We start from the raw sequence: 112199 nt of genomic DNA on the forward strand, positions 1-112199 counted from the left end.
GGCTGCGACATCGGCCATCCGCGCCGAAAAGCCCCATTCATTGTCATACCACGCCAGCACACGCACCGTGCGCCCGCCGACGACCTTGGTCTGGTCAGGGGCAAAGATGCAGCTTTGCGTGGTATGGTTGAAATCGATGCTGACCTTGGCTTCGGCATCATAGGCCATGACCATGCCCATATAGCCGCCTGCGGCCTCGGCGACGATGGCATTGACCTCGTCCACGGTGACGGATTTGCCGGCCTCGAATGTCAGATCAACGGCGCTGACATTGGGGGTGGGCACGCGCATCGCGGTGCCGTCCAGCTTGCCTGCCAATTCGGGCAATACCTCGCCCAAGGCTTTGGCGGCCCCTGTCGAGGTCGGGATCATAGCCATCGCAGCGGCGCGGGCGCGATAGAGGTCATCATGGCGCCGGTCCAGCGTTGGCTGGTCGCCGGTATAGGAATGGATCGTGGTCATGATGCCGCGTTCGATCCCGATGGCATCGTTCAGCACCTTGGCCAGCGGCGCAAGGCAGTTCGTGGTGCAGGACCCGTTGGACACCAGCCGTTCCGCCGCCATCAGATCGCGGTGATTGACGCCGTAAACCACGGTGCGGTCCACGTTCTTGGCCGGGGCCGAGATCAGCACCTTGCGCGCGCCGCGATCCAGATGCACCGCTGCGGCATGGCCGTCATTGAATTTGCCGGTGCATTCCAGCACGACATCGACGCCGTCCCAATCCAGCGTGGCGGGATCATAGCTTGACATCACATCAATCGGGCCGCGCCCAAGGTCCAGCGTATTGCCGCTGATTGTCACCGGATGGCCGAACCGGCCATGGACGGAATCGTATTTCAGCAGATGCGCATTGGTGGCAATCGGGCCGGTGGCATTGATCTTGACCACCTGCACGTCATTGCGCCCCGCTTCGGTGATATGCGCCAATGTGCAGCGCCCGATGCGGCCAAACCCATTGATCCCGATGGTGATTGTCATGTGGCATCCCCTTTGTCTGCATGTGTCGTGCAGATTGTATGCCGTGGTGTCCAGAAAAAAGTGACCTGTTGTCAGGGTGTTAACGGTAACATGTGGGATTTTTCGCTGTTACCGCTATCTGTTTGCGCCAACATCTGGCGGCGCAGGTAAGGTGGGTTTGAACCCACCTTACGCCGGTTTTACTTGATCAGGGATTTGACCTTATCGGCCACATTCTGCGCGGTGATGCCGAATTCCTGATACAGCCGTTCGGCGGGGGCAGAGGCCCCAAAGCCATGCATGCCGACAAAGCCCGATTTCTCGCGCTTGCCACGCTCACCAAACAGCCAGCGGTCCCAGCCAAAGCGGATGCCCGCCTCGACCGCGACGCGCACGGGGCCTGCGGGCAGCACTTTGCGACGATAGCTGTCGTCCTGTTCCTCGAACAATTCCCAGCAGGGCATGGACACAACACGCGTGCCGATCCCGTCCGCCTGCAACAGATCGCGCGCGGCAAGGGCGATTTCCACCTCGGACCCCGTCGCCATGATGATCGCCTGGCGCTTGCTCTCGGCATCGGCCAGCACATAGCCGCCCTGGGCGGTCAGGTTCTTGGCGGTATGGGTCTTGCGCACGGTGGGCAGGTTCTGGCGCGACAGGGCCAGCACTGATGGCGTGGTCTTGGAGGTCAGCGCCATTTCCCAGGCTTCGGCCGTTTCCACCGTATCGGCGGGGCGGAACACATGCATGTTGGGCGTGGCGCGCAGCATCGCCAGATGCTCGATCGGCTGGTGGGTGGGGCCATCCTCGCCCAGACCGATGCTGTCATGGGTCATCACATAGGTGACCGGCACGCCCATCAGCGCGGACAGGCGCATCGCGCCGCGCGCGTAATCGGTGAAACACATGAAGGTGCCGCCATAGGCGCGCGCGCCGCCATGCAGCGCCATGCCGTTCATCGCAGCCGCCATCCCATGTTCGCGGATCCCGTAATAGATATAGCGGCCCTTGCGGGTGTCGGGGTGGAATACGCCCATATCGCGGGTCTTGGTATTGTTCGACCCGGTCAGATCGGCGGACCCGCCAATGGTTTCCGCCATGATCGGGTTGATGACTTCCAGCGTCATTTCGGAGGATTTGCGCGTCGCGACCGATGGCGCGGATTCGGAAATCTGCTTTTTCAGCGCGCGGATCGTGGCGGCCAGTTTCTTGGGCGCGTCACCGGCATAGGCGCGCGTGAATTCGGCCTGTTTGGCGGGCGAGAGCGCGGCAAAGCGGGCCTCCCATGCGGCACGGGTCTGGGCACCGCGCGCGCCGATGGCCTGCCATGCGTCCAGCACATCGGCTGCGACCTCGAAGGCGCCCAATGGCGCGCCATAGGCAGTTTTCGCGGCGGCCAGCTGGTCGGCATTTGTCAAAGCACCATGCCCTTTGGATGTGTCCTGCGCCGCATGTCCCAATGCGATATGCGTCTTGCAAGCAATCATCGAGGGGCGCGGATCGGCCTTGGCCGCCACGATGGCCGCGTCAATGGCAACCGGATCATGGCCGTCGATTTCCTGCACATGCCAGCCCGAGGCGGCAAAGCGTGCGGGCTGATTGGTGATATCGGCAATATCAACCGTGCCGTCGATGGTGATGTTGTTATTGTCCCAGAACACGACCAGATGGCCCAGTTTCTGCATCCCCGCCAGGCCAATCGCCTCTTGGCTGACGCCTTCCATCAGGCAGCCGTCACCGGCGATGACATAGGTATGGTGATCGACGATCTTGGCGCCCCAATGGGCGCGCTGGATTTCCTCGGCAATGGCGAAACCGACGGCATTGGCGATGCCCTGACCCAAGGGGCCGGTGGTGGTTTCAATGCCGCGCGCATGGCCATATTCGGGGTGGCCTGCGGTTTTGGCGCCCCATTGACGGAAATCCTTGATCTGCTGCAGCGTGATATCCTCGTATCCGGTCAGATACATCAGCGCGTAAAGCAGCATCGACCCATGGCCTGCCGACAGGATGAACCGGTCGCGGTCGGGCCATGCGGGGGCTTTGGGGTCGAATGTCAGGTGGTTCTGGAACAGAACCGTGGCCACATCGGCCATGCCCATCGGCATGCCGGAATGGCCGGAATTGGCCGCAGCGACCGCATCAAGCGTCAGCGTGCGAATGGCGGTGGCTTTTTTCCAATGATCGGGGTGCGCGGAACGCAGGGCGGCAATATCCAAGGGGGCAGTCCTTCAGGCAAAGGGATTGACGATGTGTTGACTGCGTCATAACAGGGTCGCCCCCAAGATCAAGCGCGACAGCTAAGCCGTTCTGATCTATGACGCCATCGCGTTTGCGGCAGGCAGGGGGATGGCATAGGCTTTGGCAATGCCGCAACGATTCGGGGATCGGGGCAATTGGGCGTTGGATGGACAATCTTGCGCCCCATGAATGTGAAAGGTCGGGCAATGAGTGATGTGCTGGAATTCGGTCACCGGATCACGGTCGCGCTGGACCGTATCCGCCGTGGCCTAGAGGCGCAGGACAAGGCGGATGCGGCGGAAACGTCGCTTTTTGATGCGTTGCAGGCCGAACAGGCGCAAAATGGCGTGCTGCGCGGGCAGATCCAGCAATTGCAGGATGCGCTGGAGGCCCAAGCGGCCCAAGCCGCACAGGATGCCCAAGCCGCACAGGCAGCCCAGGACATACAGGATTCCGAGGCCGTGGCAGCAGCGCAGGCAGCACAGCAGGATGCGCTGGATGCGCAAAAGGCGCAGGTCGCCGCGCTGACCCGGCAGCTTGATAGCCAGGCCGCACAGCTGCGGGCGCTGGATGCGCAATTGCAGCCATTGCGCGCCGCGACGCAGCATTTGCGCGATCTGAATGCGCAGCTGCGCCAGGCGTTGACGGCAGGGCTGGCACCCGGCACGATTGATACTGCCATGGCGGCAGAAATCGACGCTTTGCAGGCGCTGCGCGCGGCCGATGCGGCCGAGGTCGATACGATTCTGGCCGAACTCAAACCCCTGATCGAGGAGGCTGCCCATGCCGCAGGTTGAGATTTTTATCGGCGGGCGGACATTCGAGGTCGCCTGTCAGGAAGGCGAAGAGCATTTCCTGCATTCCGCCGCCGCCATGCTGGATGCAGAGGCCGCGACGCTGGCCGAACAGATCGGCCGTTTGCCCGAAGCGCGGATGCTGCTGATGGCGGGGCTGCTTTTGGCGGATAAGACCGCAGGTCTTGAAGACAAGCTGCGCGAAGCGCAGGTCGAAGCGGTGGAATTGCGCGCCCAGCTGGACCGGCTTGCAGCCCAGCCCGCCCCCGAACCGCAGCGGATCGAAGTGCCTGTGGTGCCGCGCGATCTTGGGGATACATTGGCGGAACTGGCGGCCCGGGCCGAAGCCCTGGCCGATCAGGTGGATGCGAAACTGGCCTGATCAGGCGTTGGCTTCGCGGATCTTGTCGGCGGCATCCTTGTCGAAGCTGACGCCTTTATCGGCAAAGAGCGTGTCCAGCTCGCCCGACAGGGTCATTTCGGTGATGATGTCGCAACCGCCAACGAATTCGCCTTTGACGTAAAGCTGCGGGATCGTCGGCCAGTCGGAAAAATCCTTGATCCCTTGGCGGATCTCCTCGTCCGACAGCACATTCACATCGGCGAAATCCACGCCCATGAAATTCAGCACCCCGGCCACGCGGGATGAAAAGCCGCATTGCGGCATGGATTTCGTGCCTTTCATGAACAAAACCACGTCATTGGTGGATATTGTTTCTTGAATCTGGTCTTTAGCGGTCATCTGCATGTCCTTTGAAACAGGTTTTAATCGGGCGCCTTGGTGGTCAGCGCCAGCGCGTGCAATTCGCCTTGGCTGCCGTCCATCCGGCCTTTGAGTGCGGCGTAAACGGCGCGTTGTTGCTGCACGCGGTTCAGGCCACGAAAGCTTTCGTCGATCACCTCGGCCGCGAAATGCGCGCCGTCATCGCCCTGCACGCTGATCCGGGCCTGCGGGAAGCTTTCGCGCAACAGCGTTTCGATCTCATGGGCGGTGATGGGCATTTGCGGTCCTTCCGGGCGTGTCGTGACTAAACTAGGTGTGATGCGGGCGGCAGGCAAGGCGCTGCCTCTGGCAGGAGTATTTTTGGAAAAAAGAAGTCATCAGGCCAGCGTTTTTTCAAAGCTGCTGCGATAGATCAGGGCCAGATCGGCCAGCGGCGCGCTGTCGCTGCCAAAGGTGACCATATCACCCCCCGCCTTGCCGATTGTGGTGATCGGCACGCCGGCCTGGCCCGCGGCGACCATCAGCGCCTCGGCCTGGTCGAAATTGCAGCCGATCAGATAGCGCGCCTGATCCTCGCCAAAAAGCGTGGGCGTGTCGCCGGCATCCAGCGTGATGCCCACGCCGGCGGTTTCGGCCAGCTCGAAGGCGGCCAGCGCCAGCCCGCCATCGCCCAGATCGGTGCAGGCGGTGATCAGCGCGCAATTGGCGCGGATGAAATCGCCGTGGCGTTTTTCAGCCTCCAGATCGACGGGGGGCGGCGGGCCGTCGGCGCGGTGATAGACCTCGGCCAGAAGCGCCGATTGCCCCAGATGGCCTGTGGTGTCGCCCACCAGCAGCAGGACATGGCCGTCGCGCAATTGCCCGCCGATGATCTGGTCGGGATGGGTGATGATCCCCACGGCCCCGATGGTGGGGGTGGGCAGGATGCCTTTGCCGTCGGTTTCGTTATAAAGCGAGACATTGCCCGAGACGATCGGCATGTCGAGCGCTTTGACCGCAGCACCGATGCCCTGAATGGCCCCCACGAATTGGCCCATGATTTCGGGCTTTTCGGGATTGCCGAAATTCATGTTGTCGGTGGTGGCCAGCGGTTTGGCGCCCACGGCGGTCAGGTTGCGATAGGCTTCGGCGACGGCCTGTTTGCCGCCTTCGACAGGGTCGGCCATCACATAACGCGGTGTCACATCCGAGGTGAAAGCCAGCGCCTTGTCGGTGCCATGCACCCGCACGATCCCTGCGCCCAGACCGGGGATGCGCGCGGTATCGCCCATCACCTGTTGGTCATATTGTTCATAGACCCATTGTTTGGCCGCGTAATTGGGGCTGCTGATCAGCGCCTTGAGCCCGTCCACAGGGTTGACCCCCACGACATCGCCCAAAGGCGGCTGCGCCGGTGTCGGCACCCAGGGCCGGTCATATTCGGGCGCGGAACCCGACAGCGTGGCCAAGGGCAGATCGGCCATCACCTGGCCTTTGTGGATGACGATAAAGCGGTCCTCGGGGATGGTTTCGCCGACGATGGCGAAATCGAGATCCCATTTGACGAAAACGGCGCGGGCTTCGGCCTCGAGCTCGGGGCGCAGCACCATCAGCATGCGTTCCTGGCTTTCCGACAGCATCATTTCATAGGCGGTCATGCCGGTTTCGCGCTGCGGCACCGCGTCAAGGTTCAACCGCACGCCCAGCCCGCCCTTGTCGCCCATTTCCACGGCCGAACAGGTCAGACCCGCCGCACCCATATCCTGGATCGAGATCACCGCCCCCGTGGCCATCAGTTCCAGCGTCGCTTCCATCAGGCGCTTTTCGGTGAAAGGATCGCCGACCTGCACGGTGGGGCGCTTTTCCTCGATACTGTCGTCGAATTCGGCCGATGCCATGGTCGCGCCGCCGACACCGTCGCGGCCGGTTTTGGCCCCCAGATAGACGACAGGCATGCCCACGCCCGAGGCTGCGGAATAAAAGATCTTATCGGCATCGGCCAGACCGGCGGCAAAGGCATTCACAAGGCAATTGCCGTTATAGGCGGGGTGGAACCGCAGCTCGCCGCCGACAGTGGGCACGCCAAAGGCATTACCATAGCCGCCGACACCGGCAACGACGCCATGCACCAAGGCGCGCGTCTTGGGATGGGTCGGCTCGCCAAAGGACAGCGCATTCATTGCCGCGATCGGCCGCGCGCCCATGGTAAAGACATCGCGCAGGATCCCGCCCACGCCGGTTGCCGCGCCCTGATAGGGTTCGATATAGCTGGGGTGGTTATGGCTTTCCATCTTGAACACCACGGCCTGCCCGTCACCGATATCCACAACGCCCGCGTTTTCACCGGGGCCGCAGATCACTTGCGGGCCGGTCGTGGGCAGGGTGCGCAGCCATTTCTTTGACGATTTGTAAGAACAATGTTCGTTCCACATCGCCGAAAAGATGCCCAATTCGGTAAAGCTGGGCGTGCGGCCGATGATGTCCAGAATGCGCTGATATTCGTCGGGCTTCAGCCCATGGGCAGCGATGAGATCGGGCGTGATGGCTGGCTCTGTCATGATGTCCCCTTGGTGCTGCGCCTGTCATACAGAGCCGGGCCTTTGGATTAAAGACGCAAAACGCAAGTATGGGCCTGGTTGGCGCGGTCTTATCTGCGGCCCGGGCGCAGGCAGGGCAGGGCGCGGGTCCGCGCGGCGCAGGCCAAAAAAAAGCCGGGCACAAGGCCCGGCGAAGTCCAACAGGGAGGTGAGGACGGCGCGCGATTGCGCAGCGTGCCCTCGACCGGACAGATAGGGCGCGTTTTTTGACCATTCAAGAAAAAATTTTTGCGGCAAGCGCATTGCCGCTATGCGCTGGGTGCATGGCTGGGGCGGGGGAAACCCCCGCAAGCGCCTTGGCTATTGCGGCAAGGTTTCGCGGATCTTGCGCCGATGGGCAAAGATTTCTTCCTGCACGAAATCGCGGAAGGCGGCGATCCGTTTGGATTGGCGCAATTCCTCGGGATAGGCCAGAAAGACCGGCACTTCGCCGCTTTCGAGGTCGGGCAGCACGCGCACCAGATCGGGGAAATCCTCGATCACATAATCGGGCAACACGCCGATCCCGATATTGTTCAACACGCCCTGCAACACGCCAAAGTAATTATTGACGGTGAACAGATGCTGGATCTCGCAGGTCAGCAAATGCTGCACCAGCGTGGCCCCGGCCGCGACCTGGATCGAATTGAGGCTTTGGCAGACCAGCCGGTGATCTGACAGATCAGGCAGCGAGTCCGGCGTGCCGTTGGTTTCCAGATAGGATGGCGATGCATATAGCCGCATCCGCACTGACATCAGCCGTTTGCGGATCAGGTCGGCCTGTGACGGTTCTTTCATGCGGATAGCGACATCAGCCTCGCGCATGGGCAGGTCCAGCACGCGTTCTTCCAGCATCAGGTCGATTTTCAGATCGGGATAGGCTTCGAATAATTTGGGCAGGCGGGGCGCCAGCCACAAAGTGCCGAACCCCGTTGTCGTGGTCACCCGCAGATCGCCGAACACTTCTTCTTCGCTGTCGCGGATCCGCGCCGAGGCGGTTTCCAGCCGTTTGTTCATTGATTTGGTCGCATCGAACAGCAATTCGCCCTGTTCGGTCAGAATCAGCCCCCGCGCATGGCGATGGAACAGCGTGGTGTTCAACGCCTCTTCGAGCGCGCGAATCTGGCGGCTGACGGCGGATTGCGACAGATGCAGCGTATCGCCTGCATGGGTCAGCGACCCCGCATCCGCGACCGCGTGAAATATTCTTAGCTTGTCCCAGTCCATCCTGCGCTTTCATTGCTGCTGTTACCGCTCGCATTTCCCCTTCATTACGCTATTGCAGCGAAAGGTTGCAAACTTTCTTGCGCGGCATTTTGTTCTTTGTAGGTCAGCATCTTTGACCTATACTGGGGCCATCAGCGCTTGGGAGGGTGGCAGATGGGCCGTCAGGAAATCACACTCAACGACCGTTACGATCTGGATAAATCACCGGTTTTGCTGAACGGGACGCAGGCGCTGGTCCGGTTGATGCTGATGCAAAAGGCGCGCGATGCGCGGGCCGGGCTGCATACGGCGGGCTATGTGACGGGTTATCGCGGATCGCCTTTGGGGGCGGTGGATATGCAGATGACCCGCGCCCGCGATGTGCTGGAACCGGCGGATATCACCTTTCAACCCGGGCTGAACGAGGATCTGGCCGCCACCGCGCTTTGGGGCAGCCAGCAGGCGGAATTGCGCGGCGAGGGCAAATTCGATGGCGTCTTTGGCCTGTGGTATGGCAAAGGGCCGGGCGTGGACCGGTCCGGCGACGTGATGCGCCATGCCAATATGGCCGGCACCTCGCCCCATGGCGGGGTGATCATGGCGATGGGCGATGATCATACCGGCGAAAGTTCCACCACCTTGCATCAATCGGATTGGGCGATGGTGGATGCCTATATGCCCATCGTCTCGCCTGCGGGGGTGCAGGAAATCCTGGAATACGGGCTTTATGCCTGGGCCTTGTCGCGATACGCGGGCGTCTGGGTCGGTCTGAAGACGATGAAAGACACGATCGAGGTCACATCCGTCGTCGATGCCGATCCTTATCGCGCCGATTTCATCATCCCCGACATGCCCTTGCCTGATGGGGGGCTGAACATCCGTCTGGTCGATACCCCGCAGCTGCAAGAAGCGCGGATGATCGACCATAAACGTTTCGCCGCCGAGGCATTCAGCCGCGCCAACCGCATGGATCAACGCAAATGGGGCAGGCCGGGGGCCAAGATCGGGTTCGTGGCGGCGGGCAAGAACTGGCTTGATCTGCAACATGCGCTGGCGCTGCTGAATATCACCGAAAGCGAGGCCGATGCCCTTGGCATCACCACCTATAAGATCGGGCAGGTCTGGCCGCTGGATATGGCGTCTTTCCATGATTGGGCGGCGGGGCTGGATCTGGTCATCGTGGTTGAAGAAAAGCGCAAGCTGATCGAGGTGCAGGTCAAAGAGGCCCTGTTCGACGATAGCCGCACCCGCGTTTACGGCTGGCACAAGGGCGATGAACATTCCGAAGGACGGCGCGAGGAAATCTTTCCGACCCGTGCCGCGCTCGACCCGATCTGGATCGCCGAAAAGATCGGCGGCATCCTGATCGAGGAAGGCTGCGGATCGGACGGGATCAGCGCTGGCATGGCCGCCCTGGCCGAGGCGCGCCGCGCCGATAATGCACCCGAACTGGCGGCGCGTCTGCCTTATTTCTGTTCGGGCTGTCCGCATAATTCATCGACCAAACTGCCCGAAGGGTCGCGCGCCTATGCGGGCATCGGCTGTCATTACATGGTGCAATGGATGGGCCGTGATACCGTGGGTTTCACCCAGATGGGCGGCGAGGGGGCCAATTGGGTCGGCGAGGCCCCGTTTTCCACCCGCGACCATGTGTTCCAGAACCTTGGCGACGGCACCTATAACCATTCGGGCGTGCAGGCGATCCGCTTTGCGCTGATGGCGGGGACCAATATCACCTATAAGATCCTTTACAATGACGCGGTCGCCATGACCGGCGGACAGGGCAATGATGGCGGGCTGACCGCCGATCAGATCTGCCGTGAATTGCAGGCGATGGGGCTGCGCAATATCGCGCTGGTCCATGACGCCAAAGAAGACCTCGATCTGTCCGTTTTCCCCAAAGGGCTGGACATAAACGAACGCGAAGATATGCAAGCTGTGCAAGAGAAATTCAGCAAATACAAAGGCGTGTCCGCCATTGTTTATGTCCAGACCTGTGCCGCCGAAAAGCGCCGCCGCCGCAAGCGCGGGCAATTCCCCGACCCTGATAAACGGGTCTTTATCAATACCGATATCTGCGAAGGCTGCGGCGATTGTGGCGTGCAATCCAATTGCGTCAGCATCGTGCCGGTGGAAACCGAACTGGGGCGCAAGCGCGCCATTGATCAATCATCCTGCAACAAGGATTTTTCCTGCGTCAAAGGGTTCTGCCCGTCTTTTGTGACCGTGCAAGGCGCCAAGATCCGCAAAGAGGCCACCGCCGCCGTCGATCTGCCCGACATGCCCGACCCGGTCCTGCCCGCGATCACCGGCACCCATAACATTGTCATCACCGGCGTGGGCGGCACCGGTGTCGTGACCATCGGCGCGGTCATGGCGATGGCCGCGCATATCGACGGCAAAGGCGCGGGGATGATGGAAATGGCGGGTCTTGCGCAGAAAGGCGGGGCTGTGCATATCCATTGCCGCATCGCCGAAAGCCCAAGCGATATCAGCGCGATCCGCGTTGCCACTGGCGAATGCGACACGCTGATTGGCGGCGATCTGGTGGTCTCGGCGGGGGCCAAGACGCTGGGGCTGATGAAAACCGGCCGCACGCGCGGGGTGGTCAATAGCCATGAGATCATCACCGGCGATTTCACCCGCAACACCGAATTCACATTGCCGACCGACCAGCTGCGCCTGTCGCTGGAGGCCCGGCTGGGCGCGGGTCTCGCCCTGTTCGACGCCTCTGATCTGGCCCGCGCGCTGCTGGGCGACAGTATCTATTCCAACATGATGCTCTTTGGCGCGGTCTGGCAGATGGGGGCGATCCCGCTGCGCCACGAGGCGATTCTGGGCGCGATTGAATTGAACGGGGCCGCGATCAACCGCAATATCCGCGCGTTTGAGCTGGGCCGCTGGGCCTATCTGCACCCACAGGATGCGGCGGCGGTGCTTGCGCCCAATCTGGTTGGCCTGCCGCAATCGCTGGAGGATAAGATCGCCTTTCGCATGGATCATCTGACCCGCTATCAAAGCGCGCGTCTGGCGCAACGCTATCGCAAATTCCTGGACCAGTTTCAGGACCAGCCGATGCGCGAGGCGGTGGCGCTGGGCTATCATAAGCTTTTGTCCTATAAGGATGAATATGAGGTCGCGCGCCTGCTGGCCCAGACCCGCGCCAAGGCCGCCGCCGCATTCGACGGTGATCTGACGCTGACCTATCATCTGGCCCCGCCGATCATGTCGAAAACCGGCAGCGACGCACGCCCCGTGAAACGGGAATTTGGGGCGCGGATGGCGTGGGCCTTTCCGAAACTGGCGCGGTTCAAATTCCTGCGCGGCACATGGCTTGACCCTTTTGCGCGCAACCCCGAACGGCGGATGGAACGCGCGCTGATCACGCAATACGAGGCAGATATGGCCGAGGTGCTGCGCATCCTGCGCCCCGACACCCGCGATGCGGCCATCGCACTTGCGCGTCTGCCGCTGGATATTCGCGGCTTTGGCCCGGTCAAGGATGCCAATGCCCGCAAAGCCGCCAAACGCCGCGAGGAATTGCTGGCCAGCCTGCGCGCGGCACCGATGCAACAGGCGGCGGAATAGACGCGCGCTGCCGTTATTGTCATGCAAGCGTCGCATGACCCTGCTACCCCCCGCGCGAGGTGCAATGCGGGGGGGATGAATGCGACGCAAGGATCGGCAAGTGGCGCGGGATATCACCTATGCCACATCGGCCAAGGGGCGGGGCGGGCGTGCCTTGATCCGCGTCATGGAAAACGCCACCGGACGGCTGCGCCTGATCAAAAAGGCGCGCGGCTATGATGTCGATGTCGCGCAAGGCGGTGATTTCTGGCAGGTGATCACCGCGCGTTACGGGCTTGATTTGCAGATCGCGGGCGGCACGCTGGATGATATCCCCAGCTCTGGCCCGCTGATCCTGGTGTCCAACCATCCTTACGGCATTCTGGACGGGCTGATGATGGGGCTGATCCTGTCGCAGCGGCGCGGTGGCGATTTCAAAGTGCTGGCGCACCGGATCTTTCGCGCCTCGCCCGATCTGGAACAGGTGATCTTGCCGATTTCCTTTGATGACACCAAAGAGGCCGCCAAGCTGAACCTGGACACCCGCGCCGAAGCTTTGCGCTATCTGGCGGCGGGCGGGGCCATCGGGATCTTTCCGGGCGGGACGGTTTCGACCTCGGCGCGGATGTTTTCCCAGCCGATGGACCCCAATTGGCGCAATTTCACCGCCAAGATGATTGCCAGATCCGATGCGGTGGTTGTCCCGATCTTCTTTGAAGGCCGCAACAGCCGGCTGTTCCAGCTGGCCAGCCATCTGCATGTGACCCTGCGCATGGGCCTGTTGATCCGTGAATTCAAAGCCCGCATCAACAAACCCGTGCGCGTGGTGATCGGCAAGCCTATCCCCGCCGATCTGTTGGCGGGGCTGAAAAAAGACCCCAAAGGATGCATGGATTTCCTGCGCAAAGCCACCTATGAGTTAAGCCTTGATCCGCTTGATCCGACTGCGATCGGGCATGAATTCGAAGACAGATACAAGGTGCGTGATGGCCGTAGGGATATTCGATAGCGGGCTGGGTGGGCTGACAGTGCTGGATGCCGTGGCCGCGCGCCTGCCAGATGTGCCGCTGGTCTATCTGGGCGACAGCGCGCATGCGCCTTATGGCGTGCGCACGCCCGATGATATCTATGATCTGACCACCGCCGCGACACAGCGCCTGTTCGATGCGGGCTGCGATCTGGTGATCCTTGCCTGCAACACCGCCAGCGCCGCTGCCCTGCGCCGGATGCAAGAAGGCTGGGTGCCGCAGGGCAAACGCGTGCTGGGCGTCTTCGTGCCGCTGATCGAGGCGCTGACCGAACGGCAATGGGGCGATAATTCGCCCCCGCGCGAAGTCGCTGTCAAACATGTGGCCCTGTTCGCCACGCCCGCCACCGTATCCAGCCGCGCGTTCCAGCGCGAACTGGCGTTCCGCGCCATCGGCGTCGATGTCGAGGCGCAGGCCTGCGGCGGTGTCGTCGATGCGATTGAAGACGGCGATATGATCCTGGCCGAAGCATTGGTGCGCAGCCATGTCGATGCTTTGCGCCGCAAGATGCCCACACCCGATGCCGCCGTGCTGGGCTGCACGCATTATCCATTGATGGAAAAGGTGTTTCAGGATGCGCTGGGGCCACAGGTCAAGGTCTTTTCCCAGGCCAATCTGGTCGCCGAAAGCCTGGCCGATTACCTGGCGCGACGACCCGAAATGATCGGCGCGGGCCGCGACAGCGCGTTCCTGACCACGGGCGATCCGGCCCGCGTCTCGGCGCGCGCGACGCAATTCCTGCGCCGCCAGATCACCTTTACCGCCGCTTAACGAAAGGTTCGCCATGACCTGCAATACCGCCATTCTGGGCGCGTCGGGCTATACCGGCGCAGAGCTTGTCCGCCTGATCGCCACCCATCCGCATCTGCGCATTGCCGCCCTGTCAGCCGATCGCAAGGCGGGCCAGCAAATGGCCGATGTCTTCCCGCATCTGCGCCATCTGGACCTGCCCAAGCTGGTCAAGATGGAAGAGATCGACTTTTCCGGCATTGATCTGGTCTTCGCCGCCTTGCCGCATGGTCTGTCGCAGGCGCTGGTCTGCGATCTGCCCCAAGCCGTGAAAGTCGTCGATCTGGGCGCTGATTTCCGGCTGCGCGATCCTGCGGCCTATGAAAAATGGTATGGCGCGGCCCATGTCGCCACCGCATTGCAGCAAACCGCGGTTTACGGGCTGACCGAGTTTTACCGCGACGACATCAAATCCGCACGGCTGGTGGCGGGCACCGGCTGCAATGCCGCGACCGTGCAATTCGCGCTGCGGCCTTTGATTGCCGAACAGCTGATCGATCTGGATGACATCATCTGCGATCTCAAAAACGGGATTTCGGGGGCCGGGCGGTCGCTGAAGGAAAACATGCTGTTCACTGAACGCAGCAGTGACGTGCTTGGCTATGCCCAAGGCGGCAAGCACCGGCATCTGGGCGAATTCGATCAGGAATTTTCGGCCCTCGCCGGTCGCCCCGTGGAAATCCAGTTCACGCCGCATCTGGTGCCGATCAGCCGGGGCATTCTGGCCAGCTGCTATCTGCGCGGCGATGCGCAGGCGATCCATGCCGCGCTGACCGCCGCCTATGCAGACGAGCCGTTCATCCATGTGCTGCCCTTCGGCCAATGCCCCGGCACCGGCCATGTGATGGGGTCGAATTTCTGCCATATCGGTGTGACATCGGACCGCATTTCAGGCCGTGCTCTTGTGGTGGCCACCCTTGACAACCTATGTAAGGGATCGTCAGGGCAGGCGGTGCAGAACGCCAATCTGATGCTGGGTCTGAATGAAACGGATGGTCTGATGCTGGTGCCGGTATTCCCATGAGCGGTTTGAAAAACCTCAAGAAACGCCGCCGTGTGCAGGTGATTTCCATCGCCGGGGCCTGCGTGGGTCTGGTGCTGGTTTTGTTGTGGTTTCTGCCATCGGATAGTTTCCAATTCTTCCGCTCGCCGTCAGAGGTCGCCTCGGCGCCACCTTTGCCCAATGAACGGTTCCGCCTTGGCGGTCTGGTCGAACGCGGCACGCTGGTGCGCGGGCAGGGGCAGGAAATCAGCTTTGCCGTGACCGATGGCGGCGCCTCGATCCCGGTGGTCTATGCGGGCATCCTGCCGGATCTCTTTTCCGAAGGCGAAGGCGTCGTCGCGCAAGGCAATATGATCGATGGCCGGTTCGAAGCTGTTGAAATCCTTGCCAAACATGACGAAACCTACATGCCGACAGAGGTGCTGGACGCGCTGAAGGCGCAAGGGGTCTATGTGGACCCGAACGGTGCACGCATCGGGCATTAACCTGATTTTGATACCCTGTCCCCGCAACCAGCAGAGGACAGGATATGCAAAGCATCACCGACATCGCCGCCGAAATCGTCCTGCGTGAGGGCGGCTATGTGAATGACCCCGATGATCCCGGCGGGGCGACAAAATTCGGCGTCACCATTCACACGATGCGCCGTCTGGGGCTTGATCTGACCGGCGATGGCACGGTCGATGCCGCGGATGTGCAGCAGCTGGACCGCGCGCAGGCGGTGGCGATCTTTGTCGAACATTATTATCACCGCCCCCGGCTCGACCGGCTGCCGCAGGTGATCCAGGCCAGTGTTTTTGACATGTATGTCAATGCCGGGGCCAATGCGGTGCGTATCCTGCAACGGCTGTTGGTTGAAATGCGCATCCCCGTCGCCGTGGACGGTGTGATCGGCCCGCAGACGATTGCGGCCGCCACCCGCGCGGCAGGGGCGGCCCCCGACCATCTGGCCGATGCTTACGGGATCGCGCGGCGCAATTATTATTACGATCTTGCCGACCGCCGCCCCGCCAGCCGCAAATATGCCCGCAGGCGCGATGGCGGCAAAGGCGGCTGGATCACACGGGCCGAGGAATTCATTTCACCGCGCTATCACCTAAGCGCGGCAGAGCATCAGCAAAGGACAGCGACATGGGCTTGATTTCGGGGATCATGGGCTTTTTCTTTGGCAATGGGCGCAATGTGCTGGTGGAAACCGCGCAGGTGTTCCGGCCCAATGCCGAACAGACCGCGATGCGCGACGCGGATGCCAAAAGCGAAAGCCTGCAACAATTCGCCGCCGAATTCGCCCATGCCCGGCAGGGGCTCTTCGACCGCGCGGTGGATGCGCTGAACCGCTTGCCGCGCCCGATGCTGGCGCTGGGGACGATCTGGCTGTTCGTGATGGCGATGGTCGATCCTGACAGCTTTGCCGCGGGAATGACGGGGCTGGCGCTGGTGCCTGAACCGCTTTGGTGGTTGATGGGGGCGATTGTCAGCTTTTATTTCGGCGCGCGCCATCAGGCCAAGGAACAGGATTTCCAGCGCGTGCTGGCCGCCGCCGCCGCCGCCAGCGAAGCGGCGACGCGCAAACCGGCACCAGCGGCAGATGACAGCAACCCCGCCTTGCGCGACTGGCAGGCCAGCCATGGAATCTAGCGTCCTTGACAGGCTGGAATCGCGGCTGCGACAGCTTGAAACTCGCAATGCGGTGGATGCGGTCCATCGCGACAATGTGGCCAACAGGCTGGGCGCGATCGAGGATACGCTGAAATGGCTGGTGCGGCTGATCATCGGCGCCATGCTGATGGCCGCCGTCAGCTATGCGGTGCCGGGCGGTCTGATGCTTTAGCTGCGCCAATTTGTACCGCTGATATGATGCAGGTCGCTGTTCCAACCGGACAGCCAATAGGATAAGTGAAAACCATGTTAAATGAACTCGCACATTTTGCCATGATTCTGGCCTTTGGCGTTGCCATCGTCCAGATGATCGTCCCTTTGATCGGCGCCCAACGCGGCAATGTCGGCTGGATGAGCCTTGCTGAACCCGCCGCCACGATCCAGTTTTTGCTGACCGGCTTTGCCTTTGCCGCGCTGACCTGGGCCTTTGTGGTGTCGGATTTCTCGCTGCAATTGGTCTATATGAATTCGCATACCGACAAGCCGCTGATCTACAAGATCACCGGCGTCTGGGGCAATCACGAAGGGTCGATGCTACTGTGGGTGCTGATCCTGGCGCTGTTCGGGGCCTGTGCGGGCTGGTTCGGGGGCAATCTGCCGATGCGGCTGCGGGCGCGGGTGCTGGCGGTGCAGGGGTCAATCAGCGTGGCCTTTCTGGCCTTTCTGATCTTCACCTCGAACCCTTTTTTGCGGCTTGATGTGCCGCCCCTGAACGGGCGCGACCTGAACCCGCTGTTGCAGGACCCCGGTCTCGCGTTTCATCCGCCGTTTCTGTACCTCGGCTATGTCGGGCTGAGCATGGCGTTTTCCTTTGCCGTGGCCGCCCTGATCGAAGGGCGGGTCGATGCCGCTTGGGGCCGTTGGGTGCGGCCTTGGACCTTGGCGGCCTGGGTCTTTCTGACTGTCGGTATCGCGCTGGGGTCCTGGTGGGCCTATTACGAATTGGGCTGGGGCGGGTTCTGGTTCTGGGATCCGGTCGAAAACGCAAGCCTGATGCCTTGGCTGATCGCCGCCGCCCTGCTGCATTCGGCCATCGTGGTGGAAAAGCGCGAGGCGTTGAAAAGCTGGACCATCCTGCTGGCGATCCTGGCCTTCGGCTTTTCGCTGCTGGGGGCGTTTATCGTGCGCTCTGGCGTGCTGATCTCGGTGCATGCTTTTGCGGTGGACCCCGAACGGGGGATGCTGTTGCTGATCATCCTGGGCATCTTTCTGGGCGGGTCGCTGACGCTCTTTGCATTCCGCGCCTCGGCCATGCAGTCCAAGGGCGTCTTTTCCACAATCAGCCGCGAAAGCGCGCTGGTGCTGAACAATATCCTGCTGGCTGTCAGCTGTTTTGTCGTCTTCATCGGAACGATGTGGCCGCTGGTGGCGGATATGCTGTTCGAGCGGACCTTGTCGGTCGGCCCGCCCTTCTTTGACGCGGCGTTTACGCCGTTCATGGTCGGGCTGGCGATTGCGCTGCCCCTGGGGTCGATGCTGGCCTGGAAACGCGGCACGCTGGAACGGATGTCCAAGGCGATGGCGGGCTGGCTGGTGCTGGCCGTGGCGCTGGCGGCACTGGCCTATGCTGTGCAAAGCGGCGGGTCAGCGCTTGGGCCGGTCGGCGTGGCGCTGGGGGTCTGGGTCGTGGGCGGCGCGCTGGCCGATCTATGGCTGCGCGCGGGCCGCGATGACCTGCGCACGCGTCTGCGCCGGATCCGCAACCTGCCGCGCGCCGATTGGGGCAAGGCGACCGCCCATATCGGGATGGGGGTGACGGTCTTTGCCATCGCCGCCATGCTGGCTTGGGAAAAAGAGGATATCCGCATCGCCAATATCGGCGACCGCTGGGACATGGGCGCGTTCGAGGTGCAGCTTGATGCGGTCAACCAGCTACAAGGGCCGAATTATGTGACCACGATGGCCGATATGTCGGTCTGGCGGGGCGGGCGCGAATTATACACGCTCCAGCCCGAAAAGCGGTTCTATCCGGTGGCCAATATGCCCACGACCGAGGCGGCGATCAGCAATGGGTTCATCCGCGATGTCTATGTCGTGATCGGCGATCCGCAGGTCAATGGCGGCTGGGCGGTGCGCACCTATGACAAACCCTTTGCCAATTGGATCTGGGGGGCTGCATCTTGATGGCGCTTGGCGGGTTGTTTTCACTGTCGGACCGGCGTTTGCGGGTCGGTGCGGCCTCGGCCAAGCCTGTGCGCACAGGCGCGGTGCCTGCGGAATGATCCGGCTGGTCGCCATATTCTGGCTGATCGCTTCGGCGGCCTTTGCGGTGCAACCCGACGAGGTGCTGGATGATCCCGCTCTGGAACAGCGCGCGCGTGAGCTGTCCAAGGGCCTGCGCTGCCCGGTCTGCCGCAACGAAAGCATCGACGAATCCAACGCCGAATTGTCGCGCGAATTGCGGATCTTGCTGCGCGAACGTCTGGTCGATGGCGATAGCGATGAACAGGCCGTGGATTTCCTTGTCGCGCGTTACGGCGAATTCGTGCTGCTGCGCCCCGATACCAGCGGCGTCAATGTGGTGCTGTGGTATGCCGCCCCCGTCATGCTGCTGATCGCGCTTGGCATCGGCTGGACAGTGATCCGGCGGCCCGTCGCCGCGCCCGAGGCGCTGAGCGACGAAGAAAAAGCCGAATTGCAAAAGATATTACGCTCCTGACGTGATGTTGTGCTTTCCTGAACCGCCGAGTTCAGTAATGTGGCGGTGACCAGATCAACAAGGACCGCATCATGGATTATCAGGCGATCACTCTTTCCATCCGCGACGCGGTCGCAACGCTGACACTGAACCGGCCAGCGGTGATGAATGCGCTGAACACGCAGATGCGCGCCGAAATCGCCCATGCCGTCAAAGCCGCCGAAAAGGAAGCGCGGGTGCTGGTCATGACCGGCGCGGGCAAGTCCTTTTGTTCGGGGCAGGATCTGGGCGATGGCGGCTCTGCGGCCTCGCTTGATCTGGAACGCACCCTGCGCGATGAATATGTGCCGATGCTCAAGGCGATCTTTGAGTGCCGCATCCCGACCATTGCCGCCGTGAACGGGGCTGCGGCGGGGGCGGGGGCCAATCTTGCGCTGGCCTGTGACGTGGTGATCGCGGCGGATAGCGCCTATTTCGTGCAGGCCTTTACCCGCATCGGCCTGATCCCCGACGCAGGCGGCACCTATTGGCTGCCGCGTCAGGTGGGCGCGGCCAAGGCCATGGGCGCGGCCCTTTTCGCCGATAAGATCACAGCACAGCAGGCCAGCGATTGGGGCATGATCTATGAAACCGCCCCCGATGCGGATTTCGCCGCCCATATCGACGCGCGCGCGGCCCATCTGGCACAGGGGCCAACCGTGGCTTACCGGCAGCTGAAAAAGGCCATTCGCGGATCATTCGAAAACACGCTTGATGCGCAGCTGGCGCTAGAGGCGCAGCTGCAAGGCCGCTGCGGCCAGACCCGCGATTTCCAAGAAGGCGTTGTGGCTTTCCTCGAAAAGCGCAAGCCGGTCTATGAGGGGCGCTGAAGCGCCAGATAAACGCTGTCATACCAGATGCCGCCGATGAAATAGGTCTTGGCGGCGCGATGCGTTTCGCGGAACCCAAGGCCGTGCAACACCCCGATTGAGGCCGCATTGCCGGGATCGACATCGGCGGTCAGCTGCGGCAGGTCTGTCGTGGCGAACAGATAGGGGATGATCGCGCGCATCGCCTCTGACACGATCCCTTGGCGCCAAAAGCCGCGTTGCAGGATGAATCCGATCTCGGTGTTTTTATAGAGACCGGCGCAACCGATCAGATTGCCCTGCATCTCGATCTGGAAATAGGTCGGGGATGCGGCAAAGGCGGCAATCCTTTGCGTCAACGCCGCCTGTGTCACGCTGCGGTCGGCATGGGGCAGGGTCGACCAATGTTTCATCGTCGCGGGATCACTGAAAATCGCGAACATCGCCTCCAGATCATCCGCGCGCGGGCCGCGCAGGATCAGCCGGTCTGTGGTCAGGCGCATGACAGGGTCCCCGCCGCGAAAAGGCCGCCCAAAGGCGGCCCCTTTATTCAGCGATTTTCGATATCGACATAATCGCGGGGCGTGGACCCCAGATACAATTGCCGTGGCCGGCCGATTTTCAGCTGTGGATCGGCCAGCTGTTCTTTCCATTGCGAAATCCAGCCCACGGTGCGCGCCAGCGCAAAGACCGGGGTGAACATCGAGGTCGGAAAGCCCATCGCCTCTAAGATGATGCCGGAATAGAAATCGACATTGGGGAACAATTTCTTTTCCGCAAAATAAGGATCGGCCAGCGCCTGGCGTTCCAATTCCTTGGCGACTTGCAGGATCGGGTTGTTTTCCACACCCATCAGATCCAACACCTCGTCGGCGGATTGTTTCATCACCGTCGCGCGGGGATCGAAGTTCTTGTAAACGCGGTGGCCGAAGCCCATCAGCCGGTAAGGATCGTTCTTGTCCTTGGCGCGGGCGATGAATTCGGGGATCCGGTCGGGCGTGCCGATTTCCTTGAGCATTTCCAGACAGGCCTGATTGGCGCCGCCATGCGCAGGCCCCCAAAGACAGGCGATACCGGCGGCGATACAGGCAAAAGGATTGGCACCGGAGGAAGAGGCCAGACGCACCGTCGAGGTTGATGCATTCTGTTCATGATCGGCATGCAGCGTGAAAATCCGGTCCATCGCACGCGCAAGGATCGGGTTGACGTTATATTGCTCGGCGGGGACAGCGAAACACATATGCAGGAAATTCGCCGCATAATCGAGATCATTGCGCGGATAGACGAAAGGCTGGCCAATCGAATATTTATAGGCCATCGCGGCAATCGTCGGCATCTTGGCGATCAGGCGGATGGACGCCACCTCGCGCTGGTGTTCGTCATTGATATCGGTGCTGTCATGGTAAAAGGCCGACATTGCGCCCACGACACCGACCATGGTCGCCATCGGATGCGCATCGCGGCGGAAGCCACGGAAGAAGTTGTGCATCTGTTCATGGATCATCGTGTGATTGGTCACGAGTGATTCAAATTTTTCCAATTCCGCCGCCGAAGGCAATTCCCCGTAAAGCAGCAGATAGCAGACTTCGAGATAATGCGACTGGCTGGCCAGCTGGTCGATCGGATAGCCCCGGTGCAGCAATTCACCCTTGTCGCCGTCGATGAAGGTGATCGTGCTGTCGCAGGCCGCGGTCGAGGTAAAGCCGGGGTCATAGGTAAAGACATCGGCCTGGGCATAAAGCTTGCGGATATCAAGCACATCCGGGCCGGCGGTCGGGGAATAGACAGGCAGGTCATAGGTCTTGCCCTTGATCGTCAGTTTCGCGGTATCTGTCGTTTCAGCCATGGTGCTTTCCCTCATCTGCGGCGCATCAATCCGCGCCCGCGCGTCGTATTCAATTCTACCCGATAATCACCCTTTGTGACGATCTGGTTTACATGCTGGCATCCGAAAGGCGGCCAATCGTCTCGGATTGCCCCAGAACCAGCATCATGTCGAAAACGCTGGGTGACACCGCGCGCCCGGCCAAAGCGGCGCGCAGAGGTCCCGCCAGTTTGCCAAGCTTGGTGTCATGCACTTGGGCCGTGGTCGCAACGATGCTTTCCAGAGTATCTCGGGTCCAGCTAGCATTTTGCAACTGCGGCGTCAATTCCGACAGTATACCACGGGATACATCGGTAAGTTGCGCAGCGGATTTCTCGTCCGGGGCGATGGGCCGGCTGGTCAGGATAAAATGCGCCTTTTCAATCAGTTCCGGAAAGGTCTTGGCCCGTTCTTTGAGGCAATACATGCCGCGCAACAGCCCGTCTTTTTGTGCCTCATCCAGCGGTGCGGCGCCGGTTGCGGCCAGGTAGCCCTGCAATTCATGCAGCAGCGCAGCATCATCGGCGGCCGCGATATGCTGACCAGAAAGATGTTCCAGCTTGGCGGTGTCGAACCGCGCGGGTGATTTGCCGATTCCATCGAGATCGAACCAATCGCGCGCCTGCGCATCGGTAAAGAATTCCGCATCGCCATGGCTCCAGCCCAGACGGGCCAGGTAATTGCGCATCCCCGCCGCCGGATAGCCCAGTGCCTGGTATTCCGCAGCGCCGGTGGCGCCATGGCGCTTGGACAATTTCTTGCCATCGGGACCATAGATCAGCGGGATATGCGCCAGCACGGGCTGTGGCCAGCCCATCGCCTCATAGATCAGGTTCTGCCGGAAGGCATTGGCCAGATGGTCATCGCCGCGGATCACATGGGTCACGCCCATGTCGTGATCATCGACCACGACGGCCAGCATATAGACCGGGCTGCCATCTGACCGCAGCAGGACCATATCGTCAAGCTGGTCATTGGACCATGTGACATCGCCCTGGACGGCGTCATGCAGCGTTGTCGTGCCGCTGCGCGGGGCCTTGATGCGGATCACATAAGGTGCATCGGGATGCACCTTACTGTCAGCGTCGCGCCAGGGCGAACGGAACAGGGTCGAGGCTTTCTGCGCGCGGGCCTCTTCGCGGAAGGCCTCGATCTCGTCTTGGGTGCTGAAACATTTATAGGCCTTGCCCGCCGCCAGCAGCGCATGGGCCACCTCGGCATGGCGCGCGGCGCTGTCGAACTGGCTGACAGGATCGCCGTCCCAATCCAGCCCCAGCCATGTCAGCCCGTCCAGAATCGCCTGCGCATTTTCAGGGGTAGACCGCGCGCGGTCGGTATCCTCGATCCGCAGCAGGAACTTGCCACCGCGCCCGCGCGCGTAAAGCCAGTTGAAAAGGGCCGTGCGCGCGCCCCCGATATGCAAGGCACCCGTGGGCGAGGGGGCGAAACGTGTGACGACGGGACGGGACATGATGGGCTTTAACCTTTCGTTCACCAGCTTTGAGATAATCTGCCGGTGCCCCTTGGGGATAGCCAGCCAAAGGACGAAGAACAAGTGCGAGCCGTGGTCGAAGACGCGCTTTTGGCGCAGCGCGGGGGGCTGTTGTGCTGGGTGCCGGTCTGGCTTGGGCTGGGGATCGGGTGGTATTTCGCGCAAGGCCAGGAACCGGGGGCGTTTGTGCTGGCCGCGGGGGCGGGCCTTGGGCTGGCGGTGTTGCTGGGGCTGCCGCATATCGGCGTGGCCTATCGCCCCGTCGCGATGGCCGTCATCATCGCCATGACCGGGGCCGGTCTTGCCAAATACCGCAGCGATGCCATGGCAGCACCCATGCTAAGCTTTCGCTATTACGGCGCGATCGAGGGGCGGGTCGTCAATATCGACCGCTCTGCCAGCGATGCGCAGCGGCTGACGCTGGACCGGGTGGTGCTGGACCGGATGCCCCCCGAGCGGACACCGGCGCGCGTGCGCGTGTCGGTGCATGGCGATCAGCCGCTGGCGCGCTATCACCCCGGCGACGTGCTGGTCATGACCGGCCATCTGTCACCCCCCGCAGGGCCGGCAGAACCGGGTGGTTTTGATTTCCAGCGCCATGCCTGGTTTCTGGGCCTGGGCGCGGTCGGCTATACCCGCACGCCTGTGCTGCGGCTGGCGGCACCTGACAGCCCCGATGCGATGATGCGGATTTTCGCGCTGCGCATGGCGATTTCGCGCGCCGTGCAAGAGGCGATCCCCGGCGAGGCGGGCGCCTTTGCCGCCGCGATCATGACCGGGGACCGGTCCGGCATGGGGCAGGAAAGCCTTGCGGCGCTGCGCGCATCGAACCTGGCGCATCTGCTGGCGATTTCGGGGCTGCATATGGGGCTGTTGACGGGGTTTGTCTTTGCGGTGGTCCGCTATGGGCTGGCGCTGGTGCCCTTTGTCGCGCTGCGCTGGCCCGGCAAAAAGATCGCGGCTGTCGCGGCCTTGATCGTGGGGGCGTTCTATCTGGCCTTGTCGGGGGGCAATGTGGCGACCGAGCGCGCCTTTGTCATGGTGGCGGTGATGCTGGTCGCGGTCCTGCTGGGGCGGCGCGCGCTGACCTTGCGCGCGGTGGCCATTGCCGCGATCATCGTGCTGGTCTGGCAGCCCGAGGCGCTGACCGGGCCGGGGTTTCAGATGTCATTCGCGGCCACGGTCGCGCTTGTCGCGGTGTTTCGGGCCTTGCGCGGTGTCGATCTTTACCGCTTGCCGCGCTGGACGCGTCCGGTGTTGTCGGTCTTTGTGTCGTCGCTGGTGGCGGGGTTGGCGACAGCGCCATTCGCGGCGGCGCATTTCAACATCCTGTCGCATTACGGGCTGATCGCCAATCTGATCAGCGTGCCCTTGATGGGGGCGCTGGTCATGCCTGCGGCGGTGCTGGCGGCCTGTCTTTGGCCCTTGGGGCTGGACTGGATCGGTTTCGCGCTGATGGAGCCGGGGCTGCGTTGGATCTTGTTCGTGGCCGAGACCACCGCCGCCCAGCCCCGCGCTTTCAGCCATGTGATCGCGCCGCCCAAACCGGTTTTGCCGCTGCTGGCGCTGGCGCTGCTTTGGCTGATCCTGTGGCAGGGGCGGGCGCGGTTCGCGGGGCTGGCGCTGGCGGTGCTGCCCTTTGTGATCTGGCAGCAAGGCACAAGGCCCGCGCTGCTGGTGGCGGATGACGGGGGGCTGATCGGGCTGATGGGGACCGAAGGGCGCGCCTTGTCCAAAGCCACGGGCGGCAGTTTCGTGGCCGGTATCTGGCTGGAAAATGATGGCGGGCCGGTGGCGCAGCAGGATGCGGCGTCGCGAAGCGGTTTGCTGCGCGAGGGCCGTGTCGTGACGGCCATGCTGGGAGAGTGGCGGATCATGCAGGTATCGGGCAAGACCGCGCTGGCCGCTTTGCAAGGCTGTGGCGGCGCGGATGTGCTGATCCTGAACCAGCCCGATTCCAGTACGGGTGCCAGCACGGGTGCCAGCGCGGGTGACAGAACGCGCCCCTGTCTGGTCTATGACGCGATCCGGCTGCGCGAGACCGGCGCGCTGGCCCTTGACCAAGCTGCGGATGGCGCGCTGCGCATCGTCACCTCAGGTGCGGCTGCGGGCAACAGGCCCTGGAACGGGCGCAGCGGCGCGCCGGATGCGCCGCTTGTGCTGATGCGTCAATAGGTGCGGATCAGCCCGACCAGCCGGCCCTGCACCTTGACCTGATCATCGCGGAAAACGCGGGTTTCATAGGCGGGGTTTGCCGCTTCTAATGCGATGGCGCTGCCATTGCGGCGGAACCGTTTCAACGTGGCTTCCTGGCCTTCGACCAGCGCCACCACGATATCGCCATTATTGGCGACAGAGGTTTCGCGGATCACCACCACATCGCCATCATTGATCCCGGCCTCGATCATGGAATCGCCTTTGACCTCGAGCGCGTAATGTTCGCCCTTGCCCAGCATGGATTGCGGCACATGGACATGATGAGAGATTTCGGAAATCGCCTCGATCGGGACACCGGCGGCGATGCGGCCCATCACCGGCAGCGACATGGACCCGCCTTCGACCGGCAGCGCGGCGGCGGGTTTGCCAGCAGGTTTGTCACCCGCGATCACCCGTGGCTGAAAGCCGCTGCCCAGCATGCTGTCGGGCAGTTTCACGATTTCCAGCGCCCGCGCCCGATGCGCCAGACGGCGGATGAAACCGCGTTCTTCCAATGCCGTGATCAGCCGGTGGATGCCCGATTTCGACCGCAGATCGAGCGCTTCTTTCATTTCATCGAAACTGGGCGGCACGCCGTCGCGCTGGACCCGTGTATGGATGAAGGCCAGAAGGTCGAGCTGTTTCTTGGTTAACATGACGAAATCCTTGGGCTGGTTTTGCTTATGTTCTACCGATGTTCCCCTTTTGTGTCAATTGCCTTGCAATTGACGTCTCCGACGGGAGTATTTTTGGAAAAAAGAAGATGTCAGAGCGGCAGGAGCTGCAGGCTCTCGCCGGCTTTGCGTGCGGGGTCATGCGGCGGGCGCAGGGCGAGGCAATTGGCCTGTGTCAGCACGCTAAGCAGGCTGCTGTCCTGGCGGTCGTAGATCGTGACCTGGCCATTGGCCAGATGGGCGCGCATGTAATGGGCGCGCGGCCCGTTGCTGCCGATGTCATGGGCAAGGGCCGCGGTGTGCAGCGGTGCGGGATCCGCGCCCAGCCCCAGCATCTTGCGGATCACCGGCAGCACGAAGACATGGCCGCAGACCATGGCCGAGACCGGATTGCCGGGCAGGCCGATCATCGCGGCATTGCCAAGCCGCCCGGCCATCAGCGGTTTGCCGGGCCGCATCGCGATCTTGTAGAAACTGCGCTGCATGCCCAGGGTCTGCGCCACCTGTCCGACCAGATCGTGATCGCCCACAGAGGCCCCGCCGATGGTGATGATCAGATCGGCACCGCGCGCAAGTGCGAAGCTTTGTTCCAGCGCGGCGATATTGTCGCGCGCGATGGGCAGCAGCCGGGCGGTGGCGCCTGCGGCCTCGACCAGCGCGGCCAGCCCATAGCTGTTGGAGGCGATGATCTGATCGGGGCCAGGGTGATCGCCGGGCTGGACCAGCTCGTCCCCGGTGGCGATGATCGCGACCAGCGGTTTGCGGGTGACCGGCACCTGGGCGATATTCATTGCCGCCAGCAAGGCGATATCGCTGGGCGTCAGACGGCGCGGGGCGGGCAGGGGCGTGCCTTGCGCGAAATCGCCGCCTTGGGGGCGGATGTTGCTGCCGCTGTCTGAGGCGTCAGTGATGGTGATCGTATCGCCCGCGCGGGTGACGTTTTCCTGAATGACCACGCGCGCCGCGCCCGCAGGCAGTGGCGCGCCGGTGAAGATCCGCAACGCCTGCCCCGGGGCCAGCTTGCCCTGCCAGCCATGGCCTGCGGCCGCCTCGCCGATCACTTGCAGCGTCGCGCCTTGGCGGTGATCGCTGGCATGGACCGCATAGCCATCCATCGCAGAGGCCGCGAAAGGCGGCTGGTCGCGCCGCGCGGTCACATCGCGCGCCAGCACACGCTGGGCCGCGGCGCGCAGCGGCACGTCTTCGGCTGGCAAGGGCGTGACCAGCGCAAAGAGGTCGCGCAGGGCCTCTGCAACGCTGATCATGGCGCGGTGAACCGCCCCGATTTGCCACCATCCTTGAGCGTGACGCGCAAGCCGCCGATGACCATGTCCTTTTGCACCGCCTTGACCATGTCATAGATGGTCAGCGCGGCTGTGCTGGCGGCGGTCAGCGCTTCCATTTCCACGCCGGTCTGGCCGCTGGTTTTGACCGTGGCGCTGATCCGGATGCCGGGCAGCTGCGCATCGGGGGTCAGGTCCAGCGCGACCCGGGTGATCGGCAGCGGATGGCAAAGCGGGATCAGATCGGCGGTTTTCTTGGCTGCCATGATGCCTGCGATCCGCGCGATCCCCAGCACATCGCCTTTTTTGGCGCGGCCTTGGGTGATCAGCGCCAGCGTATCGGATGACATCACGATATGCGCCTCGGCCACGGCGATCCGGTCGGTCACGGCCTTGTCCGAGACATCGACCATATGGGCCTGCCCCTCGGCGTCGAAATGCGTCAGCCCGGTCATAGCATCGCCCCTGTCGCGGGGTTGGCCAGCAGCTTTGCGGTGGCGCTGGCCACGTCATCCTGGCGCATCAGGCTTTCGCCGATCAGGAAGGCACGCGCGCCATAGCGCGCCATATCGGCCAGATCCGCGGGGGTGAATAGCCCGCTTTCGCAGACGATGCGCCGGTCTTCGGGCACCCGTTTGGACAGAAGGCGCGTGGTGTCCAGCGTGACCTCGAAGGTTTTCAGATTGCGGTTGTTGATCCCGATCAGCGGCGAGCGCAACAGCACCGCGCGGTCCAGTTCGCCCTGGTCATGCACCTCGATCAGCACATCCATCTGCCAATCCATGGCGGCCTGTTCCAATTCCTGCGCCTGGGCATCACTGACCGAGGCCATGATGATCAAGATGCAATCGGCCCCCAAGGCGCGGGATTCCGCGACCTGCCAGGGATCATAGAGGAAATCCTTGCGCAATGCGGGCAGCGCACAGGCATCACGCGCGGCGACCAGATAGCTGTCATCGCCTTGAAAGGACGGGGCGTCGGTCAGCACCGACAGGCAGGTGGCGCCGCCTTGTTCATATGCCTGCGCCAAGGCGGCAGGGTTGAAATCGGCGCGGATCAGACCTTTGGAGGGGCTGGCTTTCTTGATCTCGGCGATCAGGCCGTATCCTTCGCGGCTGGCCCCCGCCAAGGCATCGGCGAAACCGCGCACGGGGCTGGCGTCGCGGGCCTGCGCCTCGACCTCGGCCAAGGGCAGGGCGGCTTTGCGCGCGGCCACATCCGCCAGTTTATACTCTTTGATCTTGGCAAGGATGTCGGTCATGGGTCCGCCCAATTGATAGATGTGTCGCCTCGATCCATAAGCCAGTCATTCACTTTTGAAAATGGGCGCGACCCGAAAAACCCCCGATGCGCCGAGAGCGGCGAGGGATGCGCCGCGCGCAGGATCAGATGGTGATCGCGCAATTGGTCTGCATATCTCTGCGCCTGCGCCCCCCAGAGGATAAAGGCACGCGGTTGCGCATCAAGCCGCGCCAGCACTTGGCGCACCAGCCTGTCCCAGCCCAATTTACCATGCGCGCCCGCCTGTCCGGGCAGGACGCTCAATGCCGTGTTCAGCAGCAATACCCCCTGATCGGCCCAATCATGCAGATTTTTCTTGCTGCGGCTTTGGCCGGTATCGCTATGGATTTCCTTGAAAATATTGCCAAGGCTGGCCAGATTGCCCGCAAAGGCGGGGTTGATCGAAAAGGCCAGGCCATCGGCCTTGGCGGGGCTGTGATAGGGGTCTTGGCCGATGATCACGACGCGCGTGGCGGCAGGCTGGCAGCGTTCCAGCGCGGCAAAGGTCAGCGCGGGTGGCGGCAGGATATCGCGGCCCAGCTGCGGCGTGATCTTTGGCAGATCATCGCGGAAAAACGGCAGATCGGCCCAATCCCCAAGGCGTGCCAGATCAAACATCAGGCATTGGTGACGCGTACCAGCGCGGCCAGCGCCGCCTTGGCCTTGCCGCTGTCGATACTGTCGCGGGCGATGGCGACCCCGTCACGCAGATCACTGGCCTTATCGGCCACGACCAAGGCGGCGGCGGCATTGAACAGCACCGCGTCGCGGTAGGCGCCGGCTGCGCCATCCAGCAGGCCGCGCAGCGCTTGCGCGTTCTGCGCGGGGGTGCCGCCGATGATGTCGCGAAAGGCATGTTCGGGCAGGCCCGCATCCTCGGGGTGGATCTGGCGGCTGGTGATCTTGCCATCCGCCAGCATCGCCACCGATGTTGGCCCGCAGATCGTGATTTCATCGGTGCCATCGCTGCCATGGACCAGCCATGCCTTTTCACTGCCAAGCTGTTGCAGGGTTTCGGCCATCGGAAAGATCAGGTCGATGGCAAAGGCCCCCGTTAGCTGACGTTTCACGCCTGCGGGATTTGTCAATGGTCCCAATATGTTAAAGATCGTCTTGCAGCCAAGTTCCAACCTGACAGGCCCGACATGGCGCATCGCGGGATGATGCAAAGGGGCCATCATGAAACCGATGCCCGCCTCGGCAATGGCGCGTTCGACCACATCCGGCGTGACGTTGACATTGATCCCAAGCGCCGACTGCACATCCGCCGTGCCGGATTTCGACGACAGGTTGCGGTTGCCATGTTTGGCAACCGGCACGCCTGCGCCCGCCACGACAAAGCCGGTGGCGGTGGAAATATTCAGCGTATGTTTGCCGTCACCGCCGGTGCCGACGATATCCATCGCCCCTGCGGGCGCGGTGACAGGGACGCAATGCGCGCGCATGACGGCGGCGGCGGCGGCATATTCGGACACGGCCTCGCCGCGGGCGCGCAGGGCCATCAGCAGCCCGCCGATCTGGGCCGGGGTGGCATTGCCCGCAAAGAGATGGCCGAACGCCTCTTCGGCCTGCGCGCGCGACAAGGGCCCTTCAGAGGCGGCATAGATCAGCGGTTTCATCGCCTCGGTCATGCCGGCACCTTGGCCAGATCAAGGAAATTGCGCAACAGCGCATGCCCATGTTCGGACCGGATGCTTTCGGGATGGAATTGCACGCCGTGGATCGGCAGCGTTTCATGCTGCAAACCCATGATCGTGCCATCCTCCAGATCGGCGGTCACTTGCAGGCAATCGGGCAGGGTGGCGCGGTCCACCACCAGTGAATGATAGCGCGTGGCGGCAAAGGGGCTGGGCAGCCCCGCAAAGAGGCCCTGACCGTTGTGCCGCATCTGGCCCATCTTGCCATGCACGATTTCATGGCAGCGGATGACATGGCCGCCGAACGCCTCGCCAATCGCCTGATGGCCAAGGCAGACACCCAGCAGGGGCATCCCGGTTTCGGCAGCGGCATGGACCAGCGGCAGGCAGATGCCCGCCTGTGCCGGATCACAAGGACCGGGCGACAGCACGATGGCTGCGGGCCGCATCGCCATGGCCTGTTGCACATCCAGCGCATCATTGCGGCGTACGACGACATCTGCCCCAAGTTCGCCCAAATAATGCACCAGATTATAGGTAAAGCTGTCGTAATTATCGATCAAAAGCAGCATGGACCCGTCCTGTAAGCTGTAAATTTGGGGCTACCGTCCGCCGCCAAGCTGACGATATAAGCGCCGCCATACATGGGCCGACAGGGCTTGCCGCGTCAAGGCCGAAGGCGGCCGGCGCATTTGCAATAAGGATGGCAGTCACATGCGGGCATTTCTGGCGGGGGGGTTCTGGGCGGTTCTGGTCGGGGGTGGGGCGCTTGCGGTGCTATCGCTGGCGATGGATCCGCCACAGGCGCCAGATCAGATTGATCCGCCAGAGGCCGCAGCCGCCGCGCCCCAAACAGCCGTGCCCGAAACGGCCGTGCCTGAAACAACCGTGCCCGAAACAGCCGTCGAGACCGAAACAGCGGTCGAAGCCGCGCCCGTGACGCCGCCGCAGGCCTCGGCGCCCGTCGCAGAGGTGCCCAGCCCGCCTGAACCCCAGCCTGAAATCCAGCCTGAACCCCAGCCTGAACCCGAAACGCAAAGCCAGATCATGCCCTCGGCCGCTTTGCCGCAATCCACGGCGGATGTGCGGGTCAACCGGCCACGCGCCGCCCCCGATACCGCAACCGCAGAGCTGATGCCCGACGAGATGATCATCGCGCCCTTGCAGCGCTTTGCCGCCGATTTCGACTATGCCGCCGATCTGCCGATGATCGCTTTGGTGCTGCTGGATGATCCGCTGATGCGCGACGCGCCTGCGGTGCTGCGCCAGCTGCCTTTCGTGCCAAGCGTGGTGTTGAACGCCACGACGCCCGGGGTGACTGCCCGGATGCAGGCCTACCGCGCTGCGGGGATCGAGCTGTTGTTGCAGGCCGATCTGCCGCCGGGCGCGCAGCCCTCTGATCTGGCGGTGATCTATAGCGGCGCTTTCGCCCTTGTCCCCGAGGCCATCGCCCTGTTTTCAGACGGCACCGGGCCAGAGGTGACAGAGCGCGCGCTGGCCGATCACGCGCTGCGCCTGATCGGTGATGCGGGGCGCGGTTTTGTCACTTTGCCGCGCGGTCTGGGCGGGGCCATGCGCAATGTCGCCACAGACGGGGTGCCGGTGGCGCAGATCGCGCGCCGCCTGGATGCCGGCGGCGAGACGCGCGACGCGATCACGCGCAGCCTGCAACAAGCGGCGCTGCGCGCGCGCCAATCGGGGCATGTCGTGCTGCTGGGGCAGATGACGCCCGAGACGCTGGCGGCGATCCGCGACTGGGCCGCGCGCAGCGATCCGGCGCAGATTTCACTGGCCCCGGTATCAGCGATCCTGCTGGGGCAATTGGCGCAATAAGCCGCCGTGCCGACTAGCCTAATTGCCCGTGCCCTGAAACATCCGCGCATCGGCCGCAGCCTTGCGGATCGCGTTCGATTTATGGACGGTTTCTTGATATTCCGCCTCGGGGTCGCTGTCATAGACGACACCGCCACCGGCCTGAATATAAAGCTTTTCGTCCTGCAACACCGCGGTGCGCAGCGCGATACACATATCCATATCGCCATTCGCGCTGAAATAGCCGCAGCCGCCGCCGTAAACGCCGCGCTTTTCGGGTTCCAGCTCGTCGATGATCTGCATCGCGCGGACCTTGGGCGCGCCGGATACCGTGCCTGCGGGCATGCCTGCGAAAAAGGCGCTTAATGCGTCCTGATCCTCGGCCAGCTCGCCCACCACGTTGGATACGATATGCATCACATGGCTATAGCGTTCGACGATGAATTGCTCGGTCGGGCGCACGCTGCCGATCTTGCTGACCTTGCCGGTATCATTGCGGCCCAGATCAAGCAGCATCAGATGTTCGGCCAGTTCCTTTTGATCGGCTAGCAGATCCGCCTCGTTCGCGTCATCCTGCGCCGGGGTTGCCCCGCGCGGACGGGTGCCTGCGATGGGGCGGATCGTGACCTCGCGCCCAAAGACGCGCACAAGGATTTCGGGGCTGGCCCCGATCACCTGAAAGCCGCCGAAATTGAAAAAGAACATGAAAGGCGACGGGTTGGTGCGCCGCAAGGACCGGTAAAGCGCGAAAGGCGGTTCGCGAAAGTCCTGCGTCCAGCGTTGTGATGGGACCACCTGAAAGATGTCACCGGCGCGGATGTATTCCTTGGCCTTTTCCACCGCCTGCAAATAGCCCTGATGGGTGAAATTCGACACCGGCGGCGCGACAGGGGCGGGATCGGCCAAGGCACGGCTGTGCTGGGGCAGGGACCGGTCCAGCGCGCGCTGCGCATCCATCACCCGTTCGGCGGCCTGCGCATAGGCGGCCTTGGCCGACAGGCCCGCGCGCACATAGGCGGGGGCCACCAGGATCACATCGCCCTTGACCCCGTCCAGCACCGCCACGACCGAGGGGCGCAGCATGATCGCATCGGGCAGGCCAAGCGGGTCGGGGTTCACATCGGGCAGATGTTCGACCAGCCGGATCATATCATAGCCCAGATAGCCGAACAGCCCCGCCGAGGCCGCAGGCAGGCCAGCAGGCAGGGCGATGCGCGATTCGGCAAGGATGGCGCGCAAAGCATCCAGCGGATCGCCCGGCATCACCGTAAAGGCATCGGCATCAAACCGGGCAGAGCGGTTCACCCGCGCACTGGTGCCGTGACATTGCCAGATCAGATCAGGGTTCATCCCGATGATCGAATAGCGCCCGCGGATTTCGCCGCCCGTCACACTTTCCAGCATGAAGGCATTGGTGCCCGCCTCGGACAGTTTCAGCATCAAGGAAACCGGCGTATCCAGATCGGCGGCGATCCTTGTATAGACCACCTGGTTTTCGCCCGCGTCATAGCTGCGGGCAAAGCTGTCATAATCGGGCAATAATGCCATGGCGCACCTATTGAAGCTGGGCGTTGACCGCGTCGACGGTGGCCTGGTTGATGGTGATGCGCGTGGATTGCTGGACCGCTTGCGCATAGGCGTCAAACAGGTCCTGCGCGATGCCTGCGCCGATGGATTGCGTGATCGCCGCGCGCTGGGCGGCTTGGTCGGTCGCGGTCGGGTCGGCCGCGGTGATGGCATCCAGCCGCAGGATCAGCGCGCCGTTGCCTGCGTCCACGACGCGGGCCTCGCCGGGGGTCAGGGCAAAGACCACCTCGTTAAACCCTTCGGGCGTGCCTTCGACAAAGCTGCGCCGGGTCAGGTTGGATTCCACACGCGGGGTCAGGCCCAGTGCGGCCAGGTCGGTGTCGGCGGTCAGCCCGGCTGCGATCTCGGCGGCGCGGGCCAGCACGGCATCCTGCTGGGCCTGCGCCTGCCAGCGGGCGGCGACATCGGCGCGGATCGTGTCCAGCGGCGGCACGCGCGCCGGTGTCACGCCGTCCAGCCGCAGCGCAAAGACGCCGCCATCGGACAGCACCTCGAGCTGGGGAAAGGCGCCTTCGGTCAGCGCTTCGGCGGCGTCGCGGAAATTGTCATAGGCGGCGATGCCCTCGGTGACTTGCGGGGTCCAGCTGATCTGGCCCAGCACCAGATCGGTGCGCTCTGCCAGATCCTCCAGCGTGGCCCCACCGGCCAAAAGATCGGTGATCCGGTCGAAATCATCATTGATCACGCTGCGCGCGGCCTCGGCGGCCAATTCGGCGCGCAGATCGTCAGCGGCCTCTTGCAAGGTGACTTCTTGCGCATTCAGCACCGCATTCACCCGAAACAGAGCCGCCCCCAGCGTGGTCTGAAACGGCCCCACCACATCGCCGGGGCTGGCGGTGAAGACCGCATCAGCGGTGTCGGCGGGCAGGTCATCACGGCCCAGATCGCCCATATCCACATCAGCCAGCGTAAGCCCGCGTTCGGCCACCAGCGCGTCAAATGTCGTCTGTGCCCCCGCCAGCCGGTCGGCGGCAGCTTGGGCTGCGGCGCGATCCGCATAGTTCAGCCGTTCGACAAGGCGGCGTTCGGGCTGGATGAATTCGGCGATCCGGTCTTGATAAAGCGTTTCAATCGCCAGATCGGTGACATCCATCTGGTCCTGGATCATCGCGGGGGTCATCCAGGCATAGGTGATCTCGCGCGCTTCGGGCAGCAAGAACATATCCGGGTTGGCGTCATAGAAGGCGCTGATATCGGCGGCGGTGGCCCCCGGAACCGGCGCGGTCAGCAGCGCGTCGGTGACGCGCAGCAGGGTCACGTCGCGCGCCTCGGCGACATAGCGGACCAACGCATCGGCGGCGGCGGCAGAGCCGGGCACACCGGCAACGACAGAGGCCTGCAACAGGGTGCGGGCCAGATCCTCGCGGATTTCAGCCTCGAATGCGGATTCGCTCTGGCCGGTTTGCTGCAACACGAGGCGATAGGTCTCGCGGTTGAACCCGCCTGCGCCCTGAAAGGCCTGAATGGCGCTGATCCGTTCGAAAACCGCCATGTCACCGGCGGAAATGCCCATCTCTGCGGCCTCGTTATCCAGCGTGCGGGTCTGCACGACCTGCGACAGCGCCTGCCGGTCGATCCCGAAGGCCTGCGCTTGCTGGAATGAAATCTGGCTGCCGAACTGGGCCGAAAGCGCGCGGATCTGCTGGTCCAGCGTGCGCTGATAGGCGGCGACGGTGATGTCTTTTTCGCCGACCGTGCCAAGCGTGCGGATATTGCCGGTCAGCCCGCCGGTGCCAAAGCCCGCCAGCCCGACCAGCACGATCCCGACGATGATCCATGCGCCGATCTTTTTCTTTTTCTTCTCTGCCATGTCACCGCTCCGCCTGAATGATCGCGTCTGAATAAGCGGCGCGGCCCTTGGGTGCAAGGGTCAGACCGTGACCTTGGCAAGCCTGTCAAACAGCGCGCTGATCCCCGCGCGGTCGATATTGGCAAAGGCGATGCGCAGCTGGCGGTCGCCCGCGGGCATATCCTTTGGCATGAACATGGTGCCGGGCAACAGCAAGATACCGGCCTGCGCCACCAGGCGCTGTGCCAGATCGGCCGAGGATATCGCGAAAGGATGTTCCAGATAGGCAAAATAGGCCCCAACCCCCAGCAGGGACCAGCCCTGCGCGGCCAGCGCGGGGAAATGATCGCCGATCGCCGCGCGCCGGTCGAGGATTTCGGCCCGTTCGCCCGCCAGCCAGTCCGACAGGTTCTGCATCCCCCAAAGGGCGGCCCGCTGCCCTATCTGGTTGGGGCAGATCGCCACGGTATCGAGGAATTTCTCGATCTCGGCCATCCGCGCAGGGTTGGTCAGCACCGCGCCGATGCGGTGGCCGGTCAGCCGGTAGGCCTTGGAAAAGGAATAAAGCTGGATCAGCGTGTCATCCCATGCGGGATCGCTGAACAGGTCATGCGGGGCCTGCATGCGGCTGTCGAAATCGCGGTAGGTTTCATCCACGATCAGCGCGATGCCATGTGCGCGGGCCAGATCCATGAAGGCGCGCAATGTGCTGGCGGGATATTCCACGCCGCAGGGGTTATTGGGGCTGACCAGCACGATGGCGCGGGTCCGCTGCGTGATCAGCGCCGCCGCATCCTGCGCGCTGGGCACCATATCCGCGCCGCAGACCAGCGGCACAGTGCCGACCCCGGCCATATCCAGCCACATGCGATGGTTGAAATAATAGGGGACCGGCAGGATCACCTGATCGCCTTCACCGCAAAGTGCGGCAATGGCCGCGGCAAAGGCCTGGTTGCAGCCCGAGGTGATGCCGACCTGATCTGCGGTGATCTGGCCGCCATAGGCCGCCGACCATTGCGCCGCGATTTCATCGCGCAGCGCGGGCAGCCCCAGGACCGGACCATAGAGATGGGCACCGGTATCCTGCATCATGATGCAGGCCACGGCCTCGCGCAGGGCCAGCGGCGGGGCCGCGACGGGGGCGGCCTGGCTGACGTTGATCAGGGGCCGGTCTGCGGGATGCGTCACCCCGTCCAGCCAGCGCCGCGCCGCCATCACGGGCGGGGTGAAGGTGGCGGCGGTGCGGGATCGGGTCATGCGCTGTCCTTTGGGGCGGGCAAAAACTTTGATGCCTCCGGCGGGGATATTTGGGCTCGGAAGATGGGCTGATCAATCCTTGCCGCGGTAAGGTTCGACATATTGCAGCGCCATGTCCCAGGGGAAAAAGATCCATGTGTCCTGCGACACTTCGGTGATGAAGGTCTGGACCTGCGGGCGGCCTTTGGGTTTGGCATAGACCGTTGCGAAATGCGCGCGTGGATAAAGCGCGCGCACCAGTTCCAGCGTCTTGCCGCTGTCGACCAGATCATCGACGATCAGGATGCCGGTGCCATCGCCCATCAAGGCGGCATCGGGGGCCTTGAGCACGCGGGCTTCGGATTGGGTCTGGTTGTCGTAGCTTTTCACGCTGATCGTATCGACAGTGCGGATATCAAGCTCGCGCGCGACGATCATCGCGGGGGCCATGCCGCCACGGGTGATCGCCACCACCGCGCGCCAATTGCCATCGTCGGGCCCATGCCCGTCCAGCCGCCAGGCCAGCGCGCGGCTGTCGCGGTGGATCTGGTCCCAGGAGATGTGAAAGCCTTTTTCATGCGGCAGCCGGTCGGTCATGGCGTCAATCCTTGGTGATATCGGGGGCATCGACGGCTTTCATGCCGACGACATGATAGCCTGCATCGACATGCAGCACCTCGCCGGTGACCGCGCTGGCCAGATCCGACAAAAGGTAGAGCGAGGATTTGCCCACCTCGTCCTGCGTCACGGTGCGCCGCAGGGGCGAGTTATATTCGTTCCATTTCATGATATAGCGGAAATCACCAATGCCCGAGGCCGCCAGCGTCTTGATCGTGCCGGCGCTGATCGCGTTGACGCGGATGTTTTTCTTGCCCAGATCCTCGGCCAGATAGCGGACGGAAGCTTCCAATGCGGCCTTGGCGACGCCCATCACATTGTAATGCGGCATCACCTTTTCGGCGCCGTAATAGGTCAGCGTCAGGCAGGAGCCGCCATCGGTCATCATCTTTTCGGCGCGCTGCACCACGGCGGTGAAGGAATAGACCGAGATATCCATCGACATCAGGAAATTGCTGCGGCTGGTATCGACATAGCGGCCGCGCAATTCGTTCTTGTCGGAAAACCCGATCGCATGGACCACGAAATCGAGCTTGCCCCATTTCGCCTCGAGTGCGGCGAAGAGCGCGTCAATCGAGGCCTCGTCGCCCACATCGCAGGGCAGCACCGTGTCAGAGCCGAGCGATTGCGCCAGCGGCCCGACGCGTTTCTGAAGCGCCTCGCCCTGGTAGGAAAAGGCCAGCTCTGCCCCGGCCTCGGCGCAGGCCTTGGCGATGCCCCAGGCGATGGATTTGTCATTCGCAAGCCCCATGATCAGCCCGCGCTTGCCTTGCATCAATTGTGACGTCATCAGAGCACCCTTCACGATTTGTTTCACGGTCCCTAGCACGGTCATCTGCCGGTTGCCTAGATGCCAGCAACGCGCGCGCCCCACCTTAAAGCGGTTGATACTGGTGGTTTTTGATCCTAAGCCTAGCGATTGGGGTATGGGGAGATCGGAAATGTCTGATCGCGCTGGTATTTTTTCGGGTGACGATCCGTTTGTCCTTGCAGGGCAATGGCTGGCGGCTGCGGCCGAATCAGAAATGTCCGATCCCAATGCAATCGCCTTGGCCACGGTCGATGCCACGGGTCTGCCGAATGTCCGGATGGTGCTTTTGAAAGAGATTGAACCGGACGCCTTTGTTTTTTATACCAATTACGAGAGTCGCAAGGCCGTCGAAATTGATGCGACCGGCAAGGCGGCCTTTGTGATGCATTGGAAATCCCTGGCGCGCCAAATCCGCGTCCGGGGGCTTGTCACGCGCGAGGATGGGCCGATTGCGGATGCATATTATGCGTCCAGATCGCTGCCGAGCCGGATTGGCGCCTGGGCGTCGCGGCAATCGCAGCCGCTTGAATCGCGCGGCATATTGATGGCAGAGGTCGCAAAAAAGACCCTGCAACTGGGAACAAATCCGGCGCGCCCGCATTATTGGGGTGGGTTTCGGATCATTCCGCTTGAAATAGAATTCTGGGCGGATGGTGCTTTTCGTCTACATGACCGGTTCCGCTGGTCGCGTCAGACAAAAGACGACGATTGGAAGATCACCCGCCTGAACCCCTGAGGGTCCGGCAAGCAGATCGGCCCGGATCAGCCTGGTTTGGGGATTGGGGCCTGCGGTGGAACGAAAGTGTATGGGCGCGGGACGGCAGATGTGCCGCGTCAAAAGGAAGATGAGATGGAAACGCAAGAAACCGCCTACCTTCGGCGGGTGCAAGGTCAGGTAAAGTGGTTCGATCCGACAAAGGGTTTCGGCTTTGTCATCGCTGAACTGGGCGGCCCGGATATTTTGCTGCATGCCAATGTGCTGCGCAATTTCGGGCAAGGCTCGGTCGTGGATGGATCGCGGATCGATCTGATGGTGCAGGATACCCAGCGTGGGTTGCAGGCGGTCGAGGTGATCTCGATCACGCCGCCGCATGCGGATGCGGGATTGCCGCTGCGCGATATGTCCGATTTCACCCCCGAGGATATCGCCAAACGCGCGATTGAACCGGCCCGCGTCAAATGGTTCGACAAGGCCAAGGGATTCGGCTTTGCCAATGTCTTTGGCAGTTCGGATGATGTGTTCATCCATATCGAGGTCTTGCGCCGGTCCGGCCTGTCGGATCTGCAATCGGGCGAGGCGATCGGCCTGCGCCTGGTGGATGGCGAACGCGGGCGCATGGCAATCGACGTGGTCGGTTGGGAAGCTGCGGCCAAATGAAATCGCTGATTCTCGCGCTGGTTCTGGGGGCGGTCGCACAGCTGGCCGCCGCCGCCTGCGCCGAGGATCGCGTCACGATTCGGGGCGATTGGGGGCAGGCGACATTCACGGTCGAGATCGCCGATACCCCCGCAACCCGCGCCCGTGGCCTGATGTATGTCGAAACCATGCCGCGCATGGCGGGGATGCTGTTCATCTATGACCGCCCGCAGCCGGTCAGTTTCTGGATGAAAAACACGCTTATTCCGCTTGATATGATCTTTGCCAGCCCCGCAGGCGAGATCCTGCGCGTGCATGAAAATGCCATCCCCGGCGATCTGACACCGATTCCCGGCGGGGACGGCGTGCAGATGGTGCTGGAGATCAATGGCGGGCTGAGCGCGCGGTTGGGAATCGCCGCGGGCGATATCATGCAGCACCCCGCCTTTGGCCCTGACGCAATTTCACCTTGTGGCGAAAAGACCGACAGTTAGGGCTTTTCAAATCAGTTGAGGGGGTCTAAAGACAGCCTCGGTTCGGGGCGTAGCGCAGCCTGGTAGCGCATCTGTTTTGGGAACAGAGGGTCGGGAGTTCGAATCTCTCCGCCCCGACCATAAATCCAAGTTGAAAATCTTAAATGCGGTGATCTGGCAACAGCGCCCCTTGGCTTTGCCGGATCGCGCTTGGCTGTGGCAATTCTGCCCGTTCAACAGGCATATCACGGTATGCAATTCATCCCATCCCCGAGAATGCGCCGCTAAGCCAAACGTTCCAAAGGCTTTCTTTGCGCCACTTCGCCTGCATGTCCTGTGGGCTATTCGGTGGATGAATCATCGCGCTGGCGGGGCTGCATCCCTGCCGCGGGGCGTCAATCGAAATAATCTGTATTTGGTGTTAAAAATGCGTTGACCCACTAGGGATAGATGCGTCACCTTATGCGAGCCGCTCAAACATCACCATATGTTGTGTCGGCACGGGGACGATTCATCAGCCAGGCGCGACGCCGGAACGTGTTTTCTGACAGACCATGCGCTGCATGGCCCTGTCCGGCACCGTCTGATGCAATCAGCTTTGAAGCTTGCGCCGGGAACACGGTGCTTAACAGATGCGGGCCGCAACGTCGGTCATCCAACAAGGGGCAGAGACATGAAGATCGAACGGAATTTCACGACAGACGGCGCGGACGCTTATGCAGCACTGGCGTTCAAGACCACGACCTCCGAGATCCGCAACCCGGATGGCACGATCGTGTTCAAGCTTGATGATTGCGAAATTCCCGCAAGCTGGAGCCAGGTTGCATCCGATGTGATCGCGCAGAAATATTTCCGCAAGGCGGGCGTGCCTTCGGCGACCAAGAAGATCAAGGAAAAGGGCGTGCCTGAATTCCTCTGGCGGTCTGTTCCGGCAAAGGACGCGACTTTTGGCGGCGAAACATCCGCCAAGCAGGTGTTTGACCGTCTGGCCGGGGCCTGGACCTATTGGGGCTGGAAAGGTGGCTATTTCACCACCGAAGAAGATGCGCGCGCCTATTTCGATGAAATGCGTTACATGCTGGCCAGCCAGCGCGCCGCGCCCAACAGCCCGCAATGGTTCAACACCGGCCTGCATTGGGCTTATGGCATCGATGGTCCGGCACAGGGCCATTATTATGTCGATTACCAGACCGGCGAGCTGACCAAATCCACATCTTCCTACGAACATCCCCAGCCGCATGCCTGTTTCATCCAATCCGTCGCTGACGATCTGGTCAATGAAGGCGGCATCATGGATCTGTGGGTGCGCGAAGCCCGCCTGTTCAAATACGGCTCTGGCACCGGCACCAACTTTTCATCCTTGCGCGGCGAGGGCGAGAAATTGTCCGGCGGCGGCAAATCATCGGGCCTGATGGGGTTCCTGAAAATCGGCGACCGTGCGGCCGGTGCGATCAAATCGGGCGGCACCACGCGGCGCGCGGCCAAGATGGTCATCGTCGATGCCGATCACCCCGATATCGAGGAATTCATCAACTGGAAGGTGATCGAGGAGCAAAAGGTTGCTTCCATCGTCGCCGGGTCCAAGATGCATGAACGCTATCTGAACGCGATCTTTGCGGCGATCAAGGCATGGGATGGCTCGTCCGAGGCCGCCTATGACCCCAAGACGAATGAAACGCTGGCGCAGGCCGTCAAGGATGCCAAACGTTCTGCCATCCCTGAAACCTATATCAAGCGCGTGCTGGATTACGCCAAGCAAGGCCATACCAGCATCGAATTCCCGACCTATGACACCGATTGGGATTCGGAAGCCTATTCATCCGTTTCCGGCCAGAATTCCAATAACTCGATCCGCGTGACCGATGCCTTCCTGAAAGCCGTCGAGAATGACGAGATGTGGAAGCTGATCAACCGCAAGAACGGTGAAGTTGCGAAAATAATCAAGGCGCGTGATCTGTGGGAACAGGTGGGCCATGCGGCTTGGGCCTGTGCCGATCCGGGCATCCAGTACCACGACACCGTCAACGCCTGGCATACCTGCCCCGAAGACGGCGCGATCCGCGGATCGAACCCCTGTTCGGAATATATGTTCCTTGACGATACGGCCTGTAACCTTGCCTCCATGAACCTGCTGACCTTCTACAAGGACGGGCAGTTCCAGGTCGAAGATTACATGCATGCCACCCGTCTGTGGACCGTGACGCTGGAAATCTCGGTGATGATGGCGCAATTCCCGTCGAAAGAAATCGCGCAGCGGTCCTATGATTTCCGCACGCTGGGTCTGGGCTATGCCAATATCGGCGGTTTGCTGATGAATATGGGCCTTGGCTATGACAGCGCCGAAGGCCGCGCCATGGGCGCCGCGCTGACCGCGATCATGACCGGCGTATCTTATGCGACATCGGCCGAAATGGCGGGCGAGCTGGGCGCATTCCCCGGCTATGCCAAGAACGCCAAACATATGCTGCGCGTGATCCGCAACCACCGCAACGCCGCCTATGGCAAGGCCGATGGCTATGAGGCGCTGGATGTGAAGCCCGTGCCGCTGGACCATGCCAATTGCCCTGACGACCGTCTGGTCAAGCTGGCCGTCGAAAGCTGGGACGAGGCGCTGCGCCTTGGCGAAAAGCACGGCTATCGCAATGCGCAGGTCAGCGTGATCGCGCCCACCGGCACTATCGGTCTGGTGATGGATTGCGACACGACCGGGATCGAGCCTGATTTCGCGCTGGTGAAATTCAAGAAACTGGCCGGCGGCGGTTATTTCAAGATCATCAACCAATCGGTGCCGGCCGCGCTGGAAAAGCTGGGCTATGGACCGGCCCAGATCGAGGAAATCATCGCCTATGCGGTGGGTCACGGATCAATGGGGCAGGCGCCCGCGATCAACCACACCTCGCTGATCGGGCATGGGTTCGGGCAGGCGGAACTGGATAAGGTCGAAGGGGCTTTGCGGTCCGCTTTCGATATCCGCTTCGTGTTCAACCAATGGACCCTGGGCAGTGATTTCTGCACCAAGACCTTGGGCATCCCCGAGGCCAAGCTGAATGACCCGACCTTTGATCTGCTGCGCCACCTTGGCTATACCAAGCAGGATATCGAGGCCGCCAATGACCATGTCTGCGGCACCATGACGCTCGAAGGCGCGCCATTCCTGCGCGAAGAACATTACAACGTCTTCGATTGCGCCAATCCCTGCGGCAAGAAAGGCAAGCGTTATCTGAGCGTTGACAGCCATATCTATATGATGGCGGCGGCGCAGTCGTTTATCTCGGGCGCGATTTCCAAGACGATCAACATGCCCAATGACGCGACAATCGAGGATTGCCAGAAAGCCTATGAACTGTCGTGGTCGCTGGGTGTGAAGGCCAATGCGCTGTACCGTGACGGATCGAAATTGTCGCAGCCTCTGGCCTCTGCCTTGGTCGAGGATGATGATGACGCGCGCGAGGTGCTGGAAAGCGGCAACCACCATGAAAAGGCCGCCGTGCTGGCCGAAAAGATCGTGGAAAAGATCATCGTTCAGGAAATCCGCAACCGCGAACGCGAAAAGATGCCGCAGCGGCGCAAGGGCTATACCCAAAAGGCCATTGTCGGCGGGCATAAGGTCTATCTGCGCACCGGCGAATATGAAAACGGCCAGCTGGGCGAGATTTTCATCGACATGCATAAGGAAGGCGCCGGTTTCCGCGCGATGATGAACAATTTCGCCATCGCCGTGTCCGTGGGCTTGCAATATGGCGTGCCGCTGGAGGAATTCGTGGATGCCTTCACCTTCACCAAATTCGAACCCGCAGGCATGGTGCAGGGCAATGACAGCATCAAGAATGCGACCTCGATCCTGGATTATATCTTCCGCGAACTCGCTGTCAGCTATCTTGACCGCACCGATCTGGCGCATGTGAAACCCGAAGGGGCGGCCTTTGACGATATCGGCCGGGGCGAGGCGGAAGGTGTTTCCAACGTACGCACGCCCAGCGAAAACGCGGCGTCACGGTCGCTCGAGGTGCTGAAACAGATCTCCTCGACCGGTTATCTGCGCAAGCGGATGCCACAGGACCTGATGGCGCTGCAAACCGGCGTCAGCAATGCCGCCTTGGTCAGCGGCACGGCGACGATGACTGCCGTGGTCACGGAAACCGCGACGCTGTCCGCCCGCGACAAGGCCAAGATGCAAGGCTATGAGGGCGATCCCTGCGGCGAATGCGGCAATTACACGCTGGTGCGCAACGGGACCTGCATGAAGTGCAACACCTGCGGCGGGACCAGCGGCTGCAGCTAAGATTTTTCTGCCGAAAAATCCCACCTCTCCCCAAGAAATTCCTCACGAAATTTCTTGGGGGGCGGCCTTCTCCCTGACTTCTTTTTTCCAAAAATACTCCGGGGTGAGCCCGGACAAAGTCCGGGCGAGGGGCAGCGCCCCCGGATCACGTCCGAGGCAGGCTCCCGGATCACGTCCGGGGCAGGCTCCCGGATCACGTCCGGGGCGGGCTCCCGGATCACGTCCGGGGCGGGCCCCCGGATCACGTCCGGGGCGGGCTCCCGGATCAAGTCTGGGGCAGGCGCCTTACCCCCTCGGGATATCGAACCCCGGTGCCGCCAGCGTGAACCCCGCAAAATCGAACCCCGGTGACACGGTGCAACTGACCAATGTCCAGTCGCCCGTGGTGCGGGCCGCCTGCCAATGCTGTTCGGGCACGATCACTTGCGGAAACTGGCCCGCAGCCAGATCTGGACCAAGCACATGATCCACCGCAGGCCCCGCATCATCGGCGGCCAGCGACAGGATCAGCGGCGCGCCTGCGTGGAAATGCCAGATCTCCACCGCATCGACGCGGTGCCAATGGCTGGCGTCACCGTGTTTGAGCAGGAAATAGATACAGGTCCCGACCGGTCGGCCTGCGTTTTCGGCGACCCATGTCTGGCGGTAATAGCCCCCCTCGGGATGGGGGGCCAGTTGCAGATGGGCGATGATCTCGTCAGCGGTCATACCGGACCTCGTCGGGTGCGTTTCAACGCACCTTACCTTACCGCAAAATCGACCGCCCGGCATAGGTCGCCGTTTCGCCCAGCATTTCCTCGATCCGGATCAGCTGGTTATATTTCGCCAGACGGTCCGAGCGCGACAGCGAGCCTGTCTTGATCTGCCCGCAATTCGTCGCCACGGCCAGATCGGCGATGGTGACATCCTCGGTCTCGCCCGAACGGTGAGACATCACATTGGTGTAACGCGCGCGATGCGCCATATCGACGGCTTGCAGCGTTTCGGTCAGGGTGCCGATCTGGTTGACCTTGACCAGCATGGCATTGGCGCAGCCGCGCGTGATACCATCGGCCAGACGGGCAGGGTTGGTCACGAACAGATCGTCGCCGACCAGTTGCACCTTGTCGCCGATCATCTCTGTCAGCATTTTCCAGCCGTCCCAATCATCCTCGGACATGCCATCCTCGATGCTGATGATCGGATAATCGGATGCGAGTTTCGCCAGATATTCGGCATTTTGCTGGCTGGACAGCGAGACCCCTTCGCCCGCCATTTCATATTTGCCGCCCTTGTAATATTCGGTCGCGGCGCAATCGAGGGCCAGATAGATATCGGCACCAGGCGCATAGCCCGCCTTTTCGATGGCTTTCATGATGAAATCCAGCGCCGCGCGGGTGGACCCGATGGCGGGGGCGAAACCGCCCTCATCGCCGATGCTGGTGCTGAAACCGGCGGCTGACAGTTCCTTTTTCAGCGTGTGGAACACTTCGGCGCCCATGCGCACGGCCTCGCGGATATTATCCGCAGCGACGGGCATGATCATGAATTCCTGAATATCGATCGGGTTATCGGCATGTTCGCCGCCGTTGATGATATTCATCATCGGCACCGGCAGCATCCGCGCCGATGTGCCGCCGATATAGCGGTAAAGCGGCTGGCTGGTGAAATCGGCCGCTGCCTTGGCCACGGCCATGGACACGCCGAGGATCGCATTGGCCCCAAGGCGGGATTTATTCGGCGTGCCGTCCAGTTCGATCATCGTCATGTCGATGCCGACCTGTTCGGTCGCGTCAAAGCCCAGGATGGCTTCGGCAATTTCGCCGTTCACGGCGGCGACGGCTTCCAGCACGCCTTTGCCCATGTAACGCGATTTGTCGCCGTCGCGGCGTTCCACCGCCTCATGCGCGCCGGTGGATGCGCCTGATGGCACGGCGGCCCGGCCCATGGTGCCGTCTTCGAGGACCACATCGACTTCGACCGTGGGGTTGCCCCGGCTGTCGAGGATTTCGCGGGCGTGAATGTCGATGATCGTGGTCATGGAAGGCTCCTTTGGAAGCAATGTTAGCGGTATCACCGCGTCTATAACGCGGCTTGTTGCGCAAGGGAAGCGCGGCGCATACGGGCCTCGCGCCAGAGCGTGAAGATGCCCGAGGTGATGATGATCGCCGCCCCGATCAGCGTGGCGGCATCGGGTCTTTCGCCAAAGACGACAAAGCCGATTGCCAGCGCAAAGATCATGCGGCTGTAACGGAAGGATGAAATCACACCGGCATTGCCGCCGCGCGTGGCGGCGATGATGGACAGATAGGACATCACCCCGATCACCACGCCCGCCAGCACCAGCGCCCAGGTGGCGGCATCGGGCCGGATCAGCGGCGCGCCCTGCGCCAGCATCAGCATCACTGACCCCGGCAGCACGAAGGCAAAGGCATGGATCCCCAATTGCACCCCCGAGAGCGTCACAGTCAGCGCGCGCGTCAGCAGATCGCGCGTGGCCAGCGCCAGCATGCCTGCCACGGCCAGCAGGGTGGCGGGGTTGAACCCTTCCAGCCCCGGACGGATGATCAGCAGCACGCCGCCAAAGCCCACGATGATCGCGATCCAGCGCCGCCAGCCGATGCTTTGCCCCAGAAAAAGCCCCGCCCCCATGGCCACCACAAGCGGTGTCGCCTGTATCACCGCCGAGGCGGTTGTCAGCGGCACCAATGACAGCGCCAGCGAGATCAGGCAGGTGCCTGCCACCTCGCTGATACTGCGCAGGATGACGCGCGGATTGCGGTAATCGGCCTGCCAGAGCGGGATCCGTTGCAGCACCGACCAACCCAGAAGCAGCAGCAGGATCCCGACACTGATCAGCGCCAGCGCCTGGCCCACGGGCATGGATTGCGACAAAAGCTTGATCGTGGTGTCGAGCAGCGCAAAGCAGAACATCGCCAGCACCATGAAGGCCGCACCGCGCAGGTTTTCCAAAGCCTAATGGTCCTTTTTCTTGAGCGGCAGCCCGTAGAGTTCCAGCCGGTGCCCCATCAGCCGATAGCCCAGCTTGGCGGCGATGCGTTCTTGCAGGGCCTCGATCTCGGCATCGACGAATTCGATCACCTCGCCGCTATGCATATCGATCAGATGGTCGTGGTGGTCGCGGTCGGCGGCTTCGTAGCGCGCGCGCCCGTCGCCGAATTCATGCTTTTCGAGGATGCCTGATTCCTCGAATAACTTGACGGTCCGGTAGACGGTCGCCAGCGAGATCCGCGGATCGACCGCCACGGCGCGGTGATAGAGTTCTTCGACATCGGGATGGTCTTCGGCGGATTCCAGCACGGCCGCGATGACCCGGCGTTGGTCGGTCAGGCGCAGGCCCTGTGCCTCGCAGCGGGAAAGGATCGTATCGGTCATCGGCGGCCCGGTCTGTGTCTGGCTCTGTCTTAGCGGTCCTGTCCGGCGCTGGCCAGCGGCTTTGGCCCTTTGCGCCGGGGGCGGTTTTGACTTTTATGCCTCCGGCGGGGATATTTCGGCTCGGAAGAAGGGGGCTAGCCCAGCTGCACCAGCGCATGGCGTTTCTTGCCGGCGCTCAGTTTGATCGGCTGCGCCAGCATCGCGGCATCGACCATCAGCCCCGCATCGGTCAGCGGGGCATCGTTCAGCCGCGCGCCATTTTCCGCGATCAGGCGCTTGGCCTCTTTGCCGGTGCCGGCCAGACCCGCGCGCACGATGATCTGGGCAATCGACAGGCCTGCGCCCAGTTCATCAGCGCCCAGCGTCAGCGTGGGCAGATCATCGCCCACGCCGCCTTTTTCAAAGACATCGCGTGCCGTGGCCTCGGCTGTGGCGGCTGCCTCTGTGCCATGCAGCAGGGCAGTGACCTCATTGGCGAGGATGATCTTGGCGGCATTGATCTCGGCGCCTTGCAGCGCGCCCAGACGATCGCATTCATCGAGCGGCAATTCGGTGTAAAGTTTCAGGAACCGCCCGGTATCGGCATCGGTCGTGTTGCGCCAGAATTGCCAGAATTCATAAGGCGAGAGCATATCGGCATTCAGCCAGACAGCGCCGCCCGCCGATTTGCCCATCTTGCGCCCGTCGCTGGTGGTCAGCAAAGGCGAGGTCAGCCCATAGATTTCATGGTCCAGCACCCGGCGCGTCAGGTCGATCCCATTGATGATATTGCCCCATTGATCCGATCCGCCCATCTGCAACAGGCAGCCATAGCGCCGGTTGAGTTCAAGGAAATCATAGGCTTGCAGGATCATGTAATTGAATTCGAGGAAGGACAAAGATTGTTCGCGGTCAAGCCGCGATTTCACCGATTCAAAGGCCAGCATCCGGTTGACGCTGAAATGCCGCCCGATATCGCGCAGGAAATCGAGATAGTTCAGCTGGTCCAGCCATTCGGCATTGTTCAGCATCAAGGCATCGGTCGGACCCTCACCATAGGTCAGGTATTTGGCGAACACCTGCTGCATCCCCGCGATATTTGCGTCGATCTGGTCGGGCGTCAGCAGGGGGCGTTCATCGGCGCGGAAACTGGGGTCGCCCACCTTGGTTGTCCCGCCCCCCATCAGCGTGATCGGCTGGTGGCCGGTCTTTTGCAGCCAGCGCAGCATCATGATATTCAGCAGATGCCCCACATGCAGCGATTTCGCCGTCGCGTCATAGCCGATATAGGTGGTCACCACCCCCCGGCTGAGCGCATCATCCAGCCCTTGATAATCGGTGCAATCGGCCAGAAAGCCGCGTTCCATCATCACGGACATGAAATCGGATTTGGGGTGGTAGGTCATCGTTTATTCCTAATCTCGCACCCGCACTCTATAATCAGCGCAGGTCATGAGGGAAAGCAGATGTTGGACGGGATCGCAGTCACCGCTTTGGGCACGATGTCGGGCACATCGCTGGACGGGGTGGATGCTGCCATTGTGCAAACCGATGGGCAGCGGATTTTCGGCTTTGGGCCTGTCGCGTATCGCGCTTATAGCGCTGCCGAACAGGATGTGCTGCGCGCGGCTTTGGGGCTTTGGCCGGATCAGGATATCACCTCTGCCGCCCGCGTGGTCGAAGAGGCGCATCTTGCACTGATGGCGGGGTTTCGCGATGTCGCGGTGGCGGGGTTCCACGGCCAGACGCTGGCGCATGATCCGGGCGGGCGCGGCACGCATCAATGCGGTGATGGCGACAGGCTGGCGGCGGCGCTTGATTGCCCGGTCGTGTGGGATTTCCGCAGCGCCGATGTGGCGGCAGGCGGGCAGGGCGCGCCGCTGGCGCCTTTCTATCATTTCGCTTTGGCCAAATGGATCGGCGCGCGGGCGCCGGTCGCGTTTTTGAACCTTGGCGGGGTCGGCAATCTGACCTGGGTCGATCCGGCCTGTGCCGATCCTGCCGATCCGGGCGCGCTGCTGGCTTTTGACACCGGGCCTGCCAATGCGCCGATTGATGATGCCATGCGTGCGCGGTTCGGGCGCGGCTATGATGCCGATGGGCAGGTCGCCGCCGCAGGCAGGCCGGCTATGCAGGCGCTGGCCGCGTTCCGCGCTGATCCTTATTTCGCCGCCCCGGCCCCCAAATCGCTGGACCGCGATCATTTTCGCGCGCTTGGTGCTGCAACGGCGGATCTGGCGGATGCCGATGCCATTGCCACATTGACCCAGGCCCTGGTCTGGTCGGTTGCCGCGGGGCTGACGCTTTGCCCGCGCCCGCCTGCGCGGCTGCTGGTCACCGGCGGCGGGCGGCGCAATGGCACGCTGATGGCGGTGCTGGCTGCGGCCTGCGGTCTGCCCGTTGATCCGGTCGAGGCCGTGGGGCTGGATGGTGACATGCTCGAGGCGCAGGCCTTTGCCTTTCTTGCAGTGCGCGTTTTGCGCGGCTTGCCGATCTCGGCGCCGGGCACGACGGGGGTGCCGGCACCGCTGCCTGGTGGGCGCGTCTCAGGGCCGCGCCGGCGTGCCATGGCCTGACCCGGCCTGCCGCCCCGGGGTGAGTCGCTCTTGCCCCTCACCCGCAGGGCGCGCAAGGTGCTGCGGCCGCAAAACCCGCCCCGCAGGCCCCGGATTGCCTGATATTTTTTGGATAAATGTTGCGATTATAGCGCGAAACTGCGCGGATATTGGCCGAACCAGGGGGCGTTTGGGGCCAAATCCGCCGGTTTGCATCACAGCGCTGTGAGCCCCTATTGAACCGATCTGTTTAGTTGTCAATTACCCGTCACACGACAACCCGAAACGGAGTATATCCCATGACGACCAAATTCAAATTCGCAGCTCTTACCACGCTGACAGCCCCGCTGGCACTGGCCGCAGGCATGGCCACCGCAGGCGGCCTGGCCGAGCCCGTGGAAACCGTGGCACCGACACCTGTCATCGCCGCCCCCGTGGTGGTCAGCACCAACTGGACCGGGTTTTATGCCGGTGGTCAGCTTGGCTATGCCGATGTGACAGGCAGCGGCACGACCGATGACGTGGACGGCGCCATCTACGGTGTGCATGCGGGTTATATGCATGATCTGGGCACCGTCGTTCTGGGGGCCGAAGTCGATTATGACCTGAGCAGCATCGACAATGTGGCGGGGACCGGCGATCTCGACGATATCCTGCGCGTCAAGGCGCGTGTGGGTTATGATGCGGGCGCGTTTCTGCCCTATGTGACCGGCGGCGTTGTGCGGGCCAATACATCGGGCCCCGATCTGGAAGTCGAAGGCGACTTTTACGGCCTGGGTGTTGCCTATAAATTTGCCGATAACATCACCTTTGGCGGCGAAGTGTTGCAGCACAAATTCTACGAAGCCGATGCAACATCGCTGACCGACACATTGCGCGCCACAACGGCAACGGCCCGCGTGTCCTACCAGTTCTGATCAGGCACGGGCGGTCGGGCCGGCCCTTGTCCCTTCCCCAGGACCGCTGGTCATGACCTGTCCCAAGGGTCCGCGCAACAGGCGCGGGCCCTTTTTCGTTGCCAGCGGATTGATTTGCCGCTAGGCAAACGGGATGAAGAGCATTTGCATCATTACATGCTGCATTATTCCCTGCTGACATCCGTCGCGGGCCGCTTTTTGTCGTTTCACACCAGATCGCAAGCAGCTAAGCCCGCAGCATAACCCTGCGCGCGAGGCATCATGACCACCATCCGGCTGCATAATACCAAATCCCGCAAGCGCGAGGAGTTTGTCCCGATCGATGCGCGCAATCTGCGGATGTATCTCTGCGGGCCGACGGTCTATGACCGCGCGCATCTGGGCAATGCCCGCCCGTCCTTGATGTTTGACGTGCTGTTCCGGCTGTTGCGCCATGTCTATGGCGCGAAACATGTGACCTATGTGCGCAATTTCACCGATGTCGATGACAAGATCAACGCGCGCGCGGCGCAAAGCGGGCGCGCCATCGGTGATATCACGGCGGAAACCATCGGCTGGTATCACGCGGATCTGGACGCGCTGGGTGCCTTGCGCCCGACGCATGAGCCGCGCGCGACCCAATATATCGCGCAGATGATCACCATGATCGCCGATCTGATCGCCAAGGATCATGCCTATGAGGCCGAAGGTCATGTGCTCTTTGCCGTTGAAAGCTATGCCGATTATGGCGCGCTGTCCGGCCGGTCCATCGATGACATGATCGCCGGTGCGCGGGTGGAAGTCGCGCCCTATAAGCGCAATCCGATGGATTTCGTGCTGTGGAAACCCTCGGGCGACGGGGTGCCGGGCTGGGACAGCCCTTGGGGCTATGGGCGGCCGGGCTGGCATATCGAATGTTCCGCCATGGCGCATGATCTGCTGGGTGACAGTTTTGACATCCACGGTGGCGGCAATGATCTGCAATTCCCGCATCATGAAAACGAGATCGCGCAATCGGCTTGCGCCCATCCGCATGGCGATTTCGCGCGCTACTGGGTGCATAACGAAATGTTGCAGGTCGAGGGCAAGAAAATGTCCAAATCCCTGGGCAATTTCTTTACCATCCGCGACCTTTTGGATCAGGGCATCCCCGGCGAGGTGATCCGCCTTGTCATGCTGGGCACGCATTACGCCAAGACGATGGATTGGACAGAGGCCCGCCGCGCCGAGGCTGATCTGACCCTGCGCCGCTGGTATGGCATCCTGCACGGGCATGGCTTTGGTCCCGAACTGATCCGCGCGCTGAAGGCCGATGGCAAATGGCAGGCGGATGCGGAATTTCTGGGCGTGCTGGCCAATGATCTGAACACGCCGGGTGCCATCGCGCGGCTGCATGTGCTGGCCAAGGGCAAGACGCCAACGGCGCTGGCGGGCTTTGCGCATGGTCTCGATATGCTGGGGCTGGTGCGCGACTGGTCCGCGATCCCGCTTTTTGACGGGGCCGAGGCAGGGCCGGATGTGACCCCTGCCGTCGCTGCGCGTGTCGATGCCTTGCTGCAGGCCCGCGCCGCAGCCCGTGCCGCCAGGGATTGGGCGCAGGCCGATGCCTTGCGCGATATGTTGACCGCCGCAGGCGTGTTGGTGACAGATGTGGGCGGGCAGGCGACATGGTCGCCGGGCCCGGATTTTGATGCGTCAAAACTGGGTGGGCTGTGAACAAGAATTTTTGTCAAAAATTCTTGGTCCCCGCTCAAAATTTTCGACGAAAATTTTGGATTGTGCCAGATGAACAAAGAGCGCCTTTACCTTTATGACACCACGCTGCGCGACGGTGCGCAGACCCAGGGGGTGCAATTTTCGGCCAAGGAAAAGCAGCAGATCGCTGCCGTGCTGGACGGGCTGGGGCTGGATTACATCGAAGGCGGCTGGCCGGGCGCAAACCCGACCGACACCGAATTCTTTGCCAACCCGCCCGCGACCCGCGCCCGTTTCACCGCTTTTGGCATGACCAAACGGCAGGGGCGTTCGGCGGACAACGACGATGTGCTGGGCGCGGTGCTGAATGCGGGCACTGCGGCCGTCTGCCTGGTCGGCAAGGCTCATGATTTCCACGTCACCACCGCCCTTGGCATCACGCTGGCCGAGAATGTCGACAACATCCGCACCAGTTTCGCCCATCTGGCCCGTTTGGGCCGCGAGGCGCTGTTTGATGCGGAACATTTCTTTGACGGCTACAAGGCCAACCCGGCCTATGCCTGCGAGGTCATCCATGCCGCCTATGCCGCCGGTGCGCGCTGGATCGTGCTCTGTGACACCAATGGCGGCACCTTGCCCGAGGATATCGCGCGCATCGTGACCGAGGTGATCGCCAGCGGCATCCCGGGCGATCATCTGGGCATTCATACCCATAATGACACCGAAACCGCAGTGGCGGGATCGCTTGCTGCCGTCATGGCGGGCGCCCGGCAGGTGCAGGGCACGCTGAACGGTCTGGGCGAACGCTGCGGCAATGCCAATCTGACGACGCTGATCCCGACCTTGCTGCTCAAAGACCCCTATGCCAGCCGGTTCGACATCGGCGTGACGCCTGACGCTTTGCGCGGGCTGCGCCGTGCTTCGCGGCTGCTGGATGATATGCTCAACCGGGTGCCCAGCAAACAGGCCGCCTATGTCGGCGCTTCGGCCTTTGCGCATAAATCCGGCCTGCATGCCAGCGCCATCGCCAAAGACCCCAGCACCTATGAACATATCGACCCAGCCGCCGTGGGCAATATGCGCATCGTGCCGATGTCCAACCAGGCGGGCCAATCCAACCTGCGCGCGCGTCTGGCCGAGGCGGGGATCACTGTCGCGGCGGATGATCCCGCCCTGGCCCGCATCGTCGAACGGATCAAAGAGCGCGAGGCCCAGGGCTATGCCTATGACACGGCACAGGCCAGTTTCGAGCTGCTGGCGCGGGCCGAACTGGGTCTTTTGCCCAATTTCTTCGAGGTCAAACGCTACCGCGTCACTGTCGAACGCCGCCGCAACAAGCGCAATCAGATGGTGTCTTTGTCCGAGGCCGTGGTCGTGACCAAGGTGCAGGGCCAGAAATTCCTCAATGTCAGCGAAAGCCTTGGCCCCGACGGCAGCGACCGTGGCCCGGTCAATGCGCTGGCGCGCGCGCTGGCCAAGGATCTTGGCCCCTATCAGGCGATGATCGAAGATATCGAATTGGTGGATTTCAAGGTCCGCATCACCGGCGGCGGCACAGAGGCCGTGACCCGCGTCATCATCGACAGCGAAGATGGCCAGGGCAACCGCTGGTCCACCGTGGGGGTCAGCGCCAATATCGTCGATGCCTCTTTTGATGCGCTGATTGATGCGATCAACTGGAAATTGGTGCGCGACGGGGCGCAGGCATGAGCTTTGAGGCCTGCGCCGCCTTGGTCGAAAAGGCCGATCCCGAACGGTTTCGCGCGATCATGGCAGCCCCCGTCGGCGCGCGGCGCATCCTCTTTCCGCTCTATGCGTTCAACGTCGAGATCATCCGCGCGCCCTGGCTGACCAAGGAACCGATGATCGCGGAAATGCGGCTGCAATGGTGGCGCGACGCGCTGGAGGAAATCAAGGCCGGCGGCAGGGTGCGCAAGCACGAGGTCGTCGATGCCTTGGCGGAGGTGCTGGATGCCGCCGGGGCAGAGGCGCTGGATGCGACCATCGCCGCGCGGCGCTGGGATATCTACAGCGACCCATTCGCGGATCAGGCGGATTTCGACGGCTATATCCAGGCCACCAGCGGCGCGCCGATGATCACTGCCGCGCGGCTGCTTGGCAATGCTGCGCAGACGGTTGTGGCCGATTTCGCCTATGCATCGGGTGTCGCCAACCTGCTGCGCGCGCTGCCCGTGCTCTTGGACCGCCAACGCCAGCCGCTGCCGGATGCCAGTGCCGATGGCATCGCTTCTTTGGCGCAGCGCGCCTTGTTGCGTTTGGATGCTGCCCGCGCCGCGCGGCGCGATCTGCCACAACAGGCCAGCGCGCCTTTACTGCTTGGCCATGCTGCCAGACCCGTTCTGCAAAACGCCGCCAAAGACCCCGATGCCGCGCTGCAAGCCCGTCTCGAACTTACCCCGCTGCGCCAAAGCCTGCGCCTTGCCCATGTCGCCTTGCGCGGCTGGTGGGTCTGACCCCTACCAACTTCTTTTTTCCAAAAATACTCCGGGGTGAGGCCGGACAACGTCCGGACGAGGGGCAGCGCCCCTTACGACACCACAACCCTGCGCTGCCGCGACAGCCAGATCAGCGAGGCCCCCGCCAGCACCAGAAACGGGATCATGGCGAGGTTGACGGCATTCCAGCCCTCGACCGTGGTGCCGCCTGCGCAATTGAGCAAGCCACCACCGGCCAGCGAGGCCAAGGTCACCATGCCGAACACCAGCATATCGTTCAGCCCCTGCACTTGGCCGCGTTCTTCGGGGCGATGCGCGCCTGCCAGCATGGTGGTGGCCCCGATAAAACCGAAGTTCCAGCCAAGGCCGAGCAGGAACAGGGCGACGAAGAAATTGGTCAATTCCACCCCCGCGATGGCCACGCCACCGGCCATGGCAAGGATCACCAGCCCGGTGGCGATGATCTTTTCCACGCCAAAGCGTGCGATCAGATGGCCGGTAAAGAATGACGGGGCGAACATCGCGATCACATGCAGCGACACGATGTCATTGGCGTTATTGGTGGTAAAGCCGCAGCCCACCACGGCCAAAGGCGTCGAGGTCATCACGAGGTTCATCAGCGCATAGGATACCATCCCGCAGATGATCGCGACGATGATCCGCGGATCGCGCAGCAATTCACGGCGGCTGCGGCCTGTGATCGCGGTGACGGCTTTGGGCTCGGACCGGCTGCCCTTGGGCAGGTCCAGCCAATAGAACAGGCCGACGCCGACAAGGTTCAGCAGGATGATCGCCAGATAGCTGCCCAGAAACGGCACGACAAAGGCATCTTGCGCGAGCTTGTTCAATTGCGGCCCGATCACGGCCGATAAAAGCCCGCCCGCCATGACAAAGGAAATCGCCTTGGGGCGGAAGGCTTCAGATGCGGTATCCGTCGCGGCAAAGCGGTAGAACCCTTGGGCGGACATGTAGATCCCGCTCAGATAAGACCCCGCCAGCAGCAAAAAGAACGACCCGGTATAAAGCCCGTAAGCCGAAACCGCCGCCCCCATCGCGCCCCCGAAAGCCCCGACCATAAAGCCAAAGCGCCGCCCGTTGCGCTGCATCAGCGGGCTGATCCAGGGTGCGGTGGTCATCGAGCCAAAGACGATCATCGAAATCGGCAAGGTCGCAAAGCAGGGATTGCCCGCCAATTGTCCCCCCGCCAGCCCGCCGATCACGAACATCATCGGCATTTGCGCGCCCAGAATGGCCTGGGCCAGCACCAGAACGGTCACATTGCGTTTCGCGCGGGCATCGTCGATCATCTGCATGGGCCAATTGCTACGCCTCGATTCCGGCAGAGGCAATGGGCGATGCATCGATCAGATGCGCAAAAGATCCCGCCACGCGCCCCGCCATCAGCCCCATGGGCGCCAGGGCGGCACCGGTCGCGTCGCTGGCGGTGAACAGCGGCCTGCCTTCGGCGCGTAGCGTGCTGGCATAATGGAATTCATGGCCGGTCCAATGCCCTGCAAAGGGGCCTTGGGCCGCGTGCAGATGCCGATATCCCAGATGTAATTTGCGCTGCGCGAAAGAGGTTTCCAGCCGCAACAGCCCGGCCATCGCATGCCGCGTGCCATCCGCCGCGACCAGCCCGTCGCCCAGCACCATATAGCCGCCGCATTCGCCATAGATGCTGGCCTGCGCGCGGCGCAGACTGTCCAGAAACCGCGCATTGCCCGCGATCTGGCCTGCGTGCAATTCGGGGTAACCGCCGGGCAGATAGATCAGATCGACCGCGGGCACCGGATCATCGGCGAGGGGAGAGAAGAATTGCAATTCCGCCCCGCCTGCGCGCCAGTCGTCCAGCAGATGCGGATAGGCGAAGGCAAAGGCCGCGTCTTGGGCGATGGCGATGCGTTGCGCGGGCGGGGTCATGCGGTGCGCGGCCCCGGCGCGGGGCCGGGGCGCGTTGAGGGCTTGCAGCGCATTCAGGTCCAGATGCTGGGTCATCAAATCCGCGGCGTTTTCGAGGAAAGCGTCAAGATCGGGGCGTTCCTGCGCCTGCACCAGCCCCAGATGCCGCGATCCCAGATGCAGGGCCGCATCGCGCGGCAGCGCGCCGAAGATCGTGACATCCTGCAAGGCTTGGCGCAGCATGGCTTCGTGCCGGGCGGAGCCTACATTGTTCAGGATCACCCCCGCGACCTGCAACGCGGAATCATAGCGCATGAAGCCCTGCGCCAGCGCGCCCACCGATCCTGCCATCCGCCCTGCGTCGATCACCAGCACCACCGGCAGGTTCAGGATCTTGGCGAGATCCGCGCTGGAGCCGTTGCCTGCGGGCGGCGCGCCGTCGAAGAGACCCATCGCGCCTTCGACAATCAGCGGGGCGGGGTCTGCCAGCGTCCTGATCCGGTCGGGCGTCATCGCCCAGGCATCGAGGTTCACGCAAGGCCCGCCCGAGGCTGCGGCATGAAAGGCAGGGTCGATGTAATCGGGGCCGGATTTGGCGCTGCGGATTGTCTGGGTCCGGCTGAAGGCGCGCAACAGCCCCAAAGTCACCGTGGTTTTGCCGCTGCCCGAGGCGGGGGCGCTGATCAGAAAGCGCATTTGTCCCTCCGGGACGCCTCCGGCGGGAGTATTTTTGGAAAAAAGAAGCCGGGCATCAGGCCGATTCGGCGGCGCGTCCGCGGCCCAGAGGGTCGAGATTGCGCGCAGGCACGCCCGCCGCCATGCCTTGCCAGTCGAGAACCTGCCGCATCAGCACCGATTGGCCGACGCAGATGATGGCGGGTGGTTCCAGATTGGCGGCGGCGATGTCGTCGACGATGCGGCCCAGCGTGGTTTCCAGCACCTGCTGGTCTTGCGTTGTTGCGGTGGCCACCACGGCCACGGGTTCATGCAGGCTGCGGCCTGCGGCGACCAGATGGACGCTGATCTGGGCGATATGTTTCATCCCCATATAGATCACGATCACCTGGGACCCTTTTGATATGCTTGTCCAATCAAGGTTTCCGGGCGTGTTGCCGGATTGGTCATGGCCGGTCACGAAAGTCACCGATTGGTTGACGTCGCGATGTGTGACGGGGATGCCTGCATAGGCCAGCCCGCCGATACCTGCGCTGATCCCCGGAATGATCCGGATCGGCACGCCGTGCTGCACCAGCGTCTGCGCCTCTTCGCCGCCGCGCCCAAAGACGAAAGGATCGCCACCCTTGAGCCGCAGCACCCGTTTGCCGCTCCGCGCCAGATCGACCAGCCGCAGCGAGATGTCGCGCTGTTTTGCCGAAGGTTTGCCGCCGCGTTTGCCGGCATAGATCAGCGTGGCCTGTGGCGCCCAGTCGAGGATCGCTTCTTGGACCAGCGCGTCATAGATCACCACATCGGCCTGGCGCAGCGCGTTCAGCGCATGCAGTGTCAGCAGCCCCGGATCGCCGGGGCCTGCGCCGCAAAGCCAGACCCAGCCGGGTTGCATGACGGGCCAATCATGGCCGGGGAGGGGGATTGTGCTGTCCATGCCCCGCTTATGCCGCGATTTGGCGGGCAGGGAAAGCGGTGTTGCGACCTGCGATTGCCGATTGCCGTCATCCGCGCCGCTGCCTATCGTCGCCCCGATGACACGCAAACCCCAGATCGAATTGCGCCGTGGCTGGACCACGGGCGCCTGTGCGACGGCGGCGACCAAGGCGGCGCTGGTCCGGCTATGGTCCGGCGCATTTCCGCGCGATGTAACGATTACCTTGCCCAAGGGTGAGACGCCGACATTCCCGCTGGCCTTGGCCGAGGCGGGGGCGGGCTGGGCCAGCGTCGGGATCACCAAGGATGCGGGCGATGATCCTGATGTGACCCATGGCGCGCTGATCGTGGTGCGGGTCAGTGCGTCGGATGGCGGGGTGGTCTTTCGCGCAGGCGATGGTGTCGGCATGGTCACCAAGCCCGGATTGCCGATTGCCGTGGGCGCGCCTGCGATCAACCCCGTGCCGCGCCAGATGATGGCGGATGTCGTGGCCGAGATGGCGGCGCTTTATGGGCAAAGCCCCGATATCGTGATCGAAATCTCGGTGCCGGGCGGGGCGGAGCTGGCGTTGAAAACATGGAACCCGCGTCTGGGGATCGCGGGGGGGCTGTCGATCCTTGGCACCACCGGGATCGTGCGTCCGTTTTCCTGTGCCGCCTGGATCGCGTCGATCCATCGCGGCATTGATGTGGCGCGTGCGGATGGCTTGTCCCATGTTGCGGGCTGCACCGGGGCCACATCGGAACGGATCGTGCAGGCGATCCATGCGCTGCCCGATCATGCCATGCTGGATATGGGCGATTTCGCGGGGGGCATGCTAAAATATCTGGCGAAGCACCCGGTGCCGCGCGTCACCATCGGCGGCGGTATCGGCAAGATCACCAAGCTGGCCCAAGGCGCGATGGACCTGCATTCGGCGCGCAGCCAGGTTGATTTCGCAGGGCTGGCGCGGATGATGGATGACCCAAGGCTGGCAATGGCCAATACCGCGCTAGAGGCCTATCAGATTGCCGGGCCGCCGCTGGCCCAAGCGGTGGCGGATGCGGCATTGGCGCAGGTCAGTGCGCGGTTTGCGGGCATGGCGTTCGACATTATCGTGATCGACCGCGCCGGCACGGTGCTGGCGAGGGCGGGGGCATGACCCTGTTGCTGCTGGCCGGCACGGCAGAGGCCCGCGCGATTGCCACCGCCCTGCAAGGGCAGGATGTGATTGCCGCGCTTGCCGGGGCGACGCGTGATCCGGCCCCTTTGCCTGTGCCGGTGCAAAGCGGCGGTTTTGGCGGCGAAGCGGGGTTTCGCGCATTCCTGTCGCAGCATCATATCCATGCGGTGCTGGATGCCACCCATCCCTATGCCGCGCGGATCACCCGGCGCTCTGCCATGGTTTGCGCCGATCTGGGCCTGCCGTTTTGCCAGCTTTTGCGCCCGGCTTGGGTGGCTGGGCCGGGCGATCTGTGGACCGAGATCGCGCGCGAACAAGAGGCCGCCGCCCATATCCCGCAAGGGGCGACAGTGTTTCTTGGCACCGGACGCCAGAGCCTTGACGGCTTTGCCAATCTGGCGGGACGGCGCGTGATCTGCCGCCAGATTGATCCGCCCGAGGGGCCTTTCCCTTTCGCGGGTGGGGAATTCCTGATCGGGCGTCCGCCGTTTTCGGTGCAAGATGAAAGCGCGCTGTTCCAGCGGTTGGGCGTGGATTGGCTGGTGGTCAAGAATGCGGGCGGGCAGGCCAGTGCGACGAAACTGGTCGCTGCGCGTGCGCTTGGCATCCCTGTTCTGATGATCGCGCGCCCCGCGCCGGGCGATTGGCCCCAGGTGGCCAGCGTCGCGGCGGCCTTGGCTTGGGTGGGCGCGCTATGACCCTGCGGGTGATCACATCGGATGCCTGTATCCTTGAAGGCGCCGATCATCTGGCGCGGATCGAGCCGCGCTTTGCCGCGATCATCCCCGCCTTGCAGCCTTTGCCTTTGCGGCTAAGACCGGACGGCTTTGGCGCGCTGCTGGGGGCGATTGTCAGCCAGCAGGTCAGCGTGGCCGCCGCTGATGCGATCATGCGGCGTTTGGCGGCTGCGGGTATGGATGATCCAAGCGCCATTGCCGCTGCCAGCGCGGAGGATTTGCGCGCGCTGGGTCTGAGCGGGCAAAAAGCGCGCTATGCCAAGGCGCTGGCGCTGGCCGATCTGGATTATCCCGGCCTGCATGATCTGCCCAATGAGGCGGTCATCGCCCAGCTGACCCAAGTGACCGGCATCGGGATCTGGACGGCGGAAATCTATGCGATGTTCGCACTGGGCCGGGCCGATGTCTTTGCCCCCGGCGATCTGGCCTTGCAAGAGGCGGCGCGGGTGATCTTTGATCTGCCCGAGCGGCCCCGCGACAAGGCCTTGCGCGCGATGGCGGAACCCTGGGCACCGTGGCGGTCGGTTGCGGCACGGATCATGTGGGCCTATTACGCGACGATCAAGCAACGGGAAGGGATCAGATGACACGGGCACTTCAGGCGCAGCGGCGCGAACCGCTATCGGGTGAAACGCAATCCTGCGTCATCTTTCTGCATGGCTATGGCGCGAATGGCGCGGATCTGATCGGGCTGGCCGATCCTTTGGCGGAACATATGCCCGACACGTTGTTTCTGGCCCCCGATGCGCCCGAGGGCTGCGCTGGTGCGCCAATGGGCTATCAATGGTTCCCGATCCCCTGGATCGATGGGTCAAGCGAGGAAGAAAGCCAGGCCGGTCTAGAGCATGCGGCAGCCGATCTTGATGCCTTTCTGGACGGGGTCATGGTGGATGAAGACCTTTTGCCCGAACAGGTGATCGTGCTGGGGTTCAGCCAGGGCACGATGATGGCGCTGCATGTCGTGCCACGCCGCGAAGACCCGGTCGCGGGGATCGTGGCCTTTTCGGGGCGGTTGTTGCTGCCGGAGCTTCTGGCCGACGAGGCACAATGCCGCCCGCCTGTCCTGCTGATCCATGGCGATCAGGATGATGTGGTGCCGCCGCAATCGCTGCCGATGGCGGCAGAGGCCTTGCAACAGGCGGGGTGGAGCGAGGTTTACGCCCATGTCATGAAAGGCACCGCCCATGGCATCGCGCCCGATGGTCTGCAAGTGGCGCTGGCCTTCATGCGCGACCGGCTGGGGATGGAGTAGGCGTAGGATGGGTGCTTGCACCCATCCCTAACCCGCCCATTCACCGCCCGCCAAACCCCTTTTGATATCGCGGTGCAATGATGAAAATGGCCAATCCACGGCCCGCGTGACAAGGCCGTGTTTGACCGGATTTCCCCAGCAATATGCAAGATGGGCCGCAAAATCCGCGTCGTCGCGGATATAATGTTCCCAGAACCGGCGCTGCCACAGCCCGTGTTCTTTCTTGGTCACTTGCGACGCAGTGCGGGGCTGCTTGCGCCCGACAGCCCGCGAGAACCGCGATTTGATCAGGCGCCACCGCGTCGAGAAATCGGCATCGCCGGGAGAGCGCCGTAGGTCGGGGTTCACCCCGACATCGCATGTGTCACATTACCCGCGGGATATTGCCGGGGTGAACCCCGGCCTACGTGGTGCCGCTGCGCGGGCCTTGCGCTTGTCAATAAAAGGTCTGACCGTGACAAAACGGCAGGCAGCTGTGGAACGAGCCGCCGCGCCTGCGTTTGTTTGGCGCATATTGTGGGGCTTGTCACAAATCTGACGCGAGATATAGTCAAGCTGACAGCGCTGCGGAAACGCCGGTTCGCACGGCCTCCGCAGGGAACCTGTGGGATTGATGACGATGACGCAGACAGAATTTCGGAATGATTTCGTGCGCGCGCCGGGGGCGTTGAAACATTTTCCCGCGCTGGTGCTGAATGCCGATTACCGCCCATTATCCTATTACCCGCTGTCACTATGGCCCTGGCAAGAGGCGATCAAGGCGGCCTGGCTCGACCGTGTCGTGATCGTCAGTGAATATGATGAATATGTGCGCAGCCCCTCGACAGAGATCCGAATCCCTTCGGTTGTCGTGCTCAAGGATTATGTCAGCCCGCAAAGACAGGTCGCCTTTACCCGGTTCAACCTGTTCCTGCGGGATGAATTTTCCTGCCAATATTGCGGGGCCAAGGGTGATCTGACCTTTGACCATGTCGTGCCGCGCGCGGCGGGCGGTGTGACCAGCTGGGAAAATGTGGTGGCGGCTTGCAGCGCGTGCAACCTGCGCAAAGGGTCGAAATCGCTGCGCCAGTCGGGCCTGTCGCTGCGCAAACCGCCGCGCCGTCCGGCGCCGTCGCAATTGCATAATGTCGGGCGCAAGTTTCCGCCCAATCACCTGCATGACAGCTGGCTGGATTACCTTTATTGGGATGCCGAACTCGAAGCGTAAATTCCGGCGTTTCATGCGCTGGATCAAGGTGCTGGGCGCGCCGCTGGTCGATGTTGGCCCGACAAACGGTCCATCTTGGCCATTGCGCGCGAACAGGAAAGACGCCTCATGCTTGATCTGATCACCCAATCTCCTTTCGTGGAGATCGCCTTGCTGCTGGTCCTTGCCGCGGGTGTCGGCTTTGTCGGGATCATGTTGCAGCAACCGCTGATCGTCAGCTTTATCGCGGTGGGGTTGCTGGTGGGGCCTTCCGCGCTGGACCTTGTGCGCGCGGATGCGCAGATCACGCTGCTGTCGCAGCTTGGGATTGCGATCTTGCTGTTTCTGGTCGGCATCAAGCTGGATGTGAAATTGATCCGCTCGCTGGGGGCGGTGTCTTTGCTGACGGGGCTGGGGCAGGTGGCCTTTACCTCGATCTTTGGGTTCCTGATCGGGCTGGCGCTGGGGCTGGGGGCGGTGACCAGCCTTTATGTCGCCATCGCGCTGACCTTTTCATCGACGATCATCATCGTCAAACTGCTGTCGGACAAGCGCGAGATCGACAGCCTGCATGGGCAGATCGCGCTGGGTTTCCTGATCGTGCAGGATATCGTCGTGGTGCTGGCGATGATCGTGCTTTCGGCCATCGGGATCGGCGCATCGGGTGAAGGGCAGGGGTCTGTGCCGCTGGTGCTGGTCTCGGGTCTGGGCATGGTCGCGGTGGTGATCTTGTTCGTGCGCTATGTGGCGAACCCGCTGACAGAGCGGCTGGCCAAGGCCCCCGAATTGCTGTTGATCTTTGCCATTGCGATGGCGGCGATCTTTGCGGCGGTCGGCGATCTGGTGGGGCTGGGCAAAGAAGTGGGCGGGCTGCTGGCCGGTGTGGCGCTGGCCTCCACGCCGTACCGCGAAACCATTTCCGCAAGGCTGGCGCCCTTGCGTGATTTCTTGCTGCTGTTCTTTTTCATCTCGCTGGGGTCCGGCCTCGATCTGTCGCTTTTGGGCACGCATATCTGGGGGGCGGTGATCTTTTCGGCCTTCGTGCTGATCGGCAATCCGCTGATCGTTCTGGTGATCATGGGGGCGCTGGGCTATCGCAAGCGGACCGGTTTTCTGGCCGGGCTGACCGTGGCCCAGATCAGTGAGTTTTCGCTGATCTTCATCGCCATGGGGGTCACCATCGGCCATGTGCAGGAAGATGCGCTGGGGCTGGTGACGATGGTCGGGCTGGTGACGATTGCGGCCTCGACCTATATGATCACCTATTCGCACCAGCTCTATAGTCTGTTCGAGCCTGTTCTGGGCCTCTTTGAACGCAAAACACCCCATCGCGACCGGCAAGATGACAGCGCCAATCAGGCACAGCGCCATCAGGTTATCATCTTTGGCCTTGGCCGGTTCGGCACGGCAATCGGACTGCGGCTGCAACAGCGCGGGATCAAGGTTTTGGGCGTTGATTTCAACCCCGCCGCCGCCCGCCGCTGGCGCGAACTGGGGCTGGATACCGATTTCGGCGATGCGACCGACCCGGAATTCGTGGCTGAATTGCCGCTGGCGGATGCGGGCTGGCTGGTCTCGACCGTGCCGGTTCATCCCACCAGCCTGAGCCATGAAGACACCCGGATCACGCTGATCCAGCTGGCGCGCAGTGCCGGTTATGCCGGGCAGATCGCGGTGACATCGCATCATGCCGCCGAAATCCAACGCCTGCTGGACAGCGGTGCCGATCTTGTGCTGGAACCGTTTCAGGATGCCGCCGACCGCGCGACTGATATCCTGTGTGGGGCCGAACCCACCGACAGGCAGGCCATCGCCCAGATCGACGACGAAGAGCCGGGCCCCGCCTGATCGGCCCCGCGCCCGGCAAAGCCTGTAGACAGGCCGCGCAAGATGCTTTAGCCAGCGGGCGTTAGCGCTAACGAAAATACAAGCGGAGCACGTCATGGTTTCTCGCGTCATCCCTGTTGAAACCTTTGATCTGGTGATCTTTGGTGGCACCGGCGATCTTGCCCGTCGCAAGATCCTGCCGGGTCTGTTCCGCCGGTTCCGGTCTGGCCAGACGCCCGAAGGGTCGCGGATCATCGGGGCGGCACGGTCCGAAATGGATCTGGCGGGCTACCGCGCCATGATTGCCGAGGCGATTGCCGAATTCGGCGGCGAAGAGGCCCGCGACAGCGACAGCCTGAATGCTTTTCTGGCCACGCTGGATTATGTCGCCATCGACGCCAAAGGCGCGGGCGGCTGGGCTGATCTGGCGCAAAAGGTCCGCTCTGACGTGGTGCAGGCGTTTTATTTCTCGGTCGCGCCCGCCTTGTTCGGGGATCTGGCCGAACGGCTGCACAGCCACAAGATCGCCACTTCGGACAGCCGGATCGTGGTGGAAAAACCCTTTGGCCGCGATCTGGAAACCGCGCGCGCGTTGAATGCGGTGCTGTCGACCCACTTCAACGAGGATCAGATCTACCGGATCGACCATTATCTGGGCAAGGAAACCGTGCAGAACCTGATGGCCGTGCGCTTTGGCAATGTGCTGTTTGAACCTTTGTGGAACAATCATTACGTCGATCACATCCAGATCACCGTGGCCGAGACGGTCAATGTCGCGGGGCGGGGGTCTTATTACGACAAATCGGGTGCGATGCGCGATATGGTGCAGAACCATCTGATGCAGCTGTTATGCCTGATCGCGATGGAACCGCCCAGCCGCTTTGGCGCGGATGAGGTGCGCGATGAAAAGCTCAAGGTGATCCGCGCCTTGCAGCCGGTCGCCCCGCATCACATCGTGCGCGGCCAATATGATGCCGGCCCCGATGGGCCCAGCTATCGCGCGGATGCCGAAAACCCCCGCAGTTTCACCGAAAGCTTTGTCGCGCTGAAATGCCATATCGCCAATTGGCGCTGGGCGGGGGTGCCGTTCTACCTGCGCACCGGTAAACGGATGAAAGCGCGGTCATCCGAAATCACCGTGGTTTTCAAGGATCTTGGCCATACGATTTTCGAAGGCGATACCGCGCGCCACCGCAATATCCTGTCGATCCGGCTGCAACCCAATGAAGGCATGGATTTGCAGGTCACGATCAAGGAACCCGGACCGGGTGGGATGCGTTTGATCGACGTGCCTTTGGACATGACATTCGCCGAGGCTTTGGGTGCCGATGCAGAAGAGGTGACCGATGCCTATGAGCGGCTGATCATGGATGTGATCCGGGGCAACCAGACGCTGTTCATGCGCGGTGACGAGGTCGAGGCGGCCTGGGCCTGGACCGACCCGATCATCCAGGGCTGGGAGGCCCGCAATGACGTGCCCAAGCTTTATGATGCCGGGTCCACCGGGCCAGAGGATGCGATGATGCTGCTGCATCGCGACGGGCGTAAATGGCGCGAAGTCAAAGGCTGAAGTGATGAAATTGATTGAATATCCCGATGCGGAAATGATGATGATGCGGCTGGCCGATATTCTGGCCAGCGCGTTGAAACAGACGCTGGTGACGCATGATCGCGCCTCGCTTGCGGTGCCGGGGGGGACCACGCCGGGGCCGATTTTCGACAATCTGTGTTCGGTCGATCTGGATTGGGCGCGCGTTGATGTGCTGCTGACCGATGAGCGCTGGCTGCCGGAAAGCGCCGCGCGGTCCAATACCGCGCTGCTGCGCCGCCGCTTGCTGGTGGATCGCGCGGCCGCCGCGCGGCTGATCCCGCTTTACGCCGATGCGCCCGCGCCAGAGGACAAGCTGCCCGAACTGGCCGCAGGGCTGGCGCCTTTGCTGCCGCTGTCGGTGGTGCTGCTGGGCATGGGCGCGGATATGCATACCGCCTCGCTGTTTCCGGGTGCCGACCAGCTGGAACTGGCGCTGACGGGCGACGATTCCCTTGTCGCGATGCGCGCGCCCGGCGCGCCGGAGCCGCGGATCACCCTGTCGGCCGCCGTGCTGAACGCCGCCATGGCGCGTCATATCGTGATCGTCGGGGCGGAAAAACGTGCCGCATTGGAACGGGCCTCCGGGCTTGACCCGTTCGATGCGCCGGTTGCGGCCGTGCTGAAAGATACGATTGTGCATTGGGCGGAGGCATAGATGGTCTGGGACAACCTGCGCGCCCATCACGCGGCCACCGCTGACCGGCGGTTCGAGACGCTGCTGGATACCGCGCGCGCCGATGATTTCAGCGTCACTGCCGGTGAGATGCGGCTGGATTACGCCAAGACCAATATCGACACCACAGCCCGCGATCTGCTGTTTGATCTGCTGGACCAGACCGGTCTGGCCGCAAAACGTGACGCGATGTTCACGGGCGCCGCGATCAACGAAACCGAAGGACGCGCCGTCTTGCATACGGCGTTACGCAACCTCGATGGCGGGCCTGTCATGGTGGCGGGCCAGGATGTCATGCCCGATGTGCTGGCCACGCTGGCGCGGATGGAGGATTTCGCCCGCGCGGTGCGAGACGGCAGCATCCGCGGGCAGGGCGGCAAGATCACAGATGTGGTCAATATCGGCATCGGCGGGTCGGATCTTGGCCCTGCGATGGCCGTGCGCGCGCTGGCGCCCTATCATGACGGCCCGCGCTGCCATTTCGTCAGCAATGTGGACCCTGCCGATATCGCGGGCGTGCTGCGGCGCTGCGATCCCGCCACAACCCTGGTGATCGTCGCCTCCAAGACCTTTACCACGATCGAGACGATGACCAATGCGCGCACGGCACAGGCCTGGATGGCGCAGGGCGTCAGCGATACCGGCGCGCAATTCGCCGCCCTGTCCACGGCTGCCGACAAGACCGCTGCTTTCGGGATCGACGCGTCGCGGGTCTTTGGTTTCGCCGATTGGGTCGGCGGGCGCTATTCGCTTTGGGGACCAATCGGGCTGTCCTTGATGATCGCCATCGGGCCAGAGGCTTTCCGCGCCTTCCTGCGCGGCGCCCAGGCGATGGACCAGCATTTCCGCGCGGCGGATTGGCATGAAAACCTGCCGGCGCTGCTGGCATTGGTGGGGATCTGGCATCACCAGATTTGCGGCTATCCGACCCGCGCCGTGCTGCCTTATGATAACAATCTCAACCGCTTGCCTGCCTATCTTCAACAGCTGGAAATGGAAAGCAACGGCAAGGGTGTCGCCATGGACGGGACCGATCTGGCCGTGGCCAGCGGCCCCGTGGTCTGGGGGGAACCGGGCACCAACGGGCAGCATGCGTTTTATCAGCTGATCCACCAAGGCACCGGCATTGTGTCTTGCGAATTCCTGATTGCCGCGCGCGGCCATGAGGATGCGCTGCACCACCAGCACCAATTGCTGGTCGCCAATTGCCTCGCGCAATCCGAGGCGCTGATGCGGGGCCGCGATCTGGACAGCGCCCGCGCCAGTATCGCGGATAAATTCACCGGCGATGAATTGGACCGCCAGGCCCGCCACCGCGTGTTCACCGGCAACCGGCCATCGGTCACGCTTGCCTATCCGCAGCTGACGCCCTTTGTGCTGGGGCAGATCATCGCGCTTTATGAACATCGCGTCTTTGTTGAAGGGGTTGTCTTGGGGCTGAATTCCTACGACCAATGGGGCGTTGAACTGGGCAAGGAGCTGGCGACCGCGCTGCAACCTGTCGTCGAAGGCCGCGCCGGTCTGGACGGCAAGGATGCATCCACCGCCGCCCTGGTCGGGTTCTTGCAACGTCACGGGGTCTGACGGCCCCCCTGGTTTGGGAATTGCGCCTATGGCGGGTTATGCACCGTTTTTGATGTCACTGATCCTGATCGCCGGCATGGTGATCGAAATGCGCGACGGGCGCTTGCCGAATTGGCTGACGATGCTGCCCTTCGTGCTGTTCATGGCGCTGATCGTGACCGCGCCGGACCCTGCCGTCTTTGCCGGGCGGCTGGTGGGGGCGGCGATGGTCTTTGTGGTGGGGTTGGTGCTCTTTGCGCTGGCGGGGTTCGGCGCGGGGGCGGTCAAGCTCTTGACCGGGCTGGCGCTGTTCATTCCCGCCGAAAAGGCGGTTGCGACCTTTTCCATCTTTATCGTGACGATGTTCGTGGGCACTTTTATCATCTTGCAGATCCACAAACGCGTCGCCGCTGCGGATAGCAAATGGGTGATCTTGCACAAAAGAGTGCTGCCGATGAGCTTGCCCATCGGCATCGCGGGTTTATGCGCCTTTTGGCTGATCTAGCGGTCAGATCGCGGCGGTCACGATGATTTCGACATTGTAATCCTGCGTGGCAAGCTTGGCCTCGCCGGTCCAGCGGGCAGGGGCATGGCCTTCGGGCACCCAGGCGTCCCAGACCGCATTCATCGCCGCAAATTGCGTGGCGATATCCGACAGCCAGATCTGCGCGGTCAGGATCTTGGTCTTGTCGGTGCCCGCCTCGGCCAGCAGGCTGTCGATCTGCGCCAGGATCGCGGCGGTCTGTTCAGAGACCGAGGCCCCCGGCGTGCCGACCTGCCCCGCCAGATAGGCGATCCCGTTATGAATGACGAGCTGGCTCATGCGGGCATTGGTATGGTGGCGGATGATCTCGGACATGGGGAGGGGCTTTCTTTGGTCTGGGGAGAATGGAGCGGGTGAAGGGAATCGAACCCTCGTATTCAGCTTGGGAAGCTGCTGCTCTACCATTGAGCTACACCCGCGCGCTGCATTCAGGTAATTGCGCGGCCCGCTGTCGTCAAGCGCCAATCACCGTCGGCCGCGTCTGCGCGGACCACGGTCGCCGCCCTGATTGTGGTTGATCGCGGGGATCGTGACCAGGGCGTTGAGGATCGGGAAAGGTTCCACCGCGTTGGGGATGGCCGAGGCATTGACGAAATGTTCCTGAAAGCGCGGCTCGATCGCGGTCTCGATCTTGTGGATCTGGCGCACGATGCTTTCGATCTCGGCGCGTGCATCTGTGTTCAACAGCGCGATCCGCGCGCCGGTGCCAGCGGCATTGCCGGCACTTGTGACCTTGTCCAGGGGCGCATCGGGGATCATGCCCAGAACCATCGCATGTTTGGGGCTGATATGCGCGCCAAAGGCCCCGGCCAGCACCACGCGGTCCACCTTGTCCACGCCGAATTTATCCATCAACAGCCGCGCGCCCGAATAAAGCGCGGCCTTGGCCATCTGGATCTGGCGCACATCGGTATTGGTCACGGTGATCAGCGGGCCACCCGCCGCCGTGCCATCGTAAAGCAGATAGGAATTGGTGCGCCCATCGGCAAAGCAATTGGGCGATCCGGTCTGCTCGGCCGATCCGATCAGCCCCGGCCCGTCGACGATGCCGGTCATGCGCATTTCGGCGATCACCTCGATGATGCCGGACCCGCAGATGCCGGTCACGCCGGTCTGGGCGATGGTCTCGGCGAAACCGTCCTCGTCGGACCAGATATCGCTGCCGATCACCTTGAAGCGGGGCAGTTTGGTCACAGGGTCGATTTCGACATGTTCGATGGCACCGGGGGCGGCGCGCTGGCCGGAACTGATCTGCGCGCCCTCGAATGCGGGGCCGGTGGGCGATGAACAGGCCAGCACCTTTTCGCGGTTGCCCAGCAGGATTTCGGCATTGGTGCCGACATCGACGATCAGCACAAGGTCTTCGGATTTGTCGGGTGCCTCTGACAGCGCCACGGCGGCGGCATCGGCCCCGACATGGCCCGCGATACAGGGCAGGATATAGACCCGCGCGGCGGGATGCAGGTTCAGATCCAGTTCCAGCGCGCGCAGCGATAGCGCATCGCTTGTCGCCAGCGCAAAGGGCGCTTGCCCCAGCTCATAGGCGTCGATGCCCAGAAACAGGTGATGCATGACCGGATTGCAGACAAAGACCGCATCCATGATCAGGTCGCGGTCGATCTGCGCCTCTGACGCGATCTGCACGAATAGCGCATTCATGCCTTCGCGCACGGCGCGGGTCATTTCATCCGATCCGGTGGGGTTCATCATGCCATAGCTGACCCGGCTCATCAGATCCTCGCCAAAGCGGATTTGCGGGTTCATGATGCCCGAAGACGCCACAACCTCGCCCGAGCGCAGGTCGCACAAATGTGCGGCGATGGTGGTTGACCCCAGATCGACGGCCAACCCATAGATCGTGCCTTCATAGAACCCCGGCCAGATCGCCACGATCCGTGGCGAAAAGACCGCATCGCCCAGATGCACGGCGACGGTGACTTTCCACGCGCCTTTGCGCAGCGCCTTTTGCAGGTTGCGCAGCACGCCCAGATCAGCCTCCAGGTCGGGCAGGTCCCAATCGCGGCACAAGGCGGTGACCAGCCGTTCCAGATCGCCCGAGGGGTCGTGCATATCGGGTTCCTGCACCTCGACGTAATAAAGCCGGGTCGAGGGGTTCATCGTGATCTCGCGCACTTCGGCCCGTTTGCGCACGACTTGTTTGTGCACCTGGCTTTCGGCGGGCACGTCGATCACGACATCGCGCAGGATCTGCGCCTGACAGCCAAGGCGGCGGCCCTGTTTGAGGCCGCGGATGCTGTCATAGCGTTCCTCGACGCTGTTCCAGTCGGACAAAGCGTCGGCGGCGACGGTGACGCCATGTTTGGAAAATTCGCCATAAGACGGGGTGATCTGGCATTTCGAACAGATGCCGCGCCCGCCGCAGACGGAATCCAGATCCACCCCCAATTGCCGTGCCGCTGTCAGGACAGGCGTGCCGACAGGAAAATGCCCCCGCTTGCCAGAGGGGGTGAAAATCACGAGCGGGTCGGTGGTCATCGGGGCGGCCCTTTGTTGCTTTGCCCCTACATATCGCGTGACGCAGCACAGGGAAGGGCGGTATCCGTCAATCTGCATGATAAGAGCGGCATGGCCGTTGAGGCGGTGGCGGGGTGAACCCCGCCTTACGGGCTCTCGCCTTGGTCGGGGTGGTAAACCCGTAGGTCGGGGTTCACCCCGACCCTACCGCACCACATCCACCCCCCACAGCCAGACCGCCAGCGGCACCGGCGCTGTGGCCAGCGCGATCACCAGCAGCATGGCCGGTGTCGTGAAGACCCGGCTCAGCCCCGCGACCAGCATGATCCCGCCGCCACCCCCGATGGCGATATTGCCGGGCGTATTCAGCGCGATGGCGATGGTCGCATAGCGGTATTGCACCACCAAGGGCACCAGCCAGCCGGGCAGTTTGGCTTGCATCGCCAACAGCCTCTGGTCGCGGGGAACATCATCCACACGTTCCAGCCATGCAGCGATCCGGCGCAGGCGCAGGTCGTGCAATAGCCCGATCAGCCAGGGCAGCGACACGATCTGCCCGACCACAAAGGCCAGCGCCAGCCCGGTGACGGTCGCCCCATAGACCATGGGCGCGGCCGTGGCCCCCTGGATCAGCAGCAGCGCCACGCCGATTTCGACCCCCGGCACGAAAGGGATCGCCAAAAGCAGCGCATAAAGGATCAGCATGGCGATCATCAGCCCTGTCATCGCCCGGGTAGAGGCCGCATTTTCCAGCAGCATGATCTGCGCTTTCAGCCACTCGATCCCGTAAAGAACCGCCGCCACGCCGCCCAAAACCAGCGCGAACCGCACCCCAAGCCAAAGCAGCCTCTGGCCGGTGCCGCGCATGCTATCTTTGTCGTGATCTGTCATGCCGCAACATGCGCGGGCGGCTTTGCGGCTTCAAGCGGTGATTTGACCTTTCGGCTCTGGCCTATCCATGCGATAGGGACGCGCCAACAGCCCCCAAACCGGAGACAGGTTGATGGAGATTCGTGAAGCCCTGACATTTGATGACGTGTTGCTGGTCCCGGCCGCATCAAACGTGCTGCCCTCGACGGCGGATACACGCACCCGCGTGACGCAGTCCATCGCCATGAACATCCCCTTGTTGTCCAGCGCCATGGACACTGTGACAGAGGCGCGCATGGCCATCGCCATGGCCCAGGCCGGTGGCATCGGCGTTGTCCACAAGAACCTTGGCATCGCCCAGCAGGCCGATGAAATCCGCCGCGTCAAACGCTTTGTGTCGGGCACGGTCTATAATCCGATCACATTGCGCCCCGATCAGACGCTGGCCGATGCCAAGGATCTGATGGACCGCTACAGGGTCACCGGTTTCCCTGTGGTCGGCCCCGATGGCCGCGTGATCGGCATTGTCACCAACCGCGACATGCGCTTTGCCCAGGATGACAAGACCCCCGTCAGCGTGATGATGACCACCGAGAACCTGGCGATCCTGCACGAGCCCGCCGATCTGGACGAGGCCCGGTCCCTGATGCAGGCGCGCCGCATCGAAAAGCTGCTGATCACCGATCATGCGGGCAAGCTGACCGGTCTTTTGACGCTCAAAGACAGCGAACAGGCCGTGCTGAACCCGATGGCCTGCAAGGATCAGCTGGGCCGTTTGCGGGTCGCGGCGGCCTCTGGCGTCGGTGATGCGGGGTTTGAACGCAGCCAGGCGCTGATTGATGCGGGTGTGGACATGATCGTGATTGACACGGCACATGGCCATTCCGAAGGGGTCGCGCGGGCTGTCGAACGGGTCAAGGCGCTGTCCAACGAGGTCCAGATCGTCGCAGGCAATATCGCCACGGCCGAGGCTACCCGCGCCCTGATCGGCGTCGGTGCCGATGCGGTCAAGGTCGGCATCGGGCCGGGGTCGATCTGCACCACGCGCATGGTCGCGGGTGTCGGCGTGCCGCAGCTGACCGCGATCATGGATTGCGCGCAGGCCGCAGGCGATGTGCCGGTCATTGCCGATGGCGGCATCAAGTTTTCGGGCGATTTCGCCAAGGCGATTGCGGCCGGCGCGTCTTGTGCCATGGTCGGGTCAATGATCGCGGGCACCGACGAAAGCCCGGGCGAGGTGATCCTTTATCAAGGCCGGTCCTTCAAGGCCTATCGCGGCATGGGCAGCCTTGGCGCGATGGCCAGCGGCTCTGCCGACCGCTATTTCCAGAAAGAGGCCGCCAGCGACAAGCTGGTCCCCGAAGGCATCGAAGGCCAAGTGCCTTACAAAGGCTCTGCCCATGCGGTCGTGCATCAGCTGGTGGGCGGTTTGCGCGCCGCGATGGGCTATACCGGCTGCGCCACGGTCGAGGAGATGCGCAAGAATTGCCGTTTCGTCAAGATCACCGGCGCAGGGCTGAAGGAAAGCCACGTCCATGACGTGCAGATCACCCGCGAAAGCCCGAATTACCGGGTCGGCTGATGACCCCCGGCGCGCGGGTCGCGGCCGCCATCGCGGTGCTGGACCAGATCAGGGACGGGGCCTTTGCCGAACAGGCGCTGACGGCGTGGGCGCGCGCCAGCCGCTTTGCCGGTGCCAAGGACCGCGCCGCCCTGCGCGATCATGTCTTTGATGTGCTGCGCTGTCGGCGGTCGCTGGGCGATGGCGACGGGCGGGCGCTGATGCTGCGGCTTTTGCAGCGTGACGGCATTGATCTTTCGCAGGTTTTCACGGGTCTGGGCCATGCCCCCGCGCCGCCAAGCGCGGCCGAGGCTGCCGCGCTCGCCGCGCCGCTGGATGTGTCGGATGCGGCGGCCTGCGATCTGCCCGATTGGCTCTGGCCGGTCTGGCAGGACAGTCTTGGCCCTGCCGCCATAAAGGCCGCCACGGCCCAACAGGCCCGGGCCGAGGTTTTCTTGCGCGTCAACCGGCGCAAGACCGATGTTGCCGGGGTGATCGCGGCCTTGGCCGATGACGGGATCGCCGTTGAACCGCATGACAGCGTGGATCTATGCTTGGTGGTGCGGGACAATCCGCGCCGGATCAAGCTTTCTGCGGCCTATCTTGATGGGCGCGTGGAATTGCAGGATGCGGCCTCGCAGCGGGCGGTGCAGATGGTGCCGGTCGCGCCGGGCGCGCGGGTGCTGGATTATTGCGCAGGCGGTGGTGGCAAGGCGCTGGCCTTTGCAGACCGGCATGATGCGGCGGTCTTTGCGCATGATATTGCCGCAGCGCGGATGGCCGATCTGCCGGACAGGGCAGCGCGCGCCGGCGTGGCGATTACGCGGCTGTCACCCGATCAGCTGGACCGGCACGCGCCTTATGATGTGGTTTTCTGTGACGCGCCTTGCAGCGGCAGCGGCACATGGCGGCGCAGCCCCGATGCGAAATGGCGGCTGACGCGCGACAGGCTGGATGCGCTGCACGCGGTGCAGGATGAGGTGATCGCGCGCAGCGCGGCGCTGGTCGGCCCGCAGGGCCTGCTGGCCTATGCGACCTGTTCGGTGCTGCAAGATGAAAATGACGCCGTGGTGGCGCGCTTTGTGCAGGCCCATCCGGGCTGGGTGGTCACGCTGCGCGACCAGCGGCTGCCGGGGCCGGATGGCGACGGTTTTTTCCTGACGCTGCTGGGCAGAAAGACTAGGATTTAGCGCTGCGGCGACATATCCTAAATTAATGAATGATTAACATGTTTTCACTAGCCTGTACGCATACTGCCGAGGGAGGTGACCTTTGCCAGCACATCCAAAGATTGCAAGGCCCGCCTTATCGGCCGCCGCCGGTCTGGCATCTGTTCCATGGATCTGCGTTGCAGCGGCGCTTGTCCTGATTGCCGCACAGGTGACCGATAATGCCAATGCGCGGATCGGCATGATCAGCGCGGGGGCTTTGTTATTGGTGCTGGCGGGCGTGCTGGCGGGACGCGCGGGGTTTGGCCATTGGCGCAGCCAGCAGCTGGAGGCGACGACGATCCGGCTGATGCAGGATGATCTGGACAGCGCCTTTCTGACCGATGCATTGGGGCAGGTGCGCTATGCCAACAAGGCCGCGACCATGCGCTTTGGCGATTGCAGCGGGCGGCGGCTGGCCGATCTGTTCGGCAGCTTTCTGGCCAATCCGCATCCTTTCCTGCAACGGCTGTCGCATGGCGCCCATCTGATCGGCGCCAGCAAAGAAGATGTGATCACCCGGCGCGGTCATTTCCGGCTCAGCGTTGTGGTGATCGGCCCGGCGCTGCGCCTGTGGCGGATGGATGATCTGGGCGATCAGGCCATCGCCGCCGCGCGCCAGCATGACAACCTGCCGCTGCCGATGATGACGCTGGGGCCGAATAATGCCGTTTTGCATGTCAATGTGGCGCTGCGTGGCTTGCTGGGGCGCAGGGTCGGCTGCATCGACGATCTGTTTGACGATCTGCCGCTGGCATCGGGGCAGCGCCATATGCTCAAGACCGCGCAGGGGCCGCAGCCGGTGATCGTCGCCGTCGCCGAAGGCTGGGGCGGCGCGCGCGATGTCTATCTGCTGGCCGATCAACGCGGTGACGGGCCGCGGTTTTTCACCGCAGGCTGGCATGCGATCGAGGATCTGCCGATCCCCTTGCTGAAAATCGCGCCCTCGGGCGAAATTCTGGGCACCAACCGCGAATCGCGGCAATTGCTGCGGATCACCAATACCGATGGTCTGAAACTGACCGATCTGCTGGATGGTCTGGGGCGTCCGATCAATGATTGGCTGCGCGAAGCCTTTGAGGGGCGCAGCGGCCGCAGCCCGCAATTCCTGCAAGGACGCGGCCAAAGCCAGGACACTTTTGTGCAGGTCACGCTGAATGCGGCGGGGGGCACAGCCGATCAGCATCTGATCGCGGTGCTTGACGATGTGACAGAGCTGAAATCGCTCGAGGCGCAATTCGTCCAAAGCCAGAAGATGCAGGCAATCGGGCAGCTGGCGGGTGGCGTCGCACATGATTTCAACAATCTTTTGACAGCGATTTCAGGGCATTGCGACCTGTTATTGTTGCGCCATGACGAAGGGGATCAGAATTACAGCGACCTGATCCAGATCCACCAGAACGCCAATCGCGCGGCCAGCCTTGTCGGCCAGCTGCTGGCGTTTTCGCGCAAACAGACGCTCCAGCCAGAGGTGATCGACCTGCGCGAAACCCTGTCCGAACTGGCCCATCTGCTGAACCGCCTGGTCGGCGAAAAGGTGACGCTGACGCTGGATCATGACCCCGCGCTGCTGCCGATCAAGGCGGATAAACGGCAATTGGAACAGGTCTTGATGAACCTTGTGGTCAATGCGCGCGATGCGATGCAGGGGGCGGGCGATATCCGCGTGACCACCCAGAACCTGCGGCTGCGCCAACCCATGGTCAAAGACCGGGCCGTGGTGCCTGCGGGGCAATATGTGCAGGTCAAGGTGATCGACCATGGCCATGGCATCGGTCCAGAAAAGCTGCATAAAATCTTTGAACCTTTCTACACCACCAAACGCCCCGGCGAAGGCACGGGGCTGGGCCTGTCCACCGCTTACGGGATCGTCAAACAGACCGGCGGCTATATTTTCGCTGATAGCGAAGTTGGCAAAGGCACCGAATTTTCCCTGTTATTCCCGCATCATGACCGGCCAGAACGGCCCGCAGCCCTGGTCGAACCGATGCGCCGTGAACCGGTCGACCGCCCCGCCACCGGTGTCGTGCTGCTGGTCGAGGATGAAGCCCCGGTGCGCGCCTTTGCCTCGCGCGCCTTGCGGCTGCGCGGCTATAGCGTGCTAGAGGCGGATTGCGCCGAAATGGCGCTGTCCATGCTGGAAGATCCCGCGCTGCATGTCGATCTTTTCGTCACCGATGTGATCATGCCCGGCATGGATGGGCCGACGTGGGTGCGCCAGGCGCGCCAGGCCCGCCCCGATACCAAGGTCGTGTTCATTTCGGGCTATGCCGAGGATGCCTTTAGCGACGGGCAACCGCAGGTCAGCAATGCGATCTTTCTGCCCAAGCCGTTTTCGCTGAACACATTGACGCAGACCGTGCAGGACCAATTGGCCGAATCCTTGCCTGCGGCCTAGCGGGCTGCGTCCGGTGCCGCGCCGCTGCCAATCGCGACCAGATGCACCGCCGATCCGGTCAGCGCGGCGTAATCATCCTCGACCACATGCACGGCGAAATTGCCCATGAAACCGGCGAAACGCCCCTTGTCGCGGAACGCCTCGGCAAAGCCGAAACGCGCCAGATGCGGCGCAAAGGCCCGTGCCACGCCGCCCACCAGATAGACCCCGCCAAAGGGCAGCTGGATCAGCGACAGATTTCCGCAGACCGTGCCCAGGATGCGGGTGAACAGCTCTGCCGCGGCGCGCGCGCGCGGATCGCTGTCATCGGCACAGGCGGCCATGATATCCTGCGCCGTCGCCTCGCGCGGGTCGCCTGCCTCGTTGCCCAGAAAGGCATAGACCCGTTCCAGCCCGCGCCCTGACAAGACATCCTCGACCGCCGGAAAGCCATGCGCGGTGGACACGAATTGGCACAGGCGCAATTCCATCTCGTTGCGGATCGGCAGATTGGCATGGCCGCTTTCGGACGGGGTGACGATCCGGCCGGTGGGCAGCTCGAACACCGGGGCTGCGTTGAACCCGGTGCCGATGCCGATCACCAGCTTGGCGGCCTGCGCGCCGGTATCGGGGTCGGTATCGGGGCCGGGCAGGATCGTGCGGATATTGGCCGGCTCCAGATGCCCCAGCGCATGGCCCTGCGCCTGTAGATCGTTCAGGATCGCCACCGTTTCGGCCTTGGTCGCGCGGGCCAGCGTGGTCTTGTCGATGGTCCAGTCCAGATTGGTCATCGTCGCGCGCCCGTCGCGCACCGGGCCTGCCACGGCCACGCAGGCCGCAACGGGATCGACGCCGCCTTCATCCGCGATATAGCGGCGCAGCACCGATTCCAGCCCCGGAAAATCCGCATTGGCATAGCGCCGGATCGTGGTTGTGATGATCCGGTGCCCGTCGGCCAAGGCGACACGCGTATTGGTGCCACCGATATCGGCGACAAGGGCATAGCTGTTTGCGGGGTGGGACATGGGGCTTCCTAGCGCGCGATGGCGGATTTGAACGCGTGATAGGACGCTTTCGGCGTCCGCTTCAAGGTGTCGAAATCGACATGGACCATCCCGAACCGCTTTTCATAGCCAAAGGCCCATTCGTAATTATCCAGCAGCGACCAATAAAAGAACCCCTGCACATTGGCCCCCGCCGCAATGGCGCGCGCGGTGGCGGTGACATGGTCGGACACGAATTGCACGCGTGCGGGGTCATCGACAGCGCCGTTTTCCAGATGATCATCCCAGGCCATGCCATTTTCGGTAACGAAAAGCGGCAGATCGCCGACATAATCATCCGCCAGCCGCGTCAGGAAGGATTGCAGCCCATCGGGGTAGATTTCCCAGCCCATCTGGGTTTTCGCGCCCGGCCCTTCATGCGATGCCAGATGCGGCCAAGGCTGGGCGGTATCGGTCGTGACCTGATGGCGCGTGTAATAATTGACGCCCAGAAAATCGATGCTTTGGCTGATCTCGGCCATATCATCGCGCCAGCCTGCGGGCATATGGGGGGCGAAACCGTCCAAGGCTTCGGCGGGATAGCTGCCTTGGGTGACGGCCTCGACAAACCAGCGGTTCATGATCGCATCCCATCTTGCCACGGCCTGTGCCGCCCCGGCACTGTCATCCAGCGGCGCGGTATGGTCGAAATTCAGCACGATGCCGCAATTTTGCATGCCCTTGGCGCGCAGCCGCGTCATCGCCATTCCATGCGCAAGGTTGATATGATGCATCGCGCGCGCCGTGGCGCGGATATCGCGCAGGCCGGGCGCATGATGGCCCAGGAAATGCGACAGATAGGCGATGCACCACGGCTCGTTGATCGTGGCGATGGCATGGACGCGGTCCCCGATCCGGTCGGTGATCACATCGGTGAAATTGGCAAAGGCGGCACAGGTGTCGCGGTTGGTCCAGCCGCCCTGATCGGCCAGCGCCGAGGGCAATTCCCAATGATAGAGCGTCTGGAACGGCTTCAGCCCGCGTTCCAGCATCGCATCAACCAGCCGGTCGTAGAAATCAAGCCCCTCGGGGTTCACCGTCCGCCCGTCCGGCATGACCCGCGCCCAGGATGTCGAAAAGCGGTAGGCATCCATGCCCGCATCGCGCAACAGGTCCAGATCTTCGGCAAAGCGGTGGTAATGGTCGCAGGCCAGCGCGCCGTTTTCGGCCCGCACCACATTGCCGGGCGTGGCGGCGAATGTGTCCCAATGGGTCGGGCCTGCGCCGCCGAATTGATGCCCTTCGATCTGATAGGCGGCCGTGGCGGCCCCGAACAGGAAACTGTCGGGAAAATCGCTGCGTTTGAAATGCATGTCAGTCCTTTCTGGGGGCGGGTCCGGTCGAGCGGCCCACCATCAATTCCGCTTCGAGAAGCACATTCTGATGCGCCAGATCAGGGTCAGCGATCCCCCCCAGCAGCATTTCCGCCAACCGCGCCCCCGCAGCCCGCACCGACGACCGTGTCGCGGTGAAAATCGGGATATCATCGCCGTTCTTGAGATAGGACAGATCATCGTCATGGGTGATGATCGAGACATCGCGCCCCATGACCAGACCTGATTCTTCGACCGCGCGCCGCGCCCCCAAAGCCGAGATCAGCGAGGCACAGAGCAGCGCTGTGGGCGGATCATCCAAGGCCAGCATGGCGCGGGTGGATTGATAGCCAAAGACTTCGGTCATCTCGCTGGAATGCATGATCGCGGGATCAACAGGCACGCCGCGTTCCAGCAGCGCGATCGTATAGCCGTCGCGCCGCCGATGGGCGAAATCCATGAATTCCATCCCATTGATCAACCCGATCCGCCGGTGCCCCAGATCCAGCAGGAAATCCGTGGCCCGCTGGAACGCATGGCGGTTGTTCACATCCAGCCAGGCATAGGGCAGGGTGGCCCCCGACGACCGGCCATGCACCACGAAAGGCAGGCCGATTTCATGCAGCAGCTTGATCCGGCTGTCATCCAGCCTTGGCCCATGCACGACCACCCCGTCCACCGCGCGGCGCGCCTTCAGCCCGCGGTAGACCTGTTCTTCCTGCGCGTCATCGGCGGTGCACAGGATCATCTCATAGCCGTGGCTGGCATAGGTTTCCCCCGCACCGGCGATGAAATCGCCAAAGATCGGGTTGACCATCTCGTGTTTGCTGGAAATCGGGATGACATGGCCGATGGCCAGCGCCTTGCCGGTCGCCAGCCCTTTGGCGCGGGTGCTGGGGCGATAATGATATTGCGCCGCCGCCCGTTCGACACGCAGCCGCGTCGCCTCGTTCACCTCGGGATAGCCGTTCAGCGCGCGGCTGACGGTGGTCTGGCTAAGCCCCAGCCTTTGCGAGAGTTGCTTGAGGTTCATCTGGTCCCGGTCTTCCAAAGCGCTTTCAAATTGGCGGATCAAACTGTGCAAGTCAATTTGATCTTTCACTGCTCATAATCGTTTGAGTAAACCTGCATCTGCCTAAATCCAAGGCATTTTTTCAGAAATGACTGCGTCATTGACAAATTGCAAACCTTGAATGACTGTGGCGATATCCAAAGCGCTTTGGGGTTGCGATTCCTTGGCGTGGTAAGATGGGAAGACCGGCACTTTGAAGACCGGCACTCTAGTGTCACGAAACGCACATGCCATGTCGGCATGATTGGGAGGAATATCAATGAAATTCAAACTGTATGCCAGCGTGGCAGCGGTTGCTTTGGGCAGCGCTGCACAGGCCGAACAGATCACCGTGTTCGGTCCTTGGCTTGGCCCGGATCAGGCCAATGTCGAACAGGTGCTGGCCGCCTTCGCCGCCGCGACCGGCCATGACGTGCGCTATACCGGGTCTGACAGCTTTGAGCAGCAGATCATGATCGACGCCGAGGCAGGCTCTGCCCCGAATGTCGCCGTCTTCCCGCAGCCCGGCCTTGCCGCCGATATGGCGCGCCGTGGCTTTCTGACGCCGCTGCCCGATGGCACCGGTGATTGGCTGCTGGACAATTACGCCGCCGGTCAGTCCTGGGTCGATCTGGGCACCTATACCGGCCCCGAGGGCAACCCCGATCTTTACGGCTTTTTCTACAAGGTCGATGTGAAATCGTTGGTCTGGTACAGCCCCGAGAATTTCGAGGATGCGGGCTATGACGTGCCGCAGAGCATGGAAGAGCTGATCGCGCTCTCCGAACAGATCGTCGCCGATGGCGGCACGCCTTGGTGCATCGGTCTGGGGTCGGGTGGGGCCACCGGTTGGCCTGCGACCGATTGGGTCGAGGATATGATGCTGCGCACCCAGCCGCCCGAAGTCTATGACGCCTGGGTCAGCAACGAGCTGCCCTTTGACGCGCCCGAAGTCGTGAATGCGATCGAACAATTCGGCCTATTCGCGCGCAATGATGCCTTTGTCGCCGGTGGTGCCGGTGCGGTGGCCACGACCGATTTCCGCGACAGCCCCAAGGGTCTGTTTGACAGCCCGCCGCAATGCTACATGCATCGTCAGGCGTCATTCATCCCCGCTTTCTTCCCCGAAGGGACCGAAGTGGGCGCAGATGCCGATTTCTTCTACTTCCCCGCCTACGAATCCGAGGATCTGGGCTCGCCCGTTCTGGGGGCCGGCACGCTGTGGGCGATCACCAACCCAAGCGATGCCGCCAATGATCTGATCGAATTCCTCAAGACACCCGAGGCGCATGAGATCTGGATGGGGCTGGGCGGTTTCCTGACACCGCATACCGGCGTGGATAATGCCGCTTTCGGTGATCCGACGCTGGCAAATATGAATGACATTCTGTTGGGCGCGACCACCTTCCGCTTTGACGCATCCGATCTGATGCCGGGCGCTGTGGGGGCGGGGTCGTTCTGGACCGGCATGGTCGATTATGCCGGCGGTGCCGATGCCGCCGAGGTCGCCGCACGGATCCAGGCCTCTTGGGATGCGATCCAGTAATCGCTTGCAGGATTGACAATCGGGTGACCCGGCCGGTCTGGTCGGGTCATCCGCCGCTTGCGCAGCCCAAGGAGAGAGACTGATGAATCCTGCATTACAGGGTCTTGTGACGATCATCATCGGTGTCGGTGGCTGCGTCGCGTATTTTTACTTTTCCAACCAGTTTCTGGACAAGGTGCTGCTGCCCGCAAAAGGGGCCAATGCAGGCCGCAATATCAACCGTGCCAACCTGATCCGGCCCTGGTTGTTCCTGTTTCCCGCGATTTTCGCGCTGGGGCTGTATCTGGCCTATCCGGTCGTCGCGACCCTGTGGTATTCGCTGACCGACCGCAATCAGGGCGGCGCTTTCGTCGGGCTTGCCAATTACCAGCGCATGATGGCCGAACCCAAATTCTGGGAAGCCTTGCGCAATAATATGCTCTGGCTGATCATCGTGCCTGCCGCATCGACCGCATTCGGTCTGCTGGCAGCCCAATTGACCGACCGGATCAAATGGGGGGCCATCGCCAAATCGCTGATCTTCATGCCGATGGCGATTTCCTTTGTGGGTGCCTCGGTGATTTTCAAGCTGATCTATGACACCCGCCCCGTGGATCAAAGCCAGATCGGCGCGCTGAACGCGCTATGGCTGCAATTTGATGGCGGGATAGGGTCTTTCCTGATCTTGCGGCTTTTGCCCGGTGCGCTGATGATCTCGGCGGCGGCATTGGCGCTGTTTCTGGCCTATACCAATGCGCAGGCGATCCGCGAAAAAGGGGCCAGCGCCGGGTCGGTGCTGCGGGTCGTGCTGATCGCGGTCATGGCCTATGTGATCTATGCCGCGCTGTCGCTGGCTTATGGTGCCTTTACCAATGTCCACCCCTACGGCGTGCCGCAGACCTGGCTGACCATTCCGGGGTGGAATTCATTCCTTTTGATGGTGGTGCTGATCTGGATCCAGACCGGGTTTGCCATGGTGATCCTGTCCGCCGCCCTGCGCGGCATCCCCGAGGAAACCATCGAGGCCGCCATCGTCGACGGCGCAAACCCGTTTCAGGTGTTTTTCAAAATCAAGATGCCGCAGATCGCGGGCACGATCGTCGTGGTCTGGACCACGATCACGCTGGTCGTGCTCAAGGTCTTCGACATCGTCTTTGCCATGACCAACGGGCAATGGGAAACGCAGGTTTTGGCCAATTACATGTTCGACAAGCTGTTCCGCGCATCCGATTGGGGGGTGGGGTCAGCCAGCGCAATGGTGATCATGCTGCTGGTCAGCCCGATCCTGATCTGGAACGTCTATAACGCCCGCAAGGAGATGCGCTGATGGAAAATATCGCGGGTCGCACCTCGGCGCTGAACTGGGTTGTGCAGATATCGGTCGTGCTTTTGGTGGCTTTGTGGCTGTTTCCGACAATCGGGCTGCTGGTATCCTCGTTCCGCACGTCGGACCAGATATCAGGGTCCGGCTGGTGGGGGGCGCTGACGGCCAGTGAACAGAACCTGACGCTGCGCACGGCCAACCCCGGCGATGACGGCGCGCAGATGCTGGTGAACGGCGTCTATACCGTGCAAGGTCAGCTTTTCGGGGATGGGTCCGAGGCGGAAATCAGCGCTTGGGGCACGTCCTCGCTGCGGATCAGCGAATTCGCACCCGGTGACACCGCGGAACTCTCGGACGGAGAGACCCTCACTGTGCAGGCCGATGGCGCCTATGTCTGGACCAGCCCGCAGGAACTGACCGGCCGCGGGCAGCGCATTTTCGTGACCGCCACGACGCCGCCCGAATTTACCTTGCAGAATTACGAACGCGTCCTGTTCAGCGGTGACAGCACCGATGGCATGACGCGGGCGTTTTTCAACACGCTGACGGTGACGATCCCGGCGACGATCATTCCCATCGTGATCGCGGCCTTTGCCGCCTATGCGCTGGCCTGGATGGATTTTCCGGGCCGTGCGCTGCTGATCGCGGCCGTGGTCGGCTTGCTGGTCGTGCCGCTGCAATTGGCGCTGATCCCGCTGTTGCGGCTGCATTTGGAAATCGGGATCGGCAAAGGCTATCTGGGCACTTGGCTGGCGCATACCGGGTTCGGGCTGCCGCTGGCGATCTATCTCTTACGCAATTACATGGTCGGCCTGCCGCGTGACATCATCGAGAATGCCAAGGTCGATGGCGCGACGGATTTCCAGATTTTCACGAAAATCATCCTGCCGCTGTCGTTTCCGGCTTTGGCCAGTTTTGCAATCTTCCAGTTTTTATGGACATGGAATGACCTGCTGGTGGCCAAGGTGTTCTTGATCGACGCCACCGGGGAAACCACCGTGATGACCAACCAGATCGTTGAATTGCTGGGCACGCGCGGTGGCAATTGGGAAATTCTGGCGACGGCGGCTTTCGTGTCGATCGCGGTGCCGCTGGCGGTGTTTTTCGCCATGCAACGCTATCTGGTGCGCGGCCTTCTGGCCGGGTCAGTGAAATAAAATTTGAGGCTATGACGATCCGGCGTCACCGGGTCGTCACGAAACAGGACAAGACATTATGACGGCATTGGCCACAAACACCGAGATGGCGGTGAACAAGGATTGGTGGCGCGGGGCGGTGATCTATCAGATCTATCCGCGCAGTTACCAAGACAGCAATGGCGACGGCATCGGCGACCTTTTGGGGATCGTGCAGCGGCTGCCCTATATCGCCTCGCTGGGGGTGGATGCGATCTGGATATCGCCTTTCTTCACCTCGCCGATGAAGGATTTCGGCTATGACGTCAGCGATTATTGTGACGTCGATCCGATGTTCGGCAGCCTCGCCGATTTCGATGCGGTGGTGGAAACCGCGCATAGGCTTGGGATCCGCGTGATGATCGATCTGGTGCTCAGCCATACCAGCGACCAGCATCCCTGGTTCACCGAAAGCCGCGCCGACCGGAGCAATGACAAATCCGATTGGTATGTCTGGGCCGATCCCAAGCCCGATGGCACGCCCCCCAACAATTGGCTGTCGATCTTCGGCGGCTCTGCCTGGCATTGGGATGCGCGGCGCGAACAATATTACCTGCATAACTTTCTGGTCTCGCAGCCCGATCTGAACTTTCACAGCCCCGCGGTGCAGGATGCGCTGTTGGATGTGGCGCAGTTCTGGCTGAACCGTGGCTGTGACGGGTTCCGGCTGGATACGATCAATTTCTACATGCATGACGCGGAATTGCGCGACAACCCGCCCCTGCCCAAGGAAAAGCGCAACGCCAATATCGCGCCCTCGGTGAACCCTTATAATCATCAGGACCATATCCACGACAAGAACCACCCCGATAACGTCAAATTCCTGGCGCGGCTGCGCGCGTTGATGGAACCTTATGGCGCCGCCGCCGTGGGCGAGGTGGGCGATGCCCAACGCGGGCTGGAAATCATGGGCCAATATACCGCCGGCAATGATCTGATGCAGATGTGCTATGCCTTTGAATTTCTGGCCAAGGACAAACCGACCGCCGCGCGCATCGTCGATGTGATGCGCCAGGTCGATGAGGTCGCGGGCGATGGCTGGGCCTGCTGGGCCTTTTCCAACCATGATGTCGTGCGCCATGCCACGCGCTGGGAATTGCCCCCCGGCGGGCAGCGCATGTTCGTCACGCTGCTGATGGCTTTGCGCGGCTCGGCCTGTATCTATCAGGGCGAGGAACTGGGCCTGCACGAAGCCGATGTCGCCTTTGAGGATCTGCAAGACCCTTATGGCGTCGAATTCTGGCCCGAATTCAAAGGCCGCGACGGCTGTCGCACGCCGATGGTCTGGGACCGCGACAACCACCATGGCGGGTTCAGCAATGTGCGGCCCTGGCTGCCGGTGCCATCCGAGCATCTGGGCCTTTCTGTCGCCGCGCAAGAGGATGAACCCGGCGCGCTGTTGCATCATTACCGCCGCGCCATCGCCTTTCGGCACAGCCATCCCGCGCTGAGCGTGGGATCGCATGACAAGATGCAGGCGCAGGACGACGTGATCTATTTCACCCGCACTGCGGGCGATCAGACCATCCTTTGCGCGTTCAATGTCAGCGAGACTCCGTCCGATTTCGACCCGCCCGCCGGGGATTGGATACCGATCGGGGCCGAATTGGGCAGCGCGCATATCTCGGCAGACGGCAAATTGCATTTTGGCCCGTGGCAGGTCTGCTTCGCGCTCAAAAGGTAAGGCAACCAAGGGGAGTTCCGACATGGCTGAACTGAAACTGACCGAGGTCGCCAAGACCTATGGCGGGACCGTCGATGTTCTCAAAAACATCAACCTCGATATCAAGACGGGCGAATTGATCGTCTTTGTCGGCCCCTCGGGCTGCGGAAAATCGACCTTGCTGCGCATGATCGCGGGGCTGGAAAAGATCACGGGGGGCGAATTGCAAATCGACGGACGCGTGGTGAACGATGTCCCCCCCGCGCAGCGCGGCATTGCGATGGTGTTTCAATCCTATGCGCTTTATCCGCATATGACAGTGCGCGAAAACATGTCCTTCGCGCTGAAGCTGGCCAAGAAATCCAAGGCCGAGATTGACGCCGCCGTGACCCGCGCGGCCAAGATCCTGCAGCTGGAGGATTATCTTGACCGCCTGCCCAAGGCGCTGTCGGGCGGGCAGCGCCAGCGCGTCGCCATCGGGCGGTCCATCGTGCGCGATCCCAAGGTCTATCTGTTTGATGAACCGCTCTCGAACCTGGACGCCGCTTTGCGCGTCGCCACCCGGATCGAGATTGCCCAGCTCAAGGAATCCATGCCCGACAGCACGATGATCTATGTCACCCATGACCAGGTCGAGGCGATGACATTGGCCACCCGTATCGTGGTGCTGGCCAATAAGGGGATCGCCCAGGTCGGCACGCCGCTGGAACTTTATGAACGGCCCGAAAACGAATTCGTGGCGCAATTCATCGGCAGCCCGGCGATGAACCTGCTCGCCGGTGAAATCGTCGGCACCGGGTCTGTGACCACGGTCAAGCTGCATGGCGGCGGCATGGTGAAATCCGCTGCCCCGACGCAGGACAGCGACATGGGCCTGCAAGTCAATGTCGGCATCCGCCCCGAGGATATGATCGAAACGACAGGCGACGATTACGCCTTTGAAGGCAAGGTCAATATCACCGAGGCCTTGGGCGAGGTGACGCTGCTTTATTTCGACAAGGTCGGCGAGAATGCTGCCGTGATCGGCAAATTGCCCGGTATCCATGCCGATCTGCGCGGCAAATCGGTGCGCATGGCCGCCAGCCCCGACAAAGTGCAGGTCTTCGCCAACGGCCAATCGCTCTATTATCGCTAAATGCTTGCCAGAACCGCGCCGATGTGATGGCATCGGCGCGAAATCTGGAAAAGGCGCGCGATGCAAACCCCCGAAAACAAGTTGAAAACCGCCCTTGCCGCGGGGCAGGTGCAATATGGCATCTGGCTGTCCACCGGATCGGCGCAGCTGGCGGAAATGGCCGGGCTTGCAGGCTTTGACTGGTGCCTGATCGACGCCGAACATGGCCCGAACGCGCCCACCGGGCTGATCGCGCAATTGCAGGCGCTGGCCGCGACCGGGGCCTCGGCCATTGTGCGCATCGCCAGCGCCGAGGTCTGGATGGTCAAACAGGTGCTCGACCAAGGCTGCCAGACCGTGCTGGTGCCGATGGTCGATGATGCGGCGACAGCGGCGCTGATGGCGCGCGCCATGCGCTATCCGTCCGAGGGTATCCGCGGCATGGGGGCATCATCGGCGCGCGCCTCTGGCTATGGCAGCATCCCCGATTACGCGCGCACCGCCAATGCGCAGGTCTGCCTGCTGGTGCAGGCCGAAAGCCGCGCCGCCCTGAATGATATCGACGCCATCGCCGCCACCCCCGGCGTTGACGGAGTCTTCGTCGGCCCCGCCGATCTGTCCGCCGATATGGGCTATCCGGGCCAGCCCGACCACCCAGAGGTTCTGGCCGCCATCGACCATATCATCGCGCGCACGCTGGCCGCGGGCAAGATCGCGGGCATCATCACTTTCGATGAAACCCGCACATCCGATTATATCGACAAAGGCGTGACCTTCATGGGCGTCAGCAGCGATGTCACGCTACTGAACAAAGCCCTGCGCGGTCTCGTAGGACGGCTCAAGCCCCCATCTTCAGAGTAAAAATATCCCCGCCGGAGGCATAAAAGTCACTTGCGCCGCCGCCCGGTCCGGGCCCGGCCTTCGCCGTCTTTCACCGGTGCGCGGTTGAATTTGATCCATTCCGCGCCCGAAGGGTCCTGATCCATCAGGAAATTCGCGGCACGGATCGCCTCCATCTCCTTGCCCGCGCGGGGCAGGGTGGACCCCAGGCCGAACAGGGTCACGAAGGTTTCATCATCCATATCCTCGGGCAGGAAAATCCCCGCCGCCAGCACTTCGGCACGTTTCTCGGCGATTTTCAGCGGGCCGATGGGCAGGGCGACGGGGTTCATGATCGCCGATGTCATGCCGGCGGTCATCGCCATCGGCAAAAAGGCATTGTTGATCCCGTGCCGGTTGGGCAGGCCAAAGCTGATGTTCGAGGCACCACAGGTAGTGTTGACGCCCAATTCCTCGCGTAGGCGGCGCACCAGCGTAAAGACCTGCAATCCGGCACTGCCCATGGCGCCGACCGGCATCACCAGCGGATCAACCACGATATCATGCGCGGGAATGCCGTAATCGGCGGCGCGTTCGACGATCTTTTTGGCCACGGCAAAGCGGACGTCGGGATCTTCGGAAATGCCGCTGTCGTCGTTGGAAATCGCCACGACAGGCACATTGTATTTCTTGACCAGCGGCAGGACGAGTTCCATCCGCTCTTCCTCGCCGGTGACGGAATTGAGCAGCGGGCGGCCTTCGGCAGCGGCCAGCCCGTTTTCCAAAGCGCCCGGCACGGATGAATCGATGCAGAGCGGCACATCAACCACCGCCTGCACGCGGCGGATCAGCTCGGTCATCAGGGGCGGTTCGACGAAATTATTGTCGGCATAGCGCGGGTCTTCGGCCATCTTGTTGGAAAAGACAGCGCCCGAATTGATATCCAGCACCGTGGCACCGGCGGCGACCTGGGCGATGGCATCGGCCTCGACGCGGGAAAAATCGCCGCGTTCCAGTTCCTCGGCCAGGATCTTGCGGCCCGTGGGGTTGATCCTTTCGCCAATCACGCAGAACGGCTGGTCAAAGCCGATGATGGCGGTCTTGGTCTTGGATTCGACGATAGTGCGGGTCATGAAAGGTCCTTAGCGTTGCGAAGCGGGCAGGGCAGAGGCCCCGCCATTGTCGATGGCCCATTGCGCATTGGTCTTGATCCCGCCCAGCGGGAAGAAATGCACATGGGTGATGTTGAAATCGGGATTGGCGGCTTTATGCGCGGCCAGCTGTGCCACGACCTCGGTCGGCTCATAGGGCAGCAGCAGCTTGGTGACATCCATCGCCCGCTTTTGCAGCACTTTGAGAGAGGGGCCGACGCCGCAGGCGATGGCGAATTTGATCAGCGTCTGCAATTTCGCAGGCCCCGCAATGCCGATATGGACCGGGATCGTGATGCCCGCGTCGCGCAACGCATCGGCCCAGGCGATGATCGGCCCCGCCTCAAAGGCGAATTGCGTGGCCAGCGCCATCTGCGCATCGCTGGTTTCGCTGAACTTTTGTTTCCAGCGCAATGCGGCCATGACATTGGTATCACTGCCGTCATGGTCGATGTCGCGGTTGCCCTCGGGATGGCCTGCGACATGCAGCCGTTTGAAATCACCGAATAATCCGCTTTCCATCAGCTGCATCGAACTTTCGAAATCACCATGCGGCTGCGCCACGCCACCGGCCAGCAACAGCGCCTGATCGACACCCGCCTCGCCCTGATAACGCGCGATCCAATCCGCCAGCGTGGCGCGATCCTTGATGATGCGTGCGGGGAAATGCGGCATGACCTTATAGCCATCCATGGCCAGCCTGCGGGCGGTGGCGACCATATCGGCAATGGGCGTGCCCTCGATATGGGCGATATAGACGCGGGTGCCTTGTGGCAGCAGGTCGCGGAAATTCTCGACCTTCTCGGCGGTGCGGGGCATTACCTCGATGGAATAATCGCGCAGCAAGGCTTCGATGGCGGGATTGACCGCAGAGGCCTGCGGCTCTTTGGTTTTGAAAAACGGCAAGAGCGACATCATTGTCTCCTTCAGGCTGCGGCGGGGATCAGGCCCAACCGTCATTTGCAATCAACGCTTTGATCCGGTCCTGATCGTAATCGGCAACGATCCGGGCGACGGCGGCTTCGGCGGCTTGTGTATCGGTGCCATCCGCGACATAGGGCTCTGCCTTGCGGAACCCCGCCATGTAATCATCCGATTCCGCAGCCCCCGATTTCATCGCGGCGCGGTCGATGGCCTGTTCGAACCTTTCGGGCAAGGGCAGCTTGGTGCCGCGCCGTCCGCGCCCGACGATGACCTGCGCGGGCATGTCGCGCCAATAGACGATGGTGACGTCAGGCATATGATTCCCCCTTGACCGTTGCAGCGGTTCTAGCATCGCAACGCGACGCGCAACGTCGGTTTTCGACATCACGCGCGCGGTCCGCGACGGGCGCTGCGGTCCTGCGATATTTTCGCACAAGCCGCGCGGCGCTGGTGGTTGGGCTTGTCTTGTGACCATGGGCAGCATAGGTTTGGGGTAACTCGAAATGGAGGGCGTAAAAGATGACGCCCAAGCGTCCCAAAGGTGCGGGCGCGTTCCCCAAAGCGGTCGATAGCCCCGCGCCAAAACAAGCCGATCCGGCCACGCTTTATGCGGCGCTGGACCTTGGCACGAATTCCTGCCGGATGCTGATTGCCCAGCCGAAGGGCAGCCAGTTCCATGTCGTGGACAGTTTTTCCAAATCTGTCCAGCTGGGCCAAGGCCTTGAAAGCACGGGGCGATTGTCGCGTGCCTCGATGAACCGCACGATTTCGGCGATGCGTATCTGCCGCGAGAAATTGCACCGCCACGGGGTCAAGCGGATGCGTCTGGTCGCGACCGAGGCATGCCGCCGCGCGCTGAACGGTCCGCATTTCATCGCGCAGGTGCGCCGCGAGACCGGGCTGAACCTCGAAATCATCCGCCCCGAAGAAGAGGCGCGTCTGGCGGTCATTTCCTGCGCGCCGCTGGTCAGCGTGACCACCGAACAATTGCTGGTCGTGGATATTGGCGGCGGATCGACCGAATTGGTCTGGATCGACCTGAGCAATGTGCCCAAGCGTGAACGCCCCCGCGCCATCATGCGCCTGCATGCGGGGTTCAAATCCGACCCCGGCCCCTTTGCCGCCGCCAAGGTGGTGGATTGGATTTCCGTGCCGCTGGGCGTGGCGACGTTGCGCGACCAATTCGGCGATGTCGAGGATGATGCCGCGCGCTTTGCCTTGATGAGCTGGTTTTTCGAGGAAAACCTGGAGGCTTTCGCGCCATCCGCCGCCGCGCAGGCGCGTGAAGGGTTCCAGATCATCGGCACCAGCGGCACGGTGACCACGGTGGCGGCCAGCTATCTGGGGCTGAAACGCTATGACCGCACCAAGGTTGACGGGCTGCGCATGACATCCGACCAGATCGATGCGGTGATCCGCGATTACCTGACGCTGGGCCCGGACGGACGCCGCGCCGATCCGCGGATCGGGCGCGACCGGCAGGCGCTGATCATGTCGGGGGCCGCGATTTTGCAGACTTTGATGCGGTTGTGGCCGACCGACCGGCTGTCGGTGGCGGACCGGGGTTTGCGTGAAGGCCTGCTTTATGCCCAGATGTCCGCCGATGGGGTCTTGGAAGACGCCCCGTTTTAAGGATAAAGCGCGTCATGGCGAAAAAACCCACCACCAAGAATTCCTCTGGGCGCGGACAGCGTGACCTGCATGTCAAGGTCAAGACCGCGCGCGGGCGCAAGCTGTCCTCGACCCAATGGTTGCAGCGGCAGTTGAACGACCCCTATGTCAAACGTGCCAAGGCGGACGGATATCGGGGCAGGGCGGCCTATAAGATCTTGGAACTGGACGACAAATACCGCTTTCTGGTGCCCGGCGCGCGGATTGTCGATCTGGGCTGTGCGCCCGGTGGCTGGTTGCAGGTCGCGGTCAAACGCACCAATGCCTTGGGCGAACGCACATCCAAGGCGCAGGGCTATGTGCTGGGGATTGACCTGCAAGAGGTCGAGCCGATCGCGGGGGCCGAGATTTACCAGCTGGATTTCATGGCCGATGATGCCGATGTGCAGGTCCGCAACTGGCTTGGCGGCAATGCCGATGTGGTGATGTCGGATATGGCGGCATCCGCATCGGGGCATAAACAGACCGATCACAACCGGATTATCGCGCTCTGCGAAGCGGCGGCGCATTTCGCATTCGACGTGCTGAACGAGGGCGGCACCTTTGTGGCCAAAGTGCTGGCAGGCGGGGCCGAAGGCGATTTGCAAAAACTGCTCAAGGCGCGTTTCGCCAAGGTCGCCAATGTCAAACCGCCGGCCTCGCGGTCTGACAGTTCGGAAAAATTCGTCGTCGCGACCGGGTTCAAAGGCCGTGACAGCGCCGGCTGACGCCGGGTTTGAGTATTTTTGGAAAAAAGAAGATACAGGCCGGGGTCAGCCTTGCCCTGCTTGCCAGATCGCGAATTCGGCGGCGCGTTTGTCGTGCAGATGGGCGCGCACGTCATCCGACAAGGTCAGATCCATCCGGGGCGAGACATTGATCTGTTTGAGCGCGAGCGTCACCGCCAGCCGGGTTTCAAGGAAGGCTGTGACCTGGTCCCAAGCCTCGTATTTGAACAGATGTTGCACGCCGATCTCGCCGTCATTGATCCGCAGGAATTTGTCTTGCGATCCGACAGCGGCAAAGGGCGCGGGGTCGCCTTTGCAATATTCCACCACGAAATCGTCGAAACTGATGCCGCGCGTGCTGTTTTCATGGCCCAGCAGATCGTCGCGGTGCCGGTAGCGATACCAGCTGCCCAGCCAATCCACGGGGTGGCGCACGATGGCCATCAATTCGGGTGTTTTTCCGCCCGCCTGCACGAAAAACGGCCGCAGGAATCGTTTGTAGCGATAGCAAGGCGCATGTTTGAGATGCGGCGGATCGCGCAGCACCATCGAGGCACGCGGCGCCAGCGCGCCTTCGAGCGCGGTCGAGCCGGTTTTCGGCACCGCCAGCAGAACAAGGTTTTCGGCCCAGAAAACCAGCATTTGCACCTATCCCTTGCATGCAGCGGCGCGCTTTCGCGCCCTAACCTATCTTTAACCAATTGCTGGAAAGAGTGACATTGCAAATTTTGGTTGCAATGTTCACGTTTTGATCCCATGTAATACGGAACATAACGCGAACAAAGCTTTGATTGCCCCCCGGCGGGCTGCGTGGAATAAGGACAGGGTAATGGCAACGGCAGATCTTTTGAAAATGATGGACAAGAAAACCGCAGACAAGGAAAAGGCGCTGGAAAGCGCGCTTGCCCAGATCGAACGGCAGTTCGGCAAAGGCTCGATCATGAAACTGGGTGGCCAGAACCAGATGCCCGAGATCGAGGCGACCTCGACCGGGTCTTTGGGTCTGGATATCGCGCTGGGGATCGGTGGCCTGCCCAAAGGCCGCGTGATAGAGATTTACGGCCCGGAATCGTCAGGCAAGACCACGCTGACGCTGCATGCGATCGCGGAAGAGCAGAAAAAAGGCGGGATTTGCGCCTTTGTCGATGCCGAACATGCGCTGGACCCGCAATATGCCAAGAAGCTGGGCGTCAATCTGGATGAATTGCTGATCTCGCAGCCTGATACCGGCGAACAGGCGCTGGAAATCGTCGATACTTTGGTCCGGTCCGGGGCGGTCTCGCTGGTGGTGGTCGATTCGGTCGCGGCGCTGACGCCCAAGTCAGAGCTTGAAGGCGATATGGGCGACAGTTCGGTCGGCGTGCATGCCCGGCTGATGAGCCAGGCGATGCGCAAATTGACCGGATCGATCAACCGCTCTGGCTGTATGGTGATTTTCATCAACCAGATCCGCATGAAGATCGGCGTCATGTTCGGCAGCCCCGAGACGACGACAGGTGGTAATGCGCTGAAATTCTATGCCTCGGTCCGGTTGGATATTCGCCGCATTGGCGCGATCAAGGACCGTGACGAGGTGGTGGGCAATGCGACCCGCGTCAAAGTGGTCAAGAACAAGGTGGCGCCGCCTTTCAAACAGGTGGAATTCGACATCATGTATGGCGAGGGCATTTCCAAGACCGGCGAATTACTGGATCTTGGCGTCAAGGCCGGTGTGGTCGAAAAATCCGGTGCCTGGTTCAGCTATGGCGATGAACGGATCGGGCAGGGGCGCGAGAATTCGAAATTGTTCCTCAAGGAAAATCCCAAGATCGCCGATGAGATCGAGGATAAGATCCGCGCGGCCCATGGGCTCGACTTCGCCATGGGCGAGGGTGACACCAGCGCCGATGACGATCTGGTCGAAATCTAGGACAGCGGGCGCAGCTTTGTCTGCGCCCTGATCCGCCGGCCGCTGCGAAAAAGCCGCGCGCCATTGCGGCCTTGGTGTTTCTATCGGTGGACATGGGCCTGCCGCATCGCTATTTCTGCCGCTGATAGATATTTTCCTTGAAAGCGCGCCATGACCAGCCTTGCGGACATCCGTTCTACGTTTTTGAATTATTTCGAAAAACAGGGCCACCGCGTGGTCCCGAGTAGCCCGCTTGTGCCGCGCAATGACCCGACGTTGATGTTCACCAATTCGGGCATGGTGCAATTCAAGAACCTGTTTACCGGGGTCGAAACCCGCGATTACAGCCGCGCCACCACCAGCCAGAAATGCGTGCGCGCCGGGGGCAAGCATAATGATCTGGACAATGTCGGCTATACCGCCCGCCACCATACGTTTTTCGAAATGCTGGGCAATTTCAGTTTCGGCGATTATTTCAAATCGGATGCGATCCCTTTTGCCTGGGAATTGCTGACCCGCGATTTCGGCATTGATAAATCGCGCCTGCTGACCACCGTCTATCATACCGATGACGAGGCGTTTGATTTGTGGAAAAAGATCGGCCTGTCCGAGGACCGGATCATCCGCATCCCCACCGATGACAATTTCTGGCGCATGGGGCCGACCGGCCCCTGTGGCCCCTGCACCGAGATTTTCTATGACCATGGCGATCATATCTGGGGCGGCCCTCCGGGATCGGCCGAGGAAGACGGCGACCGGTTCATCGAGATCTGGAATGTCGTTTTCATGCAGAACGAACAATTCGAGGATGGGTCGATGCGGCCTCTGGACATGCAATCGATCGATACCGGCATGGGGCTGGAACGGATCGGCGCGCTGTTGCAGGGCAAGCATGACAATTACGATACCGATGTGATGCGCGCGCTGATCGAGGCCTCGGCCCATGCCACATCCTCGGACCCGGACGGCCCCGGCAATACCCATCACCGGGTGATCGCGGATCATCTGCGCTCGACCTCGTTTCTGATTGCCGAAGGCGTGCTGCCATCCAACGAAGGCCGCGGCTATGTGCTGCGCCGGATCATGCGCCGCGCCATGCGCCATGCGCATCTGCTGGGCGCCAAGGATCCGGTGATGCACCGTCTGGTGCCTGCGCTGGTGCAGCAGATGGGCGCGGCCTATCCCGAATTGGGCCAAGGCCAGCGGCTGATCGCGGAAACCCTGATGAACGAGGAAATCCGGTTCAAACAGACGCTGGATCGCGGCTTGAAACTGCTGGATGACGAATTGGCGGATCTGCCCGAGGATGCGGCGCTGCCGGGCGCCTCGGCCTTCAAGCTTTATGATACCTATGGTTTCCCGCTTGATCTGACGCAGGATGCTTTGCGCGAAAAAGGCCGCAGCGTCGATATTGACGGGTTCGATGCCGCCATGGCCGCGCAAAAGGCCAAGGCGCGGGCGGCCTGGTCGGGCACCGGTGCCGCGGCGGATAGCGCTATCTGGTTCGATGTGGCCGATGTCGCCGGCCCGACCGATTTTCTGGGCTATGATAGTCTGGAGGTCGAGGGCCAGATCAAGGCGCTGGTCGCCGATGGGGCCATGGTCCAAGAGGCGGGCGGCGCGGTGCAGATCGTGCTGAACCAGACTGCCTTTTATGCCGAATCCGGTGGGCAGGTCGGCGATGCGGGCCTGCTGCAAACCGAAACCGGCATGGCGCAGATCACCGATACCAAAAAGGTCGCCGGTGTGTTCATCCATTTCGCCACGGTCACCAGCGGCACGATTGCCGTGGGGCAGGGCGCGGCGCTGCGCGTCGATCCTGCGCGCCGTGCGGCTATTCAGGCCAACCATTCCGCCACCCATCTGCTGAACGAGGCATTGCGCGAGATCCTTGGCGATCATATCGCGCAGCGCGGCTCGCTGAATGCGCCTGACCGGCTGCGGTTTGATTTCAGCCATAGCAAGGCGCTTGATCCGGCGGAACTGGCGCAGGTCGAACGCGATGTGAATGCGCTGATCCGCCAGAACAGCCGCGTCGAAACCCGGATCATGGCACCCGATGATGCGCGCGCGCTTGGTGCGCAGGCGCTTTTTGGCGAAAAATACGGCGACGAGGTGCGCGTCGTCTCGATGGGCCAGAAGGGTGGGTCCGGCAAAGGCGTGGCAGGCGATACCTATTCGCTGGAACTCTGCGGCGGCACCCATGTGCGCCAGCTGGGGGAAATCGGGGCTTTCGTGGCTTTGGGCGATGCGGCCTCCAGCGCCGGTGTCCGCCGGATCGAGGCGCTGACAGGGCAAGCCGCCCTTGATTACCTGCGCGCACAGGACCAGCGGCTGTCGGACGTTGCCGCCACGCTCAAAGCCCCCGCAACCGAGGTTGCCGACCGCGTCAAGGCGCTGATGGAAGAACGCCGCGCGCTGGCCAATGAGGTCGCGCAATTGCGCCGTGATCTGGCCATGGGGGGCGGCGCGCAGGGGGCGTCACCGGCGACACAGGTCAATGGGATCAGCTTTCATGCGCAGGTTTTATCGGGGGTCACCGGCAAGGATCTGCCCGCGCTGATCGACCAGATCAAGTCAGAGATCGGCAGCGGTGTCGTGGTGCTGATCGCCGATACGGGCGACAAGGCCGCCGTCGCCGTGGGGGTCACGGCGGATTTGACAGCGCGTGTTTCGGCCGTGGATATTCTGCGCGCTGTGACGCCGGAACTTGGTGGCAAGGGCGGCGGTGGCCGGCCCGATATGGCACAGGGCGGCGGCGCGTCGGCTGACAATGCCGATGCCGCCATCGCACAAGCAAAATCAATAATGGAGCAATTGTCATGACCGCACTCTGGATCGCCCATGTCAAAGTCACCGATGCCGCAGCTTATGGCGAATATGCCAGCCGCGCCACGGTTGCCATCGCGGATCACGGCGGGGTTTTCCTCGCCCGTGGCGGCGCTTATGAACAGCTTGAAGGGCCGGACCGGCCGCGCAATGTCGTGGCGCGCTTTCCCAGCCTGCAGGCCGCACATGATTGCTATCATTCGACCGCCTACCAGGATGCGCTCAGCTATGCCAAAGGCGCCAGCCAGCGCGAATTATGCATCGTCGAAGAATTCGCCTGACACGAAAAAGCCGGGGCGCTGATTGCCCCGGCCTTTTGCCCATCTTCCGAGCCTAAATATCCCCGCCGGAGGCTTCGCGCTGGCCTGACCAGCGCGAAACAACCTTAGGCGCTGCGCGAATTTTTCTTGCGCTCATGCGGGTCCAGGAACCGCTTGCGCAGACGGACCGCATTGGGGGTCACTTCGACCAATTCATCATCATCGATATAGGCGATGGCCTGTTCCAGCGACATGGTCACCGGCGTCGTCAGGCGCACGGCCTCATCGGTGCCAGAGGCGCGCACGTTGGTCAGCTGCTTGCCTTTGAGCGGGTTGACCTCCAGATCATTGTCGCGGCTATGTTCGCCGATGATCATGCCGGTATAGACCGCCTCTTGCGCGCCGATGAAAAACTTGCCGCGGTCTTCGAGTTTCCACAAAGCATAGGCAACCGATGTGCCGTTTTCCATCGAGATCAGAACCCCCTGACGGCGGCCTTCGATCTTGCCCTTGTAAGGCGCCCAGCCATGGAACAGCCGGTTCAGAATGCCCGATCCGCGGGTGTCGGTCAGGAATTCACCGTGATAGCCGATCAACCCGCGCGACGGCACATGCGCGATGATGCGGGTCTTGCCGGCACCTGCGGGTTTCATCTCGACCAATTCGCCCTTGCGCGGGCCGGTCAGTTTTTCGACGACCGCGCCGGTATATTCGTCATCCACGTCAATCGTGGCTTCTTCGATCGGTTCATGGCGGACGCCGTCGATATCCTTGAAAATCACCTGCGGGCGGGAAATCGACAGCTCGAACCCTTCGCGGCGCATGTTCTCGATCAGCACGCCCATCTGCAATTCGCCCCGGCCCGAGACTTCGAAAGCATCGCCCATCGGGGTATCGGCGACCTTGATCGCGACATTGACCTCTGATTCGCGCATCAGCCGTTCGCGGATGACGCGGCTTTGTACCTTTTTGCCATCGCGGCCTGCCAACGGGCTGTCGTTGATCCCGAAGGTCACGGTGATGGTCGGCGGATCAATCGGCTGGGCGGGAATCGCCGTGTCGATGCCCAGATCGCAGATCGTATCGGCCACGGTGGCCTTGGTCATGCCCGCCAGCGTGACGATATCGCCAGCTTCGGCGGCCTCGATAGGCTGCTGGCCCAGACCACGGAACGCCAGGATCTTCGAGACGCGGAATTGTTCGATCTTGTCGCCATTGCGCGACAATGCCTTGACGGTTTCGCCTGCGCGCAATGTGCCTGCCTCGACCCGGCCGGTCAGGATGCGCCCGATGAACGGATCGGCCGACAATGTGGTGGCCAGCATCTGGAACGGCTCGTCCCGGCGGCTGATCTGGGCGGGCATCGGGACATGCTGCAACACTTTGTCAAACAGCGCGGACAGATCCTTGCGCGGCCCGTCCAGCTGTTCGTCACACCAGCCAGCGCGGCCAGAGGCATACATCACCGGGAAATCCAGCTGTTCATCGGTGGCTTCAAGGGCGGCAAAGAGGTCGAACACGTCATCAACGGCCTGATCGGGCTCGCCATCGGCCTTGTCGACCTTGTTGACCACGACAATCGGGCGCAGCCCCAGCGCCAGCGCCTTGGAGGTCACGAATTTCGTCTGCGGCATCGGCCCTTCGGCCGCATCCACCAGCAACACGACGCCATCGACCATCGACAGGATGCGTTCGACCTCGCCGCCGAAATCGGCGTGGCCGGGGGTATCGACGATATTGATCCGCGTGCCTTTCCATTCAACGCTTGTGCATTTGGCCAGAATGGTGATGCCGCGTTCGCGTTCGATGTCGTTGCTGTCCATCGCGCGTTCGGTGGTGGCCTCGTTTTCGCGGTACACACCAGATTGTTTCAAAAGTTCGTCGACAAGCGTTGTCTTGCCGTGGTCAACGTGCGCGATGATCGCGATATTGCGGATATCCATGGGTCAGCCTTATGGGAAATTTAGCTGCGCGATACCGTGCAATCGCAGCAAAAGCCACCCCTTAATCGCAGCTGCGCCTCAGTGGGGCGATGTCTGCGAAAAAAGATGGATCACAAGGATACCGCAAAGGATCATCCCGATCCCGATCAGCGCGGGCAGATCAAGCCTTTGGCCAAAGACCAGATAGCCGATGATCGCGATCATCACGATCCCCAGCCCCGACCACATCGCATAGACCACCCCCACCGGCATGAACCGCAGCGCCAGCGCCAGCAGGTAGAAAGAGACGCCATAAGCGATGACCACGATGACCGAGGGCCAAAGCCGCGTGAATTGCTGGCTGGCCTGCAAGGCCGTGGTGCCGATGGTTTCGGCGATGATTGCAAAGATCAAGATGATGTAATGCACCGGCATGTCAGCGTCCTGTATAGCGGTCGGGGCGGTGGTTGGTCGCGATGATCAGGTTCGCCACCAGCGCCCCCGCCAGCGAATATAGCACCAGCCCCGGCGCGATCACCACAAAGGCCGCGCCGAACAGGCATAGATCAAAGATCAGCTGGGTATAGCCTGCGCGAAACCCGGTGCGATCCTGCAAAAACAGCGCCAGAATGCCGATGCCCCCCAGGCTCGCGCCATGGCGGAAGAGCACGATCAACCCCAACCCGGTGACCGCCCCCACCAGCATTGCCCCCAGTAACGGGTCCAGCGTCTGAAACACGATCAGCCGTGGAAAGCTTTCGGCCATCAGCGATACCAGCCCAACGCAAAGAAAGCTTTTGAGCGTGAACCTTGGCCCCATCCGCAGCCATGCCAGCGCGTAAAACGGCAGGTTGACGCAAAAGAACACCAGCCCAAAGGATAATCCCGTCGCATAAGATAACAGCACGGCCAGCCCCGCCGTCTGACCGGTAATCAACCCCAGATGTGTCAGCATCGTCACCCCCAGCGCACAAAGTGCGGTGCCAAGCGCAAAGGCTTGTGCGTCTTCGACAGGGCTATGCGGGGCGGGGGTGGCGGCAGGCTGAATCATGCCATGGCGGTTAGTCAAGCCCGCCCCGATAGGCAAGCACCGCGTGCAAAAAAGACCGCGATACACGCTCTGCAGGCTTTGGCGCGGGTGCTGTCGCGCTGTACCGTCGCCTTGTGCCGTCGCCTTGTGGCAGGGCAATGACAGGCCGCGACCAATACAACCTCAGGCAGAGTTTTGCATTGCGTTGCCCCTGCGGCGATGTTTACCTTTTGTTAAGGACGAGTCTGTCCTGCCCTTTGGTGCGCGTTAAAAAGTTAGGATGTGTTTAAAATGAATATCAAATTGCATGTTGCGCTGCTTGCCGGGGCTGCGGCCCTTGCGGGATGCGATGGCGGGGGCAGTGTCAGCAGCGCTGTCGGCAATGGCACCAATGGCCTGCCTTTCGCAGATGCGCAGACCGCGGGCAGCGGATCGCTTGGCGCTGTCGTCAATGGCCAGACCGCCACTGTCCAAGGCGCGACCGACAGCCGGGGCAGCAGCACGGACCGCTTTCGACAGGAAACCATGACAATTCGGGGGCTGACAGAGGATTCGATCGAAGTCACCTTTGATGGCAACACGGCGGTGCTGGACCGCATTGGCACGGGGGATTCCTATCGCTCTGATGATTTCAGCCATTTCGTTTCGCGCATTCTGAACCCGGGCACGGCGGTTTCTGCCTATACCTATCTGCAGAGCGGCTTCATCGGCGGTGAGATAAAATTCGATACGGTTTATCTGGTGGTCGGCAATGACACCAATCCGGCAAACCTGACCGGATCGGCAAGCTATGCTGTCAGCCTTGAGGGCAGAGGCACCGAAACTGTCGATAAAGCTGACCGTAGCTTGTTGCTGGATGGCAATGGCACGATCAATGCGAATTTTGCAACCTCTGCAATCGACGGAACCTTGGTGCTGCGCAGCCGGACCAGCGGTCTGGATGATGCGGCAACAGCTGCCAGCGCCCGAAATGACGCCTTTTCACTCTCGGGCAGCCGCAGCGGTTCGACATTCACCGCAACGGCGACGCGGATCGATTGCCTGACCGCAGAGGCCTGTGTTTCGAACACATCGCTGGCGGGTAATTTCTTTGGTCAGACCGGCGCCGAGATCGGCGGCATTGCCGTGCTCGACGAGACCGCGACATCCAGCGCAGGCCCCGTGCAAACCAAGGGCAGCCTGGTTTTTCTGGGCGCGCAATAATGTGAAAAGGGGGGCCAGATGGCCCCCCTTTGATGCTACATCGCGGCGTTCAGGTTCTGGTCCACTTTTTCCAGGAAACCTTCGGTTGTCAGCCATTTCTGGTCGGGACCGACCAGCAGCGCCAGATCCTTGGTCATGAACCCGCTTTCGACCGTATCCACCACGACCTTTTCCAGCGTCGTCGCAAAAGTCATCAGCTGCGCATTGTCATCCAGTTTCGCGCGGTGCTTGAGCCCGCCGGTCCAGGCAAAGATCGAGGCGATGGAATTGGTCGAGGTCGCCTTGCCCGCCTGATGCTGGCGATAATGGCGGGTGACGGTGCCATGGGCGGCCTCGGCCTCGACGACCTTGCCATCGGGGGTCATCAGCGCCGATGTCATCAGCCCGAGCGAGCCAAAGCCCTGCGCCACCGTGTCGGATTGCACGTCGCCGTCATAGTTTTTGCAGGCCCAGACGAATTTGCCCGACCATTTCATCGCGGCGGCGACCATATCGTCGATCAGCCGGTGTTCATAGGTGATGCCCGCGGCTTTGAATTTATCGGCGAATTCTTCTTCATAGACCTTTTGGAACAGATCCTTGAAACGCCCGTCATAGGCTTTGAGGATCGTGTTCTTGGTGGACAGATAGACCGGCCAGCCCAGGTTCAGACCATAGTTCAACGAGGCGCGGGCAAAGTCGATGATGCTTTCATCAAGGTTATACATGCCCATCGCCACACCGGCGCCGGGGCTGTCATAGACCACCTTTTCGATCACCGTGCCATCGTCGCCCACGAATTTCATCGTCAGCTGGCCTTTGCCGGGCATCAGGAAATCGGTGGCTTTATACTGATCACCGAACGCATGACGGCCGATGACGATCGGGTCGGTCCAGCCGGGCACAAGGCGCGGCACGTTCTTGCAGATGATCGGCGCGCGGAACACCACACCGCCCAGGATGTTGCGGATCGTGCCGTTGGGGCTGCGCCACATCTGTTTGAGGCCGAATTCCTCGACCCGTTGTTCATCGGGGGTGATGGTCGCGCATTTGACGCCGACACCGTATTTCTTGATCGCCTCGGCGGCATCCACGGTGATCTGGTCATTGGTTTCGTCCCGGACTTCCATGCCCAGATCGTAATATTTCAGATCCAGGTCGAGATAGGGCAGGATCAGTTTCTTCTTGATGAAATCCCAGATGATCCGGGTCATTTCATCGCCGTCGAGTTCGACGACAGGGTTTTCTACCTTGATCTTGGACATGCAAAGCTCCGTTTGGCGTGGATTCTGCGCCGCTCATAGCGCAAAAAGCCCCCCACGGGAAGGGCTGTATGCATTTGTATACTGAAATTGGGGTGGTAGGCCCGGCAGGACTTGAACCCGCAACCAAAGCGTTATGAGCGCTCTGCTCTGACCAATTGAGCTACAGGCCCCCCGGTGATCGGGTTAATCGGCGCTGTGCCGATGGTCAAGCTTTTCGCTTTGCGCCCTGTCGAAAAGACCTTTTATGCCTCCGGCGGGGATATTTATGCTCGGAAGATGCACAGGAGGGCGTTGCGCGGGGCGCGGGCTTGCGCTAACCGCAGGTCAACCAGACAAAGGGGTGCCCCAGATGCGTAAAAATGGCCTGACTTATGCGGATGCGGGGGTCGATATCGACGCGGGCAATTCTTTGGTGGAACGGATCAAGCCTGCGGCCAAGCGCACGGCGCGGTCTGGTGTGATGTCCGGGCTGGGCGGGTTTGGGGCGCTCTTTGATCTCAAAGCTGCGGGCTATGTCGATCCGGTGCTGGTGGCCGCGACCGATGGGGTCGGCACCAAGCTGCGCATCGCGATTGATACCGGCCATGTCGACACGATCGGGATCGATCTGGTTGCGATGTGTGTCAATGATCTGGTCTGTCAGGGGGCCGAGCCCCTATTCTTTCTGGATTATTTCGCCACTGGCAAGCTGGAGCTGGATCAGGCGACGCGTATCATCAACGGGATTGCGGCGGGTTGCGAAGCCTCTGGCTGTGCCTTGATCGGCGGCGAGACGGCGGAAATGCCGGGCATGTATCACAAGGGTGATTTCGATCTGGCGGGTTTTGCCGTGGGCGCCATGGAACGCGGCGCCGATCTGCCGCGCGATGTGGTGGCGGGTGATGTGCTGCTGGGGCTTGCCTCTGACGGTGTGCATTCCAACGGCTATTCGCTGGTGCGCCGGATTGTAGAACTTTCCGGGCTGGGCTGGGATGATGCCGCGCCATTTGCTGATGCGTCCTTGGGTGCCGCACTTTTGACGCCCACTCGGCTTTATGTGCAGCCAGCACTGGCCGCCGTGCGCGCAGGGGGCGTGCATGCGCTGGCCCATATCACCGGCGGCGGCTTGACCGAGAATCTGCCGCGTGTGTTGCCGGATGATCTGGGCGCGGATATCGATCTGGAATCCTGGGCCTTGCCGCCTGTCTTTGGCTGGCTGGTGCAAAGCGGGGGCATGGCGCAGGCCGAATTGCTGAAAACCTTCAACGCCGGCATCGGCATGGTGCTGGTCGTTGATGCCGCCCGCGCCGAAGCGCTGGCAGCGCTTTTGTCGCAAGCCGGCGAGACGGTTCACCGCCTTGGCACTGTGACCCAAGGCGCAGGCATCCGCTATACGGGCGCGCTTGTGTGACCAAAAAGGTGGCGATCCTGATTTCGGGCGGCGGGTCCAATATGGACGCGCTGGTCAAATCCATGACGGGTGATCATCCCGCGCGGCCGGTGCTGGTTTTGTCCAATGATCCGGCGGCGGGGGGGCTGGCCAAGGCGGCAGGGCTGGGCGTGCCGACAGCGGTGGTTGATCACCGCGCCTTTGCCAAGGACCGCGCCGCGTTTGAGGCGGCTTTGCACAGCGCCTTGCTGGATGTGCAGCCCGATATCATCTGCCTGGCCGGTTTCATGCGCATTCTGGGGGCGGACTTTATCCAAAGCTGGGAAGGCCGGATGCTGAATATCCATCCGTCGCTTTTGCCGAAATATCGCGGTTTGCACACCCATGCCCGCGCGCTGGAAGCAGGCGATGCCCAGCACGGTTGCAGCGTGCATGAGGTCACCGCGGCACTGGATGACGGGCCGGTGCTGGGGCAGGCGGTCATGCCGGTTTTGCCCGGTGATACGCCCGAGACATTGGCCGCGCGGCTGCTGCCTTTGGAACATGCGCTTTATCCCGCCGTTTTGCGCCGTTTTGCGGCAGGGGATGCGCGTCCGGTCATGCTGGGTGGGTGATCTTTTCATTGCCCGCGCCTTGCCCTATCAAGGGCGTATCAAACCGACGGACATTGCATGAAGATCATCACCACGACTGCCGAGCTGGCCGCATTTTGCACCGAAGCCGCCAAACGCGCCTATGTCACCGTCGATACCGAATTCCTGCGCGAACGCACCTATTATTCCAAGCTGTGCCTTGTGCAGATGGCCTATCGCGATGCGGCGGGCGAGGATGCGGTGCTGGTCGATCCGCTGGCGGATGGTATCGCGCTGGACCCGCTATATGACCTGTTCCGCGATCCCGGTGTTGTCAAAGTGTTCCATGCCGCCCGCCAGGACCTAGAGATTTTCCATGTCGATGCGGGTGTGATCCCCGCGCCTTTGTTCGACACGCAGGTCGCGGCGATGGTCTGCGGCTTTGGCGAACAGGCGGGCTATGAGACCTTGGTGCGCAAGATCGCCAAGGCCGAGGTGGACAAATCATCGCGCTTTACCGATTGGTCGCGCCGTCCGCTGACCGAGGCGCAGGCCGCCTATGCGCTGGCCGATGTCACCCATCTGCGCGATGTTTATGAATATCTGGCCAACCGGCTGGCCAAATCGGGCCGCGCCCAATGGGTAGAAGAGGAAATGGCGGTGCTGAATGATCCCGCCACCTATCAATCCAATCCTGATGAGGCCTGGATGCGGGTCAAGACGCGCACGACCTCGGGCCGGTTTCTGGCCATCGTGCGCGAATTGGCGCGGTTTCGTGAAACCTATGCGCAGGCGCGGGATATTCCGCGCAGCCGGGTCTATAAAGATGATGCTTTGGTTGAACTTGCCTCGACCAAGCCATTGAATGAAAACGATTTGAACCGGTCCCGGCTGTTGTTGCGCGAGGCCCGCAAGGGCGAGATTGCCGAAGGTATCCTTGCCGCCATCAAGGCCGGGATGGCCGCCAAACCCGGCGATCTGCCCGAACCTGACCTGAGCCGCGCCAAATTGCAGGTCAATCCCGCCTTGGCCGATATGCTGCGCGTGCTTTTGAAGGCGGTGACCGATGATGCGGGGGTGGCGTCCAAGCTGATCGCCTCTTCGGCTGATCTGGATGCTTTGGCGGCAGGGATGCGCGATATGCCCGCGCTGAAAGGCTGGCGGCGCGATGTTTTTGGCGATGCGGCCTTGCAGCTGTGCGAAGGCAAGGTCGGGCTGGCGGTCAAAGGCCAAAAGGTGGTCACCGTCCCGCTTTAGGCTAGATCAGGCGTGACTGAAGGAAATGAGATATGACCAACCCCGCCTTTGAAGAGCTTGTCGAGACATTCGCCTTTCTGGATGATTGGGAAGACCGTTACCGCCATGTGATCGACATGGGCCGCGCGATGGACCCGTTAGAGGATGCCTTGCGCGTGCCTGCGACCAAGGTGGACGGCTGCGCCAGTCAGGTCTGGCTGGTCCCCCAGATCAAGGACGGTATCTTTACCTTTCGCGGCGAAAGCGATGCGATGATCGTGCGGGGGCTGATCGCGGTGCTGCGCACGCTTTACGACGACCAGCCCGTGGCCGAGGTGGTCAAGATCGACGCGCCCGCCGCATTGGGCCGTTTGGGGCTGAATGATCATCTGTCGGCGCAGCGGTCCAATGGTTTGCGCGCCATGGTCGAAAGGATCAGGCAGACGGCGGCGGCGGCGCTGTGACGCCTGCAAGGGCCGTGGCCAGATCGCCATAGCCGGTAAAGCGCCGCTCGAAGGCCAGACCCAGACGCGCGGCGCAATCCTGCGCCTTGGCGGTCAGGGCGGGATCATCGGTCTGCGCCTGATAGACCAGTTTTTCGTAATTGCCGAAATACATGTCCCGCAGGGCGGGGTGTTTGTGCAGGCCAAGCGGTTCCCAGACAAAGGCATCGAATTGCCGGACCAGAAAATCGGTCAGGTAAAAGGCGGTGATTTCGTCACGGGCGGCAAAGGCGTCGACACCTTCGAAAAACGCATAGCAATGCGGCCCCGCCACCATGCGCAGGCCCAGATCGTCGCAGGCCGCCTGCAACAGCCCGCCGGTGCCGCAATCGGCATAGACCACAAAGATATCGTGATAATCCGCGCCATGTTTGGCGACAGCCGCGCGCAGGGCGGGGATGATCTTTTCGGGGTGGTTATGCAGAATGGCGGGCAGGCAATGCAGGTCCAGATGGGTCCAGCCATTGGCAGCCTTCAGCGCAAGGATTTCGCGTGCCAGCGCGCCGCAGGCGATCAGCAGGATCTGGCCCTGTCCGGCAGGGGCCAGCCCCTGATGGCTCAGGCTGGCGTCACTGATCACGGCGGCGGCGCAGCAGGATACTGGCCAGCAGCACCAGTATGCTGATGGCGGCAAGCCCCAGCATCGGCGTCAAGGCGGCCGCACCCGCAGCCCAGACCCCCAATGCGATGGTCACACCAGAGGCCGCAATCACGGCGACAAGCAGGATGGCAAGTTTTTCAAGCGGCATCATCGGTCTCCTATCAAATATAGGTAAGCGCTGATGCCGCCCGTATAAAGGGTCAGGCGTGCACAGCGCCCTGATTATGCTTGCGCGCCACCAGCGTTTTGGCGGTTTCCACCGCGACAGCGGCATCACGGCAATAGGCATCGGCGCCGATGGCGCGGCCGAATTCCTCGTTCAAAGGGGCGCCGCCGACCAGCACGATATAATCGTCGCGCATGCCTTTTTCGACCAAAGTATCAATCACGACCTTCATATAGGGCATGGTTGTGGTCAGCAGGGCGGACATGCCCAGAATATCGGGCTTTTCTGCTTCGAGCGCTTCCAGATAGCCTTCGACCGCATTGTTGATGCCCAGATCGATCACCTCGAAACCGGCCCCTTCCATCATCATGCCGACAAGGTTCTTGCCGATGTCATGGATATCGCCCTTGACAGTGCCGATGACCATTTTGCCGACGCGCGGCGCGCCTGTGGCGATCAACAGCGGTTTGAGGATGAACATGCCGCCTTTCATCGCATTGGCGGCCAGCAGCACCTCGGGGACGAACAAGATCCCGTCGCGGAAATCATGGCCCACGATGGTCATGCCGCCGACAAGCGCCTCTGTCAGGACGCGGTAGGGGGTCCAGCCGCGTTCAATGAGGATGTTGACGCCTTCCTCGATCTCTTCTTTCATACCGTCGTAAAGGTCGTCGTACATCTGCGCGACAAGATCTTCGTCGCTCAGTTCGGACAGGATGATGTCGTCGTCTTGGTCGGCCATGGGAACCCTCATGAAACTTGCTGTCCCTGTAGTGCGCCGAATTCATTATGCCCACCCGATGGATTGCGACATTCACCGTCGCAGGACCGACGTGGGCTTGTGTTTGTTCTTTGTTTGTTCCATGCTGCGCCATGGCTGATGATCTGACCCTGCGATCCCACCGTGCCAAGGGCCGTGCCGCGCTTGGTAATCCGGCAATCCGCTTTGACCGTCTGGCGGCCAAGGCGGTGGATGACGGCTGGTATCAGGACGATGATCTGCCCGTGCTGCGCACCAGCGTCAGCGAGGAAATGATCGGCAAGGTGATCACGCGCAATGCATCACCGGACCTGTCATTTGACCGTTCGATCAACCCTTATCGCGGCTGCGAACATGGCTGTATCTATTGTTTCGCGCGGCCCAGCCATGCCTTTCTGGGCCTGTCGCCGGGTCTGGATTTTGAAACAAAGCTGATCGCGCGCCCCAATGCGGCCGAACAGCTGCGCAAGGAATTGTCCAATCCGCGCTATCAGCCCGCCACGATCGCGATCGGCACCAATACCGACCCTTATCAACCGATCGAAAAGGAGCGCCAGATCATGCGGGCGGTGCTAGAGGTGCTGCGCGATTTCAACCATCCTGTGGCCATCGTGACCAAAGGCACGCTGATCCTGCGCGACAGCGATATTCTGGCGGATATGGCGGCCAAGGGGCTGGTGCGCGTCGGTATTTCCGTCACCACGCTGGACCCCGCGATATCGCGCGCGATGGAACCGCGTGTGCCGCTGCCGGCCGCAAGGTTGCGGGTGATCCGCGCGCTGAGCGATGCAGGCATCCCGGTGCGCGTCATGGCCGCGCCCTTGGTGCCTGCGCTGACCGATCATGAGCTAGAGGCGATCTTGCAGGCCGCCCATGATGCGGGCGCGGTTGCGGCTTCTTGCATCCTGCTGCGCCTGCCGCGCGAGGTGGCGGGGCTGTTTCAGGAGTGGCTGGAAGCGCATTTCCCCGACCGTGCCGCGCGGGTGATGAACCGCGTGCGCGCCTTGCATGGCGGGCGCGATTACGACCCGGAATTCGGCAAACGCATGACGGGGCAGGGGGTTTGGGCCAAGATCACGCAGCAACGGTTCAAACTGGCCGCCGCACGGCTGGGGCTGGACCGGAGGCTGTCGCCGTTGCGCAATGATCTGTTCGCCAGACCGCCGCAGAAGGGTGACCAGCTGGCGTTGTTTTGAGGATCGCACGAGGCCCCGGGGCAGGCCCGGGGTGGGGGCTGCCTTTGGGGAATGATCTTTTTGCCAGACGGCTGCAGAGGGGCGATCAGTTGGCGTTGTTTTGAGGATCGCGCGAGGCCCCGGGGCAGGCCCGGGGTGTGTGTTGCCTTTGAGGAATGTTCTTTTTGCCAGACCGCCGCAGAAGGGTGATCAGCTGGCGTTGTTTTAAGAACTTTTAGGCCTTCGGCGAGGATATTTGGGCTCGGAAGATGGGATCAGTCGCGTTTTGCGCGGCGGCCGCGGCGGGGGGCGGCCTCTGGCCCGGCGCCATCGGTGCCGTCCGAGGCCGAGGAGAAGCCGCCTAGTGCTGCGGTGATCGCATCCAGCGTCGGCGCGTCGCCTTTGGGGCGGGTTTCCAGCGCGTGCCGCATTGCGCGCAGATGGTCGGGTGTCGTGCCGCAGCAGCCGCCGATGATCGTGGCCCCGCTGTCGCGGGCCAGCACGGCGTAATCGGCCATCAATTCGGGCGTGCCGTCGTAATGGATATGCCCGTCATGGTATTTCGGGATGCCGGCATTGCCTTTGGCGATCAAGGGCAGGGTCGGGCCGGCGGCGGCAAAGCCCAGCACGCTGCGCAGAAGATCCGACGCGCCGGTGCCGCAATTGGCGCCGAAAGCCAGCGGTTGATGCGCAAGTTTGCCGACCTTTTTGACCATATCGGCCGAGGTCAGACCCATCATCGTGCGCCCGGCTGTGTCAAAGCTCATCGTGCCGCACCAGGGCATGTCTGCCAGCGCGAAGGCTTCGGCGGCAGCGGCGAATTCTTCGGCAGCAGAGATGGTTTCCACCCAGAGCACATCCGCGCCGCCCGCCTTGAGCCCTTCGGCCTGTTCGTGGAACATTTCCACCGCGCGTGCATGGGTCAGCGTGCCCATTGGCGTCATGATCTCGCCGGTGGGACCGACCGAGCCTGCGACGACGATGGTCCGGCCCGCAGCATCCGCGATTTCACGGCCCAAGGCGGCTGCGACCTTGTTGAGTTCATGGACCTGGTTTTCCGCGCCATGCAATGTCAGCCGCGAGGCATTGCCGCCGAAGGAATTGGTCAGAAAGATATCGCTGCCCGCATCGGCGGCCCCTTTGTAAAGGGCGCGGATCTTGGCGGGTTCTGCGAGGTTCCACATCTCGGGCGCGTCGCCCGACATCAGCCCCATATTGAACAGATTGGTGCCGGTTGCCCCGTCGGCCATCAGCCAATCGCGGGTTTCAAGCAGCTTGGACAGCGCATTGGTCATGACAGGGTCTTTTCAGAGTCAGAGTTCGGTCATCAGCTGCGCCTTGGCCTCGGCCATCAGCGATACCATTTTCGCGCGGATCGTGGCCTCATCGGCACGGCCCTCTAGATCGCCTGCGACCTTGCGATAGACATCTTCATCGCCGGCCTCTTCGAAATCTGATTTCACCACGGCGATGGCATAGGCCGCAGCCTCGTCGCCGGTCTTGCCCATCAGCTCGGCAGCCCAGAGACCCAAAAGCTTGTTGCGCCGCGCCTCTGCCTTGAACTGCATTTCGGCATCATGGGCGAATTTCGCTTCAAACGCCTGCTGGCGATCATCGAAGGTGGACATGGGGCAAACCTCGCTTTGGTGGACTCGTTGGAGCAGATATGGCTGCACAGGTGCTTGCCCGCAAGGGGGGCTTGCACTAAGAGGCGGAGAAGACAGCACCTTGCACGGGTGCGACAAGGGTAAGGGGTCAGCATGGCGCGCCGCAAGAAAATTTACGAAGGCAAGGCAAAGATCCTTTATGAAGGCCCGGAACCGGGAACTTTGGTGCAATATTTCAAGGATGATGCCACCGCTTTCAACGCCGAAAAGCGCGCGGTGATCGAAGGCAAGGGCGTGCTGAACAACCGCCTGAGCGAGTTTTTCATGACCGGCCTTGGCCAGATCGGGATTCCCACCCATTTCATCCGCCGCCTGAACATGCGCGAACAATTGATCCGCCAGGTCGAGATCATCCCGCTGGAAATCATCGTGCGCAATGTTGCCGCCGGGTCCATGGCCAAGCGCA

At 62.2% G+C, this 112199-nt stretch carries 104 protein-coding genes, 3 tRNA genes and 1 pseudogene (2 of these 108 only partly in view); 56 read left to right on the top strand and 52 right to left on the bottom strand.

What is annotated here, in order from left to right:
* Both gap and tkt read right to left on the bottom strand, forming a co-directional pair.
* On the bottom strand, positions 1-981 hold the 5' portion of the coding sequence (gene gap / locus LOKVESSMR4R_RS06045) for a type I glyceraldehyde-3-phosphate dehydrogenase (protein WP_087206749.1). It extends 21 nt beyond the left edge of the window; 981 of the gene's 1002 nt are visible here — the first part of the coding sequence; it begins with the start codon at positions 979-981; the stop codon falls past the left edge of the window.
* A 179-nt stretch (positions 982-1160) separates the two neighbouring features.
* Positions 1161-3179, bottom strand: coding sequence for a transketolase (gene tkt / locus LOKVESSMR4R_RS06050; protein ID WP_087206750.1), 2019 nt, complete (start codon positions 3177-3179; stop codon positions 1161-1163).
* A 228-nt stretch (positions 3180-3407) separates the two neighbouring features.
* Here tkt and LOKVESSMR4R_RS06055 point away from each other — a divergent pair, with 228 nt between their 5' ends.
* Positions 3408-3998, top strand: coding sequence for a hypothetical protein (locus LOKVESSMR4R_RS06055; RefSeq protein ID WP_087206751.1), 591 nt, complete (start codon positions 3408-3410; stop codon positions 3996-3998).
* Positions 3985-4377 (top strand): cell division protein ZapA, encoded by a 393-nt coding sequence (zapA, locus tag LOKVESSMR4R_RS06060; protein WP_087206752.1) that lies wholly within the window; start codon positions 3985-3987, stop codon positions 4375-4377. The genes LOKVESSMR4R_RS06055 and zapA overlap by 14 nt, the downstream gene beginning before the upstream one ends.
* Here zapA and grxD read toward each other — a convergent pair whose 3' ends face one another.
* The 4 genes from grxD to LOKVESSMR4R_RS06080 all read right to left on the bottom strand — a co-directional run bounded on the left by grxD (position 4378) and on the right by LOKVESSMR4R_RS06080 (position 8501).
* Complete coding sequence (gene grxD / locus LOKVESSMR4R_RS06065; RefSeq protein ID WP_087212708.1) at positions 4378-4737, bottom strand: Grx4 family monothiol glutaredoxin; 360 nt, start codon at positions 4735-4737, stop codon at positions 4378-4380.
* A gap of 23 nt (positions 4738-4760) precedes the next feature.
* Positions 4761-4997, bottom strand: coding sequence for a BolA/IbaG family iron-sulfur metabolism protein (locus LOKVESSMR4R_RS06070; protein WP_007204542.1), 237 nt, complete (start codon positions 4995-4997; stop codon positions 4761-4763).
* A gap of 99 nt (positions 4998-5096) precedes the next feature.
* A complete protein-coding gene (purL, locus tag LOKVESSMR4R_RS06075) occupies positions 5097-7256 on the bottom strand; it encodes a phosphoribosylformylglycinamidine synthase subunit PurL (RefSeq protein ID WP_087206753.1) in 2160 nt (719 codons plus the stop codon).
* A 339-nt stretch (positions 7257-7595) separates the two neighbouring features.
* A complete protein-coding gene (locus LOKVESSMR4R_RS06080; RefSeq protein ID WP_087206754.1) occupies positions 7596-8501 on the bottom strand; it encodes a LysR family transcriptional regulator in 906 nt (301 codons plus the stop codon).
* A gap of 153 nt (positions 8502-8654) precedes the next feature.
* Between LOKVESSMR4R_RS06080 and LOKVESSMR4R_RS06085 the strand changes: the two genes are divergently transcribed.
* The 11 genes and pseudogenes from LOKVESSMR4R_RS06085 (at position 8655) to LOKVESSMR4R_RS06135 (ending at position 20033) form a co-directional block, all read left to right on the top strand.
* Positions 8655-12068 carry an indolepyruvate ferredoxin oxidoreductase family protein gene (locus LOKVESSMR4R_RS06085; protein ID WP_087206755.1) on the top strand — a complete coding sequence of 1138 codons (3414 nt, stop codon included), beginning with the start codon at positions 8655-8657 and terminating at the stop codon, positions 12066-12068.
* Positions 12069-12147: 79 nt separating this feature from the next.
* The gene (locus LOKVESSMR4R_RS06090; RefSeq protein ID WP_087206756.1) at positions 12148-13056 is read left to right on the top strand and encodes a lysophospholipid acyltransferase family protein; all 909 of its coding nucleotides are present in this window, start codon (positions 12148-12150) and stop codon (positions 13054-13056) included.
* The gene (locus LOKVESSMR4R_RS06095; protein WP_087206757.1) at positions 13034-13846 is read left to right on the top strand and encodes a glutamate racemase; all 813 of its coding nucleotides are present in this window, start codon (positions 13034-13036) and stop codon (positions 13844-13846) included. Before LOKVESSMR4R_RS06090 ends, LOKVESSMR4R_RS06095 begins: the two co-directional genes overlap by 23 nt.
* A 13-nt stretch (positions 13847-13859) precedes the next feature.
* Positions 13860-14888, top strand: coding sequence for an N-acetyl-gamma-glutamyl-phosphate reductase (gene argC / locus LOKVESSMR4R_RS06100; RefSeq protein ID WP_087206758.1), 1029 nt, complete (start codon positions 13860-13862; stop codon positions 14886-14888).
* Complete coding sequence (gene ccmE / locus LOKVESSMR4R_RS06105) at positions 14885-15352, top strand: cytochrome c maturation protein CcmE (RefSeq protein ID WP_087206759.1); 468 nt, start codon at positions 14885-14887, stop codon at positions 15350-15352. The genes argC and ccmE overlap by 4 nt, the downstream gene beginning before the upstream one ends.
* A 44-nt stretch (positions 15353-15396) precedes the next feature.
* Entirely contained in the window at positions 15397-16008 is a 612-nt protein-coding gene (locus LOKVESSMR4R_RS06110) for a holin-associated N-acetylmuramidase (RefSeq protein WP_087206760.1), read from the top strand.
* Positions 15999-16505 (top strand): holin family protein, encoded by a 507-nt coding sequence (locus tag LOKVESSMR4R_RS06115; protein WP_087206761.1) that lies wholly within the window; start codon positions 15999-16001, stop codon positions 16503-16505. Before LOKVESSMR4R_RS06110 ends, LOKVESSMR4R_RS06115 begins: the two co-directional genes overlap by 10 nt.
* Positions 16495-16698, top strand: coding sequence for a hemolysin XhlA family protein (locus LOKVESSMR4R_RS06120; RefSeq protein ID WP_087206762.1), 204 nt, complete (start codon positions 16495-16497; stop codon positions 16696-16698). The genes LOKVESSMR4R_RS06115 and LOKVESSMR4R_RS06120 overlap by 11 nt, the downstream gene beginning before the upstream one ends.
* Before the next feature lie 74 nt (positions 16699-16772).
* A pseudogene (locus tag LOKVESSMR4R_RS06125) lies at positions 16773-18748 on the top strand (heme lyase CcmF/NrfE family subunit).
* Positions 18745-19185, top strand: coding sequence for a cytochrome c-type biogenesis protein (locus LOKVESSMR4R_RS06130; protein ID WP_087206763.1), 441 nt, complete (start codon positions 18745-18747; stop codon positions 19183-19185). The pseudogene LOKVESSMR4R_RS06125 and the gene LOKVESSMR4R_RS06130 overlap by 4 nt, the downstream one beginning before the upstream one ends.
* A 71-nt stretch (positions 19186-19256) precedes the next feature.
* Complete coding sequence (locus tag LOKVESSMR4R_RS06135) at positions 19257-20033, top strand: enoyl-CoA hydratase-related protein (protein ID WP_087206764.1); 777 nt, start codon at positions 19257-19259, stop codon at positions 20031-20033.
* On the opposite strand, the gene LOKVESSMR4R_RS06140 is transcribed toward LOKVESSMR4R_RS06135, so the two are convergent.
* From LOKVESSMR4R_RS06140 to gltX, 3 genes are all read right to left on the bottom strand, one after another.
* On the bottom strand, positions 20018-20515 hold the full coding sequence (locus tag LOKVESSMR4R_RS06140; protein ID WP_087206765.1) for a GNAT family N-acetyltransferase: 498 nt from the start codon (positions 20513-20515) through the stop codon (positions 20018-20020). The genes LOKVESSMR4R_RS06135 and LOKVESSMR4R_RS06140 overlap by 16 nt on opposite strands.
* A 47-nt stretch (positions 20516-20562) precedes the next feature.
* Positions 20563-21858 (bottom strand): citrate synthase, encoded by a 1296-nt coding sequence (locus LOKVESSMR4R_RS06145; protein WP_087206766.1) that lies wholly within the window; start codon positions 21856-21858, stop codon positions 20563-20565.
* Positions 21859-21946: 88 nt separating this feature from the next.
* Positions 21947-23347 (bottom strand): glutamate--tRNA ligase, encoded by a 1401-nt coding sequence (gene gltX, locus LOKVESSMR4R_RS06150; RefSeq protein ID WP_087206767.1) that lies wholly within the window; start codon positions 23345-23347, stop codon positions 21947-21949.
* A 93-nt stretch (positions 23348-23440) separates the two neighbouring features.
* On the opposite strand from gltX, the gene LOKVESSMR4R_RS06155 reads away from it, so the two are divergent.
* The gene (locus LOKVESSMR4R_RS06155; RefSeq protein ID WP_087206768.1) at positions 23441-25543 is read left to right on the top strand and encodes a ComEC/Rec2 family competence protein; all 2103 of its coding nucleotides are present in this window, start codon (positions 23441-23443) and stop codon (positions 25541-25543) included.
* Here LOKVESSMR4R_RS06155 and lexA read toward each other — a convergent pair.
* The 7 genes from lexA to LOKVESSMR4R_RS06190 all read right to left on the bottom strand — a co-directional run bounded on the left by lexA (position 25537) and on the right by LOKVESSMR4R_RS06190 (position 31011).
* Positions 25537-26220: a transcriptional repressor LexA gene (lexA, locus tag LOKVESSMR4R_RS06160; protein WP_087206769.1), complete on the bottom strand. Its 684-nt coding sequence runs from the start codon at positions 26218-26220 to the stop codon at positions 25537-25539. The genes LOKVESSMR4R_RS06155 and lexA overlap by 7 nt on opposite strands.
* Before the next feature lie 110 nt (positions 26221-26330).
* A complete protein-coding gene (gene glp / locus LOKVESSMR4R_RS06165) occupies positions 26331-27503 on the bottom strand; it encodes a gephyrin-like molybdotransferase Glp (RefSeq protein ID WP_087206770.1) in 1173 nt (390 codons plus the stop codon).
* Positions 27500-27976 (bottom strand): cyclic pyranopterin monophosphate synthase MoaC, encoded by a 477-nt coding sequence (moaC, locus tag LOKVESSMR4R_RS06170; protein WP_087206771.1) that lies wholly within the window; start codon positions 27974-27976, stop codon positions 27500-27502. The genes glp and moaC overlap by 4 nt, the downstream gene beginning before the upstream one ends.
* A complete protein-coding gene (gene trpC / locus LOKVESSMR4R_RS06175; RefSeq protein WP_087206772.1) occupies positions 27973-28782 on the bottom strand; it encodes an indole-3-glycerol phosphate synthase TrpC in 810 nt (269 codons plus the stop codon). The genes moaC and trpC overlap by 4 nt, the downstream gene beginning before the upstream one ends.
* A complete protein-coding gene (locus LOKVESSMR4R_RS06180; RefSeq protein WP_087206773.1) occupies positions 28779-29420 on the bottom strand; it encodes a uracil-DNA glycosylase in 642 nt (213 codons plus the stop codon). The genes trpC and LOKVESSMR4R_RS06180 overlap by 4 nt, the downstream gene beginning before the upstream one ends.
* Positions 29420-30433 (bottom strand): anthranilate phosphoribosyltransferase, encoded by a 1014-nt coding sequence (gene trpD / locus LOKVESSMR4R_RS06185; protein ID WP_087206774.1) that lies wholly within the window; start codon positions 30431-30433, stop codon positions 29420-29422. Before trpD ends, LOKVESSMR4R_RS06180 begins: the two co-directional genes overlap by 1 nt.
* Positions 30430-31011 (bottom strand): aminodeoxychorismate/anthranilate synthase component II, encoded by a 582-nt coding sequence (locus LOKVESSMR4R_RS06190; RefSeq protein WP_087206775.1) that lies wholly within the window; start codon positions 31009-31011, stop codon positions 30430-30432. The genes trpD and LOKVESSMR4R_RS06190 overlap by 4 nt, the downstream gene beginning before the upstream one ends.
* 142 nt (positions 31012-31153) lie before the next feature.
* Here LOKVESSMR4R_RS06190 and LOKVESSMR4R_RS06195 point away from each other — a divergent pair, with 142 nt between their 5' ends.
* Positions 31154-32272 (top strand): divergent polysaccharide deacetylase family protein, encoded by a 1119-nt coding sequence (locus tag LOKVESSMR4R_RS06195; RefSeq protein WP_087206776.1) that lies wholly within the window; start codon positions 31154-31156, stop codon positions 32270-32272.
* 18 nt (positions 32273-32290) lie between these two features.
* On the opposite strand, the gene trpE is transcribed toward LOKVESSMR4R_RS06195, so the two are convergent.
* The 5 genes from trpE to fabI form a co-directional block, all read right to left on the bottom strand.
* On the bottom strand, positions 32291-33799 hold the full coding sequence (trpE, locus tag LOKVESSMR4R_RS06200) for an anthranilate synthase component I (RefSeq protein WP_087206777.1): 1509 nt from the start codon (positions 33797-33799) through the stop codon (positions 32291-32293).
* Positions 33800-33806: 7 nt separating this feature from the next.
* Positions 33807-35648: a peptidylprolyl isomerase gene (locus tag LOKVESSMR4R_RS06205; protein ID WP_087206778.1), complete on the bottom strand. Its 1842-nt coding sequence runs from the start codon at positions 35646-35648 to the stop codon at positions 33807-33809.
* Between the two features lie 60 nt (positions 35649-35708).
* Entirely contained in the window at positions 35709-36884 is a 1176-nt protein-coding gene (locus tag LOKVESSMR4R_RS06210) for an aminotransferase (protein ID WP_087206779.1), read from the bottom strand.
* A gap of 72 nt (positions 36885-36956) precedes the next feature.
* Positions 36957-37460 carry a xanthine phosphoribosyltransferase gene (gpt, locus tag LOKVESSMR4R_RS06215; RefSeq protein ID WP_087206780.1) on the bottom strand — a complete coding sequence of 168 codons (504 nt, stop codon included), beginning with the start codon at positions 37458-37460 and terminating at the stop codon, positions 36957-36959.
* A gap of 4 nt (positions 37461-37464) precedes the next feature.
* Complete coding sequence (gene fabI, locus LOKVESSMR4R_RS06220; protein WP_087212711.1) at positions 37465-38271, bottom strand: enoyl-ACP reductase FabI; 807 nt, start codon at positions 38269-38271, stop codon at positions 37465-37467.
* Positions 38272-38422: 151 nt separating this feature from the next.
* Here fabI and pdxH point away from each other — a divergent pair, with 151 nt between their 5' ends.
* From pdxH to LOKVESSMR4R_RS06245, 5 genes are all read left to right on the top strand, one after another.
* The gene (gene pdxH, locus LOKVESSMR4R_RS06225; protein ID WP_087206781.1) at positions 38423-39028 is read left to right on the top strand and encodes a pyridoxamine 5'-phosphate oxidase; all 606 of its coding nucleotides are present in this window, start codon (positions 38423-38425) and stop codon (positions 39026-39028) included.
* Positions 39029-39142: 114 nt separating this feature from the next.
* Positions 39143-39670: a cold-shock protein gene (locus LOKVESSMR4R_RS06230; protein WP_087212714.1), complete on the top strand. Its 528-nt coding sequence runs from the start codon at positions 39143-39145 to the stop codon at positions 39668-39670.
* On the top strand, positions 39667-40143 hold the full coding sequence (locus LOKVESSMR4R_RS06235; RefSeq protein ID WP_087206782.1) for a DUF192 domain-containing protein: 477 nt from the start codon (positions 39667-39669) through the stop codon (positions 40141-40143). The genes LOKVESSMR4R_RS06230 and LOKVESSMR4R_RS06235 overlap by 4 nt, the downstream gene beginning before the upstream one ends.
* Before the next feature lie 43 nt (positions 40144-40186).
* Positions 40187-40263 (top strand) — tRNA-Pro (locus LOKVESSMR4R_RS06240).
* A gap of 532 nt (positions 40264-40795) precedes the next feature.
* Complete coding sequence (locus LOKVESSMR4R_RS06245; protein ID WP_087206783.1) at positions 40796-44404, top strand: vitamin B12-dependent ribonucleotide reductase; 3609 nt, start codon at positions 40796-40798, stop codon at positions 44402-44404.
* A gap of 285 nt (positions 44405-44689) precedes the next feature.
* Here LOKVESSMR4R_RS06245 and LOKVESSMR4R_RS06250 read toward each other — a convergent pair whose 3' ends face one another.
* The 5 genes from LOKVESSMR4R_RS06250 to tyrS form a co-directional block, all read right to left on the bottom strand.
* Positions 44690-45112, bottom strand: a complete 423-nt coding sequence (locus LOKVESSMR4R_RS06250; protein WP_087206784.1) for a cupin domain-containing protein — start codon at positions 45110-45112, stop codon at positions 44690-44692.
* A 37-nt stretch (positions 45113-45149) separates the two neighbouring features.
* The gene (gene eno / locus LOKVESSMR4R_RS06255; RefSeq protein WP_087206785.1) at positions 45150-46424 is read right to left on the bottom strand and encodes a phosphopyruvate hydratase; all 1275 of its coding nucleotides are present in this window, start codon (positions 46422-46424) and stop codon (positions 45150-45152) included.
* A gap of 41 nt (positions 46425-46465) precedes the next feature.
* A complete protein-coding gene (locus LOKVESSMR4R_RS06260) occupies positions 46466-47356 on the bottom strand; it encodes a DMT family transporter (protein WP_087206786.1) in 891 nt (296 codons plus the stop codon).
* Positions 47357-47359: 3 nt separating this feature from the next.
* The gene (locus LOKVESSMR4R_RS06265) at positions 47360-47779 is read right to left on the bottom strand and encodes a Fur family transcriptional regulator (RefSeq protein WP_087206787.1); all 420 of its coding nucleotides are present in this window, start codon (positions 47777-47779) and stop codon (positions 47360-47362) included.
* Between the two features lie 134 nt (positions 47780-47913).
* Positions 47914-49164 (bottom strand): tyrosine--tRNA ligase, encoded by a 1251-nt coding sequence (gene tyrS, locus LOKVESSMR4R_RS06270; protein ID WP_087206788.1) that lies wholly within the window; start codon positions 49162-49164, stop codon positions 47914-47916.
* Between the two features lie 60 nt (positions 49165-49224).
* Here tyrS and LOKVESSMR4R_RS06275 point away from each other — a divergent pair, with 60 nt between their 5' ends.
* The 5 genes from LOKVESSMR4R_RS06275 (at position 49225) to LOKVESSMR4R_RS06295 (ending at position 55378) form a co-directional block, all read left to right on the top strand.
* Positions 49225-50334, top strand: a complete 1110-nt coding sequence (locus tag LOKVESSMR4R_RS06275) for an anhydro-N-acetylmuramic acid kinase (RefSeq protein ID WP_087206789.1) — start codon at positions 49225-49227, stop codon at positions 50332-50334.
* A gap of 278 nt (positions 50335-50612) precedes the next feature.
* Positions 50613-51230 (top strand): outer membrane protein, encoded by a 618-nt coding sequence (locus LOKVESSMR4R_RS06280; protein ID WP_087206790.1) that lies wholly within the window; start codon positions 50613-50615, stop codon positions 51228-51230.
* A 261-nt stretch (positions 51231-51491) separates the two neighbouring features.
* Positions 51492-52925, top strand: a complete 1434-nt coding sequence (cysS, locus tag LOKVESSMR4R_RS06285) for a cysteine--tRNA ligase (protein WP_087206791.1) — start codon at positions 51492-51494, stop codon at positions 52923-52925.
* Between the two features lie 69 nt (positions 52926-52994).
* Positions 52995-54614: a citramalate synthase gene (gene cimA, locus LOKVESSMR4R_RS06290; protein ID WP_087206792.1), complete on the top strand. Its 1620-nt coding sequence runs from the start codon at positions 52995-52997 to the stop codon at positions 54612-54614.
* Complete coding sequence (locus tag LOKVESSMR4R_RS06295; RefSeq protein ID WP_087206793.1) at positions 54611-55378, top strand: squalene/phytoene synthase family protein; 768 nt, start codon at positions 54611-54613, stop codon at positions 55376-55378. Before cimA ends, LOKVESSMR4R_RS06295 begins: the two co-directional genes overlap by 4 nt.
* Positions 55379-55452: 74 nt before the next feature.
* Here LOKVESSMR4R_RS06295 and LOKVESSMR4R_RS06300 read toward each other — a convergent pair whose 3' ends face one another.
* Genes LOKVESSMR4R_RS06300 through cobA form a run of 3 tightly spaced genes read right to left on the bottom strand, consistent with a single transcriptional unit; the run spans position 55453 to position 58862 of the window.
* A complete protein-coding gene (locus tag LOKVESSMR4R_RS06300) occupies positions 55453-56673 on the bottom strand; it encodes an MFS transporter (protein WP_087206794.1) in 1221 nt (406 codons plus the stop codon).
* Between the two features lie 10 nt (positions 56674-56683).
* Positions 56684-57955 (bottom strand): cobyrinate a,c-diamide synthase, encoded by a 1272-nt coding sequence (locus LOKVESSMR4R_RS06305; RefSeq protein WP_087206795.1) that lies wholly within the window; start codon positions 57953-57955, stop codon positions 56684-56686.
* 55 nt (positions 57956-58010) lie between these two features.
* Positions 58011-58862, bottom strand: a complete 852-nt coding sequence (cobA, locus tag LOKVESSMR4R_RS06310) for a uroporphyrinogen-III C-methyltransferase (RefSeq protein ID WP_087206796.1) — start codon at positions 58860-58862, stop codon at positions 58011-58013.
* A gap of 97 nt (positions 58863-58959) precedes the next feature.
* Between cobA and LOKVESSMR4R_RS06315 the strand changes: the two genes are divergently transcribed.
* Genes LOKVESSMR4R_RS06315 through LOKVESSMR4R_RS06330 form a run of 4 tightly spaced genes read left to right on the top strand, consistent with a single transcriptional unit; the run spans position 58960 to position 62013 of the window.
* Positions 58960-60003, top strand: coding sequence for a cobalt-precorrin-5B (C(1))-methyltransferase (locus tag LOKVESSMR4R_RS06315; protein ID WP_087212717.1), 1044 nt, complete (start codon positions 58960-58962; stop codon positions 60001-60003).
* On the top strand, positions 60000-60722 hold the full coding sequence (locus LOKVESSMR4R_RS06320; protein WP_087206797.1) for a cobalt-precorrin-6A reductase: 723 nt from the start codon (positions 60000-60002) through the stop codon (positions 60720-60722). Before LOKVESSMR4R_RS06315 ends, LOKVESSMR4R_RS06320 begins: the two co-directional genes overlap by 4 nt.
* On the top strand, positions 60719-61348 hold the full coding sequence (locus tag LOKVESSMR4R_RS06325) for a DNA-3-methyladenine glycosylase family protein (protein ID WP_087206798.1): 630 nt from the start codon (positions 60719-60721) through the stop codon (positions 61346-61348). Before LOKVESSMR4R_RS06320 ends, LOKVESSMR4R_RS06325 begins: the two co-directional genes overlap by 4 nt.
* Positions 61345-62013 carry an alpha/beta hydrolase gene (locus LOKVESSMR4R_RS06330; protein ID WP_087206799.1) on the top strand — a complete coding sequence of 223 codons (669 nt, stop codon included), beginning with the start codon at positions 61345-61347 and terminating at the stop codon, positions 62011-62013. The genes LOKVESSMR4R_RS06325 and LOKVESSMR4R_RS06330 overlap by 4 nt, the downstream gene beginning before the upstream one ends.
* Before the next feature lie 27 nt (positions 62014-62040).
* On the opposite strand, the gene LOKVESSMR4R_RS06335 is transcribed toward LOKVESSMR4R_RS06330, so the two are convergent.
* Positions 62041-62361, bottom strand: a complete 321-nt coding sequence (locus LOKVESSMR4R_RS06335) for an REP-associated tyrosine transposase (protein ID WP_087206800.1) — start codon at positions 62359-62361, stop codon at positions 62041-62043.
* A 265-nt stretch (positions 62362-62626) separates the two neighbouring features.
* Here LOKVESSMR4R_RS06335 and LOKVESSMR4R_RS06340 point away from each other — a divergent pair, with 265 nt between their 5' ends.
* The 6 genes from LOKVESSMR4R_RS06340 (at position 62627) to LOKVESSMR4R_RS06365 (ending at position 69358) form a co-directional block, all read left to right on the top strand.
* The gene (locus LOKVESSMR4R_RS06340; RefSeq protein WP_204248734.1) at positions 62627-63220 is read left to right on the top strand and encodes an HNH endonuclease; all 594 of its coding nucleotides are present in this window, start codon (positions 62627-62629) and stop codon (positions 63218-63220) included.
* 108 nt (positions 63221-63328) lie between these two features.
* Positions 63329-65047, top strand: coding sequence for a cation:proton antiporter (locus tag LOKVESSMR4R_RS06345; protein WP_087206802.1), 1719 nt, complete (start codon positions 63329-63331; stop codon positions 65045-65047).
* Positions 65048-65141: 94 nt separating this feature from the next.
* A complete protein-coding gene (gene zwf / locus LOKVESSMR4R_RS06350) occupies positions 65142-66596 on the top strand; it encodes a glucose-6-phosphate dehydrogenase (protein WP_087206803.1) in 1455 nt (484 codons plus the stop codon).
* 4 nt (positions 66597-66600) lie between these two features.
* Positions 66601-67272 carry a 6-phosphogluconolactonase gene (gene pgl / locus LOKVESSMR4R_RS06355; RefSeq protein WP_087206804.1) on the top strand — a complete coding sequence of 224 codons (672 nt, stop codon included), beginning with the start codon at positions 66601-66603 and terminating at the stop codon, positions 67270-67272.
* A complete protein-coding gene (gene pgi / locus LOKVESSMR4R_RS06360) occupies positions 67273-68874 on the top strand; it encodes a glucose-6-phosphate isomerase (RefSeq protein WP_087206805.1) in 1602 nt (533 codons plus the stop codon). It begins immediately after the preceding gene.
* 28 nt (positions 68875-68902) lie between these two features.
* Complete coding sequence (locus LOKVESSMR4R_RS06365; protein ID WP_087206806.1) at positions 68903-69358, top strand: prepilin peptidase; 456 nt, start codon at positions 68903-68905, stop codon at positions 69356-69358.
* Between the two features lie 3 nt (positions 69359-69361).
* On the opposite strand, the gene LOKVESSMR4R_RS06370 is transcribed toward LOKVESSMR4R_RS06365, so the two are convergent.
* From LOKVESSMR4R_RS06370 to LOKVESSMR4R_RS06385, 4 genes are all read right to left on the bottom strand, one after another.
* Positions 69362-69712 (bottom strand): RidA family protein, encoded by a 351-nt coding sequence (locus LOKVESSMR4R_RS06370; protein WP_087206807.1) that lies wholly within the window; start codon positions 69710-69712, stop codon positions 69362-69364.
* A 30-nt stretch (positions 69713-69742) separates the two neighbouring features.
* Positions 69743-69816 (bottom strand) — tRNA-Gly (locus tag LOKVESSMR4R_RS06375).
* A 46-nt stretch (positions 69817-69862) separates the two neighbouring features.
* Positions 69863-71893, bottom strand: a complete 2031-nt coding sequence (locus LOKVESSMR4R_RS06380) for an ASKHA domain-containing protein (protein ID WP_087206808.1) — start codon at positions 71891-71893, stop codon at positions 69863-69865.
* Positions 71894-72076: 183 nt separating this feature from the next.
* Complete coding sequence (locus LOKVESSMR4R_RS06385; protein ID WP_087206809.1) at positions 72077-72763, bottom strand: hypothetical protein; 687 nt, start codon at positions 72761-72763, stop codon at positions 72077-72079.
* 112 nt (positions 72764-72875) lie between these two features.
* Between LOKVESSMR4R_RS06385 and guaB the strand changes: the two genes are divergently transcribed.
* The 3 genes from guaB (at position 72876) to LOKVESSMR4R_RS06400 (ending at position 77909) form a co-directional block, all read left to right on the top strand.
* The gene (gene guaB / locus LOKVESSMR4R_RS06390) at positions 72876-74324 is read left to right on the top strand and encodes an IMP dehydrogenase (RefSeq protein WP_087212720.1); all 1449 of its coding nucleotides are present in this window, start codon (positions 72876-72878) and stop codon (positions 74322-74324) included.
* The gene (locus LOKVESSMR4R_RS06395) at positions 74324-75493 is read left to right on the top strand and encodes an RsmB/NOP family class I SAM-dependent RNA methyltransferase (RefSeq protein ID WP_087206810.1); all 1170 of its coding nucleotides are present in this window, start codon (positions 74324-74326) and stop codon (positions 75491-75493) included. The genes guaB and LOKVESSMR4R_RS06395 overlap by 1 nt, the downstream gene beginning before the upstream one ends.
* An 82-nt stretch (positions 75494-75575) precedes the next feature.
* Entirely contained in the window at positions 75576-77909 is a 2334-nt protein-coding gene (locus tag LOKVESSMR4R_RS06400) for an ATP-binding protein (RefSeq protein ID WP_087206811.1), read from the top strand.
* Here the strand turns inward: LOKVESSMR4R_RS06400 and LOKVESSMR4R_RS06405 are convergent.
* The 4 genes from LOKVESSMR4R_RS06405 to LOKVESSMR4R_RS20105 all read right to left on the bottom strand — a co-directional run bounded on the left by LOKVESSMR4R_RS06405 (position 77906) and on the right by LOKVESSMR4R_RS20105 (position 81586).
* Entirely contained in the window at positions 77906-78913 is a 1008-nt protein-coding gene (locus tag LOKVESSMR4R_RS06405) for a glucokinase (RefSeq protein WP_087206812.1), read from the bottom strand. The two genes, LOKVESSMR4R_RS06400 and LOKVESSMR4R_RS06405, sit on opposite strands and share 4 nt — an antisense overlap.
* 8 nt (positions 78914-78921) lie before the next feature.
* Positions 78922-80244, bottom strand: a complete 1323-nt coding sequence (locus tag LOKVESSMR4R_RS06410) for a GH1 family beta-glucosidase (protein ID WP_087206813.1) — start codon at positions 80242-80244, stop codon at positions 78922-78924.
* Position 80245: 1 nt separating this feature from the next.
* On the bottom strand, positions 80246-81277 hold the full coding sequence (locus LOKVESSMR4R_RS06415) for a substrate-binding domain-containing protein (protein WP_087212723.1): 1032 nt from the start codon (positions 81275-81277) through the stop codon (positions 80246-80248).
* Between the two features lie 102 nt (positions 81278-81379).
* Complete coding sequence (locus LOKVESSMR4R_RS20105; protein WP_157898149.1) at positions 81380-81586, bottom strand: hypothetical protein; 207 nt, start codon at positions 81584-81586, stop codon at positions 81380-81382.
* Between LOKVESSMR4R_RS20105 and LOKVESSMR4R_RS06420 the strand changes: the two genes are divergently transcribed.
* From LOKVESSMR4R_RS06420 to LOKVESSMR4R_RS06445, 6 genes are all read left to right on the top strand, one after another.
* The gene (locus tag LOKVESSMR4R_RS06420) at positions 81576-82841 is read left to right on the top strand and encodes an ABC transporter substrate-binding protein (RefSeq protein ID WP_087206814.1); all 1266 of its coding nucleotides are present in this window, start codon (positions 81576-81578) and stop codon (positions 82839-82841) included. The two genes, LOKVESSMR4R_RS20105 and LOKVESSMR4R_RS06420, sit on opposite strands and share 11 nt — an antisense overlap.
* 82 nt (positions 82842-82923) lie before the next feature.
* Positions 82924-84147: a carbohydrate ABC transporter permease gene (locus LOKVESSMR4R_RS06425; RefSeq protein WP_087206815.1), complete on the top strand. Its 1224-nt coding sequence runs from the start codon at positions 82924-82926 to the stop codon at positions 84145-84147.
* A complete protein-coding gene (locus LOKVESSMR4R_RS06430; RefSeq protein WP_087206816.1) occupies positions 84147-85301 on the top strand; it encodes a carbohydrate ABC transporter permease in 1155 nt (384 codons plus the stop codon). Before LOKVESSMR4R_RS06425 ends, LOKVESSMR4R_RS06430 begins: the two co-directional genes overlap by 1 nt.
* Positions 85302-85386: 85 nt before the next feature.
* Positions 85387-87003, top strand: coding sequence for an alpha-glucosidase (locus LOKVESSMR4R_RS06435; RefSeq protein WP_087206817.1), 1617 nt, complete (start codon positions 85387-85389; stop codon positions 87001-87003).
* Between the two features lie 22 nt (positions 87004-87025).
* Positions 87026-88117 carry an ABC transporter ATP-binding protein gene (locus tag LOKVESSMR4R_RS06440; RefSeq protein ID WP_087206818.1) on the top strand — a complete coding sequence of 364 codons (1092 nt, stop codon included), beginning with the start codon at positions 87026-87028 and terminating at the stop codon, positions 88115-88117.
* Between the two features lie 60 nt (positions 88118-88177).
* On the top strand, positions 88178-88957 hold the full coding sequence (locus tag LOKVESSMR4R_RS06445; RefSeq protein ID WP_087206819.1) for an HpcH/HpaI aldolase family protein: 780 nt from the start codon (positions 88178-88180) through the stop codon (positions 88955-88957).
* A 26-nt stretch (positions 88958-88983) separates the two neighbouring features.
* Here LOKVESSMR4R_RS06445 and LOKVESSMR4R_RS06450 read toward each other — a convergent pair whose 3' ends face one another.
* The 3 genes from LOKVESSMR4R_RS06450 to LOKVESSMR4R_RS06460 are packed head-to-tail and all read right to left on the bottom strand — an operon-like array spanning position 88984 to position 91306.
* Positions 88984-90048: a methyltetrahydrofolate cobalamin methyltransferase gene (locus LOKVESSMR4R_RS06450; RefSeq protein WP_087206820.1), complete on the bottom strand. Its 1065-nt coding sequence runs from the start codon at positions 90046-90048 to the stop codon at positions 88984-88986.
* Between the two features lie 9 nt (positions 90049-90057).
* Positions 90058-90981, bottom strand: a complete 924-nt coding sequence (locus LOKVESSMR4R_RS06455) for a 5,10-methylenetetrahydrofolate reductase (RefSeq protein WP_087212729.1) — start codon at positions 90979-90981, stop codon at positions 90058-90060.
* Positions 90982-91009: 28 nt separating this feature from the next.
* Positions 91010-91306 (bottom strand): virulence factor, encoded by a 297-nt coding sequence (locus LOKVESSMR4R_RS06460; RefSeq protein ID WP_087212726.1) that lies wholly within the window; start codon positions 91304-91306, stop codon positions 91010-91012.
* Between the two features lie 203 nt (positions 91307-91509).
* On the opposite strand from LOKVESSMR4R_RS06460, the gene LOKVESSMR4R_RS06465 reads away from it, so the two are divergent.
* The gene (locus tag LOKVESSMR4R_RS06465; RefSeq protein ID WP_087206821.1) at positions 91510-92622 is read left to right on the top strand and encodes a Ppx/GppA phosphatase family protein; all 1113 of its coding nucleotides are present in this window, start codon (positions 91510-91512) and stop codon (positions 92620-92622) included.
* Positions 92623-92636: 14 nt separating this feature from the next.
* Positions 92637-93368, top strand: a complete 732-nt coding sequence (locus LOKVESSMR4R_RS06470; protein WP_087206822.1) for an RlmE family RNA methyltransferase — start codon at positions 92637-92639, stop codon at positions 93366-93368.
* Between the two features lie 45 nt (positions 93369-93413).
* Here the strand turns inward: LOKVESSMR4R_RS06470 and LOKVESSMR4R_RS06475 are convergent, their stop codons facing one another.
* Positions 93414-94010, bottom strand: a complete 597-nt coding sequence (locus tag LOKVESSMR4R_RS06475) for a gamma-glutamyl kinase (RefSeq protein ID WP_204248735.1) — start codon at positions 94008-94010, stop codon at positions 93414-93416.
* A 187-nt stretch (positions 94011-94197) separates the two neighbouring features.
* Here LOKVESSMR4R_RS06475 and recA point away from each other — a divergent pair, with 187 nt between their 5' ends.
* The 3 genes from recA (at position 94198) to LOKVESSMR4R_RS06490 (ending at position 98366) form a co-directional block, all read left to right on the top strand.
* A complete protein-coding gene (gene recA, locus LOKVESSMR4R_RS06480) occupies positions 94198-95277 on the top strand; it encodes a recombinase RecA (protein WP_087206824.1) in 1080 nt (359 codons plus the stop codon).
* A 150-nt stretch (positions 95278-95427) separates the two neighbouring features.
* Entirely contained in the window at positions 95428-98082 is a 2655-nt protein-coding gene (gene alaS / locus LOKVESSMR4R_RS06485) for an alanine--tRNA ligase (RefSeq protein ID WP_087206825.1), read from the top strand.
* On the top strand, positions 98079-98366 hold the full coding sequence (locus LOKVESSMR4R_RS06490; protein WP_087206826.1) for a DUF1330 domain-containing protein: 288 nt from the start codon (positions 98079-98081) through the stop codon (positions 98364-98366). Before alaS ends, LOKVESSMR4R_RS06490 begins: the two co-directional genes overlap by 4 nt.
* A gap of 104 nt (positions 98367-98470) precedes the next feature.
* Here LOKVESSMR4R_RS06490 and typA read toward each other — a convergent pair whose 3' ends face one another.
* The 3 genes from typA to LOKVESSMR4R_RS06505 form a co-directional block, all read right to left on the bottom strand.
* Positions 98471-100288 carry a translational GTPase TypA gene (gene typA, locus LOKVESSMR4R_RS06495; protein ID WP_087206827.1) on the bottom strand — a complete coding sequence of 606 codons (1818 nt, stop codon included), beginning with the start codon at positions 100286-100288 and terminating at the stop codon, positions 98471-98473.
* 78 nt (positions 100289-100366) lie between these two features.
* Positions 100367-100702 carry a DMT family transporter gene (locus LOKVESSMR4R_RS06500; protein WP_087206828.1) on the bottom strand — a complete coding sequence of 112 codons (336 nt, stop codon included), beginning with the start codon at positions 100700-100702 and terminating at the stop codon, positions 100367-100369.
* A 1-nt stretch (position 100703) separates the two neighbouring features.
* Entirely contained in the window at positions 100704-101318 is a 615-nt protein-coding gene (locus LOKVESSMR4R_RS06505; RefSeq protein WP_087206829.1) for a YitT family protein, read from the bottom strand.
* Positions 101319-101588: 270 nt separating this feature from the next.
* Here LOKVESSMR4R_RS06505 and LOKVESSMR4R_RS06510 point away from each other — a divergent pair, with 270 nt between their 5' ends.
* Positions 101589-102500, top strand: a complete 912-nt coding sequence (locus LOKVESSMR4R_RS06510) for a transferrin-binding protein-like solute binding protein (protein WP_087206830.1) — start codon at positions 101589-101591, stop codon at positions 102498-102500.
* A 35-nt stretch (positions 102501-102535) separates the two neighbouring features.
* On the opposite strand, the gene LOKVESSMR4R_RS06515 is transcribed toward LOKVESSMR4R_RS06510, so the two are convergent.
* Entirely contained in the window at positions 102536-103744 is a 1209-nt protein-coding gene (locus LOKVESSMR4R_RS06515) for an NADP-dependent isocitrate dehydrogenase (protein WP_087206831.1), read from the bottom strand.
* Between the two features lie 93 nt (positions 103745-103837).
* A tRNA-Ile gene (locus LOKVESSMR4R_RS06520) sits at positions 103838-103914 on the bottom strand.
* A 179-nt stretch (positions 103915-104093) separates the two neighbouring features.
* Between LOKVESSMR4R_RS06520 and purM the strand changes: the two genes are divergently transcribed.
* Genes purM through LOKVESSMR4R_RS06540 form a run of 4 tightly spaced genes read left to right on the top strand, consistent with a single transcriptional unit; the run spans position 104094 to position 107385 of the window.
* Complete coding sequence (gene purM, locus LOKVESSMR4R_RS06525) at positions 104094-105134, top strand: phosphoribosylformylglycinamidine cyclo-ligase (RefSeq protein ID WP_087206832.1); 1041 nt, start codon at positions 104094-104096, stop codon at positions 105132-105134.
* On the top strand, positions 105131-105727 hold the full coding sequence (gene purN, locus LOKVESSMR4R_RS06530) for a phosphoribosylglycinamide formyltransferase (RefSeq protein ID WP_087206833.1): 597 nt from the start codon (positions 105131-105133) through the stop codon (positions 105725-105727). Before purM ends, purN begins: the two co-directional genes overlap by 4 nt.
* Before the next feature lie 57 nt (positions 105728-105784).
* Positions 105785-106942, top strand: coding sequence for a ribonuclease D (gene rnd, locus LOKVESSMR4R_RS06535; protein ID WP_087206834.1), 1158 nt, complete (start codon positions 105785-105787; stop codon positions 106940-106942).
* 32 nt (positions 106943-106974) lie between these two features.
* Entirely contained in the window at positions 106975-107385 is a 411-nt protein-coding gene (locus LOKVESSMR4R_RS06540) for a SufE family protein (RefSeq protein WP_087206835.1), read from the top strand.
* Here LOKVESSMR4R_RS06540 and LOKVESSMR4R_RS06545 read toward each other — a convergent pair.
* Genes LOKVESSMR4R_RS06545 through LOKVESSMR4R_RS06555 form a run of 3 tightly spaced genes read right to left on the bottom strand, consistent with a single transcriptional unit; the run spans position 107357 to position 108933 of the window.
* Entirely contained in the window at positions 107357-108004 is a 648-nt protein-coding gene (locus LOKVESSMR4R_RS06545; RefSeq protein ID WP_087206836.1) for a DUF1638 domain-containing protein, read from the bottom strand. The genes LOKVESSMR4R_RS06540 and LOKVESSMR4R_RS06545 overlap by 29 nt on opposite strands.
* Positions 107994-108176: a hypothetical protein gene (locus tag LOKVESSMR4R_RS06550; RefSeq protein ID WP_237331920.1), complete on the bottom strand. Its 183-nt coding sequence runs from the start codon at positions 108174-108176 to the stop codon at positions 107994-107996. The genes LOKVESSMR4R_RS06545 and LOKVESSMR4R_RS06550 overlap by 11 nt, the downstream gene beginning before the upstream one ends.
* A gap of 49 nt (positions 108177-108225) precedes the next feature.
* Positions 108226-108933: a corrinoid protein gene (locus LOKVESSMR4R_RS06555; protein ID WP_087206837.1), complete on the bottom strand. Its 708-nt coding sequence runs from the start codon at positions 108931-108933 to the stop codon at positions 108226-108228.
* A gap of 131 nt (positions 108934-109064) precedes the next feature.
* Here LOKVESSMR4R_RS06555 and LOKVESSMR4R_RS06560 point away from each other — a divergent pair, with 131 nt between their 5' ends.
* Positions 109065-110147, top strand: a complete 1083-nt coding sequence (locus LOKVESSMR4R_RS06560; RefSeq protein WP_087206838.1) for a PA0069 family radical SAM protein — start codon at positions 109065-109067, stop codon at positions 110145-110147.
* 254 nt (positions 110148-110401) lie between these two features.
* Here LOKVESSMR4R_RS06560 and bmt read toward each other — a convergent pair whose 3' ends face one another.
* The gene (gene bmt, locus LOKVESSMR4R_RS06565; RefSeq protein ID WP_087206839.1) at positions 110402-111421 is read right to left on the bottom strand and encodes a betaine--homocysteine S-methyltransferase; all 1020 of its coding nucleotides are present in this window, start codon (positions 111419-111421) and stop codon (positions 110402-110404) included.
* An 18-nt stretch (positions 111422-111439) separates the two neighbouring features.
* Positions 111440-111754, bottom strand: coding sequence for a DUF1476 domain-containing protein (locus LOKVESSMR4R_RS06570; RefSeq protein ID WP_087206840.1), 315 nt, complete (start codon positions 111752-111754; stop codon positions 111440-111442).
* A gap of 132 nt (positions 111755-111886) precedes the next feature.
* Between LOKVESSMR4R_RS06570 and purC the strand changes: the two genes are divergently transcribed.
* Positions 111887-112199 carry the beginning of a phosphoribosylaminoimidazolesuccinocarboxamide synthase gene (gene purC, locus LOKVESSMR4R_RS06575; RefSeq protein WP_087206842.1) on the top strand. Its footprint extends 449 nt past the window's final position, so the window shows 313 of its 762 coding nt (coding positions 1-313); it begins with the start codon at positions 111887-111889; the stop codon falls past the right edge of the window.

This window comes from Yoonia vestfoldensis, from assembly GCF_002158905.1.
Lineage (GTDB): Bacteria > Pseudomonadota > Alphaproteobacteria > Rhodobacterales > Rhodobacteraceae > Yoonia > Yoonia vestfoldensis_B.

Coding starts and splice junctions, on each gene's coding strand:
- LOKVESSMR4R_RS06450 (WP_087206820.1), bottom strand. CDS start 90,048: ATGACCCGCACTATCGTCGAATCCAAGACCAAGACCGCCATCATCGGC.
- LOKVESSMR4R_RS06230 (WP_087212714.1), top strand. CDS start 39,143: ATGGAAACGCAAGAAACCGCCTACCTTCGGCGGGTGCAAGGTCAGGTA.
- pdxH (WP_087206781.1), top strand. CDS start 38,423: ATGTCTGATCGCGCTGGTATTTTTTCGGGTGACGATCCGTTTGTCCTT.
- pgi (WP_087206805.1), top strand. CDS start 67,273: ATGGTCTGGGACAACCTGCGCGCCCATCACGCGGCCACCGCTGACCGG.
- LOKVESSMR4R_RS06265 (WP_087206787.1), bottom strand. CDS start 47,779: ATGACCGATACGATCCTTTCCCGCTGCGAGGCACAGGGCCTGCGCCTG.
- argC (WP_087206758.1), top strand. CDS start 13,860: ATGACCTGCAATACCGCCATTCTGGGCGCGTCGGGCTATACCGGCGCA.
- LOKVESSMR4R_RS06380 (WP_087206808.1), bottom strand. CDS start 71,893: ATGACCACCGACCCGCTCGTGATTTTCACCCCCTCTGGCAAGCGGGGG.
- LOKVESSMR4R_RS06195 (WP_087206776.1), top strand. CDS start 31,154: ATGCGGGCATTTCTGGCGGGGGGGTTCTGGGCGGTTCTGGTCGGGGGT.
- cimA (WP_087206792.1), top strand. CDS start 52,995: ATGAACAAAGAGCGCCTTTACCTTTATGACACCACGCTGCGCGACGGT.
- LOKVESSMR4R_RS06320 (WP_087206797.1), top strand. CDS start 60,000: ATGACCCTGTTGCTGCTGGCCGGCACGGCAGAGGCCCGCGCGATTGCC.
- LOKVESSMR4R_RS06550 (WP_237331920.1), bottom strand. CDS start 108,176: ATGATGCCGCTTGAAAAACTTGCCATCCTGCTTGTCGCCGTGATTGCG.
- purL (WP_087206753.1), bottom strand. CDS start 7,256: ATGACAGAGCCAGCCATCACGCCCGATCTCATCGCTGCCCATGGGCTG.
- LOKVESSMR4R_RS06135 (WP_087206764.1), top strand. CDS start 19,257: ATGGATTATCAGGCGATCACTCTTTCCATCCGCGACGCGGTCGCAACG.
- LOKVESSMR4R_RS06055 (WP_087206751.1), top strand. CDS start 3,408: ATGAGTGATGTGCTGGAATTCGGTCACCGGATCACGGTCGCGCTGGAC.
- LOKVESSMR4R_RS06365 (WP_087206806.1), top strand. CDS start 68,903: ATGGCGGGTTATGCACCGTTTTTGATGTCACTGATCCTGATCGCCGGC.
- LOKVESSMR4R_RS06110 (WP_087206760.1), top strand. CDS start 15,397: ATGCAAAGCATCACCGACATCGCCGCCGAAATCGTCCTGCGTGAGGGC.
- cobA (WP_087206796.1), bottom strand. CDS start 58,862: ATGGACAGCACAATCCCCCTCCCCGGCCATGATTGGCCCGTCATGCAA.
- LOKVESSMR4R_RS06090 (WP_087206756.1), top strand. CDS start 12,148: ATGCGACGCAAGGATCGGCAAGTGGCGCGGGATATCACCTATGCCACA.
- tyrS (WP_087206788.1), bottom strand. CDS start 49,164: ATGACCTACCACCCCAAATCCGATTTCATGTCCGTGATGATGGAACGC.
- LOKVESSMR4R_RS06385 (WP_087206809.1), bottom strand. CDS start 72,763: ATGACAGATCACGACAAAGATAGCATGCGCGGCACCGGCCAGAGGCTG.
- LOKVESSMR4R_RS06300 (WP_087206794.1), bottom strand. CDS start 56,673: ATGCAGATGATCGACGATGCCCGCGCGAAACGCAATGTGACCGTTCTG.
- LOKVESSMR4R_RS06445 (WP_087206819.1), top strand. CDS start 88,178: ATGCAAACCCCCGAAAACAAGTTGAAAACCGCCCTTGCCGCGGGGCAG.
- gpt (WP_087206780.1), bottom strand. CDS start 37,460: ATGACCGACCGGCTGCCGCATGAAAAAGGCTTTCACATCTCCTGGGAC.
- LOKVESSMR4R_RS06140 (WP_087206765.1), bottom strand. CDS start 20,515: ATGCGCCTGACCACAGACCGGCTGATCCTGCGCGGCCCGCGCGCGGAT.
- LOKVESSMR4R_RS06085 (WP_087206755.1), top strand. CDS start 8,655: ATGGGCCGTCAGGAAATCACACTCAACGACCGTTACGATCTGGATAAA.
- LOKVESSMR4R_RS06305 (WP_087206795.1), bottom strand. CDS start 57,955: ATGCGCTTTCTGATCAGCGCCCCCGCCTCGGGCAGCGGCAAAACCACG.
- LOKVESSMR4R_RS06340 (WP_204248734.1), top strand. CDS start 62,627: ATGACGATGACGCAGACAGAATTTCGGAATGATTTCGTGCGCGCGCCG.
- LOKVESSMR4R_RS06415 (WP_087212723.1), bottom strand. CDS start 81,277: ATGAACCTCAAGCAACTCTCGCAAAGGCTGGGGCTTAGCCAGACCACC.
- ccmE (WP_087206759.1), top strand. CDS start 14,885: ATGAGCGGTTTGAAAAACCTCAAGAAACGCCGCCGTGTGCAGGTGATT.
- cysS (WP_087206791.1), top strand. CDS start 51,492: ATGACCACCATCCGGCTGCATAATACCAAATCCCGCAAGCGCGAGGAG.
- LOKVESSMR4R_RS06315 (WP_087212717.1), top strand. CDS start 58,960: ATGACACGCAAACCCCAGATCGAATTGCGCCGTGGCTGGACCACGGGC.
- LOKVESSMR4R_RS06095 (WP_087206757.1), top strand. CDS start 13,034: ATGGCCGTAGGGATATTCGATAGCGGGCTGGGTGGGCTGACAGTGCTG.
- guaB (WP_087212720.1), top strand. CDS start 72,876: ATGGAGATTCGTGAAGCCCTGACATTTGATGACGTGTTGCTGGTCCCG.
- lexA (WP_087206769.1), bottom strand. CDS start 26,220: ATGTTAACCAAGAAACAGCTCGACCTTCTGGCCTTCATCCATACACGG.
- LOKVESSMR4R_RS06345 (WP_087206802.1), top strand. CDS start 63,329: ATGCTTGATCTGATCACCCAATCTCCTTTCGTGGAGATCGCCTTGCTG.
- LOKVESSMR4R_RS06325 (WP_087206798.1), top strand. CDS start 60,719: ATGACCCTGCGGGTGATCACATCGGATGCCTGTATCCTTGAAGGCGCC.
- LOKVESSMR4R_RS06370 (WP_087206807.1), bottom strand. CDS start 69,712: ATGTCCGAGATCATCCGCCACCATACCAATGCCCGCATGAGCCAGCTC.
- LOKVESSMR4R_RS06490 (WP_087206826.1), top strand. CDS start 98,079: ATGACCGCACTCTGGATCGCCCATGTCAAAGTCACCGATGCCGCAGCT.
- LOKVESSMR4R_RS06130 (WP_087206763.1), top strand. CDS start 18,745: ATGATCCGGCTGGTCGCCATATTCTGGCTGATCGCTTCGGCGGCCTTT.
- LOKVESSMR4R_RS06410 (WP_087206813.1), bottom strand. CDS start 80,244: ATGCATTTCAAACGCAGCGATTTTCCCGACAGTTTCCTGTTCGGGGCC.
- recA (WP_087206824.1), top strand. CDS start 94,198: ATGGCAACGGCAGATCTTTTGAAAATGATGGACAAGAAAACCGCAGAC.
- LOKVESSMR4R_RS06120 (WP_087206762.1), top strand. CDS start 16,495: ATGGAATCTAGCGTCCTTGACAGGCTGGAATCGCGGCTGCGACAGCTT.
- eno (WP_087206785.1), bottom strand. CDS start 46,424: ATGACCACGATCATCGACATTCACGCCCGCGAAATCCTCGACAGCCGG.
- LOKVESSMR4R_RS06275 (WP_087206789.1), top strand. CDS start 49,225: ATGTTGGACGGGATCGCAGTCACCGCTTTGGGCACGATGTCGGGCACA.
- LOKVESSMR4R_RS06405 (WP_087206812.1), bottom strand. CDS start 78,913: ATGTCCCACCCCGCAAACAGCTATGCCCTTGTCGCCGATATCGGTGGC.
- LOKVESSMR4R_RS06555 (WP_087206837.1), bottom strand. CDS start 108,933: ATGGCCGACCAAGACGACGACATCATCCTGTCCGAACTGAGCGACGAA.
- LOKVESSMR4R_RS06560 (WP_087206838.1), top strand. CDS start 109,065: ATGGCTGATGATCTGACCCTGCGATCCCACCGTGCCAAGGGCCGTGCC.
- LOKVESSMR4R_RS06435 (WP_087206817.1), top strand. CDS start 85,387: ATGGCGGTGAACAAGGATTGGTGGCGCGGGGCGGTGATCTATCAGATC.
- LOKVESSMR4R_RS06080 (WP_087206754.1), bottom strand. CDS start 8,501: ATGGACTGGGACAAGCTAAGAATATTTCACGCGGTCGCGGATGCGGGG.
- LOKVESSMR4R_RS06250 (WP_087206784.1), bottom strand. CDS start 45,112: ATGACCGCTGACGAGATCATCGCCCATCTGCAACTGGCCCCCCATCCC.
- LOKVESSMR4R_RS06295 (WP_087206793.1), top strand. CDS start 54,611: ATGAGCTTTGAGGCCTGCGCCGCCTTGGTCGAAAAGGCCGATCCCGAA.
- LOKVESSMR4R_RS06475 (WP_204248735.1), bottom strand. CDS start 94,010: ATGCTGGTTTTCTGGGCCGAAAACCTTGTTCTGCTGGCGGTGCCGAAA.
- LOKVESSMR4R_RS06145 (WP_087206766.1), bottom strand. CDS start 21,858: ATGGCTGAAACGACAGATACCGCGAAACTGACGATCAAGGGCAAGACC.
- trpD (WP_087206774.1), bottom strand. CDS start 30,433: ATGACCGAGGCGATGAAACCGCTGATCTATGCCGCCTCTGAAGGGCCC.
- typA (WP_087206827.1), bottom strand. CDS start 100,288: ATGGATATCCGCAATATCGCGATCATCGCGCACGTTGACCACGGCAAG.
- rnd (WP_087206834.1), top strand. CDS start 105,785: ATGAAGATCATCACCACGACTGCCGAGCTGGCCGCATTTTGCACCGAA.
- LOKVESSMR4R_RS06505 (WP_087206829.1), bottom strand. CDS start 101,318: ATGATTCAGCCTGCCGCCACCCCCGCCCCGCATAGCCCTGTCGAAGAC.
- bmt (WP_087206839.1), bottom strand. CDS start 111,421: ATGACCAATGCGCTGTCCAAGCTGCTTGAAACCCGCGATTGGCTGATG.
- LOKVESSMR4R_RS06235 (WP_087206782.1), top strand. CDS start 39,667: ATGAAATCGCTGATTCTCGCGCTGGTTCTGGGGGCGGTCGCACAGCTG.
- LOKVESSMR4R_RS06420 (WP_087206814.1), top strand. CDS start 81,576: ATGAAATTCAAACTGTATGCCAGCGTGGCAGCGGTTGCTTTGGGCAGC.
- LOKVESSMR4R_RS06430 (WP_087206816.1), top strand. CDS start 84,147: ATGGAAAATATCGCGGGTCGCACCTCGGCGCTGAACTGGGTTGTGCAG.
- LOKVESSMR4R_RS06515 (WP_087206831.1), bottom strand. CDS start 103,744: ATGTCCAAGATCAAGGTAGAAAACCCTGTCGTCGAACTCGACGGCGAT.
- LOKVESSMR4R_RS06570 (WP_087206840.1), bottom strand. CDS start 111,754: ATGTCCACCTTCGATGATCGCCAGCAGGCGTTTGAAGCGAAATTCGCC.
- LOKVESSMR4R_RS06460 (WP_087212726.1), bottom strand. CDS start 91,306: ATGCCTGACGTCACCATCGTCTATTGGCGCGACATGCCCGCGCAGGTC.
- LOKVESSMR4R_RS06395 (WP_087206810.1), top strand. CDS start 74,324: ATGACCCCCGGCGCGCGGGTCGCGGCCGCCATCGCGGTGCTGGACCAG.
- LOKVESSMR4R_RS06280 (WP_087206790.1), top strand. CDS start 50,613: ATGACGACCAAATTCAAATTCGCAGCTCTTACCACGCTGACAGCCCCG.
- glp (WP_087206770.1), bottom strand. CDS start 27,503: ATGATCAGCGTTGCAGAGGCCCTGCGCGACCTCTTTGCGCTGGTCACG.
- LOKVESSMR4R_RS06510 (WP_087206830.1), top strand. CDS start 101,589: ATGAATATCAAATTGCATGTTGCGCTGCTTGCCGGGGCTGCGGCCCTT.
- LOKVESSMR4R_RS06330 (WP_087206799.1), top strand. CDS start 61,345: ATGACACGGGCACTTCAGGCGCAGCGGCGCGAACCGCTATCGGGTGAA.
- LOKVESSMR4R_RS06245 (WP_087206783.1), top strand. CDS start 40,796: ATGAAGATCGAACGGAATTTCACGACAGACGGCGCGGACGCTTATGCA.
- purM (WP_087206832.1), top strand. CDS start 104,094: ATGCGTAAAAATGGCCTGACTTATGCGGATGCGGGGGTCGATATCGAC.
- LOKVESSMR4R_RS06070 (WP_007204542.1), bottom strand. CDS start 4,997: ATGCCCATCACCGCCCATGAGATCGAAACGCTGTTGCGCGAAAGCTTC.
- LOKVESSMR4R_RS06190 (WP_087206775.1), bottom strand. CDS start 31,011: ATGCTGCTTTTGATCGATAATTACGACAGCTTTACCTATAATCTGGTG.
- LOKVESSMR4R_RS06180 (WP_087206773.1), bottom strand. CDS start 29,420: ATGTTTGATCTGGCACGCCTTGGGGATTGGGCCGATCTGCCGTTTTTC.
- LOKVESSMR4R_RS06500 (WP_087206828.1), bottom strand. CDS start 100,702: ATGCCGGTGCATTACATCATCTTGATCTTTGCAATCATCGCCGAAACC.
- LOKVESSMR4R_RS06470 (WP_087206822.1), top strand. CDS start 92,637: ATGGCGAAAAAACCCACCACCAAGAATTCCTCTGGGCGCGGACAGCGT.
- pgl (WP_087206804.1), top strand. CDS start 66,601: ATGAAATTGATTGAATATCCCGATGCGGAAATGATGATGATGCGGCTG.
- LOKVESSMR4R_RS06205 (WP_087206778.1), bottom strand. CDS start 35,648: ATGGCAGAGAAGAAAAAGAAAAAGATCGGCGCATGGATCATCGTCGGG.
- fabI (WP_087212711.1), bottom strand. CDS start 38,271: ATGACGTCACAATTGATGCAAGGCAAGCGCGGGCTGATCATGGGGCTT.
- zwf (WP_087206803.1), top strand. CDS start 65,142: ATGGTTTCTCGCGTCATCCCTGTTGAAACCTTTGATCTGGTGATCTTT.
- trpC (WP_087206772.1), bottom strand. CDS start 28,782: ATGACCGACATCCTTGCCAAGATCAAAGAGTATAAACTGGCGGATGTG.
- LOKVESSMR4R_RS06440 (WP_087206818.1), top strand. CDS start 87,026: ATGGCTGAACTGAAACTGACCGAGGTCGCCAAGACCTATGGCGGGACC.
- LOKVESSMR4R_RS06115 (WP_087206761.1), top strand. CDS start 15,999: ATGGGCTTGATTTCGGGGATCATGGGCTTTTTCTTTGGCAATGGGCGC.
- LOKVESSMR4R_RS06540 (WP_087206835.1), top strand. CDS start 106,975: ATGACCAACCCCGCCTTTGAAGAGCTTGTCGAGACATTCGCCTTTCTG.
- trpE (WP_087206777.1), bottom strand. CDS start 33,799: ATGGCATTATTGCCCGATTATGACAGCTTTGCCCGCAGCTATGACGCG.
- alaS (WP_087206825.1), top strand. CDS start 95,428: ATGACCAGCCTTGCGGACATCCGTTCTACGTTTTTGAATTATTTCGAA.
- LOKVESSMR4R_RS06465 (WP_087206821.1), top strand. CDS start 91,510: ATGACGCCCAAGCGTCCCAAAGGTGCGGGCGCGTTCCCCAAAGCGGTC.
- LOKVESSMR4R_RS06425 (WP_087206815.1), top strand. CDS start 82,924: ATGAATCCTGCATTACAGGGTCTTGTGACGATCATCATCGGTGTCGGT.
- grxD (WP_087212708.1), bottom strand. CDS start 4,737: ATGACCGCTAAAGACCAGATTCAAGAAACAATATCCACCAATGACGTG.
- gltX (WP_087206767.1), bottom strand. CDS start 23,347: ATGTCCCGTCCCGTCGTCACACGTTTCGCCCCCTCGCCCACGGGTGCC.
- LOKVESSMR4R_RS06455 (WP_087212729.1), bottom strand. CDS start 90,981: ATGTCGCTCTTGCCGTTTTTCAAAACCAAAGAGCCGCAGGCCTCTGCG.
- moaC (WP_087206771.1), bottom strand. CDS start 27,976: ATGACCGGGCTGACGCATTTCGACGCCGAGGGGCAGGCCCATATGGTC.
- LOKVESSMR4R_RS06210 (WP_087206779.1), bottom strand. CDS start 36,884: ATGACCCGATCCCGCACCGCCGCCACCTTCACCCCGCCCGTGATGGCG.
- zapA (WP_087206752.1), top strand. CDS start 3,985: ATGCCGCAGGTTGAGATTTTTATCGGCGGGCGGACATTCGAGGTCGCC.